Origin of the sequence: Chitinivibrio alkaliphilus ACht1 (genome assembly GCF_000474745.1) — a bacterium.
In the GTDB taxonomy this organism is placed as follows: Bacteria; Fibrobacterota; Chitinivibrionia; order Chitinivibrionales; family Chitinivibrionaceae; genus Chitinivibrio; species Chitinivibrio alkaliphilus.
This window is the reverse complement of sequence record NZ_ASJR01000011.1, coordinates 1-101367: the sequence shown is the minus strand read 5'-3', so window position 1 is coordinate 101367 and position 101367 is coordinate 1. Positions and strand designations below refer to the sequence as shown.

The 101367-nt window shown below is 46.1% G+C and carries 96 protein-coding genes and 1 tRNA gene; 38 read left to right on the top strand and 59 right to left on the bottom strand.

What is annotated here, in order from left to right; translation table 11 throughout:
* Positions 1–416: 416 nt before the first annotated feature.
* The 6 genes from ppdK to CALK_RS06985 form a co-directional block, all read right to left on the bottom strand.
* Positions 417–3119 (bottom strand): pyruvate, phosphate dikinase, encoded by a 2703-nt coding sequence (gene ppdK / locus CALK_RS07010; RefSeq protein ID WP_022636977.1) that lies wholly within the window; start codon positions 3117–3119, stop codon positions 417–419.
* Positions 3120–3142: 23 nt separating this feature from the next.
* The gene (locus CALK_RS07005; protein WP_022636976.1) at positions 3143–6151 is read right to left on the bottom strand and encodes a hypothetical protein; all 3009 of its coding nucleotides are present in this window, start codon (positions 6149–6151) and stop codon (positions 3143–3145) included.
* 46 nt (positions 6152–6197) lie between these two features.
* The gene (locus CALK_RS07000; RefSeq protein ID WP_022636975.1) at positions 6198–6539 is read right to left on the bottom strand and encodes a response regulator; all 342 of its coding nucleotides are present in this window, start codon (positions 6537–6539) and stop codon (positions 6198–6200) included.
* Positions 6540–6558: 19 nt separating this feature from the next.
* On the bottom strand, positions 6559–7281 hold the full coding sequence (locus tag CALK_RS06995; protein ID WP_022636974.1) for a sensor histidine kinase: 723 nt from the start codon (positions 7279–7281) through the stop codon (positions 6559–6561).
* Positions 7282–7581: 300 nt separating this feature from the next.
* Entirely contained in the window at positions 7582–8247 is a 666-nt protein-coding gene (locus CALK_RS06990; RefSeq protein WP_022636973.1) for a tetratricopeptide repeat protein, read from the bottom strand.
* A 160-nt stretch (positions 8248–8407) separates the two neighbouring features.
* Positions 8408–9655 carry a Glu/Leu/Phe/Val family dehydrogenase gene (locus CALK_RS06985; protein WP_022636972.1) on the bottom strand — a complete coding sequence of 416 codons (1248 nt, stop codon included), beginning with the start codon at positions 9653–9655 and terminating at the stop codon, positions 8408–8410.
* Between the two features lie 186 nt (positions 9656–9841).
* On the opposite strand from CALK_RS06985, the gene CALK_RS06980 reads away from it, so the two are divergent.
* Positions 9842–10495 (top strand): HAD family hydrolase, encoded by a 654-nt coding sequence (locus tag CALK_RS06980; RefSeq protein WP_022636971.1) that lies wholly within the window; start codon positions 9842–9844, stop codon positions 10493–10495.
* On the opposite strand, the gene CALK_RS06975 is transcribed toward CALK_RS06980, so the two are convergent.
* The 23 genes from CALK_RS06975 to CALK_RS06870 all read right to left on the bottom strand — a co-directional run bounded on the left by CALK_RS06975 (position 10481) and on the right by CALK_RS06870 (position 34665).
* The gene (locus CALK_RS06975) at positions 10481–12031 is read right to left on the bottom strand and encodes a 2-isopropylmalate synthase (RefSeq protein WP_022636970.1); all 1551 of its coding nucleotides are present in this window, start codon (positions 12029–12031) and stop codon (positions 10481–10483) included. The genes CALK_RS06980 and CALK_RS06975 overlap by 15 nt on opposite strands.
* An 18-nt stretch (positions 12032–12049) precedes the next feature.
* Positions 12050–12541, bottom strand: coding sequence for an acetolactate synthase small subunit (ilvN, locus tag CALK_RS06970; protein WP_022636969.1), 492 nt, complete (start codon positions 12539–12541; stop codon positions 12050–12052).
* A complete protein-coding gene (ilvB, locus tag CALK_RS06965; RefSeq protein WP_022636968.1) occupies positions 12534–14294 on the bottom strand; it encodes a biosynthetic-type acetolactate synthase large subunit in 1761 nt (586 codons plus the stop codon). Before ilvB ends, ilvN begins: the two co-directional genes overlap by 8 nt.
* Positions 14295–14521: 227 nt before the next feature.
* Complete coding sequence (locus CALK_RS06960) at positions 14522–15490, bottom strand: type 1 periplasmic-binding domain-containing protein (protein WP_022636967.1); 969 nt, start codon at positions 15488–15490, stop codon at positions 14522–14524.
* On the bottom strand, positions 15481–16179 hold the full coding sequence (locus CALK_RS06955; RefSeq protein ID WP_022636966.1) for a hypothetical protein: 699 nt from the start codon (positions 16177–16179) through the stop codon (positions 15481–15483). Before CALK_RS06955 ends, CALK_RS06960 begins: the two co-directional genes overlap by 10 nt.
* A 30-nt stretch (positions 16180–16209) precedes the next feature.
* Positions 16210–16590, bottom strand: coding sequence for a response regulator (locus CALK_RS06950; RefSeq protein WP_022636965.1), 381 nt, complete (start codon positions 16588–16590; stop codon positions 16210–16212).
* A 21-nt stretch (positions 16591–16611) separates the two neighbouring features.
* Complete coding sequence (locus CALK_RS06945; protein ID WP_022636964.1) at positions 16612–17088, bottom strand: hypothetical protein; 477 nt, start codon at positions 17086–17088, stop codon at positions 16612–16614.
* Between the two features lie 9 nt (positions 17089–17097).
* Positions 17098–19494, bottom strand: coding sequence for an ATP-binding protein (locus tag CALK_RS06940; RefSeq protein WP_022636963.1), 2397 nt, complete (start codon positions 19492–19494; stop codon positions 17098–17100).
* 81 nt (positions 19495–19575) lie between these two features.
* Positions 19576–22689 (bottom strand): tetratricopeptide repeat protein, encoded by a 3114-nt coding sequence (locus CALK_RS06935; RefSeq protein ID WP_155851822.1) that lies wholly within the window; start codon positions 22687–22689, stop codon positions 19576–19578.
* Positions 22690–22702: 13 nt separating this feature from the next.
* A complete protein-coding gene (gene panC, locus CALK_RS06930; protein ID WP_022636961.1) occupies positions 22703–23569 on the bottom strand; it encodes a pantoate--beta-alanine ligase in 867 nt (288 codons plus the stop codon).
* A gap of 79 nt (positions 23570–23648) precedes the next feature.
* On the bottom strand, positions 23649–23813 hold the full coding sequence (locus CALK_RS12875) for a hypothetical protein (protein ID WP_022636960.1): 165 nt from the start codon (positions 23811–23813) through the stop codon (positions 23649–23651).
* A 90-nt stretch (positions 23814–23903) separates the two neighbouring features.
* The gene (rlmN, locus tag CALK_RS06925; RefSeq protein WP_022636959.1) at positions 23904–24932 is read right to left on the bottom strand and encodes a dual-specificity RNA methyltransferase RlmN; all 1029 of its coding nucleotides are present in this window, start codon (positions 24930–24932) and stop codon (positions 23904–23906) included.
* Positions 24933–24976: 44 nt separating this feature from the next.
* Positions 24977–25063, bottom strand: a tRNA-Leu gene (locus CALK_RS06920).
* Positions 25064–25070: 7 nt separating this feature from the next.
* Positions 25071–25550 carry a preprotein translocase subunit SecG gene (gene secG, locus CALK_RS12195; protein ID WP_022636958.1) on the bottom strand — a complete coding sequence of 160 codons (480 nt, stop codon included), beginning with the start codon at positions 25548–25550 and terminating at the stop codon, positions 25071–25073.
* A gap of 13 nt (positions 25551–25563) precedes the next feature.
* Positions 25564–26319 (bottom strand): triose-phosphate isomerase, encoded by a 756-nt coding sequence (tpiA, locus tag CALK_RS06910; RefSeq protein ID WP_022636957.1) that lies wholly within the window; start codon positions 26317–26319, stop codon positions 25564–25566.
* A 58-nt stretch (positions 26320–26377) separates the two neighbouring features.
* Positions 26378–27631 carry an MFS transporter gene (locus CALK_RS06905; RefSeq protein ID WP_162146714.1) on the bottom strand — a complete coding sequence of 418 codons (1254 nt, stop codon included), beginning with the start codon at positions 27629–27631 and terminating at the stop codon, positions 26378–26380.
* Complete coding sequence (locus tag CALK_RS06900) at positions 27624–28670, bottom strand: radical SAM protein (RefSeq protein ID WP_155851821.1); 1047 nt, start codon at positions 28668–28670, stop codon at positions 27624–27626. Before CALK_RS06900 ends, CALK_RS06905 begins: the two co-directional genes overlap by 8 nt.
* Positions 28671–28712: 42 nt before the next feature.
* The gene (gene nagB / locus CALK_RS06895) at positions 28713–29498 is read right to left on the bottom strand and encodes a glucosamine-6-phosphate deaminase (RefSeq protein WP_022636954.1); all 786 of its coding nucleotides are present in this window, start codon (positions 29496–29498) and stop codon (positions 28713–28715) included.
* An 18-nt stretch (positions 29499–29516) separates the two neighbouring features.
* Positions 29517–30602: a Gfo/Idh/MocA family protein gene (locus CALK_RS06890; protein ID WP_162146713.1), complete on the bottom strand. Its 1086-nt coding sequence runs from the start codon at positions 30600–30602 to the stop codon at positions 29517–29519.
* A 125-nt stretch (positions 30603–30727) separates the two neighbouring features.
* On the bottom strand, positions 30728–31864 hold the full coding sequence (locus tag CALK_RS06885) for a DegT/DnrJ/EryC1/StrS family aminotransferase (RefSeq protein ID WP_022636952.1): 1137 nt from the start codon (positions 31862–31864) through the stop codon (positions 30728–30730).
* 184 nt (positions 31865–32048) lie between these two features.
* The gene (locus CALK_RS06880) at positions 32049–33212 is read right to left on the bottom strand and encodes an aspartate aminotransferase family protein (protein WP_022636951.1); all 1164 of its coding nucleotides are present in this window, start codon (positions 33210–33212) and stop codon (positions 32049–32051) included.
* 2 nt (positions 33213–33214) lie between these two features.
* Positions 33215–34012: an acetylglutamate kinase gene (gene argB / locus CALK_RS06875; RefSeq protein ID WP_022636950.1), complete on the bottom strand. Its 798-nt coding sequence runs from the start codon at positions 34010–34012 to the stop codon at positions 33215–33217.
* The gene (locus CALK_RS06870; RefSeq protein ID WP_155851819.1) at positions 34009–34665 is read right to left on the bottom strand and encodes a redox-sensing transcriptional repressor Rex; all 657 of its coding nucleotides are present in this window, start codon (positions 34663–34665) and stop codon (positions 34009–34011) included. The genes argB and CALK_RS06870 overlap by 4 nt, the downstream gene beginning before the upstream one ends.
* A gap of 124 nt (positions 34666–34789) precedes the next feature.
* On the opposite strand from CALK_RS06870, the gene CALK_RS06865 reads away from it, so the two are divergent.
* From CALK_RS06865 to mazG, 4 genes are read left to right on the top strand one after another with little or no spacing between them, the layout of a single operon-like run.
* Positions 34790–35236 (top strand): DUF4388 domain-containing protein, encoded by a 447-nt coding sequence (locus CALK_RS06865; protein WP_162146712.1) that lies wholly within the window; start codon positions 34790–34792, stop codon positions 35234–35236.
* Between the two features lie 12 nt (positions 35237–35248).
* Positions 35249–36196, top strand: coding sequence for a ribose-phosphate diphosphokinase (locus CALK_RS06860; RefSeq protein WP_022636947.1), 948 nt, complete (start codon positions 35249–35251; stop codon positions 36194–36196).
* A gap of 51 nt (positions 36197–36247) precedes the next feature.
* A complete protein-coding gene (locus tag CALK_RS06855) occupies positions 36248–36859 on the top strand; it encodes an L-threonylcarbamoyladenylate synthase (protein WP_022636946.1) in 612 nt (203 codons plus the stop codon).
* Positions 36852–37643 carry a nucleoside triphosphate pyrophosphohydrolase gene (gene mazG, locus CALK_RS06850; RefSeq protein ID WP_022636945.1) on the top strand — a complete coding sequence of 264 codons (792 nt, stop codon included), beginning with the start codon at positions 36852–36854 and terminating at the stop codon, positions 37641–37643. The genes CALK_RS06855 and mazG overlap by 8 nt, the downstream gene beginning before the upstream one ends.
* A 136-nt stretch (positions 37644–37779) precedes the next feature.
* Here mazG and CALK_RS06845 read toward each other — a convergent pair whose 3' ends face one another.
* Positions 37780–38541, bottom strand: coding sequence for a Nif3-like dinuclear metal center hexameric protein (locus tag CALK_RS06845; RefSeq protein WP_022636944.1), 762 nt, complete (start codon positions 38539–38541; stop codon positions 37780–37782).
* Positions 38542–38551: 10 nt separating this feature from the next.
* Positions 38552–39067: a hypothetical protein gene (locus CALK_RS06840; RefSeq protein ID WP_022636943.1), complete on the bottom strand. Its 516-nt coding sequence runs from the start codon at positions 39065–39067 to the stop codon at positions 38552–38554.
* A 79-nt stretch (positions 39068–39146) separates the two neighbouring features.
* Here CALK_RS06840 and nrdR point away from each other — a divergent pair, with 79 nt between their 5' ends.
* Entirely contained in the window at positions 39147–39599 is a 453-nt protein-coding gene (gene nrdR / locus CALK_RS06835; protein ID WP_034637161.1) for a transcriptional regulator NrdR, read from the top strand.
* Positions 39596–41053, top strand: a complete 1458-nt coding sequence (gene dacB, locus CALK_RS06830; RefSeq protein ID WP_022636941.1) for a D-alanyl-D-alanine carboxypeptidase/D-alanyl-D-alanine endopeptidase — start codon at positions 39596–39598, stop codon at positions 41051–41053. Before nrdR ends, dacB begins: the two co-directional genes overlap by 4 nt.
* On the opposite strand, the gene CALK_RS12190 is transcribed toward dacB, so the two are convergent.
* Genes CALK_RS12190 through ispD form a run of 5 tightly spaced genes read right to left on the bottom strand, consistent with a single transcriptional unit; the run spans position 41029 to position 45488 of the window.
* A complete protein-coding gene (locus tag CALK_RS12190; protein ID WP_022636940.1) occupies positions 41029–42051 on the bottom strand; it encodes a diguanylate cyclase in 1023 nt (340 codons plus the stop codon). The genes dacB and CALK_RS12190 overlap by 25 nt on opposite strands.
* Before the next feature lie 15 nt (positions 42052–42066).
* Positions 42067–43245: an HDOD domain-containing protein gene (locus CALK_RS06820; RefSeq protein WP_022636939.1), complete on the bottom strand. Its 1179-nt coding sequence runs from the start codon at positions 43243–43245 to the stop codon at positions 42067–42069.
* 50 nt (positions 43246–43295) lie between these two features.
* The gene (locus CALK_RS06815) at positions 43296–43913 is read right to left on the bottom strand and encodes an MBL fold metallo-hydrolase (protein WP_022636938.1); all 618 of its coding nucleotides are present in this window, start codon (positions 43911–43913) and stop codon (positions 43296–43298) included.
* The gene (murB, locus tag CALK_RS06810; protein ID WP_022636937.1) at positions 43906–44808 is read right to left on the bottom strand and encodes a UDP-N-acetylmuramate dehydrogenase; all 903 of its coding nucleotides are present in this window, start codon (positions 44806–44808) and stop codon (positions 43906–43908) included. The genes CALK_RS06815 and murB overlap by 8 nt, the downstream gene beginning before the upstream one ends.
* The gene (gene ispD, locus CALK_RS06805; RefSeq protein WP_022636936.1) at positions 44805–45488 is read right to left on the bottom strand and encodes a 2-C-methyl-D-erythritol 4-phosphate cytidylyltransferase; all 684 of its coding nucleotides are present in this window, start codon (positions 45486–45488) and stop codon (positions 44805–44807) included. Before ispD ends, murB begins: the two co-directional genes overlap by 4 nt.
* Positions 45489–45676: 188 nt before the next feature.
* Here ispD and CALK_RS06800 point away from each other — a divergent pair, with 188 nt between their 5' ends.
* The 3 genes from CALK_RS06800 (at position 45677) to CALK_RS06790 (ending at position 48463) form a co-directional block, all read left to right on the top strand.
* Positions 45677–46252 carry an adenylate kinase gene (locus tag CALK_RS06800; RefSeq protein ID WP_022636935.1) on the top strand — a complete coding sequence of 192 codons (576 nt, stop codon included), beginning with the start codon at positions 45677–45679 and terminating at the stop codon, positions 46250–46252.
* On the top strand, positions 46224–47303 hold the full coding sequence (locus CALK_RS06795) for a LacI family DNA-binding transcriptional regulator (RefSeq protein WP_022636934.1): 1080 nt from the start codon (positions 46224–46226) through the stop codon (positions 47301–47303). The genes CALK_RS06800 and CALK_RS06795 overlap by 29 nt, the downstream gene beginning before the upstream one ends.
* Before the next feature lie 161 nt (positions 47304–47464).
* Complete coding sequence (locus CALK_RS06790) at positions 47465–48463, top strand: GGDEF domain-containing protein (RefSeq protein ID WP_034637149.1); 999 nt, start codon at positions 47465–47467, stop codon at positions 48461–48463.
* On the opposite strand, the gene CALK_RS06785 is transcribed toward CALK_RS06790, so the two are convergent.
* The 13 genes from CALK_RS06785 to CALK_RS06725 are packed head-to-tail and all read right to left on the bottom strand — an operon-like array spanning position 48460 to position 60004.
* Positions 48460–49206, bottom strand: coding sequence for a PHP domain-containing protein (locus CALK_RS06785; RefSeq protein ID WP_081698048.1), 747 nt, complete (start codon positions 49204–49206; stop codon positions 48460–48462). The genes CALK_RS06790 and CALK_RS06785 overlap by 4 nt on opposite strands.
* A complete protein-coding gene (locus tag CALK_RS06780) occupies positions 49179–49589 on the bottom strand; it encodes a secondary thiamine-phosphate synthase enzyme YjbQ (RefSeq protein ID WP_022636931.1) in 411 nt (136 codons plus the stop codon). The genes CALK_RS06785 and CALK_RS06780 overlap by 28 nt, the downstream gene beginning before the upstream one ends.
* A 1-nt stretch (position 49590) precedes the next feature.
* Entirely contained in the window at positions 49591–50505 is a 915-nt protein-coding gene (locus CALK_RS12185; protein WP_022636930.1) for a M23 family metallopeptidase, read from the bottom strand.
* A gap of 60 nt (positions 50506–50565) precedes the next feature.
* Positions 50566–51390, bottom strand: a complete 825-nt coding sequence (locus tag CALK_RS06770) for a CNNM domain-containing protein (RefSeq protein ID WP_022636929.1) — start codon at positions 51388–51390, stop codon at positions 50566–50568.
* Positions 51390–52193 carry a rhomboid family protein gene (locus tag CALK_RS06765; protein WP_022636928.1) on the bottom strand — a complete coding sequence of 268 codons (804 nt, stop codon included), beginning with the start codon at positions 52191–52193 and terminating at the stop codon, positions 51390–51392. Before CALK_RS06765 ends, CALK_RS06770 begins: the two co-directional genes overlap by 1 nt.
* On the bottom strand, positions 52193–52672 hold the full coding sequence (gene coaD, locus CALK_RS06760; RefSeq protein WP_022636927.1) for a pantetheine-phosphate adenylyltransferase: 480 nt from the start codon (positions 52670–52672) through the stop codon (positions 52193–52195). Before coaD ends, CALK_RS06765 begins: the two co-directional genes overlap by 1 nt.
* Positions 52673–52683: 11 nt before the next feature.
* Positions 52684–53226, bottom strand: coding sequence for an RsmD family RNA methyltransferase (locus CALK_RS12180; RefSeq protein WP_022636926.1), 543 nt, complete (start codon positions 53224–53226; stop codon positions 52684–52686).
* A gap of 2 nt (positions 53227–53228) precedes the next feature.
* On the bottom strand, positions 53229–54119 hold the full coding sequence (locus CALK_RS06750) for a hypothetical protein (protein WP_022636925.1): 891 nt from the start codon (positions 54117–54119) through the stop codon (positions 53229–53231).
* A 10-nt stretch (positions 54120–54129) separates the two neighbouring features.
* Positions 54130–54993, bottom strand: a complete 864-nt coding sequence (locus CALK_RS06745) for a type IV pilus biogenesis protein PilM (RefSeq protein WP_022636924.1) — start codon at positions 54991–54993, stop codon at positions 54130–54132.
* A gap of 2 nt (positions 54994–54995) precedes the next feature.
* Positions 54996–55442, bottom strand: coding sequence for a ComEA family DNA-binding protein (locus CALK_RS12175; RefSeq protein ID WP_022636923.1), 447 nt, complete (start codon positions 55440–55442; stop codon positions 54996–54998).
* A gap of 5 nt (positions 55443–55447) precedes the next feature.
* On the bottom strand, positions 55448–55729 hold the full coding sequence (gatC, locus tag CALK_RS06735; protein ID WP_022636922.1) for an Asp-tRNA(Asn)/Glu-tRNA(Gln) amidotransferase subunit GatC: 282 nt from the start codon (positions 55727–55729) through the stop codon (positions 55448–55450).
* Positions 55730–55745: 16 nt separating this feature from the next.
* Positions 55746–58049 (bottom strand): ATP-dependent helicase, encoded by a 2304-nt coding sequence (locus CALK_RS06730; protein WP_022636921.1) that lies wholly within the window; start codon positions 58047–58049, stop codon positions 55746–55748.
* Positions 58046–60004, bottom strand: a complete 1959-nt coding sequence (locus CALK_RS06725) for a GspE/PulE family protein (RefSeq protein ID WP_155851817.1) — start codon at positions 60002–60004, stop codon at positions 58046–58048. Before CALK_RS06725 ends, CALK_RS06730 begins: the two co-directional genes overlap by 4 nt.
* A 41-nt stretch (positions 60005–60045) precedes the next feature.
* Here CALK_RS06725 and rsmG point away from each other — a divergent pair, with 41 nt between their 5' ends.
* From rsmG to CALK_RS06610, 23 genes are all read left to right on the top strand, one after another.
* The gene (gene rsmG, locus CALK_RS06720) at positions 60046–60666 is read left to right on the top strand and encodes a 16S rRNA (guanine(527)-N(7))-methyltransferase RsmG (protein WP_022636919.1); all 621 of its coding nucleotides are present in this window, start codon (positions 60046–60048) and stop codon (positions 60664–60666) included.
* Positions 60663–60866, top strand: coding sequence for an RNA-binding S4 domain-containing protein (locus CALK_RS06715; RefSeq protein ID WP_022636918.1), 204 nt, complete (start codon positions 60663–60665; stop codon positions 60864–60866). Before rsmG ends, CALK_RS06715 begins: the two co-directional genes overlap by 4 nt.
* A gap of 295 nt (positions 60867–61161) precedes the next feature.
* The gene (locus tag CALK_RS06710; protein ID WP_022636917.1) at positions 61162–63621 is read left to right on the top strand and encodes a polysaccharide deacetylase; all 2460 of its coding nucleotides are present in this window, start codon (positions 61162–61164) and stop codon (positions 63619–63621) included.
* Between the two features lie 113 nt (positions 63622–63734).
* Positions 63735–64526: a 16S rRNA (adenine(1518)-N(6)/adenine(1519)-N(6))-dimethyltransferase RsmA gene (rsmA, locus tag CALK_RS06705; protein WP_022636916.1), complete on the top strand. Its 792-nt coding sequence runs from the start codon at positions 63735–63737 to the stop codon at positions 64524–64526.
* Complete coding sequence (locus tag CALK_RS06700) at positions 64493–66382, top strand: hypothetical protein (RefSeq protein ID WP_155851816.1); 1890 nt, start codon at positions 64493–64495, stop codon at positions 66380–66382. Before rsmA ends, CALK_RS06700 begins: the two co-directional genes overlap by 34 nt.
* Entirely contained in the window at positions 66379–66867 is a 489-nt protein-coding gene (locus CALK_RS06695; RefSeq protein ID WP_022636914.1) for a hypothetical protein, read from the top strand. Before CALK_RS06700 ends, CALK_RS06695 begins: the two co-directional genes overlap by 4 nt.
* Positions 66824–67456, top strand: coding sequence for a hypothetical protein (locus CALK_RS06690; protein WP_155851815.1), 633 nt, complete (start codon positions 66824–66826; stop codon positions 67454–67456). The genes CALK_RS06695 and CALK_RS06690 overlap by 44 nt, the downstream gene beginning before the upstream one ends.
* Positions 67446–68309: a 4-(cytidine 5'-diphospho)-2-C-methyl-D-erythritol kinase gene (gene ispE, locus CALK_RS06685; RefSeq protein WP_022636912.1), complete on the top strand. Its 864-nt coding sequence runs from the start codon at positions 67446–67448 to the stop codon at positions 68307–68309. The genes CALK_RS06690 and ispE overlap by 11 nt, the downstream gene beginning before the upstream one ends.
* Before the next feature lie 110 nt (positions 68310–68419).
* Positions 68420–72157, top strand: a complete 3738-nt coding sequence (locus CALK_RS06680) for a tetratricopeptide repeat protein (RefSeq protein WP_162146710.1) — start codon at positions 68420–68422, stop codon at positions 72155–72157.
* Positions 72158–72194: 37 nt separating this feature from the next.
* Positions 72195–72866: a MotA/TolQ/ExbB proton channel family protein gene (locus CALK_RS06675; protein WP_022636910.1), complete on the top strand. Its 672-nt coding sequence runs from the start codon at positions 72195–72197 to the stop codon at positions 72864–72866.
* A gap of 35 nt (positions 72867–72901) precedes the next feature.
* Entirely contained in the window at positions 72902–73888 is a 987-nt protein-coding gene (locus CALK_RS06670) for an ExbD/TolR family protein (protein ID WP_022636909.1), read from the top strand.
* Positions 73889–73904: 16 nt separating this feature from the next.
* A complete protein-coding gene (locus CALK_RS12170) occupies positions 73905–74450 on the top strand; it encodes an ExbD/TolR family protein (RefSeq protein ID WP_022636908.1) in 546 nt (181 codons plus the stop codon).
* A 1-nt stretch (position 74451) separates the two neighbouring features.
* The gene (locus CALK_RS06660) at positions 74452–74871 is read left to right on the top strand and encodes a hypothetical protein (RefSeq protein WP_022636907.1); all 420 of its coding nucleotides are present in this window, start codon (positions 74452–74454) and stop codon (positions 74869–74871) included.
* A 134-nt stretch (positions 74872–75005) separates the two neighbouring features.
* Entirely contained in the window at positions 75006–75782 is a 777-nt protein-coding gene (locus CALK_RS06655) for an AgmX/PglI C-terminal domain-containing protein (RefSeq protein WP_022636906.1), read from the top strand.
* A 12-nt stretch (positions 75783–75794) separates the two neighbouring features.
* A complete protein-coding gene (locus CALK_RS06650; protein WP_022636905.1) occupies positions 75795–77060 on the top strand; it encodes a hypothetical protein in 1266 nt (421 codons plus the stop codon).
* Between the two features lie 85 nt (positions 77061–77145).
* Complete coding sequence (locus CALK_RS06645; protein ID WP_022636904.1) at positions 77146–77973, top strand: hypothetical protein; 828 nt, start codon at positions 77146–77148, stop codon at positions 77971–77973.
* 65 nt (positions 77974–78038) lie between these two features.
* Positions 78039–80333 carry a cyclic nucleotide-binding domain-containing protein gene (locus tag CALK_RS06640; protein ID WP_022636903.1) on the top strand — a complete coding sequence of 765 codons (2295 nt, stop codon included), beginning with the start codon at positions 78039–78041 and terminating at the stop codon, positions 80331–80333.
* 74 nt (positions 80334–80407) lie between these two features.
* A complete protein-coding gene (locus tag CALK_RS06635; protein WP_022636902.1) occupies positions 80408–81886 on the top strand; it encodes an ABC transporter substrate-binding protein in 1479 nt (492 codons plus the stop codon).
* 10 nt (positions 81887–81896) lie between these two features.
* Complete coding sequence (locus CALK_RS06630) at positions 81897–82805, top strand: carbohydrate ABC transporter permease (RefSeq protein ID WP_022636901.1); 909 nt, start codon at positions 81897–81899, stop codon at positions 82803–82805.
* Complete coding sequence (locus CALK_RS06625; RefSeq protein ID WP_022636900.1) at positions 82789–83640, top strand: carbohydrate ABC transporter permease; 852 nt, start codon at positions 82789–82791, stop codon at positions 83638–83640. Before CALK_RS06630 ends, CALK_RS06625 begins: the two co-directional genes overlap by 17 nt.
* An 8-nt stretch (positions 83641–83648) precedes the next feature.
* Positions 83649–84782: an ABC transporter ATP-binding protein gene (locus CALK_RS06620; RefSeq protein WP_022636899.1), complete on the top strand. Its 1134-nt coding sequence runs from the start codon at positions 83649–83651 to the stop codon at positions 84780–84782.
* Entirely contained in the window at positions 84779–85123 is a 345-nt protein-coding gene (locus CALK_RS06615; RefSeq protein WP_022636898.1) for a hypothetical protein, read from the top strand. The genes CALK_RS06620 and CALK_RS06615 overlap by 4 nt, the downstream gene beginning before the upstream one ends.
* Before the next feature lie 26 nt (positions 85124–85149).
* Positions 85150–85527, top strand: a complete 378-nt coding sequence (locus tag CALK_RS06610; protein ID WP_022636897.1) for a response regulator — start codon at positions 85150–85152, stop codon at positions 85525–85527.
* A gap of 5 nt (positions 85528–85532) precedes the next feature.
* On the opposite strand, the gene pyk is transcribed toward CALK_RS06610, so the two are convergent.
* From pyk to CALK_RS06565, 9 genes are all read right to left on the bottom strand, one after another.
* Entirely contained in the window at positions 85533–86999 is a 1467-nt protein-coding gene (gene pyk / locus CALK_RS06605) for a pyruvate kinase (RefSeq protein WP_022636896.1), read from the bottom strand.
* 13 nt (positions 87000–87012) lie between these two features.
* A complete protein-coding gene (typA, locus tag CALK_RS06600; protein ID WP_022636895.1) occupies positions 87013–88803 on the bottom strand; it encodes a translational GTPase TypA in 1791 nt (596 codons plus the stop codon).
* Between the two features lie 95 nt (positions 88804–88898).
* Positions 88899–89168 carry an HPr family phosphocarrier protein gene (locus CALK_RS06595; protein WP_022636894.1) on the bottom strand — a complete coding sequence of 90 codons (270 nt, stop codon included), beginning with the start codon at positions 89166–89168 and terminating at the stop codon, positions 88899–88901.
* Entirely contained in the window at positions 89169–90113 is a 945-nt protein-coding gene (locus CALK_RS06590) for an MlaD family protein (RefSeq protein WP_022636893.1), read from the bottom strand.
* A gap of 74 nt (positions 90114–90187) precedes the next feature.
* Complete coding sequence (gene hpf / locus CALK_RS06585) at positions 90188–90499, bottom strand: ribosome hibernation-promoting factor, HPF/YfiA family (protein WP_022636892.1); 312 nt, start codon at positions 90497–90499, stop codon at positions 90188–90190.
* 84 nt (positions 90500–90583) lie between these two features.
* Entirely contained in the window at positions 90584–91435 is an 852-nt protein-coding gene (locus tag CALK_RS06580; protein WP_081698043.1) for a lipoyl synthase, read from the bottom strand.
* A complete protein-coding gene (gene rpoN / locus CALK_RS06575; protein WP_155851814.1) occupies positions 91428–92858 on the bottom strand; it encodes an RNA polymerase factor sigma-54 in 1431 nt (476 codons plus the stop codon). The genes CALK_RS06580 and rpoN overlap by 8 nt, the downstream gene beginning before the upstream one ends.
* Before the next feature lie 36 nt (positions 92859–92894).
* Entirely contained in the window at positions 92895–93143 is a 249-nt protein-coding gene (locus CALK_RS06570) for a DUF4404 family protein (RefSeq protein WP_022636889.1), read from the bottom strand.
* A 115-nt stretch (positions 93144–93258) separates the two neighbouring features.
* Positions 93259–94317, bottom strand: coding sequence for an NAD(P)H-dependent flavin oxidoreductase (locus CALK_RS06565; protein WP_022636888.1), 1059 nt, complete (start codon positions 94315–94317; stop codon positions 93259–93261).
* Between the two features lie 389 nt (positions 94318–94706).
* Between CALK_RS06565 and dgt the strand changes: the two genes are divergently transcribed.
* Positions 94707–96071: a dGTP triphosphohydrolase gene (dgt, locus tag CALK_RS06560; protein ID WP_022636886.1), complete on the top strand. Its 1365-nt coding sequence runs from the start codon at positions 94707–94709 to the stop codon at positions 96069–96071.
* 198 nt (positions 96072–96269) lie between these two features.
* Here dgt and CALK_RS06555 read toward each other — a convergent pair whose 3' ends face one another.
* Positions 96270–96467: a hypothetical protein gene (locus tag CALK_RS06555; RefSeq protein WP_022636884.1), complete on the bottom strand. Its 198-nt coding sequence runs from the start codon at positions 96465–96467 to the stop codon at positions 96270–96272.
* Positions 96468–96540: 73 nt separating this feature from the next.
* Here CALK_RS06555 and CALK_RS06550 point away from each other — a divergent pair, with 73 nt between their 5' ends.
* The 4 genes from CALK_RS06550 to CALK_RS06535 are packed head-to-tail and all read left to right on the top strand — an operon-like array spanning position 96541 to position 101093.
* On the top strand, positions 96541–97302 hold the full coding sequence (locus tag CALK_RS06550; RefSeq protein WP_022636883.1) for a hypothetical protein: 762 nt from the start codon (positions 96541–96543) through the stop codon (positions 97300–97302).
* Positions 97299–98948, top strand: a complete 1650-nt coding sequence (locus CALK_RS06545; protein WP_022636882.1) for a hypothetical protein — start codon at positions 97299–97301, stop codon at positions 98946–98948. The genes CALK_RS06550 and CALK_RS06545 overlap by 4 nt, the downstream gene beginning before the upstream one ends.
* Positions 98938–99990 (top strand): flavodoxin-dependent (E)-4-hydroxy-3-methylbut-2-enyl-diphosphate synthase, encoded by a 1053-nt coding sequence (gene ispG / locus CALK_RS06540; RefSeq protein ID WP_022636881.1) that lies wholly within the window; start codon positions 98938–98940, stop codon positions 99988–99990. Before CALK_RS06545 ends, ispG begins: the two co-directional genes overlap by 11 nt.
* A complete protein-coding gene (locus CALK_RS06535) occupies positions 99987–101093 on the top strand; it encodes a glycosyltransferase family 4 protein (protein WP_022636880.1) in 1107 nt (368 codons plus the stop codon). Before ispG ends, CALK_RS06535 begins: the two co-directional genes overlap by 4 nt.
* The last annotated feature ends 274 nt before the right edge of the window (positions 101094–101367 follow it).

The following is a 101367-nucleotide window of genomic DNA, read 5'->3' as shown; positions in this document are numbered from 1 at the left end:
TCATATACTCGTACCTATTTAGGTGATGCACAATCTGTGGCTGTTTTGAATCGTAGTTTATCGCATAATCATAGTACCATATTACGTCTAACGCCTCTTTATTCGAGTGGGTCAGGCTGTTTATACGTAGTACTATCACTTTGTGAAGTAATTACTTCGTGAATACATGAATAATGATTCTTGCCATACCATAAGAATATAGTGGTACATGCCAGATAGATTGCAGATTCAATCTCTGTGATGCCTCTGACCAGCTCCCTTAAAACGCAATAGTCATTGGAATTAACCCTGAATGTTAATCATATGAACGCCGCTTATCATGAAGAAGCGTTTTACTGAAGTTCAATTAATTCAGCATATAAAAAAAGGGCTGTCTCCCTGAAAGAGACAGCCCCGAAGATGGTATTCTTAGAAATTTATTTTTCTTCGATAACCGCTTGTGCTGCCGCAAGACGTGCAATGGGAACACGATAGGGCGAACAAGACACATAGTCAAGACCAACACCATGGAAAAACTTCACTGATGCCGGATCTCCACCATGCTCACCACAGACACCACATTTCAGACCGGGACGCCCCTGACGACCGAGGGTAACCCCACGTTCTACAAGGTATCCAACCCCTTCTTGGTCAATAGACTGGAACGGATCTTCCCGAAGAATCTTTTGGTCAAGGTATTCCGGAAGGAACGAACCAATATCATCACGAGAATAGCCAAAGGTCATCTGAGTTAGATCGTTAGTTCCAAAGGAGAAAAATTCCGCTCCTGCATCACCACCAGATACTTTATCCGCAACAAGTGTCGCACGAGGGATTTCCATCATAGTTCCAACTTGATAGGAAACATCCACTCCACGCTCTGCAATAATAGCATCTGCAGTTTCACGAATAATTTTTGCAAGAATCTGAAACTCTTCTTCCTTACCAATAAGGGGAACCATAATTTCTGGTTTCACCACAGTACCCTTCTTAGCTTCATTACAGGCAGCTTCAATAATAGCCTGCGCCTGCATTACACAAATTTCCGGATAGGTAATGGAAAGGCGACATCCACGATGCCCAAGCATGGGGTTTAGCTCATGGAGTGATTCAATTTTCTCTTTCACCACAGAGATATCCACGTTCATCCGCTCAGCCATCTCCTTCATACCAGCTTCATCGCCGGGAAGAAACTCATGGAGGGGAGGATCCAGAAGACGGATCGTACATCCATAGCCGTCCATCTCTTTAAAGATACCTTCGAAATCTTCACGCTGATAGGGAAGAAGTTCTGCAATGGCCTCTTTCCGTGCTTCTTCGCTTTCCGCAAGAATCATCTTACGAACAGACCATACGCGGTCGCCCTCAAAGAACATATGCTCCGTACGACACAGACCAATACCCTGTGCACCGAGGGCACGAGCAACCTTTGAATCACGGGGGGAGTCAGCATTGGTACGAACGGTCAATTTCTTCACACCGTCAGCCCAATTCATAATGTCATTGAACATTTTGAAGACTTCTGTTTTCTGTGCCTCTGTATCACCATCAACAACACCGGCAATCACGGGAGATGCAGAGGTAGGAATCTCGCCAACAATCATTTCACCGGTAGATCCGTCAACGGCAAGGATATCACCCTCTTTAACCGTCATACCATTGCAGGTAACAGTCTTTGCATCATAGTCAATGGCTAAATCACCGGCACCAACAACACAACACTTACCCCATGAACGAGCAACCACTGCCGCATGAGAAGTCATACCACCTGTGGAAGTAATACATGCCTCGGCAGATGCCATACCGGCCACATCTTCAGGGGATGTTTCTTTTCGTACCAAGATAACATTTTTACCCTGCTTATGCCATGCAACAGCATCGTCAGCAGTAAATACAACCTGTCCTGTGGCAGCACCGGGGCCAGCGGGAAGACCTGTTGAGAAGAGACGATTATCTGAGATTGCCGAAGCCTTCTCAGAAGGATTAAGAATAGGAAAGAGAAGCTGATTGAGATGATCACCATCAATTCGCTTCAGGGCTTCTTCTTTGGAAATCTTTCCTTCCTGCACCATGTCCCAGGCAATTTTCACCGCTGCAAGACCAGTTCGTTTCCCTGTACGAGTCTGCAACATATACAGCTTACCCTTTTCAATGGTAAACTCCACATCCTGCATATCACCGTAGTGTTTTTCAAGTTTCAGACGAATGTCATCAAGCTCTTTATAGATATCAGGCCATACGGTTTTCATTTCTTTAATCGGCATGGGAGTTCGAATACCGGCAACAACATCTTCACCCTGCGCGTCCACCAGGAACTCACCGTAGAACTCATTGGTTCCCAAGGAAGGGTCGCGAGTAAAGGCAACACCCGTACCGGAATCCTGTCCCATATTACCAAAGGCCATGGCCTGTACATTCACCGCCGTACCTTCAAGACCGAAGATTTTTTCTTTTTGGCGATAGAGCTCTGCCCGAGGCGTCATCCATGACTTAATTACCGCCATGATAGATTTATCCAGCTGGTCCCGTGCATCTGTGGGGAAGGCTTCGCCTGTTTCAGCTTCGTATACTTTTTTATACTCTTGACAGACTTCTTTCAGCTCATCTGCAGAAAGCTCATTATCGTTCTGCACACCGGCCTTTTTCTTTGCCTCAGAGAGTTTTACTTCAAATTTGTGGTGATCAACACCCATTACCACATCACCAAACATGTTGATAAAGCGGCGATACGAGTCGTAGGCCATACGCTCATTGTTAATTTTCTTCCCCATGGCCGCAGCAACATCATCGTTTAAGCCAAGGTTCAATACCGTATCCATCATGCCGGGCATTGATACAGCAGCACCGGAACGAACTGATACGAGGAGAGGATTTTCAAGATCACCGAAGGTTGCACCTTTGTTTTTCTCTAAACGGGCAATGTGCTCCGTTATCTCAGCTTCCAGAGTCGAAGGAAGAGTCTCATTATGTGAGTAATAGTACCCACACACCTTAGTTGAAACGGTAAACCCCGGTGGAACCGGTACACCGATGGTTGTCATCTCAGCAAGGTTTGCCCCTTTTCCGCCAAGCTCCTGTTTCATCGTAGCATTACCCTCGGCGGTACCACCACCCCAGGAATAAACGTACTTCTCAGCCATTACATCCTCCATTGTATAAATAACTATTCATCAAAATCATCACGAACAACTTCCTCATCCTCTTCCAAGGATTTCTCACTTGATTTATCCCCATATATATCCAAATATACCGGCCCAAGAATCCCCGATTTCTCAGCACTGAGATGATTAATCACATCAAGGGTATTCTGAACCTTTACAACCAGTTCATTCCGCTCTTTCAGTTTTATCTGCTCCGTAATATTTAAGCGATACGGCGACCACTGTAACACCCCGTAGGAAACTCCATTCAGAATCACCTCTGCACTTCCTGAGAGCTTCGTAAAATTCAAATAAATGCTTTCAAATAAATTAGGCACTTCAAAGGTCATGGAGTACACCCCCGTGCCCAAGAGAAAGGGATATCCAAAACCGCCCCACTCATACACGTCATTTTTTCGCTTTCCAATAACCGTCCACACCTTACCCGATTTATCTACGGGGTTATCAACCGCTACAAAAGGCGGGTACTTAACAGGGTCTGGCAAATCTGGTTCGCCATTTGAAAGGATTAGGACCCGATTATTCCCCTTTACAACAGCCTCTGACATATCATAAATAAGTAAGGTCGATGAGTCATCAAAAAAGGCGGCTTTCCCATCCTGCTCAGGAATACGCTTTTTCATGGGAAGAAGCTCGCGACCATTCAAGGAAACACGAAAACGTTTATTAAGAGTCCCCTTATCATGGGGGATGCTATCGAGAAATACGAGGTATGCCTCATACCCAAACTCATGTGATACAAAATGCCCCTCACTATAATACGTCAGACTTCCCGCGTTTCGGTTAATGCCAATCTTGCTGCTCCAGCGAGAGAGCGGAAAGCTATTTAAGGAATCAGTATCGAACTTCCATCGATCCTCTTTCAGTTTTATACGGTACTTATTCGTAATGGGGGTCTCTTCCCGCGATTCTTCATCGTAGCTCATAAAGAGTGATTGCCCAGGAAAGAGAGTAAACAGATCACGATTATGCGATTCCAAATCAATGCGCAGGGTATTTCCCGTTGTTATATCGTATGCAATATATCGATCGCCATTCTCATCATCCTCGGTGTTTTCGTAGGGAAAGAGACGGAGGGTTGAATCTTCAGTACCTGCATTAAAAAGCCAGTACCCATCTACCCCATTAATTTCTACATTCTTTTTCCATAGTACTGCAGGGTTGGTAATACCCTTTGTTTTTATCTCCCCACGAAAGCTATCTTCTGCAAACATCTCCCGTAATTTTTCACAGGAACCATAGTCAACGCGCTTTGTCTTTGCCCGAACCAACTTATGAACCCGTTTAATAAAACTGGGGCTATGACCATCATCAAAACTTCCTTCAGGGGGAGCATCTACAAAAAAGAGGGCTATCTTTTTCTTTGACATCTGTTCAACTTTTACAAAGAAGGAGTTATTTATGAGCCGCGCATAGGGAAAAATCACCCCGGTGATGCTTGAATACTCATCATCTTTATGAAGAAGCACCCCGTCCTTGGTAATTTCACAGTCCAAGAGCATCTGCTCATCAACAACTTCAAAATTAATACCCAACTCTTGGAGACAGGCGATACTCTCCATAATATTTCGATAGGCCGTCTTTATTGCCGTGGGTGAATCGGGATTATAATCTGACATAATTGAAGAGCTAGGGAATACCACAGCGACGGAATCGCCATAGCGTTCACACTGAGCAGAGAAATTCAGATTACTCCGCGTGAGTGTCACAAGATCTTTCATGGTGAAAAAATCCGGTGACCCGAAGGATAAGACCTGCGGTGACACCTCTTCGTAGCGGTAATTTCTATTAAACTTAATCCCATCAATAATAATATGAGAAACTCCGTTAACGGCAAAGAACAGAGCTTCCTGTTTGAGCTCACCGATGCTGGCGCCATCCATGCGCACACTACGCCCCAGAATAGAAAAAACGGGTTTGTTTTCCATACGGGCTCGAGCAAGCAGAGAAAGCAGAGATATGTCATTTACGCGCCGAGAGCCTCGTCGACACGTACCAATAACATCGAAATCACCCTTGGGATGAGAGAATAAATCTGGTAGATACTGGGAACCACCAGCGCGATCACCTTCTGGCCCAGCAACCCACAAAGAGAGGGAGTTTTGTTTCACCCATTTATCAACCACTGCGGGAAAGCGGTCGTACAGGGTATCCTGAAGAAAACTGTACACATGAGGACGATACTTTATTTCATTATCGGCAACTTCATAGAACAGGGCAGGCATTGTTTCAATAAGATTGCGTTTATATCGTGAGCGATATTTGGAAATAAGGAGGTCATCATCCCAAGGAACCCCTGCTTTTGAGGGAAGAAGAGCCGGAACTTCACAAAACACACCGCGAAATACATCTTCGTAGGTCGGGAGATAGCGCTGTGCAAACTCATCGAGAACGACATTTACGTAGGTTTGACCAGCTTTCATACTGAAGAAATTGGGTAAATACTCTCCATCACAGCTCGCATCATAGGTAACCTCAAACACCACCACTTTCCAGTGCCCTTCAGGAACAGCCCACTCTACGTGTTCTGAACCTTCTCCGTCAAACAAGGTTTGTGCATCAGAGAGGTATATCTTCCGCTTATTTCTTTGCACAGCAACAACGTACTGCTTACGTACCGGAGAAGGAGTGAAGTTAAAGGTATCCCCCTCTTCCAGATTATGTTCTTCTTCAACCGCCAAACGTGCTGCCCGCAAATGCTGCTTCCCACTCACATCGGCAAGAAAGGGAGACTCACCGGGACGACTGAAGTCATCTCCGAGCATGACGGATACTCCCCGCTCACGGGCAATAGACAAGAGCACATCAAAGAGCTTCCAAAACTCATCTGAAAGGTACAGGGGAAACATATCGGAGGAGGGACGGATAATAACACCGTCTACACCGGTTTCACCCAGTTTCCCCAACTGCAAACGAATTTCCTCTTCTGTAATTACACCATTCCACGCCCACAATGCCCAGATGGTGGAGTCATGCCCGCGATCTTTTATATACTCAGCAATACCTTTCAAGATGAGCCTTCCCCTGTTATAGTGTCAGTAATTCTTTCAATACGTATTATAATGCCTGCACAATATCGTCTACACTGCATGAACCTTCCAAGACGATATCTTCCGCAACCGGCTCACGGCCATCAAGGGTTTTAAACCCCTCCGGCGTATGATGAAAAAGCATGGGAATCGGATCCATCTTTTCCAAAATATTCATATACGAATACAAGGCCTCACCACGAAACCAGCTCCGCACATCAATGACCGCACAATCATATCCTACAGACAAAGCAGCCTCAATAAACGCCCCGCTGTCATGACATAAGGCGGGCTCGTGACCGGCTTTTTGTAACGCGTCGTGCAAGGTATCCCGAAACCCACGACTCTCTTCCAATAACAAAATTTTCATACTTCATCCTCCTCAAGGATCAAAGGGGTATATGCAGGGTGATTGTTGTACCGTTTTGCGGAACAGAGTAGACCGAAACGCGTCCGCCCCATGTCTCAACATATCGTCGCAGCGTGTACAACCCTACCCCCAAATGCTTATTCTTTGTCGTAAAAAATGGTGTAAAAATGTGTCGCTGTTGGGCATAGGGAATTCCGCGCCCAGAATCTTCCACCCGAATAACACACGTATCAGCATGCTGTTCTGCAGAAAAGGACACCGCCCGTCCCTGCCCCCCTTTACACGCATCATAGGCGTTTGAGATCAACTGATCAACTAAAACAGCAATATACTCATCATGATGAGGCAGAACCACCGAATCTGGAATCTCAAAAGAAAGGTCAATATCTGCGAGAGAAAACACGCGCTTGCGGCGGGCAGAATGCTCCGTAACAAAGTTAGCTAAAAAGGTTTCTCCCTCACGACAGTGAAGCGGCTCTCCACGATACAGATTCATCGCCTCACGGCTTCCATCATCAAAGGATCGAATTACCGAAAGCATTTCTGAAAAATTTGATAGGAGCTCGTCATTATGGCCTGCCTCAACTTCACTTAGTTGTACCAAGCCACTGATCCCTCCCATAACATTACGGAGTTTATGATAGTTTATTCCCAATACAGCGGTTGCTTTTTGCGCCACCGCACGATATCGTGCATCTTCACGGGATAAACATTGCCCAATAAGTGTCGATGCGACCTGCAATACTGGTTTATACTGTAAAAGATCTTTGCTTGATTCCGTGGTAATGGAGATGGTCCAATCCGCAGTTGTAGTGGTAACAGCCTCTGAAAAACCCGCCTGCGCCTCTTCTGTGATTGCACTGACCCCCGAGGTCGTAATGCGAAGATTCGTTGCAAAGGGAAAAATGATCTGAACCGCTACAGAAAGGGCATACTCCTGAGAAAAAAAGAAACCACCTCACGGGAGAACGCAATCCCATCAAGTGCTGCTGCGGAGAGCTCCAATAATTTTACTGTGTGTTCTGGCGTTAAAACCGTCACGTCAGTTATCTACACCCATGGCGTTAAGTTGTGCGTACAGCCCTTTTGCAGAGGATTTCACCGATGTCTCAACATCGTCATCAGCAATAACTTTTTGACTATATACTGCCGCCCTGTCAAGGTTTCCCCGGGACATTTCCAAGAAAGCCATTTTCAGATACACTGAGGGAGTTCGGAAAGAATTACGCACACGGGTCAGCTCCTTGTACGCCTCCATGGCTAAATCATACTCACCAAGGTATTCATAGGCAGCACCAATATTCTCCCGAGCCATGTCTCTTACCAGCTCATGAGAACTTTTCTTTTCAGCACGTTCAAACCATTCTATGGAGGTCGAGTAATCCCCTTCACGAAGATAGAGCTCACCGATCTTCAAAGCACTCATGGCAGCATACTCATACTCACTATGATCAGCTACTACTGCTTTAAGCGCCTCCATTTGCTCTGTCTGATCACCCTCAAGAGCCTGTAGATATGCTCGCTGAGCAACTGCTTTCTCTTGCGCAGTCCGATACTGCACCGAGAGGACACTTATACCCGCAACACCTACAATAAGAGCTCCGAAGATACAGTATTTGCTGTATTTTTCCCAAAACTGTGAAACATGCTCAAAAAACACTTTTTCTGACGGTGTTAAATCGGGTGAGGATTTCTTTTTTGTGCTCACGTAATAACCTCCAAAGCGGGGTTGATTGCTTTAAACCCCATTAAAATAATAGTTTCCCTATACGGTGTAAATGTGTAAATGGATATTCACACAATTATTTCCTCAAAAAAGGCGTTTTTACCCATGATCCCGGAGAGGGGACTCCCCGGGAAATTATATACTAATACCAGCCGCGATACTGCATCGTCTCAGCAATACGCTTTACAGAAAGCATGTACGCCGCGGTTCGCATATCTACCGAGTGGTCACTTTTCAGCTCCCAGATTTCCTTAAACGCCTTCTCCATGATATTTCGCTGCTTGGTTTGAATTAGCTCAAACTCCCAGTGATGACGCATGAGGTTCTGAACCCATTCAAAATATGACACAGTCACCCCACCACTATTGGCAAGAATATCGGGAATAACCAATACGGACTTTTTCTCCAAGATACGATCTGCCTCAGGAGTGGTAGGACCATTTGCTCCTTCTGAGATTATTGATGCCTGTATATCTGAAGCATTTTTCCCATGTATCTGATTTTCAAGCGCGCATGGCATAAGAATATCGACATCCGCCGTAATAACAGACTCATCAACCGCTGTGGCACCGGGATATCCTGCAATGGAGCCATATTTTTTATTATAATCCATGAGGTTTTTAATATGGAGCCCATGCTTATTGTAGATACAGCCCGTGTGATCTTCAACATAGGTCACTTTCGCACCGGCCTGCTCAATATACATTGCAGCAAAACTCCCCACATTCCCAAAGCCCTGTATGCCGACTCTTGCTTCGGAGAGGTCAATACGCTGCTTTTGTGCCGCTTGTATTGCCATGACAGCAACACCGTATCCCGTTGCTTCACTCCGGGCAAGAGAGCCGTAAAATTCCACCGGCTTTCCTGTAAAAATACCCGGTTCGAAATTCCCCGTTGTTTTCTCATACTCATCGACCATGAGCGCCATGGTATGGGCATTCGTATTCACATCGGGGGCAGGAATATCTTCCTTCTCACCAATTATGGGTGCAACCGCACGGGCAAATTCCCGGGTAATACGTTCCATTTCCATATCAGAAAACTCACGGGGGTCCAAAGCAACGCCGCCCTTGGCTCCCCCAAAGGGCAATCCCACCACTGAACACTTAAAGGTCATCCATGTTGAAAGAGCCTTCACCTCTTCTACGGTAACACTGGGGTGAAAACGAATCCCCCCTTTATAGGGACCACACGCATTATTATGCTGTGAACGATACCCGGTGAAACACCGTGTTGAACCATCATCCATTTTAACATGGAATGATACTTCCAGAACCCGCATCGGGTTTTTTAAAATCTCATATACTGCTTGATTTGTTTGTAGTTTGTCGCAGGCTTTCTTCACCTGCCCTTGGGCAATCTCCAAGACGGACAACTCTTTTTCGGCCATACTCACTCCTTCTTGTACAAGGTGTTATGTCCGATAATATAGCATATGTTTTCTCTCCTCAAAACTTTTTGATTTTTCCTAACCCCTTGTGTTTCTTTGTACAGAAACAGCGTGTAAATACAACACCCCAAACCCATTCACCATGAGCCAACATGTATTTTAAGGTGATTCCACCATGGAGGCAGTATGACAATAAAGGCTGTATTTTTTGACTTGGACGGAACCTTACTAAATACCTTGGGAGATCTCTGTCGTTCTTTAAATGAAACTTTGGAGAAAGAGGGCTTTCCGACCCACTCTTGCGAAGCCATTCGACGCTTTATTGGCGATGGCGTTTCCGCCCTCGTGCAACGCGCGCTTCCACAAGAAGTTGGAGCTATACCGGAGCACGTTGCTCACTACACAAGCATCTACCTTCGTAACTATGCAAACGTATCACCCCCTCAGACACATGTATACGAGGGAATTTACCCACTCCTAAGAGCCTTGAAGGAACGTGATATCCCCTTGGCCGTAGTAACAAATAAGCCCCAACCAAAAGCCCTCGAAATTGTCAGAAAGTTCTTCCCTGACACATTTGTTTCTATCTGTGGACAACGGGACAACTACCCGCGAAAACCATCGCCTGCAGGGGCACTTGCCATATCGAAACAGCTTAAAATACCACCAGAAGAGACGTTCTTCATTGGCGATTCAGAAGTTGACCTTCAAACAGCATCTGCCGGAGGATATTTTGGAGTAGCTGCTTTATGGGGATTTCGCACCCGTAAGGAACTGGAAGGCTATGAGGCGCAGCACTACGTGCAGCACCCCAAGGAAATAGTATCACTCTTGCCCTGAATAGCCAGCAGGAGAATTGCCTCTTCCAACCTTTATGATGCGTGCAACCTTGTTTACCAAATCAAGGTATGCACGAAGTGACGCCTCAACAATATCGGTTGAAGTGCCATTTCCTACATAGGCCTGTTCATCATAGGTACCGTCAATACGAACCTTTCCAATCGCCTCACTCCCCTTGGTAACAGCCTCAAGATGAAAATCCATAACGGCAATATCGTAACGCACGATTCGATTAATTGCCTTTGTAGCAGCATCTACAGCACCATCACCAACAGCAGCCTCCTGATGCTTATGCCCCGCATCATCAGTTAACACAATGGTTGCGGTGGGCACCTGTCCGCTGGAAATATTGTAATAGTCGAGGTGCCAAACATCAGCGACATTTTCTCCATCAAGTTCCATGAGGACAATAAGGTCGTCATTATAAACCGTCCCTTTTTTATCGGCAAGGTCAATGAAGCGAGTGTAAAATTCTGCAATATCAAATTCATCTTCTCGATATCCCAGCTCAATCAGACGATTTTTTACCATATGTTTTCCCGATCGGCTTGTAAGATTCATCACATTTTCTTTTAAGCCAACCGACTGAGGCGTCATAATTTCGTAGGTGTTTTGCGCCTTTAAGATGCCATCCTGATGAATGCCTGAGCTGTGCGAAAAGGCGCTTGAACCAACAACCGCCTTATTTGGCTGCACGGGCATGCTACACAGATCACGAACCAGCTTACTGGTACGCATAATTTCTTCAGTAACCACACCGCACTCATAGGGCAGGTAGTCTTGCCGAGTTGCCAAGGTCATTACGACCTCTTCAAGGGCACAATTTCCCGCACGCTCTCCAATACCGTTCATGGCACACTCAATCTGCCGAGCACCATGCTTGACCGCCGTGATTGAGTTGGCCGTAGCCATACCAAGATCATTGTGACAGTGTACGGAGAGTACTGCTTGGTCGATATTGGGAACACGATTCATCAAATCATCCACCATTTGCGCATACAGCTCAGGTACCACATACCCCACCGTATCGGGGATGTTTATGGTTGTTGCCCCTGCTAAAATGGCTTCCTCCACGATACGACAGAGAAAATCAGGTTCTGTACGACAGGCATCCTCTGCGGAAAACTCTACTTCATCGCAGAGATTCCGTGCAAAACGGACATGCTCGCGAGCAAGGTCAATAACAGCAGATTCTGTCTTCCGCAATTTTTTATGAATATGAATGGGGGAAGTTCCCACAAAGGTGTGTATACGACTGCGTTCCGCATTTTTCAATGCCGCACCACACGCTTCTATATCTGCCTTCACCGCTCGGGAAAGACCACACACCGTGCTATCGGTAACGGTATCAGCAATCGCCTTCACGGAGCGGAAATCCTCCGGGGATGACACGGGAAACCCTGCTTCAATTACATCAACTCCAAGACGCTCTAACTGTCGCGCAATGCGGAGTTTATGCTCTAAAGACAGAGACGCAGAAAGTGCCTGTTCACCATCCCGCAAGGTTGTATCGAAAATAATAACTCTCTCTGACATCACACCTCCTCGCAGGGGTTACTCATTCATTTTTGGTTTTGCTAACGCCACAGGGCCACTCCGGGCAATCTCTCGAATACCATAGGGGCTTATAATAGCGATAAAATCATCCAAGACATCCGACCGTTCACTCACCTCAATCACTAAGGAACGATTAGAAACAGAGAGTATTTTTCCATTATAAATATCCAAAAGGCTTACTATTTCATGGCGGATTTTGTGCGTTGCCTGAATAGTTGCAACCATTAACTCACGGTCTACACTCTCCTTATCCTTGAAATCAAGGACCTTAATCACATCGATAAGACGATTTAATTGCTTGGTAATCTGCTCAATAATTGCATCATCTCCCAAGGCAACGATGGTCATCCGCGACACACCGTGATCCTCTGTGGCAGAAACTGATAAGCTGGCAATATTATACCCCCGTGCCGAAAAAAGGCCGGAAATACGACTAAGGGCACCACTATTATTTTCTACAAGCACTGAAATTGTATGTCGTTTATTCATCTTGTAACTCCTCATCTTCGATTATTTCGTCAAGGGCTGCCCCGGGAGCAACCATGGGAAACACATTTGCTTCAGGTGACACCATACATTCAAGCAGCACCGGACCTTCCGTGTCTCGGGCCCACTCCAAGGCTTCTGTAATCGATCCCGGATCCGTAACACGCCGTGCGGGAATATCATAGCTTTCCGAAAGTCGAATAAAATCAGGCATATATGAACCGCGAGTGTCACACTCCTGTTCTGTACCACAGCCATCACAACTGCAATCTGCCGTAAGACATACGGAACTATACCGTTTGTTAAAGAAAATATCCTGCCACTGACGTACCATGCCAAGGTACTTATTATTAAGGATAATAATTTTCACAGGAAGCTTATTTATCTTGATGGTGGCCAATTCCTGCAAATTCATCTGAAAGCCCCCATCACCGGAAATACTCCATACAGGCCCTCGATCTAAGGCAAAGGAAGCGCCCATGGCAGAAGGCAAACCAAACCCCATGGTACCAAGACCGCCAGAGGTTATCCATCTACGTGGATTGGCAAAGTGGTAGTATTGTGCAGCCCACATCTGATGCTGTCCAACATCGGTAGTAACAAAGGCATCACCACCGGTAATACGGTGCATTTCCTCAATCACATATTGCGGCATTAAAACATCACTCTTATTTTTATACCCATAGAGATAGGACTCTTTAAAGCCATGCAAATAGGCCCGCCACTCCTCGTGTTTTGCCGGCTGTACAACCTTATTAAGCTCAGCAAGTATGCGTTGCGCATCCCCAACAACAGGAATGTCTACGGTAATAATTTTTGAAATAGACGCGGGATCAATATCAATATGTATAATCTTTGCATGGGGTGCAAATTTTGACACATCTCCCGTTACTCGATCATCAAAACGTGCCCCCACGGAAATAATCAAGTCACTGTTTTGCAAGGCGTAATTTGCCGCCTTACTCCCATGCATCCCAGGCATCCCGACAAAGAGATTGTGATCTCCGGGAAACCCGCCAAGCCCCATTAGAGTGGTTGTTACGGGAGCATCAATAGTTTCTGCAAGATGAATAAGTTCTTTTTGAGCACCGGATATAATAACTCCTCCCCCGGCATATACAAGGGGTTTTTTAGCCCGTTTTATGGCCGTTGCCGCTCGTTTAATTTGCCCGGGGTGCCCATCGAGGTTTGGACGATAACTCCGCATTTCTATGGTCTCAGGATAGGAATACCCTGTCATGGTAGCAGTGGTTACATCTTTCGGCAAATCGATAAGAACCGGACCGGGACGACCACTGTTTGCAATATAAAATGCTTTTTTAATAACCTCGGGAAGCTCCTTAATATCTTTCACAAGAAAATTGTGTTTTGTAATAGGACGGGTAACACCAACGAGATCAGCCTCTTGAAAGGCATCAGTACCCAAAAGCGGTGTTGCCACCTGACCGCTAATAGCAACCATAGGTATGGAGTCAAGAAATGCCGTGGCTATACCTGTTACCAAATTTGTGGCCCCCGGTCCGGAAGTGCCCATGCAGACCCCTGCTTTTCCCGTAACGCGTGCATATCCATCAGCAGCGTGAGCGGCACCCTGTTCATGACGGGTTAAGACAACATCCATGGTTTTGCAATCATATAATGCATCGTAGAGAGGAATAAGGACTCCTCCGGGATAGCCAAATATTGTATCAACACCCTCTTTTTGAAGCGCATCAATTAAAATCTCCGCTCCTGTATACCGTTTTTTATTTCCCATATCGCCTCCTCAAAAGAGCACAAGCATCAAAAAAAAACCCGTCTCAGATGAGACGGGTTACACATTATAGTAGAGAATAGCCCGCCCCTATCACTCTTCTCCAGTGACGAGTACCAGTAGATTAACAAGAAGATCAGCGGTACGTAGGTGAGCCATATTCATTCCTTTTAACAGGTTCTAACTAGAAAATAATTAAGGTGGAGCTAAATAAGCAGATTTTTTCATTTTTATTCCAAAACCCGATCCACAGAAACCAAGTCATCTTGGTCAATGCCAAAAAAGTCTCTTCCTGCCCGACCATTTACCACCGTTTTCACTGAAAGCGGTGGTTGTGTTGCTCCGCTCTCAAACACAGTCCAATCGCCATACATAAGATCAAATATGAGATTAGAAGCTTGACTGCCAAGTGCCGCATTATCGGGAACAACTGCAAAATTACCAAAACTAAAGTCAGGATTTACCAAGGCTTCAACTCCAACAATGGTGGCAAGACGATTTTCATTTACAAAGGGAATCCATGTTCCAACTATGAGCTCCTGTGTAAGGAGGGCATTATCATTGGGAATCCATAAGGCATCAATATCTTCGTCTTCCAGTTCAGACAGGGCCTGTCCAACCTCATTTGCATCCGACACGGACCTTGTTACAAGATCAATACCTTCACTTTGACAAAAGATACGGTTTTCTTCAACAAACCCAGATAGATACTCACGATGCACGATACCAATACGTTGTACGTCCAGATTAAACACATTCCGAACTGCCACGGCACTGGTGACAACCGGTATCTCATACTCGATAGCCACGCTGTTTTCGATATCTTGAATATACGGTCCAACTGAGGCGGCCATGACACTCACCGTCGGGGTATAGTGCTCTGTATCGAGGCCCTGCTGATATTCCCGGTACATATTAATCTGCACATTATTCATTAAAACAACAACTTCGGGAGAGTGTTCTTCCTTAAGTGCTGCAATCACCGACACACCATCATCTTCCTCTACGACCTTATCAACAATGGAAAAGGTTCCTTCAAGTTCGTACCGAATACCGCGAACAACTTCTTCAAAATCAACCCCTTCACTCCGAATAACAAGAACTGACGGAGCACTGGTATCCATCTCTTCAGCCATGAGCGGGGGTAAACTCAGCGTGAAGAACAAGATTATCAACGATATTTTTGTTACTACTTCCATTCTACACCCCCTAGAATATAATCCGGTAAATTTTCACTGATAATATTAGCAGCGACAATGCTCTGTTCACCTGCCCCTCGCGTGGCGACACGTGCTATCTCCCCCTTTGTGCCGAGGGGGGTCACTTTAAAATCTTGATTTGAAACACCCTTAAAATAGGCAACCCGAGCCTCAGGTACCAACACCGCTTGCGCCATCCGGAATGTGAGAAGGGGTAACAGATCTTCAACCTTTGTTACGTGATTCACCCGTACTGATGTACCAACAAAACGCTCTACAAAGGCGGTCATCTCATTACGATCCATAATATCCACCACACCAATGGTTGCAGAAGGGTCTAATTCTTCTGGATTGACCGCCTCACCAATTGAGAGAAGAACATACTCAACATCGGTACTTCCATTTTTAGACGCTTCCAAAACAGACCGATACTCTCCACCGGAGAGAGCTGCCACTGTTTCTGCAGGGCCAAGAATAGTCTCAGGCTCATCGGCCCGCACCTGCATCACGAAATCCCGGTAGACGCCAAACACCGTAATATCAACGCCATCTACCTTATCTTCTACCAACTGCGCCACCACACTCGATCGAATCGGTGAGGGATAATACACGTACAGCTGTTCAGAATGAAGGGTTCCGAAAAGCACGGCAAGTACACATAATACTTTTCCTGTAATACTTTTTTTCACAATACCATCTCCAGTATTTTTGTGTTATGCTTACTCAAAAATCTCATTCAATGTGGATTTAAAGTCCTCTACAAATTCTGCATCCTTGAGTTTTAAAGGCTTCTCCACATACCCCGCAGCGCCATTTGCCATGCACTCAAGCATTGCATCGCCACGAACAGCAGAGATCATCAAGATCTTCGCATCTGGGTCTTCTTTAATAATCTCCTCCATGGCGTCCTGGCCATCCTTGCCAGGCATGGTTATATCGAGGGTTATCAAATCGGGAGAGTGTTCATGATATAAGGCCACCGCCTCTTCCCCATCATACCCCACGGCAACAACCTCATACCCCATCTCAGACTCAAGAAATTTTTTAATTTGCTTAGTAAGAAATTTGGAATCGTCTACTACTACAACTTTCTTTGTCATACTACACTCCTGAAACAGTTGTTACATATTTAAGAGGGTCATAAATCCACGAATAGCAAATCCAATATGTATAGCCACACCATCTTCCGTAATAACACTCCCGCTCGCCGCAGCTGCACGGGGAAAGAAGGTCTGCTTCGCCGCATACATTGGTATTGCCTGCGAAAGAATACCGATCTTCTCCTTTACACCTTTTTGATCCATTAACATCCCACAATAGGTATTGGCAATCTCACCAAAGATATCAACAATCTCTTCATGGCTCTCGCCATATTCACGAGCACCGGCATCATCCACGGCCACCATGATAACCCCTTGGTAATCAGAATTGGAACATCCCAAGGTGATAATATGATCATATTTTCCCGTAAGACGCTCCCGAACTTCCCAATCTTCACCCACGGAGACATCTACATTCAACAAACTCTCTACTGTATGTACAGCAGCAGAACAAATCTCATCATGTATTTCCTTTAAAACAACCGCCATATCTGCCATATAGACCCCTTATCTCGGTAAACGTATTTCAAAAGTGGTACCCACTGTAACCTGCGAAGTTATCTCTACGGTACCGTTTGCTCGTTCTATATTATCTTTTACAACATCAAGTCCAACTCCTCGACCGGAAATGTCTGAAAGCGAGTCAGCCGTGGAAAAACCACTATCAAAGAGAAAGGCATACACATCCTGATCAGAAAGGTTTGAAGCATCCTGCTCCGTTGTAAGTCCTCGTTCTATGGCTTTTTTAAGAATAACGTCACGATCAATACCCGCCCCATCATCGGCAATCTTTATTATACGCTTTTCCTCATCAAAATCAACAGAAAAGAGCACTTGACCAATTCCCTTATTTTTCTCTTGGCGCACCTCATTTGGCTCAATGCCATGGGCAACGGCGTTTCTCACAATGTGCATGATGGACTCATCCACACCTTTAAAAATATCACCAGGCACCAACTTGTTCTCATCGACAAAAACAAACTCGATCTCTTTCTTAAGTGAACGAGCTGCCTTCATGGCAGACTTCTGATACTTTCTTCCCTGTGTAAGAAAGGGCTTCCAAGAAAGTTTCTCGGCCGTTGCAAAAAGCTCGTGAGGAATTTTCTCTTCACCATACTCCTCAATAAGATCACGGGTAAGGGTCTGAATGTACTCCACACGCTCTGCGGGAACACTGACGTACACCATTTCCTTGGAACCATTTATAAGCTTCACCTTTTCATCAATAGCTCCGTACTCTGCCTGCATTTTTTCTAGAAGGTGCTTCATACTCTCAAGGGTATCACTTCGACGAATAGATACGGGTGAACGTAACTCCTCAAGACGATCTTCCGCTTCATGAGCATAGGTCGAGAAGAGTTCAAATCCGTACGAACCACCATTCCCCTTAAGAGTATGGAGATCTCGGTACAAAATATCCACATCTTCCTGAGGAATTGCATATTGAGCATCCCGATCGGGGTACTGCTCACGTTCACGAGCAACCCCTTCTAAATGACTTGCTATTTTTGCCATAATAGCATCAAGGCGCGTTTTCGTATCTTTCATGAAATCAATCATTTCCTCTTCCGGTGTATTGGCAACACCAAGAATGGTCTTCATCTCATTTTCATGCTGCAAACGCTCTGCTTCCATTTGCATTTCCCGTTTTCTGCTCTCAGTAATATCCTTGGTTAGCAACATGAGTTTTGAGAGATTCCCCTCTTTATCAAAAACCTTCTGATACGCCACATTCACAAAAGTGTCATCGGCATTTGAATCATCCGAAAGCGTCTGAAACTGAAGTTCATGAATCGGAGCAAGCTTCTCAATCTTTTTCCAGCGCTGCTTAGTATGCATCTTTTTCACTAAAGCAAGCCACGTATCAAATCGTTTTTTACCCGCCGTATCAAGACGAAGCAGGGAGTACACATCTTGCTGGGATACATCTTCGACATTGAGGATTTTATTCGAAATAAGGGAGTACTCTTCTCCGATATTTCCATCGAAATCAAGAGTCATTAATCCTTGATCAATATTATTGAGAATATCCTTTACTTGGCGCATCTTATCATCAATGATATCCTGCAAATGCTCAGTATACTGCTTTATGGTCTGACGCATTTCATCAAAGGTTTCTGAAAGTATTCCCACCTCATCATCACTGGTTCGCTCTATTTTAAAATTGTAATTCCCATCAGAAATCACCTTGGCTGACTCTGAAAGGTCTATAATGGGAGAGGTGATCTTTTGTGCTATGGGAGTAAGCACAAAGTATGCCATGACAATGGCACCAACCATGAGGCACACAAGAAGCAACACCATAAAAAGAATTTCTCGTCGAGCTTCCCGCTCCGCACGGGCGAGCTCTTCGCGCAGGGGCTCTGCTGAAATGGTGTATCGGATATACCCAATAACCTCCTCCGTGTACTCATCATGAACGGGAGATGAAAATTCATATACCTCAATACCACCTAACTCCTCTGATGCAATGTAGGTAGTATCAACGGCTCTTTCCTGCTCAATAAACCAATCTGTGAGAGGATCGTCTAAGGGGTCAAAACCGGGGTCAATCTCTTCTCCCGCAACAGCATATGCCATGGGGATCCGATCGCGGTTAATACAAATACCACGAACAATATCAGGGTTTTCCTCATCCCCCACAGTGGCGTTGACAAGATCCCGTATCGATGAAAAGGCATTGTCTGCTATCATTCCTCGCAAGGCGGTACTATTGTTTTTTACCAGAATATTACCACGTGCTTTAATTCCATCAATAATCTGTTGGCGATTTTCTTCCAACCGTGTACGATTCCTGTTGATATTCTGACCGAGAAGCACAGCAAAAATAATAAGAAAGATTACGGCAATCATGAGCATAACGCTCTGAATAATCTTCTGTTTAATGCCAACGAAATTCTTCATAGTAAGCTCCATTGATGAAACCTGCATAGGTGGATATATGCTAGATAGTATCCTAATTCCCAAGGATATTCAATGACTTATTCAATTTTTTTTGAGATTATGCTGCAACCGACGCAGAAAGAAATCGGAAGGATACGCCTTCAACCCCTCTTTTAACCACATACGAGCCTGATCGTGGTCATTCAAGCTGAGATACAACTCCACAATGTTTTTATACGCCTCAGAACGCCCACGCCCCTTGGTCAGTGCTTTTGTGTAAAATGTAAGTGCCTTAGAAACCTCTCCCCGATCTGCCGCTATTACACCGAGATTATTCCATGCCCGAACAAAGGAGCTATCCCGCTGGGTAATAGCCTCATAGACCGTGACAGCTTCGCTGATATTCCCACGACGGTGGAACGACACAGCGCGGTTATACAGAGTATCGAGGGGGAAATCATGGAGACGACCCAGCAGGGTGTCTACAGGAAGAGACTCTGCTCCTTCAGCTATATGAGTAGCGCTTTCCAAGGTGGAATCATGAAGGGTTGAATCGCGCATGAGTGCGGCATCATAATAGTGTTTTACACACGCATGGTCTTGAAGGAAATAACATGCTCGACTTGCATAATATGCATCCTTTGCGGCATCACTTTCTCGGAAAGCTCGCATATAAAAAGTGTGAGCATCCTTCCATTGAGAATCTGCGCGGGCACATGCTCCCGCTCGACGAAGCACCGAAAGGAGATCTTTTTCTTCAAAAAAAGAGAGATATGCCCGAACAAGATGAATCACCCTCGTACACTCGCCCTGCTTCTCCATGGACTGAATATGCTGATAGAGAAGCGTTGAGTCTTCCGGCGTTATTACTGTCGTATCAGATTCAATTATAAATGCTTCGGACAACAGAGCTTCCAGCTCTTCCACAGGAAGACTCTCCACCCCCTGTGCACGGAGAGAGTCCAGGTACTGCGCTGCCGTACCCCGGGCTCCATGGAGAAGATATGACTGCATCTTCACTCGTGCTTTTCCTGCACTTGTGTCAGGCAGATCCTGTACAGCCATGCGCGCTTGTTCATATGCGCCTTGAGAGAGATAATAGACACCTCGTTCATAGGCAAGAAGTCCCGGGGAAGTGGCGTCCATCAGACGATGGACTACCGCCGTGTCATTCTGAGCACGAGCAGCAAAGAACGCCGTAGACAGAAGTTCCTCCACGGGAGCACCTGTGTGTATGGAAAGAAATGCCATATCATACACCCGTGCAGTATCGCCAAAATCAAGATACAGACGCCCCACATCAACTACGGCATCATGGGAGAGATCACGAAGGGTTTGACGCGCTTGCGTAGAGAGAGTGTCCTCCCGATTATATCTCAAGAGATACTGCTGTACTGTGGCCATCTCTTCGACATGTTTATCGGTGGGAATAAAGCTTTGCCAGACGAATTCAGCCGCCTCATTATCAGAGTGTTTCTCCATCAGAGCACTTAGCAGAAAAGCCGTATAAAGATCTTCTGGGTTCTTTTCATGAGCTCGTCGAAGATATGCACGGGCCGTACCATATCCTCCACGACGAAACCAGGAGTACCCAAGGATATAGTAGATCTCCCAATCCCCCCGATGCTGGAGGCTTCGCTCCCGTTCTCCAAAGGATGTTGCCACAGCGTATTCCCCTGCTTGATTCAAGCGCCGAAGAAAATCGCGCATCTGCTGTGCCGAAAGATATGAAAAGGGGTTGTGCCGCTCAAGGCAGTACTGCAAGGCATCTTGGGAAGCGTAGTCTTGACAGAGCTGATGAAAAAGATAAAACTCCTGTGGTGTTGTTGCTTCATACCCTGCGGTAAGCGCTCGGGCGCGAGCAGAAGGCCCATCCCGGTGTAACAGATAGGCAAGACGAAGCGAGTCGGCCCGATGTGCCTGTCCTGTGGAGAGCCGCTCTTCAAGAAGCTCGCGTACCCGCGAAAACCCTTCTTCACGTAGGATCGCACTTTCAAAGGCGGCATCGATGTCATCGGGGTTCAGGGCAAGGGCCTTCTCAAACTGTATAAGAGCTCGATCTTTCAGCCCAGTTTGAACGTATAGAAGCCCCAGATAAGTGTAAATATCCGCAGGTGGTTCATCGCTTGTTTCCAAGGCTCTTAGGAAAGACCTTTCAGCCTGTTCAAACTTCCCCCTTTGAAACATCACAGCCCCATGAACCCTCCAATAAAACCCGCCGTGATACGCAGAAGGAACCCCTGAAAGGACCTCTACGGCACGACCTGTCTGCCCTCGTTCATAATATATCTGTGCAGTATTAATTCGCAAAAGTGCATCGTCTTTACTCTGAATCCCGTCGAGGTGTTTCAGCTGCACAGCCCCATCAAAATCACCCAAGGAGTATTTAGCATAAAATAGGGAGGGCAATAGATCAGATGTAAAAAGATGCGCCTTCTCCTGATACAAAGCGACAACTTCTTCGAAGGCTTCGTCTTGAATATAGGCTTCAACCAAATACGGCACGATGGTTGTATCCCCCTCATTCCACAGTGGTTCAAGTAACATTCTCCCCGTGGCACCTCTTCCCTGCTTCACTAAAAGTTTGCCCCGAAGCGCTCGAGCCCACGCCCGCTCATCACGACGCAAAACATCTTTGGCAGAGCTTGTATCTTCCTGCGCAAGGAGAGAAAAAACGTATTGTTCCGCAAAGGAACTATCCGAAGGATCAATTTGCACAGCCCGTTCAAAACTTTGCACAGCCTGGGGATGACCAAGTTTCTGACGGACCTGTCCTAACAAGGCATGGGCGTGTGCCAAATCATCTTGATGCCGCACGGCACGACGGAGAAAATCATGAGCCCGATGATACTCTTCCTGCTCAAAGGCAAGAAGCCCAAGATTATAATGTGCTCGAGCGTAAGTGCTATCATGATATATAATGGATTGCCAAATTCTTCGCGGAGTCTCTATTTCACCTTTTCGATACTGTACGAGCGCGTAGTTGTTTTCTGCATCTGCATAAAAAGGGAGCATGGCACGAGCCGAATCAAAATACACCTTTGCAGAATCAAGATCTCTCTTGTCAAGCAGCGTAAGCCCATGGTAATTTACTTCATAGGCTGCCTCAGCCCCTTCTTGTAACGCCGCCTCAAGGGGGTTGCTTTGTCCCATATCAAGGGAAATTGAGAAATCTCTTTCCATGGCATAGGCCGTACCCAAGAGAAAACAGAGCAAAAATAGCCCTTGCTTACACACGAAATGCCCCCAGCACAATATTGTCAATAAGGCGTGTTCCTGATTCACTCATACGCACCGCCAAAGAACAAAGCGCCCCTTTTCCACGGGGAACAGTAGCAGTGTAAGAAGCACATTCTTCATCTGAAAAGGCAATGTATTCTACCCGCAGGGTTCGTGCGTTAGAAAGCGTTTTTTCCATGGCGTTTTTCAGCATCGCAACGCGGTCTTCCCCCCCCTGAAACAGCTCATGGACAACTGAGAGTGCCCGATACAACAAAATTGCTTCTGAACGCTCCTTAGAGGTGAGATGAATATTTCTTGAACTTCGAGCCAGGCCGTCACTCTCTCGAACTGTTGGGACTGTTCGAATGATCACGGGCATATTGAAGTCACGAACCATTTTGCGGATAACTAATACCTGTTGTGCATCTTTTTGACCAAAAAACGCGTGATTGGGCATAACAAGATTAAATAGTTTTGCAACAACCGTGGTAACCCCATCAAAATGTCCCGGTCGGCATGCACCTTCTAAACGTGATGTTATGGGCCCACAGGCAATATGAGAAGAGAAATCGCGAGGGTACATCTCCTGCGCCGAAGGCATAAAGAGGAGATCAACACCGCAATTTTCCGCACAGGCAATGTCGTCCTCATGTGGAGTGGGGTAGGTTTCATAATCTGCTGCTTCAGTAAACTGTGTGGGATTTACAAAGATTGATGCAACAAGAATATCCCCTTCTCTTCGTGCAGCATGTAGAAGAGTTAAATGTCCTTCGTGTAAAGCTCCCATGGTAGGAACAAAGGATATACGGGCATCTTGAGACCGCTTTTTGTGTATATAGTTACTAAGCTCTTCCACACATTGAACAACTTTCATTCATACCCCTTTTTAGGTCAATATATAAAAAAAAGCCCGATAAACGGACTTTTTTATTTTCTGACCTTTGCGACAAGGGTTATATCTTTTGAAGAAAATCTTCAAAAGAGAGTTTTGAGTGCAAGAGTATACGAAGATTGAGAATATCATCCTCACTAATAATGCGCTCACGCCGAGGCTTACCCTCATCTTCATATGAAAAATACTGAATATCATAGGGTGAATATTTTTTTCTATACCGCATAAGCCCTCCAGATCAATGGTTTCTACCTCCATACCACTAGTATACTATATCGGCTTTTAAAGAGCAAATATTATACCATGACACCATTTTTTACTCTTTTATAGCGAGCTGACCGCAGGCACCATCAATATCACGCCCTCCACTCCGCCGAATTGTTACGGGTACTCCCGCTGCTTTTACGATACGAGAAAATGCGAGGATACGCTCTTCCGTGGGCGGCCGAAACTGCATCTCATCATCTGAATTAAGGGGGATTAAGTTGATTTTAACAGAATAGGGACGTACCAATTCAGCCAACATCTGTGCCGCCCTGTCAGAGTCATTAACGCCACGTAAGAGTACATACTCACCTGTTACAGGCCTGTTTCGAAATTCTGCATAGGTATGAGCTGCTTCTAAAAGTTCTACCAGAGGATATGTTTTATTTATGGGCATCAAGATGTTACGTTCTGCATCATTTGTTGCATTGAGCGACACCGCCAACTCTACCGCAATAGCATCTCTGAGCAGTCGCTGTATCCCTGGTACATATCCCGCCGTTGAGACGGTGATACGACGACTACTGATACCAAAACCCTGGGGATCTTTTAATAGGGCCAAGGTTTGCACAAAGGAAGAATAATTGAGGAGGGCTTCACCCATTCCCATAAAGACAATATTCGTTATTTTTTTGTCTTCTAAGATCCGATTAGCCTGAACCACTTGACCAATAATTTCTGCCGGTATGAGGTTTCGTACAAAGCCCATTTCACCGGTTTTACAAAACTGACATCCCAAGGAACATCCAATTTGTGATGAAATACAGAGGGTAACACGTTCCTCTTTTTGAAGAACAACAGCTTCATAGGTATGAGACGAGTCGATTCCACGAAGAAGAATCTTGAAAGAATTATCATATTCTGATGACTGTACCGAAACAACCGCTGGAAGATGTGGCCCATACCCGTTTTGAGCAAGGGCTTCTCCAATACGTGCGGGGAGATTTGTCATTTTTTCAAAAGAGGTAACCCCATGACCATAGAGCCACCCATATATTTGCCGTGCACGGTATCGGGGAAAGCCATGCTTCTCCATACACGTCTGCAACTCATCACTGGTCATTCCATAAAGGGAATTCATATTTTCCTTCCAATAAAAACAGGCACCCAAAAGGTGCCCGTTAATGGTGCGGCTGGCCGGACTTGAACCGGCACAGAGTAACCTCCACAAGATCCTTAATCTTGCGCGTCTACCAATTCCGCCACAGCCGCATATGTATTATTCACCCTGCGGGACATGTTCTTGCTCAGGAGTTGGCTCTCCCATCTCAATGTCACCCATGGGAACTTCTTCCTCAGGAAGGACTTCTTCACCCTGTGGAATCGGTGCTACATCGGGTTGCTCCATTTCATCAGCAGGCACTTCCACATCAGAAGGATCTATAACATCAACACCTTGCTCTTGTCCGCCCTGTTGTTCCTGTCGTTGTACTGGAGCATCAAGGATGCCTCCACCGGCTCCGTAATTTGAAGCCATAACAAAGAGTCCTAGTGCTAACCCAAAATACAACACTGCAAGAAGGGTTGTTCCCCGAGTCAGAATATTCTCAGTATTTTGTGCCCCTATGGCAGAGTTGGCACTACTTAAGCCTCCACCAATTGCTCCAGATATTCCCCCTCCTGTATCTGACTGAACTAAAATGAACAGCCCAAGGAGTAAGCAAACCAGAACAAACAGCACTAATAAAAATCCAAACATGAGTTCCTCTTTCTTATTCCGGAAGCACTACGCCGCGAAACGTATCGGCATTCAATGCAGCCCCACCGATTAAGCCACCGTCAATATCAGGCTTTTCAAGAAGCCCCTTCGCATTGGCAGGTTTCATACTTCCACCGTATTGGATAACGATTGAGTCAGCCGTATCCTGATCATACATGTCAGCGAGGAGAGAACGAATTGTTCCATGCACCTCTTGTGCCATTTCTGGAGTTGCTGTTTTACCTGTACCAATGGCCCATACAGGCTCATAGGCAATTGTTGTCTTTTTTGCATCAGCAGCAGAAACATTGTCATAGGCTGCTTTAACTTGTCGAGCAACCACAGCATCAGTAACTGCATCTTCACGCTCTTGAAGTGTTTCTCCAACGCAGACAATAGGATGAAGGCCAGCACCAATGACCGCATGTACTTTTTTATTTACAGCTTCATCAGTTTCACCAAAATAGGAACGCTGCTCAGAGTGGCCAACAATTACATATTCTACACCGGCCGAGCGCAACATTTCACAGGATACCTTTCCCGTAAAAGCGCCACTTTCCTCCCAGTAAACATCCTGAGCACCAAGCTTCACGGAGGTTCCATCAATAACTCGTGCAACCTCTGTTAGCGAGGTGTATGGCACGCAGATTGCAACCTCAACGTCGGATACATCACCGACTTGAGCGACCACATCCTTAGCAAGAACAACAGACTCATCAACGGTCTTGTTCATTTTCCAGTTGCCTGCGATAAATGTTTTACGTGGCATCACTCCGCCTTTCCATTTTCTTAATCTCAAACTGCCTCAAATATACGTAACAACTTTTTCAAAAGTCAAACTTTTTTTCATCGGTGCTATCTTTTACAAGTAGAATAAAATACACGGTCATAACAAGAGCTCCCACAGCGCCAACACTCATAAGTTGCCGTGCACCATGATGTTCAATTATCTCTCCGCAAACCCACCCGCCTGCAGCTCCGGCCAAGGTGGAGCGAACAATTGTTGTTATTGACATATAGGTGGCACGCATTTGCCGGTGCGCTCGGTGGTCTACATAATCAATCAGAGCCAAAAAATAAAAACTAAAAGCGGGGCCGTGAATGAGTACTGCCAAGAACTTGTAGACGAAGGGGGTTTCATTCGTAAAGAGAGAAAACAAATAGAGTTTTAAGGATGTTAAGAGAAGCCCCATGATCATTAATTTTCTATTCCCCAAATTCTTCATCAGCCACTCCCCCTTAAGCATAACAGGGAACTCAAGGACTGTCCAAAACCCAAACATCATACCTATTTCAAAGGGTGTATTGGTCACATCTTCAAGATAGTACCCCATATACTGCATACTGATACCATTATTTATAATACCAGTACAAAAAATAAAGAAGAGGAAAGCAAAAAAAGAACGATCCTTTCGCAAATGCCCCCACGGGATTTTCACTGGTTGCGGCCGTGCTTCACTCCGTGACAAAAAAGAAAGGACAACGAGCAAGGCAAAGAAAAATGCAGCAAAATAGAAATTATAACTATAAATAACACGCGACGAGTCACGCACCACATACGTAAGAAATGCACCAATCGAAACTGTTATTACTGCCCATCCCAGGGTACCCCAAAAACGAAACCGCCCATATTTGCTTCGATGAGAATGACGATTGAGAAACCCTAATGTTTCGGAATCCAGAAGGGGGTTAATGGGCTGGGCAAAAAGGTTATACAGGAGAAAGGAAAACGCCAAAATATAAAAGCGGTTTGTGAGGGGAAGATCCATGAAAAATGACTCACCAACCATGCCTACAACAATAGCGGGAAACACCGACAACCCGCACAGTATTGTAACAATACGCCGCCCCAACTGCAGTTTATCTGAGATAATACCGGTGACAATATTCCCCAAGAAAGCCACCAAGGGAACCGCTGTCATAATAATCTTTATTTTCCCATCGGCGGGATTTCCCATATCATCAACAAGGACGTGTTTAAAAAATATTGATGCAAAGGGCGCAACAAGCCCCATAACAAAAAACAGAACAAAATAGGACTGTTTAAGAACAAAGGCTTCTTTCTGTATTTGTTCATTCACGGGCATTCTTCCTTTTTTTATTTACAAGTTGTCCACATGCTGCGGAAATTGATTCACCCCGGGAATCACGAACGAGCACGTGCACTCCTCGGGCAACCAAGTCATGACGAAACTGTTCTATACCGTGGGTTGTCTCCTGATGGAGAAAGAAAGGAGCTGTACCCTGGTTGTATGTCAACAGATTTAACCGCAAAGGAACTCTCTCTGAAAGAGCAACCAAAGCATCAACATCGTAGGGTCTATTGTTCCATCCTGGAAAATAGAGATACTCCGCAAAGAGTTGCCCCCCTGTATCTTTCAAGCGTTGCTCCAACACTGCAAGAACGGCTTCAATCGGATATCGCCGATTAATCGGCATCAACTGATCTCGCACAGCAGAATCACAGCTATGAAGAGAAAGAGCGATACGTAGATTCACAAAAGAAGCTGAAAATAATTGTTCAAGGCCGGGAATATGCCCCGCCGTAGACACGGTGATATTTGCAGGCGCGATATCAAAACCGCGTTGCTCCCGTAAAATCTCAATGGAGTGACACACAACTTCTGAGGTATCCAGGGGTTCGCCCATTCCCATGTACACCACATTTCGTACCGCATACCCTAATAAGTGAACTGCAGCATACACTTGCCAAACAATTTCTTCAACGGTAAGATTACGAATAAACCCCATGGTTCCAGTTGAGCAAAAGACACACCCATAACGACACCCCACTTGACTGGAAAGACAGAGGGTCATGCGCCGAGGGTATTTTAAAATAACTGTCTCAATACATTCACCGTCACGTAACCGTGAAGTAAACTTAACGCTTTTTGAATCTTCACAGACGGTTTCTATTTCTATAGCAGGAACCGCAAGATCATGTAATACCCGACGAGCAAGGGCAGGGTTCTGCGCAAACTCTTTTAGGCCTGTACAATCACAACTGCCACGTTGGAAAAAATGCCGATACACCGCTCTGCTGTGATACTGCCGTTTGCCGTAGGAGGCGTAAAAGACTCCTTCAAACTCTGCAAGGGTTTTGTTTAATATGCTAATCACAAATATACGCAAAAAGAAGAGCGGCTAAAGCCGCCCATTCTTTTACCGAAAATCTTCCCACTCAGGCTCATTATTAAATACCCAATCATAATAATCGCGCATCTTCAAGAGCTTTGCCGCATCTTCGTCAACAACGATGGTACAGTGCTTGTGCAGCTGTAAGGCAGAGGCCGTAACAATTGAAGTAAGGGGCCCTTCAACCGCCTTGGCGATAATTTCTGCCTTGCTTTCCCCCGTAGCCAGAAGCACGGCTCGTCTACTTTTAATAATAGTATCAACCCCCATGGTGATTGCCCGACGAGGCATCATCTCAGGAGAAGGAAAGAGCGGGCTATTTTGCTCAATAGTTTCAGGGTTCAACGCCTTAACCCGTGTGAGAGAAAGAAGCGCTGAGAGAGGTTCGTTAAACCCGATATGACCGGAGCTACCGATACCGAGTAATTGGAAGTCAATTCCACCTGCTGCGCGAATTTTTGCCTCATACATGCGACACTCTTCTTCAAGATCTTCCGCGATGCCGTTGGGAATATAGGTGTTTGCCTTGTTTATATTCACCCGATCAAAGAGATATTTATTCATATATGATCGGTACGAATTCTCATCCTCCGGTGCAAGACCAACATATTCGTCGAGATTAAAGGTACTTACGTGGGAAAAATCGACCCCTTCTTTGGCGTCTATGTCGACAAGGCGATCATACACAGCCTCCATGGTTCTTCCCGTGGCCAACCCCAACACACTGGTGGGATCATCCATTACCTGCTTTACCACAAGGCGAGCAACCAAATCTGTTGCTGCCTCTTTGTCTCTCCGTACAATGACTTCCATTTCAAAACCTTCTTCTATCTAAAGTCCAAACTGTTCCTTTGTTTCATCACTCTCAAAAGAAGGAAGGACGGGAGTATCACGTAAGGTTTTGCGAAACTCCTCAACTTCATTTCTTCCCTCTGTAAGGGGCAAGGACACCTGGCCACCATCAAGGGCCGAGCGATACATTGATTGCCAAATAGAAAAGTTTTCCCAGGCATTTTCAAAATTACACGGATGCGGCTGTACCCCATTGAGATCATCGGCAATATCCTGGATATATCCGGGCATGTCTTTATGATAATCCATGGCACCTTCTCCTTCAATTACACCTTCTGGGGTAACCGCTTTATACCCGCCATTGGTATACGCCTCAGCGTATCCCTTGGTCCCCTTAACACCAATTCTGTTTTTACCAAACCACTTGCCCACATGCTTTACATCGGGCTGGCCAGCACCAACTTCATAGACGCCGTGCACGCCATTCTCAAAATTTACAATCCCCGCAAGATAGTCGGGAGAAAGATGGTGATCTGGAGAGGAAAGTTTATTTTTTCCTGCAGCATTTGCAATCACCCACTCCCCCTTGGGGTTTCCTGCATACCACCGAGAATAGTGCAACATATGGGTAAACATATGCGCAGGCCACCCCATGGCATTGGCATAGATATCGGTTACTTCACCAATTTTTCCAGAATCTACAATATCTTTAACCGCTTGATAGTGTGTACCGTAGCGATGCTGATACGACAACACAGCTTTCAGCCCTGATTTTTCTATAATCTCTTTTATTTCAAGCCCCTCTTCAGAGGTGAGGGCAACGGGCTTTTCAAAGGCAATCATTTTTGCACCACACTCAGCACCAAGCTCAACAAACATTTTTCGAATATTTGGAAGCGTCATAAACGCGAGAACATCTGGCTTTGCTTCCATGGCAACACTTTTTGCGTCAGTACCACGAACAACAGAGTCTGGAAGATTGTGCTCTTGCACCACTGCATCAATCTGTTTTTCGTTAATATCACATACCGCTGTTACCTCAAAGTCAGGGTGAGCATTAAAATGCTGCACGTGGTGACCGCCACGTTTTCCAAGTCCAATTACCATCACACTATATTTCGCCATTTTTTCCTCTTTCATTAATTTCTTAGTAGTACACAACAAAAAATGGCACCCTCCCGTAAGAGGGGAAGATGCCACAAATATACAATTTTTTTAGAGCCAAAGGCCCGTAATTGCAAAAAAGCAGATTATCGTTGTTTTGCGTAAGCCTTCACAACGTCAATCATTACAGAAATCTCATCGTCTGTTAGCTCAGGTACAAGAGGCAGAGTCACACAAGAGTCTGCATTGGCCTCAGCATTGGGGAGAGGACCAGCAACACGAGCATCTTTGCCCCATGGGAACCCATTTTGACGATGGATTGCAATTGAGTAGTGAGTCTTAGCTTCAACACCATTATCATGAAGATATGCCAAGAAGGTATCACGCTCAGTAGGATCAAGGGTTTCCACAACATAACAGTGAAACACATGACGATATCCAGCAGGAACGTAGGGAAGACGCAACCATCCTTTAGCCGCATCGGCGAGCTCTTTATTCAAACGCTCACCTATTTCAACACGGCGATCCGTAAGAGCACCAATCTTCTTAAGCTTCACAGAAAGAATAGCTGCATGAAGATCATCAAGACGGCTGTTGAAACCAAAGGAGTGTACGTTTCGCGCATTTGAACCGTGGTTTCGCAGCTGACGAACACGATCATCAATGAACTTGTGATTCGTGAAGATAGCACCGGCATCACCGTATGTACCAAGATTCTTTTGGGTGATGAATGAAGTACACACTGCATCAGAAAGCTCACCCTGCTTGAAAGTATCACCATGACCATCAATTGCCTGCGCGTTATCTTCAATAACATACAGACCATGCTCATCTGCAATTTCACGAATCGCCTTCATATCAACAGTAAGACCGTAAAGGTGAACAGGAACAATTGCACGAGTCTTGTTGGTGATCGCCTTACGTACTGCTTCAGGATCAATATTGCGTGTCTCAGGATCACAGTCTACAAGCACTGCAGTTGCGCCGGCAATCCACATTGCTTCAGCCGTAGCAAAGAAGGTGTTTGCGTTTGTGATCATCTCATCACCTTTTCCAAGGCCAAGAGCCATAAAGGTAAGCCACAATGCATCGGTACCGTTTCCAACACCAATGGCATACTCACTGCCCATATACTCTTTTAACTCTTCCTCAAAACGAGAAAGGGCAGGACCCTGCACATATTTTCCGCTTTGAAAAACTTCTTCCATGGCAGCCTGAAGCTCGGGCTTCAAGTTCTCGTACTGACGTTGGTGCGTGTAAAAAGGCACTTTCCAATTCGCCATTTTTCCTCCATTTTTTATTATTATTACAACTAGTTCTTGCTGTTTTATAGGCGGGGCATGCTCTACAAGAGTGTTTCTTCAGACAGAAACAGCCACACTCATAAATATAACATGGGTGTGGCTGTTTCAAGGTTTTTTTCTATTTTTTTATGACGCGGGTACTATTGTTAGGTAAATAAAACCCTTATAAAATATCATCCAGAATTTGCAGAGCCCTGTCTATATGTTCCTCGGTCACAATAAGAGGAGGAATGAGACGGAGGGTGTTTTTTCCCGCCTTTGCAACAAGAAGGCCACGTCTTCGCGCGGCAAGCAACACCTCAGTTGGGTCGTAGTTGAGGCGAACCCCTGCAAGAAGCCCTTTTCCGCAGTATGACAGGACTCCATCTTTCTGCCGCACAAACTTCTCCAACCCCTTCTGGAGGTACGAACTACGCTGCTGCACCAGCAAAAGAAGCTCACCTGCAACCAAACGAGACAGAACCACCGCCCCCCCAGCACACGCCACAGGGTTTCCCCCAAAGGTAGTACCGTGGTCTCCCGGCGAAATTGGTGCTGCCCAGGCGTCTTTTAATAGTACCGCCCCCAAAGGCAAACCACCGCCAAGGGGTTTTGCACTCGTTAGAATATCCGGGGTCACTCCACAGCTTTCGTAGGCCCACAAAGAGCCTGTGCGCCCCAAACCACACTGAATTTCATCAAAGACGAGGGCCGTACCGGTGGAATCACAATAATCACGGAGAAATTGCAAAAACTCAGGAGACGCCAACTCTAACCCACCCTCGCCCTGCACCGGCTCTACAATAATAGCTGCAAAATCAGCCGTTGAGAGAACTTGCTCTGTCGCCGCAATATCGTTTAATGGAGCATAGTGATATCCTCCCGGAATGGGATGAAACCCCGTATGAAACTTCTTCTGGGCCGTTGCAGTCATTGCACCATATGTTCGACCATGGAAACAGTCGTAAAAGGAAAGAATCCCCGTTTTTGACCCCTCTTGCATTCCCGCTTTTTTTCGTGCAAACTTAATGGCCGCCTCATTTGCTTCAGTACCACTATTACAGAAAAATACCCGGTCGGCAAAACTGTTCTCTACGAGCATACGGGCTAAGGTATCCTGTGCAGGGTTTGAAAAGAGATTTGAACAGTGTACGAGCTGTTGACACTGCTCTGTCATAGCATGCACCAGTTCTGTATCATTATACCCCAGAGCATTTACGGCAATACCCGAAATAAAATCAAGATACTCCGTACCTGCGGTATCATACAAAAAAACCCCGTCTCCGCGTTCAATACACGGCATGGCGCCACGACCGTAGGTGTTTACAAAGAAAGAATCATACTGCATTTTTATGCTCCTGCAAAAATAGTTGTTCCACGACAATCACGGCCGGACAACTCTTGTTCTAAGGTTTCATCACCGTACCACCCAGTAATATGGACTCGTCCAACACCCCGGCGAATAGAGTCTGCGGCAGAACGAAGCTTGGGAATCATTCCCCCTGTCACATCACCGCTTTTAATATACCCCTCAATGTCCTCCACGGAGAGGTAAGATACCACAGTATCATTTATAAGGACCCCGGGCACGTCTGACACATACACGAGATCACTCACATTGCAGGCCACACTCACCTCCGATGCAGCATCATCGGCATTGATATTTAAAATTCCCCCAATCCCATCTCCTGAAACCGGCGAAATCACCGGAACATACCCTACACCTATCAAGGCTGTAATACAGGAGGAATTGACCTGCGTAATGCGCCCCACTCGCCCAAGGTCGTGCCCGCGGACTGTTATTTTTTCAGCCGTGAGAAGAGCCGCATCTACTCCGCTGACACCCAAGGCAGGAACCCCTTTCCCACAGAGAGAAAGAACGATCCGCTTATTCACTTCACCGCTTAAAACACGCTGAACCCCACCCATCATCTCCTCATCGGTTACGCGCAATCCGTCAACAAAGGAGTACTCTGTATTCATACGTGCATATTCAGCCGCAATGTCTTTGCCTCCGCCATGAACCAAAATCGAATCGATTGTGCTAGCACACTGCTGAATGGAACAGCCGAGGCTTTCAAGGAAGCCGGCATCATTTACCGTCGATCCACCAATCTTTATTAATACCCTCTTTTTCCCGTCGCTCATAGCTCTTTCTTTTCCTTATTGACGATATAAATTAGACTGCTCAATTCACTCTCTACACAATAGCTGGTCACCACGCATCCAGGGCGTTCTGTAAGGATTACCGGCGCAAAATTCAGCACCCCTCGAATCCCAGCCTTTGCCAGCGCATCATACGCTGCCTGAGCCACGCGTTCCGGAACAGCAAGAATACCAAGCTCGATACTGTTTTGTGATACAAAACGGGATAACTCCTGGGGATCATAGACAGGAAAGCCCGTCCGTTGCTGTTTCGCCGGATCTATATCAAACCCTGCTACCACTACCAAATTTTGATTGGACGACCACCGATACTGTGCCAAGGCACTGCCGATACGTCCCATACCCATAATAATCACCTTCTGCGCAGCACCTGAATCAAAAATCTCTTCTAACCGGTCCAGTAAGTCTGGTATATGATATCCCGCTTTTTTGTTTCCCTTAATATGAAAGAGAGAGAAATCTTTTCGGACTTGCGACGCGGTGGTATGCAGCTCTTCAGCAAGGGTGTCGGAATAAATACGGGTAACGCCGTCTTCCTGTAATCGATACAAGATATTGCGGTAATGAAACAACCGCTCCAAGGCTTTTTTATTCACTTTCATAGATGAGCAATCAGTTAAGTTTATTTTTGACAAAATACCTTTTGCAGCGGTAAAAGAAGGACTCGCAAAAAAAATTATAGTATTATTCGTTTTAATTATGTATTTTTCCTATTGCAACCGCCCATGAAATTAGAGAAAGAAATACATGCAGGTAAATATGGTCTTGCCCGTTATTTCCGGTGTCGCTGCAGGGTTTATCCTGGTACGTGCGATCGTGTGGGGTGCAAAAACTGCCATCCAGCGGAATAAGACCACAAGAGAAGAAGGGCGCATCCGAGACACCAGTTTCTTTCTCTCGGGAACCATTGAAGAGGGCCGCCTGCGTGAAGATATATTCCACATCACCGACCATGAAAAAACCGGAGTGCTTCATATTCTCATCGGACGAAGAAAAGGATACATGCTTTTTTTTCAAGGTCGGGTATTTGACATCTTCTATCGAGAACAAAAAGGGCGAGATGCCTTAAGGCTTCTGTTGGAGCAACGTGAGGGCAAATATTTCTTTGAAGTTCGCCCGGTACGACATCCCGATCTTTTTCAAGATGATATAAAACAACTCATCTCTCTTTACAACGAAACAACCGGAAAATTTCAAATAACATAAAGAGGAACAGGTATGTTTGGAGAATTGAAAATTTTTTCAGGTCGAGCAAATCCCGAGCTGACGAAGGCGATCTGTGCTACCACGGGGGTAATGCCCGGCGCGGTGGACATTATGAAGTTTAGCAACGAGAATATCAAGGTCGCCTTTAAAGAAAGCGTCCGCGGTAAAGATGTCTATCTTATCCAACCCTCCTGTGCCCCGGTGAACGAAGGTCTCATGGAGCTTCTCATTATGATCAATGCGGCCAAACACGCCAGCGCAGGCAGAATTACCGCCGTAACCCCCTACTTTCCCTATGTTCGATCTGACAAAAAAGACGAACCGCGCATCGCGATCACGGCAAAACTGGTGGCAGACCTGATCCAGACAGCAGGGGCAGACCGCATTATGACCATGAATCTTCACTCCGCACAGATTCAAGGCTTTTTTGACATCCCCTGTGACCACCTTCTTGCAGGCAAAATTCTCTGCGATGCGGCAACACGCTTTGATACAACAAACGGCGTTGTTGTTGCCCCTGATGCAGGCAGTGCAAAACATGCTGGTCATTACGCCCGTCGTCTGAATCTTCCCTTGGCAATATTGGATAAACGTCGCTCTGATGATTCTGAAGCTCCCAGCATGGAAAACATTATTGGCGAAGTGGAAGGCAAGAAAGCCTTCATCTTTGACGACGAAGTAGCCTCGGGAGGCTCCTTGATTGAGGCTGCAGAAATGCTTGAAAAGAAAGGCGCCACAGAAATTATCGCCTTCTGTGTCCATGGAGTCTTATCTGGAAATGCGCGGGAACGCATCGAACAATCATGTATTAAAAAGCTTGTGGTGACAGACACGGTATGCATTCCTCAGGAAAAGCGCCATGAGAAACTTGAGATTGTGTCAGTGGCTGAACTTTTTGGGAAAGCCATTACCTATACCAATGCAGGCAGATCTATTAGCGGTCTATACAGCAAGTATTAACCCATTCTTCCAAGAAGATCGTCCGATCTTCTTGGATTTTTCGGAGGAGCTATGGAACATATTCATATTCATTCTGAAACCCCGCAGGAACGCCATATCGCAAAGGCCCGGCAGATTTTAGTGCAGGAAGAGGGCATTGCTATCTACCCCACGGATACCGTATACGGGGTGGGCTGTTGTGTAGAAAATCAGAAAAAAATAAAAGAGATCGCCACCATTCTGAACAAAGACAAAGAACGGAAATTTTCATTTCTCTTCCATACCATTTCACAGGCACAACAGTATGTGGACATCTCCACACCTAATTTCAAACTATTAAAACAATACACCCCCGGTCCGTATACATTTATTCTTCCTGCCTCACCCTACGTGCGTAAAAAAATCTCAAAAAAACGAAAATATGTCGGGATTCGCATTCCAGATAACCCTGTTATCCAAGCACTTCTTGAAGCGGTAGGACACCCCATGGCAAATATCTCTCTCAATACTTCTGGAGAAAACCGGTGGGACCCCGCACACTTTATGACTCCGGAAGTGCTTAACGGGGTACACCTCATGCTTGACGCCGGGCCGTGCCACCCCACCATCCCCTCAACCATCATCGATTTAACCAGTGGTACACCAGAGTTGCTTCGACCGGGGAAAGGGGCGTGGCATGGCTGATCAAATACGTCGCCTCGAAGAGATCATTGCTCGGCTCCGTGGCCCTGAGGGGTGCCCGTGGGATCAGAAGCAGACACCTCACTCTATTAAAGGACATCTGATCGAGGAGGCCTACGAGTATCTCGATGCTCTCGACCATAACGATGTAGAGGAAATGCAAGAAGAATTAGGTGATATTCTCCTGCAAATAGTATTTCATTGTCATATGGCCGCAGAGAAAAACCAATTCTCCCTTGATGAAGTAGGAAAAACAATTTGCGAAAAGCTCATTCGCCGCCATCCCCATGTTTTTGGAGAAACACGGGCTGATTCCGCGGAAGAAGTCCTTGCCAATTGGGAGAAAATTAAAGCGGGAGAAACAGGAAAAGAACGAAGAACCTCTATTCTTGATGGAGTCCCCACCGCTCTGCCCTCACTTATGAAAGCAGAAAAATTACAAAAAAAAGCATCGCGCGCAGGCTTTGACTGGAAAAGCCTTTCTCCCGTTCTCAACAAAGTAGAAGAAGAATTTGGGGAATTTCGTGAAGCTGTGGAAACAGGCAACCATAGGCATGCAGAAAAAGAACTGGGGGATATCCTTTTCTCCTTGGTAAATGTGGCGCGACACGTAGATATTTCTGCTGAAGAGGGGCTTCAAGCGTCAATCCGCTCCTTTACGCAACGATTTATGGCCATCGAAAAAGAATTAGCCCAGCATGGGAAAGAGTTTCACACAACTTCTGCACAAGAACTCAATGATATCTGGGATCACATAAAAAAAAGTGAGTCACCCCCTACGGGATAACTCACCACTCCCAATTATACAGCAGAATGTAGTGCTGTGTAATATGCTCAATGAGATATCTACTAGTAAGATACATTACACAGGGCAAAACAAGTGTGATACTGGTCACACAAATTTTATTTTGTTGATTTTTTTATTACAGACCCGTTGCATGGTTAATGCAATGCGTGTTCAGTTGAGGAAATACACGCTCCACATCTCTGCGCAAGGCACGCATTCCCCCCTCTTCACTGGCGTGATGCCCCATAAAAAGCAAGCCACACCCAGCATCACACGCATCGTGAAAATAGTCGCACTGTTCACCTGTAATAAAAAGATCTGCCCCCATGGCACAGGCCCGATAAAAATCTTTTCGTGATGCAGCACCACTTAAAACGGCAACCCGTTGGACCAGACGATCAGGAAGAACCACCTTCATGTCTACCCCAGGGTAATGACGCAAGAGGTCATTGGAAATCTCTTGAACAGTCCGTGGCTCTGACACAACACCGAGATTTCCCAAATACCCCGTCCCGCAAGGGACCATCCCCTGAGACGACCCATCACACCCAACCTGCTCCAACAAAACTGCATTATTTCCAATTTCGGCGTGCACATCAAGGGGAAGATGGGCCGCAAAGAGGGTGATATTATGGGAAAGAAGCAGGGAGATTCGTTCTTTCATAGGGCCTCGCAAAGAGGGGTTTGCCCCGTTCCAGAATAACCCGTGATGTACCACCAGGAAATCCAGCTCCAACTCAACAGCGTCGCGGAATATGGCGCTGCCCGAATCTACCGAGAAGCCTACTCGAGAAACCTCCTCTGCACCGGCAATCTGTACCCCGTTAAAACTGTAATCTGAAAAGGAAGAAATAGAAAGACGTGATTCTAAATATTCAACAAGCCTATCCCGACGCATACGTACCTCCTTAGGAATACACAAGCTTCTCCACAAGAGCAGTGAACTCTGCACTATTCAAGGGCTTTGTTAAGACATGAGCACCTTGATGCTCTAAGACGCACACGGGCTCTTCCGGAATTTTGTTCTTTTGAAATACAATATAGTTTATATCGGGATACATGGTTTTCCCTGTCGTAAAAAGATCATGACATTTTCGCCAATCACTGGGAGGGTCCATATCCATAATAACTAAGGGAATATGGTGCTCAAGCACATACTCAGAAGCTCGATCAATATTATTATACAAAACAACCTCAGCCATATCTGCAAGGGTTGCCTTCACGGTGCCCAAAAAAAGCCCGGGATGGCCGTACAGCAACACAAACTTTTTCCTGCCCCGCCGCTTCGACGAAGCTGTTCCCAAAGCTTGTGCCTGCTCCTTCAATCGCATTTTTGCCCGCGTATTTTCAATGCTCCGTTGTTTTTGTTTTCGTTGCGATGTCAGCTGTTGCAACAGACGGTTTCTATTTGTATCAAAATCCATACTAACTGTCCTTGAATGAAGGTACGATAATTATATTATAGAGTCCTGGGATTGCCAACTTTTTTTTGCGAGTTGCTTCATGAAATGCCCTCATTGTAGTAATCTACACGACAAGGTGATAGATTCACGCACTGCCCACAATGGCTCTGCCATACGAAGACGTCGCGAATGTACCGTCTGTGAAGGACGGTTCACAACCTATGAGTACATAGAGGAAACACAAATCGCCGTTATCAAACGGGACTTACGACGGGAAAACTACAATCGGCAAAAATTAGTTGAGGGAATGCAGATTGCCTGTAAGAAACGGCCCGTCAGTATTAATACAATCGCTGCCATGGCAAATGCCATTGAAAAAGAGTTGCGGAGTCTTGGAAAAACAGAGGTTGCCTCCCTCACGATTGGCGAAATGGTGATGACTCGCCTCTACGAAGTAGATCAAATAGCCTACATTCGTTTTGCCTCAGTCTATCTCGATGTAAACTCTGCTGAAGAATTTATTACTCAGACTGGAATACTGCAACGAAAATGAAATATCTTCTTTTTTTGCTTATGCTGTATGGTACCACAGCAGCCCTTACGAAAGATGACGTTACAGCACTTCTACGCCGTCACGACTTTACACAAAGCCATCTCGGCTTTGTCGTGCAAGAGCTTTCTGCAGATACCTCCTATATTGCGGTCAATGCAGATTCATGGTTTACCCCCGCGTCGTTACAAAAAATTTTCACCGGCGCTGCAGCCTTTGATATTTTAGGTAAAGAGCATCGCTTTCCTACCCACGTATACATAGATTCCCTTGATACTGAAAAAGGGATGACCCTGGGAACATCCCGTTTTGTAGGAACCGGCGATCCCCATCTTACTGCAGAAAATCTCTGGCTTTTTGCCACGCAGCTGGCCAATCGTGGCATTCGTGAAATAACCGACACCTTGATACTCGATCACTCTCTCTTTGGCAGTGAAATCTACGGCCCGGGCTTTGAAAACAAAAACAGCTCTCGTGCATATATGGCTCCCGCAAGTTCCTTATCTGCAAATTTTAACGCCCTGGAAATCCACATAGCACCGACAACAGCAGGAAACGATGCTCACGTTGCCCTGCTTCCACCCCGGGACGATGTCCGTATCCGAGGTCGTATCGTAACGCAAACTGAAGGATCTCCCCGACTGGAAGTAACAACCTATGAAGATGCAGGAGAAACAATACTCTTTCTCAACGGTGTTATTAGCGAAACCAGCCCCCATAGAGTGTTCTACCGAAAGATCTGGGATCCACAAACCCATTTCCACAACGCTCTTTCACACATGCTGAATACGGCAGGAATCACCCTATCAGCCGTTGTTAAAACAACCACAACACCGCATCCACAAGATACCACCCGCACGCCCTTCTATACACACCACTCCCCGCCCCTTTCGTTTCATGTAGGAAACACCTTGCAATTTTCCAATAACTTTATTGCAGAAAACCTCTACCGTGCCGCCGTAGAACCCAAAACCGGCCCCGTATCGTGGAATGAGGCGTCACAACGCATGACAGATTGGTACATACACCATATTGACAGCACCGACACACCACCACACTTTGTAAATGGTTCAGGAATGGGAAGAGAAAACCGGACAACCCCGCTCCAACTCCTACGCACCTTGCAGTACGTCTACGAACAACCGGAGTGGAAATATGAGTTTATCAGTGGTCTTCCCGTAGCCGGAATAAATGGAACCCTCGCAACTCGTCTTGATTCACCACCTTTACGGGGAACCGTACGAGCAAAAACGGGCACCCTTGCCCAAAGCGGGGTCAATAACCTTGCCGGGTATGTGTACATTGACAACCGAACCTATGCGTTTACTCTTATCTTAAATAATCGGCATCGCGGAGCCTACGCTCACTGGAATCTCCAGGAAGAACTTTTGGAACTACTTGTAAAAAACCTTACAGAGAAAAATGCCCCAGACTATTCAGACGAAGAATCACGATAAACACAACCTTTCCCTGCCATTTTAGCACGGTATAATTGCGCATCTGCACGAGAAAAGAGAGAGGAAAAGGTACGGTCCTCCTCAGAAAGCTCTGTAATACCACAACTCACACTCAAGTAAAATGACTCCCCCGTGGTATGAACCACCGGGCGTTCTTTCAGGGTTGTACAAATACGACGTAGTACTATTTCGGCACCCGTACCGGGGGTATTTTCCATAATAAGAACAAACTCATCCCCGCCAAAGCGAACCGGAAGATCACTATCCCGTGTGGATTCTTGTAAAATTTTTGCAAGATGCTGTAAGGCAGAATCACCCGTAGCATGACCAAAGCCATCGTTAATATGTTTAAAATCGTCCAGATCTATAATGGCAAAGGAGAACGGCAGAGCACGATGCATATTAAAATGGCGGACATAATCGTCATAGAATTTCCGGTTTCGAAGGCCCGTTAAGGAGTCGATATTGGCAAGCCGTTCCGTGTCCTTTAATTTATGCATTGTTGTTATGAGCTTCTCCGTAATATCCAAGCTCACGGGGCTAATGGAGAAATGACAACTAATATCTCCAAAACTACTGGTGATACATCCCGAGGCATACGAAAACACAGGAACATGGGTCACCCCCCAGTTCATCACGGGGGGGTTGAACGTAAGAAAACCGTAGTTCTGTTTTAAATCCTCAATTGCTTCTCCAACAGAGGTATTCAAAACTTCATCAATAATCCCCGAATCAAGAATGGTCCTTATGGACACCTCCTCTTCTTCAAGAACGTGGCCAACAATTTTCTGAGCTGACTCGCGATACATATTAAGAATGTAGGACCCCTGAGCAGTACCAGTAAAATTGATATAAATACTCAAGCCCTCAAAAAGCCCCCACTTAGTGCCCTCATGAGCAGCATCGTAGGCAAAGGAAATGCCAAGGAGATTAGCAAAATTATCAACCATCTTATGAACAAAAAGCTCTAAATGACCCTGTATATCTGCATGGTTCATGGGTACGCAATCTTGTTAAAGCATATCTGTACTATAACTGTATAATAAACAGATTTCCTCTGCAAGATCTTTATCACATGAAGCAGGAAGATACTCCTGCGGCTCCATATCATACAGGATACAATCGAGATGTACCGTTGTCATGTAGAGTATCCGTCTGCCCTCATTCATACATGCCGTGCCATGGCAGTGATGCTTTTCCACCAGCTCAATGAGAGAGATTTCAAAGCCCCAGATACCTAAGAGATACTGAGATAGATCTTGATGAGATACCCCGACAATCCCCCTCTCTTCCCCTGTGCTGAAGGGAACTGTTGCTGTGGTAAGATACTGCCGTACTTCGCGGGGATACAAGGCATTTATCACGATAATTCCGATATCCATAACCAAGGCGGCAAGACAAACCCGCTCACGCTCTTCCAAGGGAATACGCTTATGAATACAGAGACGCTTTGCAATACCATATGCCATAAACGATCGCTCTGCCAGTGCAGAAAATGAGTACGGCGGCTCTCCACACGACGAAGGTTTTATTTTTCGTAAATACGACAATAGATATAAGGAACGAACAATATCAATTCCAAGAAGAGCCACGGCCTGCAATGGAGAAAAGATTGTGCCAGTACACCCAAAAAAAGGCGTGTTAACGAGCTTAAGAATACTTGCTGTTGCCGCAGGGTCACGTGCAATAATGGCCGCAACGGATTTAACTGAATTATGCCGATCCGACAAATGTGTCACCAACTCATTAAATGTTTGAGAAGGGATGGGCAGACTCGGCAAGACATGAACCCACCGACGTGCATGCTGGTCAAGGGGCAGCTCTCTTAAACGCACAACCACAGCAAGAATATGCTCCAACACTCGTATATCAAGGGGTTTATGGAAGTATTGATGGGTGATCCGTACGGTGGAAAGGCTGTCTTCTTTGGAACATGCAGCCGACAGGATGCACCGCAATGCCGCGGGCTCTTTCTCCGCAACCATATCAAGAAAATGAACCCCGTTAATAAAGGGCATTTCAAGATCGGTGATGACTAAATCAACCGTCACAAAATGAAGTAGTTCCAAGGCATCCAAGGCATCATCAGCAAAAAAGAACTCCCATTGCGATGACCCAAGGTGGTTCGTCAGTTTTTTATATAGAGAGAGCTGCAGGGCAGAATCGTCAACAAATAGGGCTGTAAGGGACATGCACATCTCTCTATTGAATTAATTTATAGCAATATACAACGAGCACTCTCTCATAAAAAGGGATTATTCGCCTTTTCTGTTCCAATGGACGATCCGCCGCCATGACCGGGAAGAATAATCGTATCATCAGGAAGGGAAAGCAATTTCTTGCGGATTCCCGATATGAGGGCCTCATGATCTCCATATCCTCGAAAATCAGTACGCCCCACGGCCCCGCAAAAAAGGATATCCCCCGTAAAAAGATAGGGAGGGGCATAGTAGGCAACTCCCCCGGGGCTATGCCCGGGAATATGAAACACCTCGAAGGAAAAGTCTCCTACGGAAAAGGGGCCCTCCGCAACAGGTACGGTCTCTCCTCGATAGGCAAGATCCTCTCCAACCATCTCCGCACCACTCATGATGGGGTTTTGCAAGAGCTGTCTTCCCTGTGGATGAATATATACGGGAAGAGGACCAAGGGCATCATGGACTTCAAAGATGCCTAAATAATGATCAAAATGACCGTGGGTAAGAAGAATTGCCTCCACGGTTATACGGGATGCTTCGATAAATGCAAGCATCTCTTGCGGATGTAAGGAAGGATCGATAATCAATCCGCGTTTCCCATTATGGTAGACATACCCCATGGTTCCAAGCGGACCAAGGCTCCATTTTTCGATACTATACACTGTTCGGCCTCCATAGTTCTTGTAAAAACTCGCCAAGAAGGATTACCTCCGGCTCTAAGAGAATTCCCCGCAGCTCGTATACACGGCGACGACATTCATTAATAATAGATAACACGTGCTCAGCCCTTGCTCGGCGACTCCGATTTATAATAAAGTTTGCATGATGTGGTGACACCTGCGCCCCCCCACAGGTGTATCCCTTCAACCCTGCTTCTTCAATAAGTGCACCGGCAAACGCACCGGGAGGACGCTTAAAAACGCTTCCACAACTCGGGAACTCGAGGGGTTGCTTTCTCTTTCTGCGCTGTAAGATATCCTCACGCAACACGCCCTCTGCGCCTGAGCCGAGACAGGTCGAAAAACGAGCCGATAGAATAACCGAGGGGGTATGAGAAAAAAAGCTTGAACGATAGGAAAAGGAGAGCTGTGAAGGCACATCCTCCTCCATGGTGTCTGTTACAGGATTATACCACCGTACGATAGAAAGTGAATCGCTGATAGTGGCGCCAAAGGCCCCGGCATTCATGCGTATACCGCCTCCAAGAGAGCCCGGTATCCCTGCCAGAGAGGCAAATCCCGCAAAATTTTTCTCTACGGCACGGCCAACGAGAGTATTCAGAACCACCCCCGCCTGAGCGGCGATAGTTGCTTCTTCAATATGAAAACGAGAAAGGGCCTCTGTACAGATTACCAACCCATCATAACCGGCATCCGACACGAGAAGATTTGCCCCTCCCCCCATAACCCACGGAGCAGCCTTGCACGGGCAGTCAGAAAACTCGTGAAATAACTGCCGCACCTGCTCTTCTGTTTCAGGAAAGGCACACCACCGAGCCGCACCGCCTATACGGTAGTAGGTTCGCGGTGCAAGAGGATAGTTCTCGTGGATTTTCACGCCTCCTCCCAGGAAAGAAGCGCCTGTGCCATGGTATACTCGGCAGGAGTGGTTACCTTAAAATTACGTGGATCGCCATAGGAAAAACGAACGGGAATCCCCTGTTGTTCGAGGAGCATTGCCTCATCAGTGGGCAGAGATTTTTCTCTATCCACCTTCGCATAGCAGGAAAGAAGCACCTGTCGGCGAAAGAGCTGCGGCGTACCGACAGAGATAAGCGAGTCACGATTCACCGTCGTTCCACAGTATTGACCTGAGAAGGTACGTACAGTATCTGTAACCCGATTCACCGTAATCACGCCAGCATCTTCCCCAAGATTGTTTGAGAGTTCCTCCATAACCTGTGCCGAGACAAAGGGACGGGCGGCATCATGAATACAGACAAGTTCCGTCTCTGCGCTTTCCACTCCAATCCGAACAGACTCCCATCGTTGCTCCCCTCCAGGAAGAATTAGGTGGGGTGTGTGAAATGCATGCTCTTGCAGATACTCCTCTGCCGCCGCTTCATATCCTGCAGGAACAATAAGGCGAATAGCGGAAACAGCTGGATACTCGTCAAAGACACGAAAGGCATGTAGAAAGAGAGGCTTTTTCCCCAGAGGAACAAAAGCCTTGGGTATGGGTTCTCCCAAGCGGGTTCCCATTCCGCCGGCAACAAGTATTGCAGTCATGGTGCTCATCTACATCCCCCGGTGTAAAAAATTGAACAATAAAAATACACTCTGTGTCTCTTCACTTCATAGCATTTATTTACCGCAACAACGTTCTTTCAAAAACACCATCTTAGATGAAATATTTTTTTCCTTTTCACGCCGTAACAAAAATGCTATACTTGTAAATAGGTCGTTTTTTAATGAAGGTGTATGCCATGACAAAAAAATACATAGTTCTTTTTGGCCCTCCGGGCGTTGGAAAGGGTACCCAGTCGAAGCGGCTTGAAAAATATACGGGGCACCCACACATTTCCACGGGAGATATCTTCAGAGAACATATTAAGAAAAAAACAAAACTCGGACGGGAAGTCCTTGACTATATTCACGCGGGCAAGCTTGTTCCGGATGAAGTAACGATTCGATTGGTAGCACATCGTCTCGATCAGCATGACGCACGCAATGGCTTCATTCTTGATGGATTTCCCCGCAGTGTTAGCCAAGCCAAGGCACTGGAAGAAATCTTAGCAAATCTAAACGAGCAAATTGACATCATTATTGATCTCTATGCCCCAGACGATGTGATTAAAATGCGCTTACGAAGAAGAGCCAAGTATATGGGACGCATTGATGATGCAAATCCGGAGATTATCGATAAACGCATCGAAACATATCACAAACAGAGCGAACCCTGCCTCGAGTATTTTCGGAAGCAGGATGACCTTGTGATTGACTTGGATGGATCGGGAGAAATCTGCGATATCCATGAAACAATCAAAAACCTCATTCGGTAACATCCCTACGGTGAAAAAAATAGCAGTCATAATCAGTCAAATGGAAGAAGCGTGCCAGTCCTTAATTTGGGATGGTATTTACCAAACTGCGCAAAAAAAAGGAGTTACTGTGGTTGCATTTCCCGCTCTTTCGGGAAATTCCATAATTTCGCACTACCCCTTGATCGCAGACTTTATCAACGGGGGTAATTTCACCGACGTCATACTCTTTTCCGGCGCCATGTCTGAATATACAAACTGGTCTGTTGTTGAACGCTATGTGGACACCATAGAACTGCCCGTGGTGAGTATCGGCGGCATGCTCAAAAACGCACAATCTTCCATTGTGGTTGATAATAAAGATGGCATCATACAACTGGTTTCTCACCTCGCACAGCACCATGAAAAGAAACGTATCGGGTTCTTAAAAGGTCCAGAAAGTAATGACGAAGCCCTTGAGCGTCTCGACGCATACATTGCCGGTTTAAAAGAGAATCATCTCTCCTACGACAGCTCTATCATTTTTCAGGGATCATTCTCTGCTGAATCGGGAAGAGATGCGGCACGCACCATTGTAAAGAGAAACATCTCTCTTGACGCCCTTGTCTGCGCTGATGATGAGTCTGCCATTGGAGCAATAAAGGAATTTCAACGACATAACATTCATCCCCCCACGGACATTATTGTCACGGGGTTTGATGACGTTCCCCAGGCAGAAATGTTCTCCCCAAGCCTTACCACGGTGCGACAACCGTTTTATGAAATGGGGGTGGCAGCTGTAGAAGCTGTGCTGAATCATGGGGGACGCTCTGTTATTGTAAAACCGACAATCTTTGTACCACGAAACTCCTGTGGGTGTATTCACCACTCTGTTCAAGAGTTTCGCAAAACCCTTCCACGTATGGACAATGATACCCCGCCCTCTCCAGCCCGAATTGTAGCAACCCTGGAACCGGTAATAAAGGAGTCCTTAAAAACTATGCGGTACTACTCTGCAGAGAGTATTACAACGTACCGCCACTTCCTTGAAAATGCAATTAAAAAATATATCATGACTTTCTTGGCGCCGTAAGAGAGGATGACGCAATTCACGAAGAACGGTTTATTACATCTGTCAGCAGGTCTATTGAGTACAACCTTCTCTTTGACAGACGCTTAAAAATATGGCAACACTTCATCTCTTTTATACTCCCCAGCTGTGCCCTGGAAAAGTTTCCCAAAAAAATCTTTACGGTGAATAAACTCCAGCTTGAAGCCATGCTAATCCTCAATGATGCGCAGAAGTCATACGACCGATATGCACAGTATGCACGGGAAAATAAGAAAGAGGAACTACGTGAAGTATACCAAAATATTATCTCACAACACAATGTGGGAGAGCTTCTTGACTACTCCATGCAAGAGATTCGTCGTCTGGGAAGTAAAAATGCAACCATTGTACTCTTTTACAACTATGCCTCCATTCCCTACCTTGACTGGAATATGCCCGAAGTCTCCTTTGTAAAACGACAAATTAGCAAGGGAAAGGAAGTTGCTCTTCCACAGGATGGACTGGTTATTAATAGCCATGATATTCTCCCCACCTACACACACTCTTTTAATAAAATGATTTTCCTGCCACTCTATTTTTATGGCGAGTACTTTGGCTATATTATCACCGATATTATTACAGATACGGCAAATACGATGTATGAGGACTTACGATCGCACGTCAGTACAGCCCTCCATAACTGCTATATGAAAGAACGCTTTTCGGCCCTTTCCATGCAGGATGAGCTCACAGATGTTTCCAACAAAAACGGCTTTATGCTCTTATCACAACAGATGATTAGCCAGGCAATTTCCACAGAAACACCCTTGGGGATTTACTATTTTGATATTGAAAATCTCCAAAGTATTAACGAAAAATATGGACAAGAAATGGGAGATCGAGCCATTGTTGCCGCGGCATCTCTGATTGCACGAACATTCCGAACCACCGATATTATTGGACGAATAGACGGGGGGGGATTTGCTGTAACAATAAAAGTGCGAGATACAAAAATGGTGGAAGAACTCTCAAAACGACTGTTTGAAAATCTCGAACGCTACAACAGCCACTCAGGTCTTCCCCTATCCCTCTCTCTGCGCAGTGGATACACTCATTTTATTGCAACTACCGAAACAACCATTGAGGAAGAATTAAGTGTGGTGATTGAAAAAGCGATGATCCCTCAACGCTCTTCATCCTAAACTCCCTTTGAACCCCGCCTTGGCAAATAAGCAAAAAATTCACGAGGGGTTTTGGGAAGAGTATCAGCGTGGAATTCCGTAAAGCATTTTCCAATATCATCAAGGTAATGGCTATCTGAAGAGGTGATCCATGGGTAGCCAGACACTTCTCCCGCACGATGCCTATTTCCATGGCTTATTTCTACCGCATCATAGGGCGCATTGGGTAAAAGAAACCCCAATTGGCTCGTGATGGAAAATAACGGTTTCAGAATATGGGCAGGAACGATGCACGCCCCAAAAGAAGTAGCAAACCTACTCAAATCATTAAGGGAGTAGGTGGTACTCACGGAGAGATACCAGTCAAGAAGCTCACACACATTATTTTCACGGTCAACAACTGCCTCATATCCCATTTGCTCGGCCCGTAAAGGAACACGAGGCGAAAGGGACGCTTCTATTTCTTTTCCCGCTCTGAGAGCCTCTGCAACACTGGGAAAATAGAGAAGCACATGAATTTCTTCGCTCGTAGTTACTTCCATACCGGGAAAAAAGACAAGCCCCGCCTCTGCGCAAAGCTCTGCCATAACAACACAGTTACGTGTACTATTATGATCGGTGAGGGCAAGGTGGGTCAAGTTTCTTTCGCACGCCTGCGCAACAATATCACGTGGTCCCATGTCAAGAGAAGCACAGGGGGAAAGGCATGAGTGGATATGCAAATCAGCCCGAATATTCATTCGCCCATAACAGTGACAGTACATCGACGGGCTTTCCGGGGGCCGTCAAACTCACAAAAGTAAATCGCTTGCCACGTCCCAAGCACAACCCCGCCCTTCTGCACAGGCAGCACTTCTGAAGCTCCCACAAGAGTTGCTTGTAAATGACTGTGAGAATTACCCTCTGCGTGTAAATAAAAGGGTTCACCGGAAGGTATCAGCTGAGAAAGCTTGGTAAAAACATCCGTTTCCACTGCAGGATCTGCGCTTTCATTTACGGTAACAGCAGCAGTGGTATGGGCAGAGGTTATGGTTACACTCCCACGTGAAATTGACGATGCCCGTACAACAGCACGCACAGAGTCGGTTATATTTACCCACTGCGAAGAAGCCTGTGTATCTATGTAAATGGTCTCTTGTACAACCATTTTAATCGTACACCACATCTTTTCGCGGTAAATAGCGCCATGGATTTTGCGTTGCCCCCCAGCGCTCACCCCGACGCACTTCATAATGCAAATGCGGGCCCGTACTGGTACCGGTATTCCCCACAAATCCAATGAGGTCACCTCGGCGAACAATATTGCCCCGTTGTGTATTAAACCCGGAAAGATGCGCATATCGAGTGTAATACCCGCTATTTCTATGTCGTATTTCAATGGTTTTCCCATAGCCGTCCATACGCCCAACGTAGGTTACAATGCCGTCGGCAGGAGCAATAATGGAGTCTCCGATACTGCCGGCAATATCAATACCATCGTGAAAACTCCGCCGTCCCGTAACAGGGTGCGTTCGCCGTCCATAAGGCGAGGTAATACGATTCCGCCGTACAGGCCATACAGAGGGGATTTCATTGTAATACATAATCTCCCGATCAATATGTCCTTGGAGCTTTACAAACATGCTGTCCGTAAAACGGACCCTCTGCAAAAACGACTCCGCTTCTAATAAAAGCTTATCTGACGTAATATGATCTTTACTGCCTAAGCGCTCCTGCACAAAGGATTCCATCGTAGGTTTCCCCCCGGTACTAAAATCACGTACCCCTTCGTCAATATCTGCTAAGCCGTATTTGAGACGAAAAAAACCTTCGCGTTCTTCGAGAAGACCGAGCTGTTCCATGCGGTCATGGAGCTCATCGTTCATTCGGGTGAGATCAGAGCGGAGAAAATGTAGTGAACGGTTCGCTGATGAATACTGCGCCCGCACGGTCTTATAACCTACAAAGGCATAGACAATATCTGCTGCAACAAAGAGCACCGCACAAAGTAATACGACATGGAGCCGTCTGCTATGCGCCACCGTTGTAGTATAAAGTAGTAGTTTTTCGTGTATTTTTGTCATAACCTGATATGCACCAAAATTTTTACGGGTAAAAAATACGATACCGTAGGGATGTTTCCCTTATTTTTTCTTTTCAAGAAAGATTTTTTCAAAACACTGCTCTTTAGTATAGCATAAAAAGCGGTCCTTGTCTTCAATTATTATGTATTCTAAAGAAATAAGCCCGGGATTCCCTAAAAGAACTGCTGCCATATTGTCAGCAGGAAACACCGCCCCCTGCTCTTCTATTTCTGTGGGAAGAGAACGGTGTTTCTCACCATTAGGCGCAAACACAGGGTAGACTGCGGAAGGGGTCAAATGCTTAAAAAGTACGCTCAAGGAGGTTTTCTCCAGAGTAAGGGCAGAGGTGACAACCTGCTTGCTGAATGGAGTCAAGGACTTATCCTTTTCTCCTTCCGTGGCAATAGAGACAATCTCTTCCTCAGATACGTGGGCATTTCCCCCGCCAGATACAAAGCGAAAAAGAACCGTTACGGGATAGAAAAGTACAAAGAAAACATAAATAAAGGGCACAAAGATATAACTGAGCCGAAATGAATAAATACGAAACAGCGATTTTGGAAAAAGCTCGCAAAGAACCAGTATCACCGGTGTTAAAACAAGATTAACCCAAAACTCGGGAACGTTCTCCGAAAAATACGCGAGAAAGGAAAAAATGCTCGTTGAGAGCAATACCAAGGCGATATTATTACCAATTAGAACCGTACTAATAACCTGCTCAACCCGCTCTTGTAAAAACACCGCACGACGGGCAACCCACTTGCCCCGGGACGCCCGATGCTCCATTTTCAGAGTATTCCAACTAATAAAGCCGGTTTCAAATCCGGCAAAAAGAAAGGACAAACAGAGGCATACCAGAAAAAGCATTGCCCACATAAATGGCATCAGGAGTCCTGGGAATGCCGTTTTAGAATCTTCCACTCCTCCTCAGAAAGGGAGGATATACCCTGACGAGAGATTTTTCGTAAGATATCGTCAAGAAGATCCATTTCATCCCCCCTGCCCTTTTCAGACGATGAAGGAAAGGAGTAGAATTGAGGTCCCTTTTTTCTTTGAAACAATCGAGAAAGCACTTTTGGAACACCCGGTAGGGACACAGCCCCCCGCATATATGTCAGATATGCATATCCGGCACCAAACCCACCGAGATGAACCACATGGGCTATCCCTCCCCGCCCCTGCATCATACCCAGAAGTGAGAATATTGTAAAGAAGACAACGGCCGAACGTATGGATACGGGAAATACGAAAAAAAGCAGTAATTGACGATGGGGAAAATATGCTGCATACACAAAGAGCAGCGCATAAATAGCTCCCGATGCTCCTATTATGGGAATATGGCCTGCGCCATAGGCAAAATTCACAAAGGAAAAGAGCCCCGAGAAAAAGATAGAAAAAAAGTAAAAGATAGAAAACTGCTTCTTTCCCCACAAAAATTCAAGTTCTCGTCCAAACACCCACAACCCAAGCATATTAAAGGCAAGATGCCAAATTCCCTGAGGGCTATGTAAAAATCCGTAGGTAAGCAAGCGCCAAACCTGCCCACGTAAGAGATCTTGGGGAACTAGAGAAAAATCTGACAGAAGCGGTATCCCCACAGATGGCACCTGCTGAAAAAAGAAAACTGCCACGGTGGCAATGGTAATCACCGAGACGGCAGAGTATTCTGTATGGTGTTGATATGCCATTACCCCTCCCGTTTCTGCCGCATTGCACGAGCAACAGCGGGAGTAACAAATTTGTCCACATCTCCATGGAAATGGGCAATCTGTTTTACCAAGGACGAACTAAGATATGCATATTCTGCACTGGGCATGAGAAATACCGTATCCGCCTGTTCATAGAGCTTTCTGTTCGTAAAGGCCATCTGGAATTCTCCTTCAAAATCTGACAGGGCCCGTAATCCCCGTATAATTGTTCGTGCCCCTGTTTCACGGAGCACATCCACAATGAGGCCTTGAAACGGTATTACCCGTACGTTGGAGATACCTGCAAGGGCGTCTTGGGCCAACTCTAAACGCTCTTCTGTGGTAAAGAAACGATCCTTTGCAGGATTATCCGCCACAATAGTAATAACTTCAGTAAAAATATATGATGCCCGTTGTACGATATCAATATGTCCCCGTGTTATGGGATCAAAGGTACCAGGATAAATAGCAGTAGGCATTAAAACTCCTCTTAAGCATAAAAATAGGTAAGACAGGTATGACCATACTGTTTGGTTTTTCCCGGAACAGCCTGCGTATGGCATAGGTGCGCCGCATACGTGTCGTCGCAAGCCCATTCAAAGACGGCCACCCCTCCAGGAGCAAGGCGGGAGATAACTTGACATAAGAGATCCGTAAGCCCTCGATCGTAGTATGGGGGGTCGTAAAATATAATATCAAAGGTGGTGGTTGTATGTGTCAGAAAGGAGTATGCCGAAGCCATCTCTACGGTAAGCGTCGACACACCCATATGCCGCACATTTTCTTGTATCGCCCGACACCGGCCAGGATCAACCTCCACCACTGTGACGTGTCCTGCGGAAAAGCTGAGGAAATCAAAGGCCACAGCGCCGCTTCCACCGCAGAGATCTAAACAAGAAGCCTCGGATATACGACTCATAAGAGAGCTGCACAGGGCTTCACGAACCCGTGACTTGGTAGGACGGAAGTCATCTTCTCCCGACACAATAAGCTTTTTTCCCCGAAATTTTCCACCGGTAATTCGTATATTCATAACTACTCCAAAACGGTGATGCAAACCACCCCTGAGAACGAAATTTCGCCGGAGCGGGTAGACAGCTCAACCGTGCGAAAACGAACCCCCGGAGATTGGGTGTACAGAGCATGGAGAAAGTATACAAAGTCGGAAAAACGCCCCTCGCCATCAATATGTCTTTCATATTCCCGATACCCACCGCGGCGAGTGCTTCCTAGGGAACGCTCATTGGTAATTCGCAAATCATTATTGTCTGCAAGGCGGATTACTTTTCGACGAATTCGTTGTATATGATCACTGCTAACAAAACGTTCCTCTACAGGATCATCTTCAAGAAAACGTTGTGCCGGGAGAACATAGTCAAAGACATAGGTTACTTCGTAAAAATCGTCATAACTGCGAATGCTTGTTTCCGGCCGCGGGCGGATGGTCCACGCGGATGACTCTTCAAAGGGAAGAAAAAACGAACGAACCTCGTCGCGACTGGCAAAGGTAACCGTACCGGAGACGGTGGAAAAATCATCTACCGTGAGAGAAGTAAACTGGCCTCCCGGTGGAGCATGACGCACAATAAAGTCAAACACGGCCTTGGTATACCCGTGCTCATACTGAAATTGCTGCACGAGAGGCATATCCTTGTAGGCAAGATGGTAGGCCTCTTCATGTACCACGGAAAGACGATCTTCCCACGGCGCATCCTCTGTCTCCTGCACCACGGTCTCACCTATAGCCGGTGGTTCTTCATACTCCTGTGGTGCAAACCACTCGCTTACTCGCGGAACAAGCACAAATAGTAGAAGGGCTGCCACAGCCACCCCACCTACGATTTTTCCAAAAAGGAACACCAGCTGTTTGAGCTCGCCCACTCCTTGAATACGGGGTTTTGAATGTAGCAAATTCGCCTGCAGCATCACCGCCTCCTTACCACGAATTTCGTTGTGAAAGCCCCACTGCCACCGTCATAAGTGGTGCAAACTTGTCGAGGGTCGCCTCATCCATTCCCACAGTTGCAGAGAGACGACGAAATGGATCAAGCATTTTTGCCTCTGGCAGCTCCTTTAGAAGCTGTACTTGCAGAGCAGTATCGGTTAAAATCTCACCGGAGAGATATAGGGGAACCCCCTGGGAAAAACCCAAAGCACGAAGAAGTGTCGCAACATCATGGGCCACACGATGCAGCTCTTTTGCCTCAGTCTCTTTATTCAAGGGCGGGATATTGGAGACGTGATACACTGTTTTATTTTGGAAAAAAACAGCAGTAATTCCCGTGCTGTCAAAATGAAGAAGCATCGCAGGGACAGTACTATCGTAGTTAAGATCATAGACATTAAAAATAGAAAGAACATCCGTATCCACCGCTTGAAGACGCAGCCCCTTTTTTTTACACAGCTTAGCAAATTTCTTCACCTCATGTTCACGTACAGCAACCCCCAATGCCCGATTAAGCCCCGTCTTTACCACATCAAAAAAATAGGCGCTCACCGGCTCATTTATGCGGTACTGCAACTCCCATGACATCATCTCATGGGGATCTTCTACCTCCGCAGGAAGCTCTGTATGAAAGACATGGGTTGAATGAGAGGTAAAGGCGAGGACAATCCTCTCACGGCGGGAGAGGAGATCATGATTCTGCAATGTTGAGAACCCTTCTTCAAGAGCTTCAAAATAGGGCATATTGGTATCAAGAGGTTGAAGGCTCAGGGAATTTACCCCCTGCTCAGCTCCGTCTCGCCGAGCCAGAACAATATACTCCGTTGTGCAATGAATGCCGCACAATCCTTCCATAGTCACCTCGGCTTCTCACAGTAAAAATGATCTTTCATTCGCTCAACCGTTACCACACCAACACCATGTACCTCTTGTACCTCTGCCATATCTTGAAACAAATCGTGCTCATTTCGATATGCCATAATGCGTCCTGCCAAAACATCCCCGATCCCTCGCACTTGCATGAGATCCTCACGAGATGCAGTATTGATATTAATTTTACCCGATACATCATACTGGTGCTGTGATTCATCTTCATGATCAGGCGCTTCTTGTGACTCAACACCGATCGTATCAAGGGACACGTCCTGTACAGATACGGTTTCCTCAAAAGTCTCCTCACTGTCTCCCATTTCTATATGGTATTCAAAGACCATCTCATCATCTCGGGAGAGCGCACCAAATATGAGGATTGCAACCCATATTGCCCCGATATAAAAGGATGGAGACTGGAAGACCCCCTTCATTGCACTTATCCGATTATCTTCGGTACCGCAAAATGACCTTTCTTGGCATTGGGCGCATTTGCCAATGCCGTTTCAACGGGAAGCGACGGAGTAACGACATCTTCGCGAAGTGCATCGTGTGGACGATCAATACACGCTGTTGGAGTCACTCCCGTGGTATCAACTTCACGGAGTTGTTCTACATAGGAGATAATACGGGAAAACTCTTCGGTTAACCCGGGAAGCTCCGCAGGGGAGACATCAATGCGGGCAAGATGCGCCACCGCTTGAACCTGTTTTGTATCCATATTGCAACTCCTGGTTTTATAGTAATGTAAGTTTTGCATATTTTGCAATCAATTGTTTTCGCACCCCGCCGTCAAATAATATGGTGAGACGCGTATTTGCACCGACACCACTAACACGAAGAATCTTTCCACGACCGAACTTTTCATGGCGCACTTCCTGACCTTGGCGAAACACTACGGTTTTTCCCGCTCCTCCTGGGCCGGCAGAAAGAGAAGGCTTTGAGGACTCCTTCCTTTTCGCAGGCACATCCCTGCCACGCATCAGCACCGGTGCCCCCCGTTTTATCCGCTGTCCTGCCCCGGAACCACCATGACTGATAGATCGAGGCTTATACGAAGAAGCTGCCGCGTCCTCACTCCAATACACCGTATTAAATCGAGCTGTTTCATCAACGACACGGTAATAGGAAGGATCAACTGCATCGAGAAAGGGGGATATGCCCATGGGCATCACCGAACCAAAGCGCATGCGGCTTTCACAGTAGCTGCAAATGAGGCGACGTCGCGCCCGGGTTGCACCGACATACAGCAACCGTCGCTCTTCCTCCAGCTTTTCCGTATCATTTAAACTCTGAACAGAGGGCAGAAGCCCCTCTTCAACGCCTGCAAGATAGACTTCATCAAACTCCAAGCCCTTGGACGCATGTAGGGTCATAAGCTTCACACAGTTCTCTTGGTCCATGGTATCAACATCGGTGGCCAGGGTAATCTCTTCCAAAAATTGCCCGAGTTCTCCCTCTGGATTTTCCAACTGCCACTGCGCAACAGCATTGACAAACTCATTAATATTTTCTGTACGGTTTTCCGCCTCTTCTCCACCATGCACCTGCAACTCATCAAGATATCCCGTGCCACGCAAAAGCTCATTTACAATCTCCTCAGGAGAGCTATCCTCATCCAGCAACGCACGAACATATTCATACATCTCCCGAAACGCAACAAGCCCTTTTTTAGCCCGCCCCGTGAGGTGTGCCTCTGCGCGCCCCGACAGGATAGCTTCAAAAAAAGAAACTCCTTGCCGTGTCGCCTCTGCGGCAATCTTTTCCTGGCTTTTGTTTCCAATTCCACGGGAGGGGACGTTAATAATTCGCTGACAGGAGAGATCATCCTTAGGGTTAATCAGCACGCGTAAGTACGCCGTTATATCTTTAATCTCTTTTCGACTGAAAAACGCAGTTCCCCCTACAATAACGTAGGGAATATCGCCCTTGAGCAGCTCTTTCTCAAATTGCCGAGTTTGCGCATTGGTACGGAAAAACACAGCCAGTTCAGAGAGAGGAGTTCCGCTTTGTATCGATGAGGCAATCGACGCGACCAGTCGTTCAGCCTCTTTAATATCGTTACTAAAGGCACGCACCACCACCTCTTCTCCCATATCACCGGCAGTCCAGAGTTTTTTATTGCTGCGCCGAGAATTTTCTGAAATGATCGCATTGGCAAAACGCAACACATTACCCGTAGATCGATAATTCTCTTCAAGCTTGAACACGGCCGTATCGCCAAAAACCTCATGAAACTGTAAGATGTTTTCAACTTGTGCACCGCGCCAACCGTAGATTGACTGATCATCATCGCCCACAGCAAATACCGGCACAGAGTCTCCAGCGAGGATTTTTATCAGCTGAAACTGTGCTCCGTTTGTATCCTGATACTCATCCACGAGGATATGACGAAAAAGATTTTGATAGGCCTGGCGGATCTCCCCATGGGTAGCCAAAAGGGTGACTGTATTTTGTATAAGGTCATCAAAGTCCATGGCATCGGCACGTCGAAGCTCTGCTTGATACTGTAGATAGAGCTGACTCATTTCTTTTTCATAAAATGATTCCGCCTGTTTTGCTAATTCCTCGGCGGAAATGCACCGGTTTTTATATCCGGAAATAGCATGAAGAACGGCCTTCGGGCGAAGGGATTTTTCATCAACCCCCTGTTCTTTCATCACATTTTTTATCACAGCAAGCTGATCAGTGGTGTCATAAATTGAGAACCATCGGGAAAACCCCAAAGCATGGCCCTCACGCCGCAATATACGCACACAAAGTGAGTGAAATGTCCCAATCCACAAAGAGTCGCATCCCATGTGTATCAAGGACGCAACCCGCTCCTTCATTTCCCGTGCGGCCTTATTGGTAAAGGTTGCTGCAAAAATGTGCCCCGGATGTATGCCGCGCTCACGAATTAACCATGCAATCTTCGCAGTAAGCACACGGGTTTTTCCCGTGCCGGCACCGGCAAATACAAGCTGACAGCCATCAGCATGACGAACAGCCTCTTTCTGCACTGCGTTTAAGGGAATCTCTTGTAATACCGACTCTGTCAAAGCTCCGTCTCCTGTGTTGCACCAATGACCTGTTCTAAGGTTGTAATTCCCTTGAGGGCCTTTATCAACCCATCCTTTCGCAGAGTGATAAAATCACCTTTTTGTAAGAGGTAATCCTTAATATCTTCTGATTCCGCCTTTTTATTCACCAAGCGTTGCACTTCCCGATCAGGAATAAGCAGTTCGTAGAGACCAATTCGGCCTCGCATTCCTGTGCCACTGCACTTGCTGCACCCTTTCCCACGATAGAGTTTCACCCCCGGTTTCAAGCCAACCTGTTCAAGGGTCTCATCGTCCGGGTAATACTCCTCTTTGCAGTTACTACAAATGCGTCGAACCAACCGCTGTGCCATAATCCCCCGCACCGTCGAGGCAACGAGATAGGGAGCCACTCCCATATCAAAAAGACGCGTATAAGCACTGGGAGAATCATTGGTATGCAGGGTTGAAAAAACAACGTGCCCCGTGAGTGCTGCTTGGACAGCCATCTGACTTGTTTCCAGGTCACGCATCTCCCCAATCATAATGATATCAGGGTCTTGACGGAGAATTGAGCGCATTCCCGCGGCAAAGGTAAAACCCGCCCGGGGATTAATTTGTCCTTGCGTAATGCCGGCAACACTCGACTCTACGGGATCTTCCATGGTAATAATCTGCTTTTTCTCTTCGTAATAATCTTTAATAAATTCCAGAGCCGCATACAAACTCATACTTTTACCACTCCCCGTGGGACCCGTCACAAGCATAATTCCATCGGGAGATTTTATAACCCGCTCAAACCGCGTAAGGGTGTCCTTTGACAAACCAAGCTGCGGCAGCCCGAGACTTTTTCCTTCTGTATCGACAATCCGCATCACTATTTTTTCACTGAGTGCCTTTTTTGTCATGGCAGGAAAACTGGATACCCGAAGATCAACATTACGGCTCTGGTGTCGAATTTTGATCCGCCCATCCTGGGGCTTTCGCTTCTCTGCGATGTCCATGCCCCCCTGAATTTTCAACCGTGAGATAATTTGTGGACGCATGTGCTCAGGCAACTCTTGCTTTTTATGGAGTTCACCATCAACACGATACTTAACAAGATATCCACTTTCCGTGGGTTCCATATGAATATCAGAGGCCTCTTCGTCAATTGCTTCGTGAATAATCAAATTCACGATTTTAACAATCTCCATACCCTCTTCATCAGTGAGCTCTTCCATCTGCTCTTCATCTTCCACCACCTCGAGTTCTTCATGCCCCTGTCCAGCATGATGCAGAAGGTCGCTCATCTGTTTCATCTTATCTTCATACACGCGCTCTATGGCCTTCTGTATTTCTTTCTCCGATGCCATGACCGCGTCAATCTCTTTTCCCGTCATGAACTTGATATGATCCATGGTTCGCAGGTTTGTTGGATCTGCCATGGCAATGGTAATAACACCACCTTGTTCATAAATGGGGAGAATGTTGTATTTTTTACACAACTCTTTCGGAATTATTGACGTTAAGGCCTTTTTGACTTTTATTTGATCAAGAATCACATGTTGCACATCAAGCTGAGCACTGAGGATGTCGATAAGCTTATTCTCCGTAATATACCCCAGCTCTATAAGGGTTTCTCCAAGCTTTTTCCCGCTCTTTTTTTGATGCAGAAGCCCCTTTTCAAGCATTTTAGGAGAGACAAGCCCTTGATCTACCAAAACCTCTCCAAGGCGTTTCCGTGAAGAGATATGTATCTGTTGTCCCAAGACCGAGCTAATGTCATCGGCAGAGACAAGACCGGTTTTTATGAGAATAGTTCCGAGGGTTTTCCCAGTTTTTTGCTGGATTTGCAAGGCCTTTGCAAGCTGAGACTCACTAATTAAGCCTTGAGAGAGAAGAATTTCCCCAAGCTTCCGTACTCTGCGCTGCATCATGTTGCGTTTTCCTTTTTCAACAAGGGGCAGTTCAGCAATTAAGCCTACTCTTACCAAAGCCCCTAAAATATTTTACCCCTAAAAAGGCGGACGACACCATGGGAAATATAGATATATTCACAGCGTTTTTACAAAAAGAATTTCCTCAAAGGAAAGATTCCCTTATAGAGAAATTTAATCTACTCCACGCCTGTTTGCTACGTGAGAATGAAGGAGTGAACCTTATCTCTCGTAAAACCCCTGAGCAAGAGTATTGGACCCGCCATTATTTAGACTCGACACTCCCCATTCAACACGTTGATTTTTCAAACAAAAACATACTGGACTTTGGTACTGGCGGTGGACTTCCCGGGCTTCCCCTCGCCATTCTTTTTCCAACTGCTCGATTTACCCTACTTGACTGCCGGAAAAAAAAGCTTGCCGCCATTGAGCGTATCGCCAATACACTCCTTCTGAAGAATGTGGATACAATTCACACGCGAATCGAGGATATTCCTGCTTCTTTTACGGAAACCTTTGATATGATCACGTGCAGATCAGTGAAGATAACGCCACAGTTCGTCCACCCTTTGTTGCGCATTCTGAAGAAAGGTGGAACCCTTTGCCTCTACAAAGCAGCCCTTCTTGATGACCGCGACCTTTTTCAACACCACAAAACATACGACATCAGTACCCCAGCACTTGGAAAACGAACCCTTATCTGTGTGGAGAAGCGATGAATTTTACAATAGAAGGCGAGTGGATTGAACTCTGTCAGCTCTTAAAAGCGTGTAACCTCTGCGAGAGCGGTGGAGCAGCCAAAACACTTATTCAAGGGGGGCTGGTCCTTGTGGACGGTTCCGTAGAACAGCGACGCAGAAAAAAAATATACCCAGGCCAAACAGTTCTCTGTAAAGATATTTGCATTACCACAAAATAAACACTGCATTTTTCAAAGCAGCCCTCGAAAAAGGGGGCTCTCACGCACACGTTACACCACCCCAAGAAACAACACCCACAAAAAGGAACATTTAACATTTTCTTCAACAAAAATGTGCATTTACCCTCGTTACCCCCCATATAAATTGACCTTACCTAGAGAAAAGATTGCTATTCCTACAAAGACTGAGCACGTATATTCTCCCAAAGAACAAATAACTGCATTATTCTTTTTTTTTGGTATATTATTCAGTGAGAAGAAATTCTAAATTTCGATAAAGTTTTTAGGAGGCTTTATGATGAAACGAATACTTTCAGCTGCAGCTTTATGTGCGGCCCTCGGGTCTGCCAATGCAGCGGTCAACGTTTTTCCATCACCAGTAAACCCAGCGGGGTTACCCGCTGACCAGGTTCAGCAATATGCGATTCTGGTATTTGACGACAACGCGTACTCCGGCTTGGACGGAACTGTCTACGAAGGCCAGCCCAACGCACAATGGGAAGAAATGGGCCGTGTAGGGGGCGTAACATTTACTCCATGGGACTCAGACGACAACCCCCTCGAAATCCAAGAAGGTGATATGGGAATGGCGTGGGCAATTGACGGTCTGGGAGCCCCTGCCACATTTAATATGATTTCCGGGTTGTACATTGATATTTTTGCAAACGGCGCACCGCAAGGTGAAGCATGGATGAACTATGAATCTGACTGGGGGTATTTTGAGCCTCCTGCTGCCGACAACCTCGACCACAACAAAATCGCTGTTTCGTGGGGGCGAGAACATGAAATCCTTGTTGATGGAGAATCAATCCAGCCCAATACAATTCGCGATGTGACGCAACGTGCTCTTCAGAATGGGCACGAAATTGGAAACCACACCGTGGACCACTTGGAAGCAAACTCTCCACTGCCCTACCAGCGGGGAAATAACCCTTACAACAACTCCATTCGTGGGGAATCTCGTACTGACGGGTTTTCCGCTTGGGGTGGTGACGGCTTTAACAACCAAGAAGTACAGGAAATGCCCTGGGGTGAGACCATTGATCTTACTCAACAATTTGGTATGAACTCCGGATCATCCGGCACTCAAATGGGGTGGGGCGTCTATGCTGGCCGCTATATCAGCGAAGAAGCGTGGCGTGGACTAATCCAACTTGGTGAAGACGTATTGGTAAATGAAGGTAACGTTCCCGCAAACGGCGTACGCGGCTTCCGTGCTCCCCGTCTTGAAATTAACTCTGCCCAATTCTTCGCCCTTGCAGATCTCGGCTATCTCTGGGATGGTGGAAGCGAAGAAGGGTATGAATATCACCGTGATGGAACAAACTTTCTGTGGCCATACACTGTAGATAACGGCATTGTGAACTCTTGGACACAGTATAGTCGCGGTGGTCGAAGAACTGTTGACTCCCTACCTACTGGATCAGGATTATGGAACCTTCACACAAATGCGGTTATAGTTCCAGAAGGTATTCGTGAGCAAGTATGGGCAAACCATGCAGCAATTCTTGATGGTGCTCCCGATGGTGACCGCCCCTCTTCTTCTGACAGTGTGCATTGGGTACAAAACAACGGTAAAATTACCGCGTATGACTTTAACACATGGATCATGTGGGGTATGGAAGAAAGCACGTGGCTTGAAAGTATGCAACACACCATGGAACAGCGACTCGACGGTAACCGTTCGCCCTTTCATTTTGGTATGCATACGGATTATCATACTCCCATCTACGACAATGCCACTCTTTTGTCTGACTTCAACGCTCCCGGGTATGGTCTTGTGGTTACCAACAACTGGAATACATGGGAAACACGGATATCTGCAGCTGAGCAGTTTGTTACATGGGCACAAGGGCAAGGTGTTGAGTTTGTAACTGCCACAGACTTGGTACACGAGCTTGAATCCATGGCAAGCCAAGCGCCAGATCCACTTCCTGCGGTATCTGGAGATGATATTGAGTTTGTCTTTATTAGCAATCCTGAACTAAACTCCAGTGCCTCTGCAGGAAGCTTCAAGGGTGACTTTAGCGGAAGTGTTACCATTGATGCTGAAAGCGGAACACAATCTCCATGGGCCACCTTTAACGCTTATAACCTAAGTGTTGAAGACCTCAACTACATCTCCCTTGACTACAAGTCGACCTCTGCTCTGGCAATTCGCTTGAACATTGAAGGAGATGCGGATAGACAGGTAATCCTTGCCAACGCAAACACCTCCGAAATGGTATCTTCCGGACACATCCCACTGTGGGCGTTCGACTATGACCAATATGTTGAAGATGATCCTGAGTTTGCTGGATCCATGCAGTATGGACGTGACGCGATTGATCCAAGCACGATCACCGGCATTGAGATCAAACCCCTTGCTCCCGAAAATGCAAGTGACGGAAGCTGGAGTACTCGCTCAGAGCCATACGACGTAGAGTTTAGCATAGCCAACCTTACTCTATATGGCGAAGGCATAGAACAAGGAACCGTATCTATTATTGATACAGAGCGTACAACAAGCATCAGTGACCTTGCAGTAAATACACTGAATAACAACGCTCTTTCTCTGAATGTTGCCCAAAGCGGTAAGTATGACGTGAGTGTTGCAACTGCCAGTGGTCGTATTGTAACATCTCTCTCTTCTACAGAGCTTTCGCAAGGTGTAAACAATATAGAACTGAACAATCTTGCACGCGGCGTATATATGATAAATGTACGCGGTGTAAACAATAGCCAATCTCTTACTCAGAGAGCTTTTGTTCGCTAAGATTGCACAGTATTCTCTATCTGAAGGAGTAGCGTACGCTACTCCTTCTTTTTTTCTCCTCTAATGCCGTGAATAGTTGTTGCTTATTATATATTCAACGAAAAGGAGTAGGGGTGCCGTCGCATAAGCCAAATCGTAACTTTGGACAAAACTTTCTCACAACCCATCATTATGTGGAAAAGATTGCCGCATCACTTCCCATAGAGCAGGGCGACGAGATCTGGGAGATCGGCCCCGGGACAGGTGCCTTAAGCACAGAACTTCTTTCATATGATGCTCCTCTTACAATGATAGAGCTTGACAAAACTATTATTCCGCATCTTGAAAGCACAATCCATGGGCGACCCTGCACGATTATACAGGGGGATGCTGCTGCCTACGACTACAGCACAATCACAACCCCCTTTCATCTTGTGGGAAACCTCCCCTACAACGTTGCCTCTCACATAATAAAACAAGCTCTGCTCACAGGGACTCATCTGCGCAGCCTAACCTGTATGGTACAACGAGAGGTGGCACAACGAATCTGTCACAAGGGTGGCGGTAAAAACAGAAGCTTTCTTACAATTCTATGCGGCTATTTCGGCGAACCGCGCCAACTGTTCACCGTTCCTCCTGGAGCCTTTTTTCCGCCCCCGAAAGTAACCTCAGCCGTGTTTCAAATTCATCTTACCCCTGATACAAGTGGCCCCTTGGCGCCTGAAGAGCTCCCGCTTTTTTTCAATTTTGTATCTCGGGGCTTTTCCATGCGACGAAAAAAACTTCTTACCCCTTTATCCACCCACATAAAAAGCAAAGAAGAAGTACGTGAAGCCCTTCGCACATGCCAAATTAATGAGAATGTCCGTGCCGAAGAATTAGAGGTGCCCCAGTGGCTCGAATTATACCAAACACTTTACTCGTAAGGATCTGCGTTGCCCTGCTGAGCATGCAGCTGTACGCCGCGCATAATTACTCTGTAGAATCATACTATTACCACGACAATTTCAGCGTGGACGGATCCCATAGCTATACCACGACCATTGCTCCCTTTACCCTTTCACATACTACAGAGTACCAGCTTCTCTACGATCAAAGCAGAGGTTCTCAACGACAACATCTTGGGATGAACAGTAAGTTGCTCCATGTAAACTCATCTACTATTCACCCGGGAATAGAGCTGTCTCCCGCTTTTTACTTGCAACAACCACAATCTGAGGCCGGCTACGGTGTTGCCTCCCTGTCCATAGGCCCCGTTGTACAAACAACGCTGTTTTCTACCCCCCTTGTTGCATCAGGGGGATACACCTTTGACATCTGGACGACCGCCCTTGAAACCCCATGGTCTGCCACCCCTCTCGACAGCGCCACCTATGATGATGGTGTATATTTCTCACTTTCTGCGGGCGACAGAGAGACCCCCCTGTTTCCGAACCACTCACTCTATGCATCGGGAAGCATGTCCGGACGCTACATGGGCAGCGATGTGAACACCCGTGTCACCAGTGGCAACGCACACATGGCATGGCACCGAGAAGGACTGGTTCTTGCTGACTCTCTCCATATCTCTGCATCGGACACCTTAGTACATGGACGCATGGGAAACATATACGGCTACTCGGAAAATCTCAGCAGTGCCCCGCTCCGCGTAGACAACACTCTCAATGTAAGCGGTACACTTACAGGACTTGGGGAAGGAAACAGGGCAATTATTGGAACCCCTGATGTCCATATCCACTACCGCCACGATTCATACCACTTTCCTCATGAAGATCGTCGCGCAAGCCGAAGACGACGTGATTTCTCCCCCCACATAGATCTTCCCTATACCATTGGCGATAATGCCCACATAGACGGAAGCGCCGAGCTCACCCTTGCCGTGGGTGACATTACGTATCTGTACCGCGAGTATGAAAAAGAGCGAGACACCTATGAAGAACTTCGCCCAAGATTTACCATTCGAGATGCAGAACTCTTTTCTCCTCTATTTAAAAACAGCCTTGTGTACACAGGACTTCCCATGGACGTACATTACTCCTTTAGCATACAACGAGAACGCCGTACCTATCCCAAAGAAGTAAATGGTCGCCAATATAACCTTGATTATGACAAACAGTTTCTTTCTCATGAGGGGCGATTTGAAAAAGAAATCTCTCCGCGCCTTTCCCTCACTACCCGCCTGCACAGCCTCCGGGAAACAAGCAATTACCTCTCGCCACAGCAAAGCCACAACAGCTATATTCGACGACAAATTTTCGGTGGTATTCGTGCAACGAAACAGCTTCGTAGCACCTTGGAAGTAGAAAGCGACCTTGGCGCGAGGGTTGAGCCACGCTTTTTTATCCATGCAGACTCAACGCATCGTCGTCACTTTTATGTAACCTCCCGCGCCACGCAAGAACTTCCCAACCCAGCGGTGTCTCTCCATGGGGAAGGAGGCTTATACTACTACGACAACGGCGACATCTCCGATAATGCCTATGAGGTAACACGAAAGAATCGAGAAGGAGTGCTCTATGGTGGCGCTTCCATAGGAGATGCAGAAACACGAAACCTTACGGGGGGCCTACGCCTGCGGCACAGCACCTTTTACGAATGGGACTATGTGTCTTCCTATACACAAACCCAATCATACCTTTTTATTACTCCCCAGCTCAAGGGCGAAATACTCCTGTCAGACACTCATTTTTTATCAGGACATCTACGATATGATCTTGATCTGTCACGGTCACGCACCACCGGCAGATGGGATATTGCTCTTTCACTCCGGAGGACCTTATGAAAACTGTACTCTTTGCGCTTGTTTTTTCTTCTTGTGCTCTGTTTTCACCGGAATCAGCACCAGAACCGGAGGGCGACATATCAGACCCGCTTAACTTTATGACGATAATACAAAGCACCGTGGACATCAACTTCGAACCGTCCGCTGAGTACGGCACATTTTTCTCACAGAGCTTTCGTTTTACCGACGCACGGGAAAACACATGGAATCGGGATGAATTCATAGAACGCCTTATTGACATCGAAACAAGCCACACCCCTCGTGTTGAATGGCAGGGAGATTCCGCCGAGTTTTTTCCCAAGGATGGAGCAGAGCACGAACTCCCCGTGCGAAAATCTACAATTTTCTTGCCCGAAGACACTCTTCAGGAAAAGATCCTTATATATTTAACATACGGAGATTCACAACGATGGAAAATCACACGATGGGAAAGCCTGGAACATGACGCAACAAAGGAGACATCTTTTTTTAGCCCTGGCTATTAGTGCTGGCATGTTTACGGCATGCTTCAACCCTTTTTTTCCGTCACAGAACACCCCGCAGGGAAACCTCGAAAGCACCACACCAGAAGAGGTAATAACCCTGCTACAGGAGTCATACGAGCAACGAAACATCACCCTTTTCACCACGCTTATGTATGACACTCTCGACTTATCTTCCTACATATATGTCCCTCCCACTTCAGGACTTGATTTCCCCTACGGGGCTGAACGACTTCCCGACAGCATTGTCTTTGATGAAACAGTACCACCGGATATACAGTTTATCCCGCTGGAGTTTAGGGATGAACGACGGATACACGATAATCTATTTAACCGTGCAGAACACCTTTCTTTTACCCGCTCCATGTTTATCGAATCCGTGGAGTATTTTTCCCACACTGGAAGCCCACTTTCAGCCGAAGATGACTACGCCTACATCGTAGTGCAAACGGGGCGTGCAGAAATAGCCCTGGAGGCTCCACAACTTGGAGATGGAAGACACACCTTTACCATACAGGGACAATACTTCCTACTCCGACGAGACGAACAAAACAATCTTAAAATATGGAAATGGATAGAGTATGCCGAATAACTCTGCAGTACAGGAAAAATCATACACTCGCATAACCCTTGCTCTCGACATTATCGGAAAAATTACTCATGGACCGCTGGCGGGATATCATGAAATGGGCATTGTGAAGCACCAGATTGATCTTGCTGACACAATTACCCTCACTCCAGCTGAAGAAACACGGCTTACCTGTACCGACTCCCGCGTTCCCTGTGACGAGACAAACCTGTGTATAGCAGTCTTACGCTTCATGCAAGACCGGTATAAACACCCACAGGAATACCACATCGAGCTAGAGAAAAACATTCCGGTACAGGGAGGCCTTGCCGGCGGCAGTGCCAACGCAGCAACCATGATCAACCTTTTGAATACAGCATGGGAACTGTCCCTTTCACCTGCCGAGAAAATGGCCATAGGAGGAGCCTTTGGAATGGATATCCCCTATTATTTTCTGGGAAAAACGGCCTTCGACAGCGAAACAACAGGAACCCTCACGGCAATTCCCACAGAATGCACCTTCTCCTTTGTACTGGTAATTCCTCCCTTTGGCATAGCAACGGCTCGCGCCTACAAAGAACTCATCTACCCACTATGCGGAAAAGAGATAAAAAACACTGAGGCACTTATCAAAGCCCTGGAAAGAAACGAATACCGTGAGATGGCACCATTGTTTCACAATGATTTTCAAAAGTGCATCATACAAAAAGAGCCCCGTATCAGCCAAATTACAACGGCCTTACGTGAGGCGGGATGCTGTGCATCTTTTTTAAGCGGCTCTGGTTCTACCGTGGTTGGGATCGCCCAAAACAGGGCCCACGCCCACAACGTAGCGGAATTGTTCCCCCATGCCATAGTCGCGGAGACCCTCATATGAAAATTAGACAAAAAGAATAAAAAATAAGCAAAAAGATTTGATTTAATTTAAATTAGATGTTTAACTGGTGTAGCTTACAATTTGATAACGGCAAGGAGTCAATGGTTACCATGAGGAATTGTACATATCTGCTTATTGCACTTATTTCATTCGGATTTATCTTCCCCGCTACAAGCTCTGCCGAATCGGCCGAAGAGATACGGGAACGGCTCAGACAGCTCCGGGAAGAACGTGAACGTATCGAGACCAGAGAAAGTAGCCGTGACCGAAGCGATGATGAACGCTCCGCTCAAAGCATTAATGAATCCATACGACGATATGAACGAACCCTTGATGGGTGCGAAGATGCAACGGGTTTTCAAAGGAACATCTGTGCCGAAGCCATATACTCCTTGGGACGGCTCTATTACCAACGAGCACGAAATGAATTTGTGCAAGCCCAAAACCGCTATGAGGAAGCGTTTGCTGAATGGAACAGAAACCCCGTAGGAGACCGACCAACAGCTCCTCGCCCTGACTACACACAAGCTCTGCGCACATATCAGCAAGCCGTAGAAGAATATCCGGAATCAAATCAGCTGGCAAACGCCTATTTCCAAATTGGGGGTATCTATAACCTGCGTGGTGAAGTAGATTCTTCAATGCAGGCCTACAAAGATCTCATAGAGCATGCTCCAGACCACCGTTTGGTGAACAATGCACACTTTAGAATTGCTCAAATGCATTTTGATGAGTTTCGACACCGTGACGCCCTTCGTCATCTGAAGGAGATCGACATGTCGCAGCTCACAGCCATCAACCGTGAACTTGCCCATTATCGAAAGTCCGAGATCTACTATAACATTGGAGACCTTCTTCGTTCTGCGGAAATGTTTGCGCAGTATGTGGACAATGTAGATCGCGACATATTTCCTCGAGGAGACCTTCGTCGTAATGCCCTTGACTATATCTCCCTTGCCTTTTCAGATCTTCCAGAAGAAGGGGCTCAACATGCCCTTGACTACTTTGACCGTGTTGGCCAAAGAACCTATGAAGACACGGTAATCTACGAAGTTGGTTTTAAAAACTTTGAACATGGACAGTATGACCAAGCAATACTTGCCCTCAGTACAGCCATGGAACGTTTTCCTCATTTTGAACGAGCCCCCAAGGCCCAAATGCGCATTATGAATGCCCACATTATTAACCGACGATATGAAGAGGCAAACGCTGCACGGGAAGAGCTTATTGAAAGATACCACCGTGATGGATCATGGGCGGCGAACAACCGTGATAATGCAATCGCCTTGGCACAAGCAGAAGAGCATGTCAAGGATGCCATTTCATCAACAGCTCTCTACTATCACTCAGAGGCTCAGAAAGACACGACCGACACGGGAGAACCAAGCCCTGAAGGAGTGGAGAAGTATCAACAAGCCCTTGCCATGTATAATCGATTCATTTCTGATTTTGACGAGGATGAGTGGCGAGTATATCAATACCACTACTATGCAGGTGATATCTACAGTGTCCTTGGAGAACATAGAAAAGCTGCAGAATACTACGACTTTGTTGCGCAGGCCGATCTCTCAGAATATGCCGACTATACCCCGGACATGGGTGATACCGTTGGCATGAGTGAAGAAATGATTGAAGAGCTGAGACGAGAACAAGAGCAAAGTGTTGAGCAGATATCTCAAGAAGAGGCTGGCTATAACGCCATCGCTAGTTTAAATGAGCTTCGCAAGCAAGAGATGAAAGAGCGCGGCCTCAGCGAAGAAGAATCCTATGACCTTGCTTCAACGCGCGAGTTTATTGAGTACATCCACTCGTACCAAAGGAGATTTAGCGATTCCGAAGATGCTGCAGAGGTACTTCTTCTTGCTGCAAGTGTTCAATTTGACGGTAAGGACTATGCTGGGGCTATTAAAGATTGCAAAACCCTCCTTGCATCGTATGACGATGAAGATATTATTTGGGACGCCAGAAAACTTCTTGCTGATGCCTTCGCGGCAGATCGTCAGTTTGACAAGGCAGTACATCATTATGATATTCTAATTCAAGAGGGGGCTGAACGAGAAAGCCTTATCGCCTTGGCATCGGGAACCCTTTTCAATAAGGCAAACTATCAGAAAAACCAAGGGGCGTATCAAGAAGCAACGGAAACATTCCGAAGCATCGATGAGCTCTACCCTGAGAGTGAACACCGAAAACAAGCATGGTTTGAAGCGGGCCTCGTGTTTCAAGAAATTGAGCAGCACGACAGTGCCGCAGTTGTTTTCTCAGAGTTACCCCATCGTTTTCCAGAAGCAGAAGTTGAATTGCGCCGAAACGCTTATGGACGTGCTGCTATCAACTTTGCCTACCTCGAGAAATACGAAGAGGCAGCAAAAATATCTATTGAAGCAGCTGAAAACATTGGTGATACAGCAATGGCTCTCGCGTTTTTCTCAACTGCAGCGGACTACTATGACACCGCACAAGCCCCCAATAGAGCCGGTGAGGTTATGGTTGAAATCTACAACAAGTATCCTCTGCACGAAAAGACGCCTGCCGCATTGTATCGCGCTGGTGACTTTTTTGAAAATCGGGCAGAAAATTATGAACGTGCCATTGAAGTATATACGATTCTCGCAGAGGAATTCCCTGAGACCGATGAAGGGCTCGATGGTGCCTTTTCCATTGGGTATTGCTATAAAGCAATGGGAGATCAACGCCGCATGGCCGATGCCTTTGCAGAGTTTGCGAAAAACTTTTCACGACATCGACCAAATCAAATTCAGGCCCTCATTTATGCGACCCGAGCCTACGTAGAGCTTGATGACTTTGACAATGCTGAACTCAATGTTCGTCTCGCAACGCGGATCTACGACGAATACAAGGATGAAGCGGCCATCGCACCGGAACTTGGTGCCGAGGCGTATTACACGTACGGCCAGCTGAATCACGAACAGGTTCTTCGCTTTGATCTTAGTACTGGTGCCAATGAACGAGAGGTCCAAGGCAAGATTGACGATGTTCGTGAAATTATCGAGAAAACCGTTGAAGCATACACCCTCTCCATGGAGCAGCAAATTCGTGAGTGGGTTGTAAAATCACTGTATCAACTGGCAAAGCTTAATTACGACTATGCCCGAATGTATGAAGAACGTAAAGTCTTTGGAGATGTGGAAGATCAGATCGTTGGACGAGCTCAAGCCTTGAAAGGGGTTTGTCCTGGACTATACGATCGTGCCATAGAAAACTTGTCTGTCCTTATTGAGCGCGCTGAGGCTGAGGGCATTGAAAGCGAGTACATCCCCAAGGCTCGAGAACTGGTTGTTGAGAGTGGATACCGAAAGGCACTTCTTTTAAAAGAGGTGGGGATACTCTATCGTGATGCTCCCATGCCGGCAGGACTTTCAGCAGAAGAAGAGCAGATATATATGGACGAGCTCTACGACCATTATCTCCAGTATATTGCAGCCTCTGTACCATACTATGAAGAAACTATTGATATAGCGATAAACCTTCATATTGGACATAATGAGTGGATTGACAGTATTCAAAAAGAGATTGAAATGGTTGAAATAGAAACCATGGGACAAATCACTTCAGAGTATAAACAAGTGGATCTTGATGAGATTCTTCAAGAGTACCGAGAGTCTGAAGAGGCCCAGCAAGCTCGAATTGCAGCGATAAAACGTCGCACTGCTGATGAAAGAAAGCAAGCACTTGCGACAATTGACCGAATAGCAAATTCAGAGATGCCCATCGAAGAAAAAATTGAGCGCCTCATGGAAATTGAAGAAAATGCACGAAGAGCGCTTCGTGAAGAAGAAGAAAAAATACGTGAATACCGAGAGATACTCGGTATTAACGAACAGTAGGACAACCAATAACTAACTTTTTATAAGGGGTTTACTTATGAGTGACGGAATGCAAAAGGGATTTCTTGACTACATTGCAACTGGTTTTGTCGATGAGAGAACCGGAGAGTGGGCAGATGGTGCCTGGGCAATGATCCTTATTCTCATTGTTGGTGGTATTATCGCAGCTCTTGCAGTAGAGCGAGTTATCTACTTGTACGGTGTTGCTGGAGGTACAAACACCTTTATGGCAAGTATTGCTAAATTTCTGAAAAAAGGTGATTTTGATAAGGCAATTAAGTTTGCACAGCAAAAGAAATATGCCAAGAAACCTATTGCAAAGGCAATTATTCCTATTCTCTCCGAACGCGACAAGGGTACAAAGGCTGTGCAGAAAGCCGTAGACGAGGTCTTTCTTTCAGAAACTCCAAAGATTACTCGGTTTATCTCTCTTTTGAATGTATTTGCGAATATTTCCACCATGATTGGTCTTATGGGTACAATTTATGGTCTGATGCTCTCCTTTGACGCGGTGGCAAATGCTCCAGCGGCACGACGTTCAACGGCTCTTGCCGATGGTATTGCCGTTGCGATGTCAACAACCCTCTTCGGTCTTGTTGTCGGTGTTACCGGTATTGTCGTGCAAGGGTTTCTTGCGCAACGATCTAAAAAAGTGGTAGAGGACCTTGATGAAAAAACAGCAAAACTGATTAACCTTATTGAACAGTAAGCTGGAAAACCTACCCTTAGTAGAGGACATATTGTATGGCAAATAAAATAAAAACGAATGAAATCAAAGTTGAGGATATCGACTTTAAGCCTTTCATGAACCTCATGGTGGTGCTGATACCCTTGCTGCTTGCCTCTGCTCAATTTGCTCAAATTGCAACAATTGATATTAACCTCCCGGAGGAACGCGGTTCCTCCACCGAGGTACAGCAGACCGAACGGGATTTGGAAGAAGAACGAAACCTTATGCTGTTTACGGTATTGGTTTCTGATACAGCCATGACATTAATGACGCAGAGTGCAATGCTCGCCAGTATTCATTACAGCGAAGAGCATGTGTACATCTCAGACGGCACCAATGCCATGGATACCATACCGTATCATCATGAGATTATGTATGATGAGGATGGTAATTATAAGTATGATAAAACCTATCCCGATTCTCTCATGCGAACTGAGCGAGGACAATTTCGCAGAAGTGAGCGATATGAGATACTACTGAATGCCTTGGCCATAGACGAAGAGACCTTTGAAAAAACAGGTGAACCGTGGTATGGGTGGTATCGTTTTGACCGCGACGAAGAAACGGGGCTGGAGAAGATAGAGTATGTATCGAAATCGTTTAATAGTAGAAGACCCTTCTTTCCCTTAGAAGAGGACGAGTTGAATGAGGGGGATCAGGTCTATCTGTTTACCACAAACCATAGTCCGTATACCCGTCGAACGGAGGTTCGCAAAGAAGAGGTTGATGGCGAAATGGTACCTGTGGATACAATTTCAGCACGAAGAACAATTAAGGTGGAAGATCTCTCAAAATATCGCCGAATGCCAGTTTCTGCCTATGACATTTTAAAGCAGGCGTTTATTGAGGTTCGTGCTCGCAATGAAGAAGCGGAAGACCGCAACAGCTTGATTATCGCTTCAGAACCACAGGTGTTTTATGACAAGGTGGTTCAAATAATGGATGTTGCTCAAGACGCGGGATTGGTAAACCTCTCCCTAAACAGTTTGAGAGCAAATTAGAGAAAGGAATACCGATATGCCAAAACAAAGAGGAAGAGGCGGCTCTGCAGCAGATGTTGATCTTGGCTTAAACATTACATCAATGATGGATATGTTCACCATTATCCTTCTCTTTCTTCTGCAAAGTTATTCTGCCGATGGCTCTATGCTTACTGCATCGGATGACTTGGCGCTTCCAAACTCCATAGCCGTGGATACCCCCGATGAGGTACGTCTTCAGTTAACCATAGCTCCTGGTCGTATCCTCTTGGATAACCGGGATTTGGTAGCAACGGAAGACATTCTTGCCTTAACAGATAGTGTTTTTGTTAATTTTGACACTGAACCTGACGAGGATAAACCTGTTGCTTTGCAGATCATGGAAGACAGTCTCTCTATGCATATGAAGGCCAACGAGCAACTCTTTGCACTAAACGAGATAACCGAACAGAGTATGCGACAAATTATTATACAAGTTGACAAAAGTATGTATATGAGTGTTGTTACTAATATTATGCAAATATGCGCCCGCACGGGCTTTACGGGAATGAAATTTGCCGTAATGTCACGAGGGGAGGACTGATATGGCCTTTCAAGTAATATTAAAACGAACTACTGATCCGGAAACCCTTGAGCGAGTTTCTTCTGAAGTAGCAGCAATCTCTGGTGCTCCCGCTGAGCAAGTACGCAAAGCATTGGAAACAAAGAGCATTTCTATTGGCAAGGACTTCAGTGAAGAAAAAGCTGCTGAGCTTCGCGCAAGGTTTGAAAGCCTTGGGGCTGAGACAGTTGTAAAAGATCTCTCAACTCCTTCTGCTACACAACCAGCAACATCGACACCCTCTGATAATGTAGATGCCTCTGAGCAGCCCCAAAAAACAACTCAGGGCTATGACGACGAAGATGAAGAAGAGGAAGAAGGAGTGCTTCTCACAAAAGAAGAGTATGTGAAGGCCATGAACCAACGTGCCGACATATTCTATACGGAAAAGGAAAACGTTTAAAAGTTGTATTTCCTCTCGTATTACTTCTCTTTTTCTGGATCGGTGTCTTTTTCAGAACCTACAAGTTTATCAGTGCTGACGGTGACTTCTTCCAAACACGGGAAGAAACAAGGAGCGTAACCCTTGGTGAAACAATGGTAATGGAAGAAGAGGAAGAGGAAGAACCGGAAAAGCAAGAACAAATTGAGCGGGAAAAGCAAACCTTAAAACCTGACGAACCCGACGATACCCCCGAAGCCCAAACCGGTGGAGGCGGTGGAGACCCACGTGAACGTGTTATGAAACGTGGTGTTTTGGGACGACTTTCTGGCCCTATTACTGGTGAAGAAGTTGCAAATGCCGACCCACTTGCTAAGGGCGGACATGCCCAAGGTGTAGATGCCCTCTTATCCGGAAGCCAAGGCATACAGTCTGGCGGTGGATCTGGCGCTGGTCGTGCTTCCGCATCAGGCATTGGGTTTGGCGGATCCGGTTCGCAGTCAGGCTTTGGTGGAGGATCTGGTGACGTTGATCTATCTGGACTTTCAGGACGACAACGAACCCAACAGACAGAGATTCGTCGCCGTGAAGTGCAACAGGTTGAACCAACCCAAAGAGCCTCTTCTGGAGGAATGGAAGGTGGAAGAAGCCGTGCAAATATTATGCGTACTGTGCGTAATAATATGGCCTCACTGCAGTATGCCTACAACCGACACCTAAACAGCAATCCCGACGCTGAAGGGATGATTGAGGTCTCTTGGGCTATCGACGAAGACGGAAATGTTCTCCACTGTAGTGTAGAGAGCACAACCATGAATGATCCTGAGTTTGAAGAACTTGTTGTTGAGCGGATCAGATCGTGGAATTTCGGCCCCATTGATATCCCCGGTGACGTAACAAGTGTTACCTATCCCTTTGTCTTTACACAATAAATGGAGAAGTGTATGAAAACAAGAATTGGCCTGCTATTGAGCCTTGCTCTTTGTGCAACACCAATACTGGCAAGCAATGCCCGTATTGAGACCATGGGTGGGACAGATTTCTATATTATGGACAACATATCCATCTATCGAAATCCGGCTCTTATCACTCGGTATAATGGGATGCTTCTTGGAGACCTTGGGGTCTACACAAATGAAGAGGCATACTCTACTGATGAAGATGCCCCTGAATTTACCAATACAGACCCTTTACGACCATACTTTGGGGGGACCTACTATATCTCACAACGTGAAGATATGACCGGTCTCTACTTAGGTGCAACCTTTAATCGGTATGACCAATACCTCGATTACGTGCTCCCCGGTTCAGATCGATTTGTGGGCACTCCAAAGGATGCACGAAACGATCGCTGGGAAAGTGTATCATTTCTTGACGATGTACAAGCAAAAATTGATTTGCAAGCGGCATATGTATTGGAAAACGGATGGGCCTTAGGTGCATCGGGCTATCTTGCGATGCAAGATTCCACCGATAGAGCTGGAAGAAACAAAATGACCCGCGTAGCAAAAGGGGCCTTCGGGGTATATGGCGAAGTCTCTCCCAATGTGGACCTTGATGCGTCTTTTAATATCGCAGCCCTTACCCTCGACGGGCACTCTCGGTTTCATAATGAATCGACGACCATGTATAATGATATCTCCTTTTCGATTGATGCTCGCCTTTTTGCCTACTTAGATGATTACAAAACCTTCGTTCCTCATATTCAGGCTAACGTCATTAATTACGACGATGATGAGCGTATTACTGATTTTAACGCAGGGTTTGGTATTTCCAGCAGAATTGACCGTGGTTTCTTCTGGGCTGGCTTAGAAGGGTTTTATGAAAATGACAGCCGTGCCGTTGTAGATACCGCATCTACCAATAACCATATTCATTACGGCAAACGGAATGAGTATGGGGGTAAAGTAATGATTGGTATTGAGCGAAACATGCTTACTGACTGGCTCGTTTGGCGAGTTGGTGCACAACAGCTCTTATCACAGGTTACCTATGAAGATGGTGATTTGGGTGAGTATTTTAATGGCATTGCAGAAAAAGATCAGCACGGAAAATCTCCAACGATTTCCTTTGGTCTTGGCTTGAATATTGAAGACCGGCTCTATGTTGATGCAGTAATAGCTGAAGATATTTTCTATACCTTTGGCAATATCTTTAGCGGCAACCTCGGGCATATTTCTTCTCACATCAGTGCAGGATTTCATTTTTAAAGAACCCTTGCATATCCTATTTAATTGATGTATTATTGGACCGGAGTATTCCGGTCCTTTTTTTTAACAGAGGCAACAAATTAGGATGGACAAACCAGGAAAGAAGCAGCAACTTGCACGTCTCCTGTACTTTATCTTCGGCGCTACCATTGTTGGAGAAACTGGGGTTACCTCCCTCATTGTCTCTGAAGTCGGTGTCTCAGTACTCTCAAAGCTTAATTTTATTAACGGTGTACTTCTGTTTTTGCTGCCCACTTTTTTCTTTTCACAGATTGACTCTTCACATCGAGGAAATCTTCTGCAAAAGACTCTGAGAGCTGCCATAGGTATTGTCAGCATCCTTTTTATCCTTTACACCCTAAGTGCGGCCGCAGACCTTACCTTTTACACAGCATTTTTACTCATACTCTATCCGCTTTCTTATCTCTTAAAAACCATTCTCTTTCTCACATTCTGGACAGTAGCTGTTGATGTTAACGATACAATGGAGGCGAAACTATCTTTTCCAGAGATAACCGCGTGGGGATTCATCGGGGGGCTTTCAGGTGCCATTGCATCGCGCTTGCTTCTTATCCCATTTTCCCCTGAATTCATCCTTTTATTCTGGGTATTTCTCTATATACTTGCCTATCTTTACACCGCAAAATTCAATTCCATCTACGGACAACACCTTGTCCCCATAGAAGCCATTTCGGGAAGAAGTAAAAACACACGATCACTGATAGGAGATATCAAAGAGATTCTTACCATGCCCTTGGTAAAAAATATTGGATATCTTTATTTCTTTACGTACATAGCCATATTTATGCTTGATTACTTTTTTGGTTTATTACCAGTTCTATCTATAAAGACTCTACTAATCTTGCGGGGTTTCAATTCACATTTTATATTGCTCATAGTCTTATCACCATAACCAGTCTTCGACATATCACTCCAGATATTGTAAGTGAACGGGGCTTTACCCGTGTCTTTTTATACATGCCACGAGCCCTCTCACTTGGAGCCACCCTTTTTCTTGTGTTTATGGCCTTTTCTGGGAGCACAATCGAATTTGGTATTCCCTTCTTTTTGCTCCTCTTTCTTCAGGTAGTCCGATACACCTTCTTTGAAAACTTTTTCTCTCCCATTTACCAAATGTTTTTTGCCGCCATAGATAAGGAAAAACGTGGCCGATCTAAAACAGTGATTGAAGGAATTATAAAGCCGGCAGCAATTATAGGCTCCGCCATACTGCTGATCCTCTATCAGGATTCACCGTGGTTAATTATCTCCACGGTTTCTCTTTCCGGATGGCTCATGTTCTACTTTGGAAAAAAAATCCAGAACACGTATATTCGTACCCTCACGACGGGGGCAACTTACCAGAAATCGAATCTGAATTATAATCTCTATTCAACCCTCGCCCAAAACCTTGCGAGTCATGAAATTAAAGATATGACGGCCCTTCTTACTAACTATGATTCCTACGAAAGGGATATCAAGAGATTTCTTGTCAACATACTTCTGCACTCAGACGAGAAGGACCTTGAAGCCTTGGTTGTCCAAATAGCTCGAAAGGAGACCGACCTGGGCATCATGAAAATTATAGCCCGTTCATGCGGAGAGTTGAGTACCATACCACGAACACAGATAATATCTCATTATCTCACGGTTTCAAAACCGGAAGTTTACAATCAACTCCTCTTGTCCCTATTTTACAATGATATCCCCATTGATGACTATCGTGATACCATTTGGTCTCGTTTTATTCTCACGGAAAACCCCCGGGATAAATACTATGCCATTCTTGCCCTGTCTACTCATAGCGTGGTAGATAAAAGCTGGGCACGAACGTACTTTTCTTCGCTCATTTCAGAACCCGACACCCCTTTTCAAGAGCGACAATACGGGATAATGGGGTTGCTACATCTACGTAAACATGGTATTTCTGAAGAAGTTCTCAACAACCTCGGTTATTTCGATAATGAAAAAGTAAGCCATATTGTGGATGCCATATTCACAAAGGCAAACGACATGGAACTGGAACGCCTTCTCTATCTCTGTCAATACTTTGAAACAACGAAGCGTCGTATTATCATTAAAAAACTGAGAACACTACCTCGGGATAAAGTGGTTGTTCTGAATAATTTTATCAAGGAATATCCCCAAGCAGCCATTAATCCACAAATTATCGAAGCCTTGGTAGCCCTGCGTACAAAATACTACCAAAGCATATCTCCCCATGAATGGAGTCATTACCATGGTATTCGTGCCTATGCACAAGCTCAGTGTGAAAAAGCGTATTTAAAAGCATCAGTATATTACACTGCGTGTACAAAGGTTCCCCACATCAAGAAATCACCCGTTACGAACCTCATGGAAGAGTATCTTCGGGGAGAACTTTTAGATGCAGGACATACGGTGTTCAACACCCTCGTTATTCTTGAAGGAGCTTCATTTCTTACCAAAGCCCGGCAAGAGTTCTCTCTCTACGATAGTGATGACCGCGCCTCCTTGGTAGAGCTTATTGAAATGTTACCCAACTCAAGCCTCAAAGATATTCTCATTCCAATTCTGGAAGACAGCCCATGGAAAACCTACTCAGAAGTAGGGCAACGGTTCTTTAATATTACAGCCGGAACAGAACTCTTCTTTGAGACAACAAATCGCTGGCACCAAAAGGTGGTGCTTCTCTGGCACTACACCTATTTTTCGTACACCGAAACGACAGCGGCACAGGCAAAACGGTTTTTTAAACAAATGGAAAATAAAAACCTCTACATAATAGAGAAGGTCCTTGATGAAACTACAAAGGAGGGTGATTTGAAACGAGAAACCCTTGAAATTGTTGAAAAAATAATCTTTTTCAAAACCATCGCTATCTTCAAAAACGTATTGGCAAAAGATCTGGTACATATTGCTGAACAAGCACGTCTACTTCATTGCAAGCCCGGGGAGATCGTTTCCCGACAGGGAGACAAGGCGGTACATCTCTTTCTCATCTACGAAGGCACCCTAGATATTATCCAGAATGTTGGACAGCCACACTCCAAACATATGAGCTCACGAACAACTGGTGAGTCCTATGGAGAAGCAGGAGCTTTGAGTCGTGGTATACGACGAGCCTCTGCTGTAGCCCGTGACAACTGCACCCTCTTTGTCATTGAGTACAGTGATCTTCGTAAAGCCATGACATCCACCCCCTCTATGGCTGAAAGTTTTATTCGTTTTATGGGGCAAAAGATACTTGATAAGGAAAGTATCCATGAGGAACGGAAAAGGGAAGATTTCTAAGAAATTTAACCCGCATCATGGTATAATTTATATATTACTTGCTTGGCAAATCATATTATGTATTGGAGGCCTTGATGAAATATGGAAAAACAGTAATCCTTTCTCTTCTCGCACTTTCGCTTTTTACCCTTTTTAGCGGATGCGGGCCCCGAAAAGAGAAAGAGGAAATAACCGTCTTGATTCGCATGTTGGATGCACAAAAACGGTTTTTTGAAAATGAAATTGTCCCCCGCTTTGAAGATCGCTACAATGTCAAAGTAAATATCGCGGACTTTCGAAACGCTGCTGACCTGCGAAGAATCCTTGAATTGGATCAAAATAGAAATGAAATATCTCTCGTAAAGGCCCCCTTTGAAATCACCCAACAACTTGTTGAAGAAGGATATATTCATCGTTTGAGCGATATCGAAACAGACCCCGCCTACCTTGAACAGGATATGCGTGTCTACCACCCCCTTGCCAAAGAGCTCGGGACTCAAAAAGGAAACTACTACTATATACCCCGAAAACTTGAAACACGCATCCTGTTTTATCGGAAAAGCAAAGTTGAAGACGCCTACTCTAAATTTGATGACTACCGTGCTGAAATAGACTCAGTATTACAGGAAGCAAATGGGTTTGGGCTTCCACGAGAATATGAACTTTCAAAAGATCCTTCTGACTGGGACTTCTACGACCTGTTTACCGTAGGGTATATTTGGGCCAATGAGGAATATTACGGTCGCCGAACTGGACGAATTGCCCATCGTGGTGATCGGTATGAGGGTACAGCGCTCTTTTTCGTAGATCGTGCCTACCAACTGGGGGCAACACGAGATGATATAATTTCTATGAGTGGCGATGCCGTTGACGAAACCTATCTATGGGAAAAAGTGTTTATCGATATGGGTATCTACAACCCTGGAATATGGAATAACCGCTGGAGAGGAAACGATATTTATACTGGCATTCAAGACGGAAACGTCTTTCTGGCATACATGCAACAAATTGACTGTTTTAATATTCATGGCTGGGAAGAAGACCCGGGAATGCAATCGTTCCTTGAAGATCCAAGTGATATGGGCGTAGCCGTTGTACCTAAGGGGGTTTCCTTTACCCTCAATGAAGATGGCACACCCCGCTTTGAGGGTTCTCGGAGAATTACGGTCGGTGGATGGTGGTGGGGTGTACCAACCTCCTCTCCCAATGCAGACATGGGGTACCAACTTGCCAAATTCATCACCAATAGAGGCGTGCATGTAAATGAATCTGCGCAATTTGGCATGATCCCCGTGCGTCGCGATATTCTGTTTAACATTGCTGAGACATATGATATGGGATGGGTTGGGGATATCTACCGAACCTCCATTGAGCAGCTACAATTTCAAATTACCGACTCCATTACCACCGTACCTCGTATTCGTGAATATTCCGACATTGGCTACACCTATATTGATGCATGGAATAGTTTTATTGATGGAGCAAACCAGAATGTTGGCTACACCGCTGAGAACATACGCGAAGCACTCAATGACGGCTATGTTCAGCGCATAGAAGCTCTTTTTGAGGAGTAAGCCTGCGGGCATGATACAGATCGCCTCATTGCTGAAAGGCAAGCTTATTGATATATGGCCGTTGTTACCAGCGGCTATATATCTTTTTACTTCCTTGGTTCTTGTTATTGTCTACTTATTAAAGCTTGCCTTTACCCACCGGGGAGTATTCCCTTCCTTGACGCCTGTGCAACAAGTATTACAAGATCCAGAGTTTTCTGACGCGCTCATAAACTCTCTCTTCTTTGTTCTTGTCGGCACTCCTACGGAACTCTGTATCGGTATACTATTGGCTCTGCTTATCTACACAGCGCCGGTGCTACGATCTACCCTCCGTTCCTTCTTCATTCTTCCCATGGCTTTTCCTGGCCTCGTCATTGCCTCCCTTTTCTTTATCCTCTTTAATTCACAAGGTGGCATGGTTAACGATCTACTTATGGGACGATATGATTTTTTTCCCGCCATCATTGAAACAGATATTAATTGGAGCGGGAATCGCTGGTTTTCTCTGATTCTTTCAATGATGGGAAAGGTATGGCGGGACATGCCCCTCTCCATGCTGATAATCTTGTCTGGGCTTAACGCTGTGGATGTTAGTATCTTTGATGCAGCAAAAACCCTTGGTGCAGGGTTTCGACACCGCCTGCTTTTTATTGTCATCCCGCTCATTTTTCCTGCCATAAAAACAGTGATTCTCCTCCGATCTATTGAAATGTGGAAAGAATTTATCTTTCCCTATGTTCTTTCCGGGCGCTACTATCTCTTAGGCACCTTGGTAGAACATTATTATAATGGTTTCAGCGGCCAGCCAGAAAAGGGCTCCGTGGTAGCACTTATTCTTCTGGTCTGCGTTATTCTATCTCTCTTCACTTTACTGTTTTTGTTACAGAATATCGAAAAACGACTTATCAACAGGGGGAGTGATGCTTCAGCTGCGTAGTAGCCTTGGACCATCAGGACAAATTATAAAACGCCTTGTATGGGCTCTCCTTACCGTTTGCATTCTCGCCGTGATACTGGCACCACTCTATATGCTGATCAAATACTCCCTCCATACTTCTGTGGTATCACCCGGAACCCCCCTGCCCCTATGGCCAACGGCTCCAACCCTCAACAACTTTCGCTATGTCTTAAATGATCGAGCTATTATACGGGTTATTCAAAACTCACTCTTCATTGCGGTTAACACGGTTTTACTTACCCTTTCCTTGGGTTTACCCGCCGGGTATGTCTTAGCTCGATATCGCATCCCCTTTCGCAAGATCTTTCTCATCCTTATTATCTCAGTACGGCTCTTTCCCGATATTTCCTCCGTCATACCCATTACCTCCTTTTTTATCAGCATTAACCTCTACTCATCGCCCTACGCAGTCATTTTTGCCCACACCTTGCTTTCTCTCCCATACATTATATTCATCTCCATGTTTGCCTTTGAAATGATTCCCCGCGATATTGAGGAACAGGCCTTAGTCATGGGAGCGGGAAGAATGAGTATTTTCATTAAAATACTGGTTCCTATGATTATTCCCAGCATCGTGGTATGCAGTGTCTATACTTTTTTACTTTCATGGGATGAATTTATCTTTGCCCACTATCTTCTCGGTGGAGGAAGCACAAAGACTCTCACCCTGTATCTAGCAGATCTTCTTCAAAGTGCACCGCGACAGAACATTCATGCAGCGATTTCCGTAATTGTAAGCGTACCCGTAATTATATTTACCTATGTGATCCAACGATACATGGCGCAAAGCATTGTAACCGGCGCTGTCAAATAAGAGGCAATATGGCAGGACTCATTCTACGAAATATTCATAAGCGGTTTGGCAATAATACGGTTATTCCTAACCTCAACCTTGAAATACAAACGGGGGAATTTGTTACGCTTCTCGGGCCATCGGGATGTGGGAAAACAACCCTGCTTCGTATGATTGCAGGGTTAGAAAAAATTAATTCTGGAGAGTTGTACATTGGTGGAAAGTATATGAATCCTGTGCCACCGCAAAAACGTCCTATTGGAATGGTTTTTCAAAGTTATGCCTTGTTTCCCCATATGAATGTACGCAACAACATCGCCTTTGGATTAAAGATTCAAAAAAAGGACCGTGCCGATATTTTTACAAAGCTGGATTGGGTGCTTCCCCTACTTGGCTTAGAAAAATACACAGAGCGCTTGCCGAAACAACTTTCCGGCGGACAACGTCAGCGAGTAGCCTTAGCACGGGCCCTTGTTCTCGATCCAGATGTTCTGCTCCTTGATGAGCCCTTGAGCAACCTCGATGCAGCCCTTCGGGAAAAGGCAACGGAGGAATTAAAACGGATTCACATGAAGGTTGGTAAAACAATCATTTATGTAACCCATAACCAAATTGAGGCCATGACCATGAGTCATCGCATTGCGGTTATGCGTAATGGACAGGTAGAACAATACGATAAGCCATCGGTACTCTATGATAGTCCCGCAACCTATAATGCCGCCTGTTTCATTGGGAGCCCTGTAACAAACACCCTCACAGGAACCCTCAAAACGGATGGAAAAGATGCAATTCTCCATTCATCCATTGGTCCAATTCGGGTTGCCCTTGGTGATTCTCCCGCCCTACAAAAGTACGATGGAGTGGAGGTACTTGCCTCTATACGCCCTCAGGATATTCGCTTAAAAACAGAAACAAACAGCAGTGTTGCAAATCTTTCCACAGAGATTTCTGTCCGTGTGGAAATGACAGAAACTCCCGGAGATAGAAGTCTTATTATTGCACGGGCAGGTAAAAACGACGCAACAACGATTCGTTTTTTCGTACATCGTTCACGCCACGTATCCCGTGGAGATCTCCAATCAATTCTTATACCGGGAAATCGCCTTCATCTCTATGATACCAAAACAAAGATGAATATACGCCATGAGGAGCAATACAAATGAGACACACTCTCGTAGTATCTCTGTTACTTTTGTTCGGAGCGTGCTCTTCTACTGCCCAGCGCGCAGACTTTGCCAAGGAGGCCCTTCTCCGGCTTTGTGAAAGCGATTTAGAACACATCGTTGCCACAACAAACCCCAAAGCCCTCCACGCCGAGCCATATTTTAAGATTGTAGAAACCAGTGAGTATGGCGATCGCTCGTTGTTTCAATTTCGAGCGGTCGTTGACTTTTATCATATGGATATTGAACCAATTACCTTTAAAATACGACGAAAGTATCGCTTTCATCGCAATAAACGACAGTGGGAGCGGTATCACAATGAGCTCATTCGAGCAGACTAAAAAACACCGTAACAGGGGGACAGAGTATGCAGCAACGAATTCTTGTAATTGAAGACGACCCGCTTATCTTGACTATTATGGAAAAGCTTCTTGGAAATAGCTATGATGTGGTTACCATGGAAGATGGACAAAAAGCCCTTGAGCTCTTCTCTCAAGAACGGTTTGATCTCGTGATAACCGACATTATTATGCCCCAAGTTGAAGGTATGGAAATTATCATGACCATCCGGGAACAAAATAAGGATATACCTCTCATCGCCATCTCTGGTGGTGGAAGAATTGAAGCAGAACGCTATCTTGATCTTGCAAAAGAGCTTGAGGTAGATTGTACCCTGAAAAAACCCTTTGACAATGAGCAGCTTATCGAGATGGTTACAAACCTCCTCAGTAAAGAAGCCGAGTAGAGAGTTTAATCTCTCCGAATAAACACATCATTTTCAAGCTCTGCCGTAGTGGTAATACCAATATAGGAAGCTCCAACTTGAGCGCCGTAATTTCCAGAAAGTATAACGAGGTAGTCATCTTCTGCAAAATTAAAGTGATACGCAAGACGTTTCATGGCATTTTTTAAGGCACGATCCGTTACCGGCTGTGTACTTCCATCGAAGAAGTAGGGAGTAACCCCAAAGGAAAGAGCAAGACTGCGGACAATATGATCATTGTAACACAGAGCATAAATAGGCGTATTTCCCCGATATCCCGCAAGATTTCTCACGGTTCTCCCACTGGCCGTATCTGCAATAATCGCCTTTGCATTGAGACGGTTTGCCGATTCAATGGCCGATTTACATAAATACGCAGAGACCTCTGTATTTAAGGTTATGGGATGAATATCTGAAAAGGGCTGTAAGTCCTTTTCTACCTCAACAGCAATATCACACATTACCCGGATAGACTCTACTGGATATTTTCCATTGGCCGTTTCTCCGCTCAGCATCACAGCATCTGCTTCATCATAAATCGCATTCGCCACGTCACTTACCTCTGCCCGGGTTGGACTTGGATTTGAGAGCATGGAGTGTAGCATCTGTGTTGCAATGATAACAGGTTTTCGCTTGGTAATACATTTTTTAATAAGCTTTTTCTGAATTGAAGGAATCCGCTCACGAGGAATTTCTACGGCAAGATCACCCCGAGCAATCATAATACCGTAGGAGTGATCCAAAATCTCATCAATGTTATCAACTCCCTCCTGATTTTCAATCTTGGAGATAATACGACAACAGTTCTTTTGGCCTGCTAAATAGGACTTAACATTAAGTAAATCCTGTTTGTTACGCACAAAGGAGTGGGCAATAAAATCGACTTCCTCTTCCACGGCAAAGCGAAGAAACTGCTTATCCTTCTCTGTAAGGGTTGGGAGATGCAAGTGCACATTGGGCACATTAACACTCTTTTTACCCCGAACAACCCCTTGATTTAAAGCAACACAGGAAAGGCGATCCCCTTCACGGGAGTTTACCACAAAGGTAAGTTCTCCATCATCAATCAAAATATGACTTCCCACGGGGATTTCTTCAACAAAATGTGTATAGGAAACATTAACCGTATCACCAGAAAAGGGGGTATTTGGTCGTCCCGCAAAGTACACCGTATCTCCGGTCTCCACAGGAATCTCCTCATCGGCAGCGGTAGTACGAACCTCAGGCCCCTTTGTATCGATCATAATAGCAATCTTCTCCGAAACCTTCCGCACATTATCTATGACTTCCTTGGAAACCTCCGGTGTTTGGTGCGCAGTATTAATACGCACCACATTTAAACCGTTTTTGTAAAGCTCGGTAATGAACTCCGTACTACAGTTCTTGTCAGAAATAGTAGCAACAATCTTCGTTTTTTTCCGGGGTGTTTCCGGAAGCATATCCAAGGTCCTCATAGTAACTCCCTCTCTATTTTGACATCGTCATTTTTCGTAAGCGTATATTCTCTGGAGTAATCTCCACCAATTCATCATCATTAATCCACGCAATGCAGTCTTCAAGGGTCATTCTTCGTGGTTGCGTGAGAACAACCGCATCGTCAGCCCCAGAAGATCGCACATTGGACAATTTCTTGCCCTTAGCAGGATTCACTTTTAAGGTGGCACTTCGGCTATTTTCACCAATTATCTGCCCCGCATAAATCTTTTCTCCTGCCCCGATAAAAAGGGTGCCCCGCTCCTGAAGATTTGCTAAGGCATAGGCTATGGAGACGCAATTTTTTTCCATGGAAACCATGGCGCCATTATGGCGATTTTTTAATTCTCCACAGTACGGGCCATATTCATGAAACACATAGTTCATCATACCCATACCCTGCGTATCAGTCATAAATTCAGAACGATACCCAAGAAGCCCCCGCGTCGGTATATGGAAAATTATCCGGGTTAATCCACCATCCATTTTCAGCATATTTACCATTTTCCCTTTACGCTGATTCAGCTTATCAATAACCACCCCGCTAAACTCTTCACTCACATCGATGGTCACTTCTTCATAGGGCTCTGTCACCTTACCCGCCGCATCAGTGTGATAGATAACCTGCGGACGTGTTACCTGTAGCTCATATCCCTCGCGACGCATGGTCTCAATTAAAATAGAGAGGTGCAACTCTCCCCGACCCGACACCTTAAATCCAACCCGATCGGTAAGATCTTCCACATGCAAGGCAACATCAGACAGCGTCTCTTTGCGAAGACGGTCGCCAATATGGCGAGAGGTGACATAGGTTCCTTCCTGTCCTGCAAAGGGAGAATCATTGGGAATAAAATTCATAGAGATAGTGGGTGGATCAATGGCTATGGGCTCAAGAGGAAGGGGATTTTCCTTACTGGTAAAGGTTTCTCCAACGGTAACTGAGTCCATACCAGCTACAGCAATAATATCACCGCAGGATGCCTGTTCTACGGGAATTTTCTCATTTTTCTCAAATTTATAAATTTTACTAATGCGTGTGGGCTCAAGCTGTCCATCACGACGTGACAACACAACGGCATCATTTATCTGAACGGAACCATTGGTTATTTTTCCAATGGCAAGACGCCCCAGAAAGGGAGAATAATCGAGGGAACTAATAAGAAGCTGAAATGGGCCATGGGCATCTCCCGCAGGTGGGGGGAGCTCCTCCGTAATCATTTCAAGAAGCGGAGCCATATCACGTGCTTCATCCTCAGGATCCCGCAGGGCATATCCCTCTTTGGCAGAAACATAGACAACGGGGAAATCGAGAATATCATCCGGCGCTTCCAGCTTTACAAAAAGGTCAAAAACTTGATCCAATACCCACTCAGGACGTGCCGCAGGCTTATCTATTTTATTAATAGCAACAATGATCGGTATATCCAAGGCGAGTGCTTTTTTTAATACGAAAAACGTTTGAGGCATGGGTCCCTCTTGCGCATCAACCACAAGAATTGCCCCACAGGCCATTTTTAATACCCGTTCAACCTGTCCGCCGAAATCGGCGTGTCCCGGTGTATCTATAATATTGATATAAAAATCGTTATAGCGAAAACCACCACTTTTAGAGGTAATCGTTATGCCCCGCTCCTGCTCAATATCCATTGAATCCATAAGACGTTCCGTAGAGCCGCCATGGGCAGAGAACATACCGCTCTGCTCAAAGAGTTTATCCACAAGGGTGGTCTTCCCATGGTCCACATGGGCAATTATTGCAACATTTCTGATCTTTGCTTGATCCATTTACGCATATCCTTCGTCAATTAAAGACGTAAAATATATGTATCCTGTGCCATAAAGAAGGATTTATGGAATCGTGAAAAAAAAGGAGTGCCGCCTTATGCTGCTTCGGCAATATTTTGAAGGAGTAACGTGGTCATTTCTCCAAGAGCTGTTTGTTCATCATCTCCGGAAATCTGCAACACTAACTCAGTCCCGTACACTGCCGAAAGCATCATGATTTCCATAATACTCTTGGCATTCACCCGTGCTTCCGCTGTTATAAATTCAACGGCGGAAGAGAATTTCTGTGCGGTTTCTACAATTTGCGCAGCAGGGCGGGCATGAATGCCATCCTTTGCGGTGACACGAAATTTCATTTCCTGCATTTATTCACGCTCCCATCGTCGTCGTGTACCCATTCGTATCAGTAATTTCAACCCATCATCATCAATCACCTGTACAAGAGAATCGAGTGAATGAAGGGTGGCATGTAACTGCTCTGCCAAGTCAGACTCATGTATCAGCTGTCCCACGGTACCTTCCTTTGAGTTTACGGCTTCCGTAATATCGAAGATATTGTGCATGGTTGTATCAAGCTGCTTTTCCAGAGAAAGAACCCGTTCAGAAAAGAGGGAAAAATTCTCCGTAATGGCATGAATATTTTCTTCATTGTCCCGGGCTATATGACGCACTGTTTCAGTGGTTGTACGCAAATTTGTAATAATATGCCCAATATCACCCTGATTTTCTCCGAGAATCGCCTCTGTTTTTTCGGTTATACCATCCACACGCTGCAACTGTGTATCAAAGAAGGAAAGAAACTCCGGCGATGCGACGGTATTGCTCACGAGAAACTCAACAGTATCTACAAGGCCTGTTGCCTGTTGTAGAATATCTCCAAACATACCGATAGCCTCAGCAATACCACTATCAAAACGGCCGTCAACGAAGGTGGTATCCCTCTCTGTATTTGGAGAGTACCGCTCACCGTGAGGGCTCAAGGTTACTTCAAGATTTCGTTCGCCGAGAAGGCCGACATTCTTCACCGTAATCTGTGATTTATTGGTGAAGGCAACTCCTTCTTCCAAGGCAAACACAACCGCCACACGGGCATCACGCAGATAGACCTTTCGTACCGACCCCATCTTGACCCCATTGACCGAAACAGGATCCCCTACTTGCAATCCGCCGATATTTGAAAACAGTCCTGTGTACGTGACGTGGCGCGTTCCCAAATTCACATCTTTTAAAAACACAACCCCAGCAAAGAGGGTTATGAGAGCAAAGATGATTATGAGGCCAACACTAAAATCCGATTTTCTTCTCTGCAAAGAGAGTTCTCCTAAAAAAGTACTGACAGCTTGCGCTGTCAGTAATATATAACACGAAATATACCATGAGAAAACTAATTATGGGACTTCTCTTTTTCATTTTTCTTCTTCAGCTGACGGGCAACCTTACTCAAGGTTTCATCGAAAGCCTTCACCATGTTCTCTTCTTGGTTGGAGGTCTTCGCTGTGATATTTGCACCAGCTGCATTGATAATAATTTCCACAATATCCTCAGGACCGCTCTTATGCTCCACCTTATCAAGAATAACATGGGCAGAACTTATGCCATCGTGAAACCGCTGAAGCGCTTCAACATCAGCAACAATAAAGTCTTTGGTTTCCTGAGAAAGATGTCTGTCATGGCGTTTCGTAATTTGTACATTCATGGAAAACCTCCTGTTAAAGTCCGGGTAATTCGCTTACCCGGAACCAAATATATATAATACTATAATTCGCATAAAAGTCCATATTTATTTACATATCTCCCGAAAACAGTCTGCCGCATTGAGAGAACTGCGAACATACGGCCCCATGCGAACACTGGCAATACCACACTCTTGCGCATGAGCTGCATAGATCTCAAACTCCTCAGGTGACACATATCGCTTCGGTGTGATTCCGCCACGACGCCCAGGAAGATACTGGCCCGCCGTAAGAACGGAGATGCCCGTGTCCGAAAGAGTGGAGATCAGAGACAAGACTTCTTCCTGCGTCTCACCAAGACCAACCATAAAACCAGACTTTGTTGGGATACCGTGCTCGCCCAAGGCGTGCAATACAGAAAGAGACCGCTGGAAGCCCCCTCCACTGCGATATCTTGTATAAAGCGACGGTACCATTTCTACATTATGTCCCACAATAGAAAAGGAACCCGTTGCTGCCAGAAAGAGTGCACGGCGGCATCCCCCAAAGTCAGGAAGCAGTGCCTCGACTCGTGTGTGCGGAGCATGGGCTCTGATTTCCCGGGCGGTTTGGCAGATATGTGCCGCTCCTCCGTCGGGCAGATCATCCCGCGTCACAGAGGTGAGGACCACATAGGACAATTCGAGAGAGGCAACCGTCTGAGCCACGCGCTGTGGCTCAGTTGCATCTACCGGGGTAACCGCCTCTTCTCCCATGGCGCAAAAAAGGCAGTTACGTGAACAACCCTGACCAAGAAGAAGAAACGTCGCTTCACCCTGCGAAAAGCAGTGAGCACGATTAGGACATCCTGCGGACACACACACGGTGGAGACTCCTTGTTCCGCTAACTTCGCCTCCACCTGTGGGGCACATCCCCGCTGAGGGATTGGCATGGAAAGAAAAGATGGTTTTCTAGGCATGTTCTTTTCGAAGCCGTGCTGTGGGAATCCCCAATTTATCGCGATATTTTGCGACAGTGCGTCGAGCTGCTTCTACTCCACGTTCTTTTAATAGATTCGCAATCTTTTGATCAGAGAGAGGTTTTTTTCGATCTTCCTCTGCGATGAGATCACGCACTAAATTTTGAATACGAATATTGGCGACCTCTGTGCCTCCACCCATGGAAGCAACAAAAAAATACTTTAGTTCGTACACTCCATAGGGAGTTTCTACAAACTTATTATTTGTTACACGGCTCACCGTGGATGGATGAAGCTCAACCTCCTGCGCAATATCTTTCAATGTAAGAGGACGCAAGGCGTTCTCGTCCCCCTGATCAAAAAAGCCATTCTGATGAGCCACAATGGCATCCATCACTTTCAACATGGATCGTTTACGCTGCTCAACAGCCATGATGAGCCATTGGGCACTCCCCCGCTTCTCCCGGAGAAATTTTTTCACGCTCTTTTCATCACTGCGATACCGAAGCTGGTCGGAATACTGCTCGCTAATTCGTAAATCCGGAAGAAAGCTGTCGTTGAGAACGCTTTTCCAGCGACCGTTATGCTTTATTACCCGAAGATCAGGAGGAGGGGCATACTCATCAGAGTCTGAAAGGCTATACTGCATACCCGGCTTTGGGTCTAAGGACGCTATCACCTCTTTTGCACGGGTCACCTCTTCAATGGAGAGGGCTAGTTCACGGGCAAGGCGTGGCAGCTGGAGTTTTTCAAAATACTGCCAGTATGAATCGACAATTTGATACTCCACAGAGTCTGTACCGTGTGTGCGGGCAAGCTGAAGGAGAAGACACTCCTGAAGATCACGCGCACCAACCCCTGCGGGTTCAAGGCTCTGCAACAGAGCGATTCCGTCTTGTACCATCTCCAAAGAGAAACCGCTTATGGCACAAATCTCTTCAGTGGGTATCTGCAAATATCCCCGCTCATCAAGGCTTCCCAGGATAAACTCCATGAGTGGCCATATTTTTTGAGACACACTCTTTTCACGCAACTGTGTACGAAGATGTTCTTCAAGAGAGCTTTCGTACGTTTGGAGAGAATGCCAATATTCACGTTTCTCCTGCTGTTCTTCCTGCGATATTCCCCCATCCCCATCGTCGGAATACTGCAACCCCTCTTCAAGCGCATAGGGCACTTCAGCGGAATCTTCGGAGAGATCAAGCTCTCCATGATCCTCAGCATGCGGTTCTTTTTCATCCTCGGGCTCATGATCAGCAGGAGAGTCATCTGTTTCAAGGAAAGGATTTTCTAGGAGCTCACGACTTATGCGCTGTTCCAACTGAATGTTTGTTTCTTGCAATAGATCGAGGGAGTGGAGCATCTGCTGAGACAGCCGTTGCTCCATGCGAAGTTCCGCTGATTGTGTTAACCCTAAGTCCACAGAGCCCCCTGTAAATCGTGGTTGTTGCTCCCGTTTTTAAATACCAGCTTCATTGAGGGAGGTGATGATCGTACGCAGCTCATCGATGATACGCGGGTGCGCATATTCAAAGCGCTCTAGGGCACGCTTCAGGGATTCTGCAATCATACGATGGTGTTTAAAGGAGAGCTCTCCAGGATGCTCAAGCAGTACATCAATATTTTCAAGAAGCTCCGTTGCTTCCTGCTCTTCCATATCAGTAATCCGGTCTTTTACCCGTCGCAAATCGGTGCGCAGTTGCTCCACGGCGTACTCCTCTCAAAATATAGGTACAGGAAGTATACATTATCAATTATGAAAAGGCAACGACATAATTCACCGCTGCCAAGACCTTCGAGAGATCCACCCCTTTTTCAAGGAGTTATTCAAAGGCGTGTTTTAAATCATCCATAACTTCTGCCACACTGCTAATTCGGTCTGCCATATACGCCTTGCTTCCACAAAAGGCATAGCCTCGGTCAAGCTTACCACGATACGCATTGTACAAAGCGGAGATAATACAGTACGGGGTATTTGAGATATCGCAGGTTTTAATGCATTTTACGGGGCACCCAGTAGGCTTTCTCGCTCCAGCTTCAACCTCTTCTACAAAGCGGTTTTTCAAGGCTCTTCCGGGCATCCCCACGGGACTTTGGATAACCATAACATCCTTCTCCTCCGCTTGGATATACTGTTGTTTAAAATCCTCATGGGCGTCGCACTCTGTGGTTGTTACAAAACGACTTCCAATTTGTACGCCATCGGCACCATGGGAAAGAATGTCGCGTACATCTTCCCGCGTAAAAAGCCCCCCACCGGCAATAACAGGAAAACGTACCCCATACTTCTCTGTACAGAGATCACGTTCACGGACAACAGCTTCAACCAGCTCCTCAAGGGAGTAGTTCGCATCATCAAGTTGCTCGGGTTTGAAACCAAGATGCCCTCCCGCATTCGGACCTTCTACGACGACCGCATCGGGCAGATAGTTAAATTTACTCTTCCATTTGCGACAAATGACCCGGAGCCCCTTGGCGGAAGATACGATGGGAACCAATTTTGTAACACTATCCGAGGTAAGGAATTTTGGCAAATCCAGAGGAAGCCCCGCGCCGGAGAATATAACGTCGGCTTTCTCTTCTATCGATGTACGTACCATGTCATCAAAATTACTCAAAGCAACCATGATATTTACACCAATAGCTCCTTTCGTATGCTTTCGTGCTTTTCGTAGCTCAGCACGCAGCCCATCGATACTTGCTTGAAGAAAGTTTTTTGACGCATCTTTATATATTAACCCCAAGCCAGCACTGGAAATCACCCCAACACCACCGTTATTAGCTACTGCTGCTGCTAGGCCTGACAAGGAGATGCCAACGCCCATTCCTCCCTGAACAATAGGCACAGGAACCGTGAGGTCTCCAATATGCATTGCCTTCATTGATTACTCCTCCAAATGTGCAGCGGGCAGAATACAGAAACGTTTCTCTGACTCTTTCGTACTACTGACGTACCTGTATACCCATACTGCGTTACAATTATCTTATAATAAATATACATGATTGGTAATTACACTGGAACAGATATAATCATGTTCTAAAAATGTACCTTGCGTCACGTTTCTCTGTATCCTATACTTTACCCATACACATATCACAAGGAGTCAACCATGAATATTTTTTCGATACTACTCGTAACCCTGTTTTTTCTCTTTCTGATCCGTGATATTTCACAGGGATTTGACCGAAAAAAAAGACGGCTGAGACGGCAGTAACACCGCCCCCTCCCACATAACATATATTGGGGGGAGTTCTTTTTTCGGAGCCCACCATGAACAGCTTTGACCAGTTCCTCACGGATCGACGCTTTCGCAGTTCTATGCAAACATCTGAGGATCAACGGAACCCCTTTGAAAATGATTTTTCACGGGTTGTATTCTCTTCATCATTTCGCCGACTGCAAGACAAGACCCAAGTATTTCAGCTTGACAAGGGTGATTTTGTTCGAACCCGCCTTACCCATTCCATAGAGGTATCATCCCTTGGGCGGTCAATTGGACTGAGCGTAGAAAACCGCCTCATTGATGCGGGTATACTCAGTCCCGAAAAACGAGGTCATATTCCTTCCATTCTTGCAACGGCCGGACTTGTCCATGATATTGGCAATCCCCCCTTTGGCCATTTCGGTGAATGGGCCATTCAAGACTACTTTCGTCGTTTTTTCCGCACAAACTTCACTTGCGCAGATGCCCTAACACCTGCTCAGCAACACGACTTTATCTATTTTGACGGAAATGTACAAACCTTTCGGGTTCTTCGAAAACTACATTATATAAAGGATAGCGAAGGAATGAACCTTACCTTTGCTGTACTGGCAACCATCGTCAAATATCCCTGTTCATCCCTTGAAGGAAACACCTCAGAGGGAGGAATCCTCCGCAAAAAATTCGGATATTTTCAATCTGAAGCAGCTGATTATGCAGACATCGCCCGGGAATTCTCCCTCTCTGGACGCTACCCCCTCACCTTTCTCCTCGAAGCAGCCGATGATATCGCCTACTCCATTGCAGATATTGAAGATGCCTGTAAAAAAGGATTGATCGGATATATGGAAATTCGTACATTTCTCGAAGAAGGCCTGCAGCCAATATCCCTGTCTGAACAAGAGCGGGATGCAGACTTTATCACCCTATTTACCGACCTCTACAACGATGTTGCTCAGAGCTACAAAAACAAACTTGAGCTGGCGGTGCAACGCTTTCGCATTGTGGTACAACGCTTTATGATTTCCGCCGCGGTGGATACTTTTTACGCCCATATTGATGAAATCTGCGCCGGCACCTACAACAAAGACCTCTTGGAAAACTCCTGGGCATCCAACATTCGCCGGGTCTTTAAAGATCTGGGACAACATATTTTTGCTCATAAAACCATTATTGAAAAAGAGGTGGTTGGCTTTAATATCATCCACTACCTCCTTGATGAATTTGTGGAAGCAGTCAGCAGCGATGAGTTACAGAAGAATCCGAAACAACCACGGCTCTATAATATGATCTCTTCCAATTATCGCTTTATCTATGAACACTTTAGCGATCACTCCCTTTACAGCCGGCTGCAGCTTGCCGTGGACTACATCAGTGGTATGACGGATAATTTTGCCCTGAAACGGTACCGCATATTTCGCGGGATAGAGTAATTCACCGTATCCTGCACAAAATTGATTGGGCACGCACGGAACGTATGACCGAACCACCAGCTCATGAGAAGCATGATTCAAGGTGCAACACAAAAAGAAGGACCCGCGGAACATGCAAGAAAAACAGGGTCGCTGTATTCACCCCCAGAAAAGCAAAAAAGAGGATCACTCCTCTTTTTTACAGATTTGAACAAGAAGTCAAGCTGATCTGCATTTACAGGTCGATAACATTCCCTGCTCGATCAAGCAAACCACACTTACACTCATACCCCATTTTTTTGCATTGAGAGCCATAACACGAATAGGCTTGCGCTCTTGTCCACAAACGGAACAGGTCATCACAACCTTTTCTCCACGGTTTTCAATGGAGTTTTTTGAACCGGTACGTATATTCATACTATCTCCTTACTATTAGATTACCCAATTTGCGGCTACTAATATATATATTGCAGAGATGTGATCACAGGAATTGAGAAAAAAAGGTTTCTATGAAAAAATTACTCCTTCTATTTTTTGTATTCTCATCTCCTTTGGCGCGGGCCTCTACAGCGGTCGCTTTTTCGCATCTGTCGAGCATCCCGCCTCACCCGACACAACATCAAAAAAACTGTTCCTTGCCCTGCAATCCATGGAGTATCATATTGCCCGTGAGGAAAACCTCCTCCACGAAACCATGGAACGAGTAATATATGCCATGGGACAAAATCGGGATTTCATGCTCTCTTATTTTGCAGAAAATCGCCCTGCTGCCCGGGTTATTCGGCAGAGTGCCACCTACTATGGAGAACTCTTTCCCGCTCTCTTTTCTCTTCTTGTGGTAGACTCTTCCGGTCTTATTCTTTCGTCATTCAATACTGATACCCTGCCCGCGGACACAACGACCACCTCCTTTCGCACAAGCAGTGAGACCCCACCGCGCATTCTTTTCCATCATCGCACGGTACTGCAGGAAAAAGAGAAGGATCTGCGACTCTACGGTACGGGGGTATACCCCTTGTCACGCCTCACATCTCTGGCAGAACAATATGGGGTTGAGGTGCTCTTAATCCACCGCTCAGAAAATCACGACACCCCCATCTTTCATACCCTGTCCGAAGACATATCGCGATTTGGAGATGATGGAGACGACACAGTTATCATAAATTCAAACTATCACCGCGCAAAATCCACTCAAATTCTGGACAATACCTATTTGTATGTTCTGGAAGAAGAAAAGGAGCAGACCCTATGAAACGACAGGTCCTCTTGTGGCTTCTTATTTCCCTCCCCTTGGGGGCACAGGAGTTTCTCAGCCAAGCAGAAATTGATACAACAATCCAGAGAGCCTACTATCGCTTTATCGCTGCGGATCGCCGGGCCGGCGGAAGTTCTACCAGCCAAAAAGAGGCAATACAGCAAGCACGACAAGCTGCTCAACGCCTACGTGAGAAGGCAGAAACCGACCCCAATGCCCGATATATTTTGTGGCGCGTCAATGAGTTGGAAGCTCAAATTGCCCTTGAGCAAGAAGAGTATAACACGGTAAATGCCTATCGGCGCGGGGTTGAAATTAATGAGATTGTGGACGAATTTAACAAAGAACTCGATGCGGAACGTCCCTCCTTTGCAAAACTCTACGGGCTCCATGCCTCCATGCTTTCCCTAGATACGCGCCATGCCAATGAGCTGGCAGACTTGGTAAATCACCACCAACGCTACATTCGTCAAAAAACAACCCAATCCATTAACGATGCCTTTGGTCGAGGCGACTATGATACGGCAAAAGAGCTCTATGAGTATGCCGTGAGCAACCGCCGCTACCTGGGAATATCTCCCGGACTCTACGACCAATGGAGCCGTCGTATTACGCAACGTAGAACCGCCCAGTTTCTTCGTGACGAGCTAGACGAGCGACTCCGGAAAGTGGAAGAACAGGTTGCAGCAAACCAACATATTACTCACTCACGACGGACCATCCAAATCTTTTCTGCTGACCTTGAAAATGCCTCGGAACGGCTGGATCGATCTTTTACAAACCGGTATCAGCGACGTCTGGAAGAGATGGCTGCGGAAATTGATCGTGTAGAGGACTCCCTTGTATCTCACGGTATTTCCCTTATTCGTCCCGGTGACACGCAGGAAGCCGCTCGATTTATGGAAAACACCCTTTCTCAAGCAGGCATATCCAATTCAAAACTGGCCATGGTAGATCGAAAAATACTCCAAGCAAGTCAACGCCACATGGACGATGAAACCGCAAAATCTGTGGCACGACAACTTGAAGGGCTCAATGGTGCTGCCCCCACGGGCGGACTTATTTCAACAGGAGATATTCAGGGACGCCTCCATTCACGGCGAGATTCCGTGGAACAGCGTTTTGCCATGATAGAAGCAAAGGCGATACAGCACTATCGACGGGAGAATCGCCGGAAAATGCGCCGCTTTGACCGTGAGCATCGGCGACTCACTCGTAATCAAGCTCGAGCAGAAGATCGCCTTGCGGCCATTACCGAGCTACTTGACCGAGGACGCTTTCGTCGCGCACGACGCCGCTATGACCGTCACCGGGACGATCTCTTTGCCTATGGAGACGCGAGGAGCCTTTTTATTGTACGCATGCGCATCAACGAATATTTTGAGACCCACGATGACCCGGACATTGCCCGTATTCAAGCTTTGCAAGAAGAACAAAGTGACAGCGCCCATGCAGCCAAGGCCGCTGAGGTTATTGGAAAAATTTACACCAACGTGGAAAATAGAAATTTCATGGACGCCCTAAAAATATACTATACTAATACTGACCTCCTGCGAGAACATGCCCACGATGAGGCCTTTTCCGCCATGCGGGTCTATTTACTAAGACGCTATAACAACGAGTACTCCCTCTATGATGGATAGAACTACAACAAAACAGGTGTTTGTCGGCTCTGTGCCCGTAGGCGGCGGTGCCCCCGTGGCAATACAGTCTATGACAAACACCCCCACGACAGATGTTTCTGCTACTCTTGATCAAATACACGCCCTGCACAGTGCCGGGTGTCATATTGTGCGAGTATCCGTGTACAATACGGAAGCAGCAGAAGCTTTTAAAAAGATTCGGGAAAACACCACTGTTCCCCTTGTTGCCGATATCCACTTCGACTACCGCATGGCCCTTGCAGCCATAGCCTACGGAGCAGATAAAATTCGAATTAACCCTGGCAATATTGGATCAAAGGAACGAGTCTTTGCGGTGGTTGCTGCGGCCAAAGAAGCAGGCATACCCATTCGAGTTGGAGTAAACGCCGGCTCCCTGCAGAAGGACATTCTTAAAAAACATGGCGGCCCGACACCGCAAGCCCTTGTGGAAAGCGCTCAAGAGCATATTGCCCTCCTCGAAAGTGCCGGTTTTTATGACATGGTTCTCTCCATAAAAGCATCGGATGTTCCCACCACCGTGGCTGCCTGCACAGCCCTGAGTGCCCAGACCTCCTATGCGCAACATCTTGGTATTACCGAAGCGGGCACCCCACGCTTTGGTACAATAAAATCATCCGTGGGGCTGGGCGCGCTTCTTTCACGCGGCATCGGCGATACTATTCGAGTCTCCTTGGCGGGAGATCCCTGTGAGGAGATCCCCGTAGCGAAGGGAATACTTCAATCTCTCGGTCTGGCCTCAGGCCCAACGGTTATTGCCTGTCCTACCTGTGGCCGAACCCGTATTAACCTTGTACAGCTGGCAGAAGAGGTTGAAGCATACATAACCCCCATCGAGAAAGATATCACCGTGGCTGTCATGGGGTGTGTTGTGAACGGCCCAGGAGAAGCACGGGAAGCAGACTACGGCATTGCCGGCGGAGACGGAGTGGGGCTGATCTTCAAAAAAGGTACGGTGGTAAAAAAGGTATCTGAAGCAGCACTCATCCCGGAACTTATCGCTCTTATCGAACAAGACCAATGAATATTCTGGTACTGAACTGGCGAGACAAAAAACACCCCCGTGCCGGTGGGGCTGAGGTGCGTCTGCATAAAATATACGAAGATCTCTCTCAGCGGGGCCATACCATTACCTTGGTGACAAGCCGCTTTCCTGGCGCTTCACCGAGTGAACTCCTGCATGGAATTCGAATACTTCGTTTTGGCAACGACTATGATTTCTGGATTCGTGTCTTTGTTTTGCTGCCCCGGTTAATCCGTCAAAGTGATGCCCATATTGTCGTTGAAGATTTTAACAAACTGCCCTTTGGCACTCCCCTCCGCACTAAAACGCCACATCTTATTCAAATGCACCATCTTTGGAAAAAATCAATCTTTCACGAATGTTCTTTTCCCCTTGCGCTCTTTATCTATCTGATGGAGCAAACCCTCCGTATTGTCTACCGCAAATCCTCCTTTATCGTGGTAAGTGAATCGACAAAAAAAGAGCTGGCTTCCATGGGGGTCGACCCCTCACATATTGCCCTTGTACACAACGGATGTAACCTTACCTACTATACTCCGCCTCGCGAGGAGTCTACGGCCCCTCCGTATCTTCTCTGGATTGGGCGTATTCAAAAATATAAGGGTATTATGGACGCCTTACGTGCCTTTCAGTTGCTCCATACCTCCTATCCGGATCTTCACCTGGCCATTGCAGGAGATGGCCCGTACAAAGAGGTTGTAGCAGAGTGGATAGCAGACAAACAGCTCGGCCATCGCATCACCCTGCACGGCTTTGTGAGCACAGAAAAAAAACGATCTCTCTACCGTCACGCCCGAGCAGTGCTACAGACCAGCTATAAAGAGGGGTGGGGCTTGACGGTGATTGAAGCAAATGCGTGCGGCACACCGGTTATAGCAAACAGAGCACCGGGACTCTGCGACAGCGTACAGGACAATACCACGGGACTGCTCTACCGTTTTGGGTCGTGGCGCGATTTAGCCCGACGGGTGAAGGAATATGTAGAAACCCCCGCCCTTGAAGCAAAACTGCGTGAAAATTGTCGTCCCTGGGCAGAGCGATTTTCCTGGAAACAAGCGGCAGACGAAACAGAAGCACTTCTTACACGCAAATGCACTCCATAAGTACATTCCCGTGAAAAAAACTCCTTCGTAGAATCTAAAGACCATAACCGTTTTCCTGCGGAAAAATCAACGTACAGGTACCGGCCCTGTAACAATTCCCCCGCGCCGGAAATCCGGCACGGGGGTTTTATTTATTGCGTAGGAAAGAGATCTTCCTTAATCCCGATCATTCGTTCTCTTCTCGCACGTTGGGTAGACCCCTCCGGTCCACTCCATCGCAGGTCAATCTGTGCAGAGTATGCGCCTCGTCCTAAGCGCCGTCCGGCACTATTGA

Excerpts from the sequence above, each read along its gene's own strand:
- ppdK (WP_022636977.1), bottom strand. The coding sequence starts at position 3,119 with ATGGCTGAGAAGTACGTTTATTCCTGGGGTGGTGGTACCGCCGAGGGT.
- CALK_RS07000 (WP_022636975.1), bottom strand. The coding sequence starts at position 6,539 with ATGAAAATTTTGTTATTGGAAGAGAGTCGTGGGTTTCGGGATACCTTG.
- CALK_RS06985 (WP_022636972.1), bottom strand. The coding sequence starts at position 9,655 with ATGGCCGAAAAAGAGTTGTCCGTCTTGGAGATTGCCCAAGGGCAGGTG.
- CALK_RS06980 (WP_022636971.1), top strand. The coding sequence starts at position 9,842 with ATGACAATAAAGGCTGTATTTTTTGACTTGGACGGAACCTTACTAAAT.
- CALK_RS06975 (WP_022636970.1), bottom strand. The coding sequence starts at position 12,031 with ATGTCAGAGAGAGTTATTATTTTCGATACAACCTTGCGGGATGGTGAA.
- ilvN (WP_022636969.1), bottom strand. The coding sequence starts at position 12,541 with ATGAATAAACGACATACAATTTCAGTGCTTGTAGAAAATAATAGTGGT.
- ilvB (WP_022636968.1), bottom strand. The coding sequence starts at position 14,294 with ATGGGAAATAAAAAACGGTATACAGGAGCGGAGATTTTAATTGATGCG.
- CALK_RS06960 (WP_022636967.1), bottom strand. The coding sequence starts at position 15,490 with ATGGAAGTAGTAACAAAAATATCGTTGATAATCTTGTTCTTCACGCTG.
- CALK_RS06950 (WP_022636965.1), bottom strand. The coding sequence starts at position 16,590 with ATGACAAAGAAAGTTGTAGTAGTAGACGATTCCAAATTTCTTACTAAG.
- CALK_RS06945 (WP_022636964.1), bottom strand. The coding sequence starts at position 17,088 with ATGGCAGATATGGCGGTTGTTTTAAAGGAAATACATGATGAGATTTGT.
- CALK_RS06940 (WP_022636963.1), bottom strand. The coding sequence starts at position 19,494 with ATGAAGAATTTCGTTGGCATTAAACAGAAGATTATTCAGAGCGTTATG.
- panC (WP_022636961.1), bottom strand. The coding sequence starts at position 23,569 with ATGAAAGTTGTTCAATGTGTGGAAGAGCTTAGTAACTATATACACAAA.
- CALK_RS12875 (WP_022636960.1), bottom strand. The coding sequence starts at position 23,813 with ATGCGGTATAGAAAAAAATATTCACCCTATGATATTCAGTATTTTTCA.
- rlmN (WP_022636959.1), bottom strand. The coding sequence starts at position 24,932 with ATGAATTCCCTTTATGGAATGACCAGTGATGAGTTGCAGACGTGTATG.
- secG (WP_022636958.1), bottom strand. The coding sequence starts at position 25,550 with ATGTTTGGATTTTTATTAGTGCTGTTTGTTCTGGTTTGCTTACTCCTT.
- tpiA (WP_022636957.1), bottom strand. The coding sequence starts at position 26,319 with ATGCCACGTAAAACATTTATCGCAGGCAACTGGAAAATGAACAAGACC.
- nagB (WP_022636954.1), bottom strand. The coding sequence starts at position 29,498 with ATGGAAGTCATTGTACGGAGAGACAAAGAGGCAGCAACAGATTTGGTT.
- CALK_RS06890 (WP_162146713.1), bottom strand. The coding sequence starts at position 30,602 with ATGGCGAAATATAGTGTGATGGTAATTGGACTTGGAAAACGTGGCGGT.
- CALK_RS06885 (WP_022636952.1), bottom strand. The coding sequence starts at position 31,864 with ATGGCGAATTGGAAAGTGCCTTTTTACACGCACCAACGTCAGTACGAG.
- CALK_RS06880 (WP_022636951.1), bottom strand. The coding sequence starts at position 33,212 with ATGCAGTATGATTCTTTCTTTGTAAACACCTACGGTCGTGGCGCCATG.
- argB (WP_022636950.1), bottom strand. The coding sequence starts at position 34,012 with ATGAGCGACGGGAAAAAGAGGGTATTAATAAAGATTGGTGGATCGACG.
- CALK_RS06865 (WP_162146712.1), top strand. The coding sequence starts at position 34,790 with ATGGTCTTGCCCGTTATTTCCGGTGTCGCTGCAGGGTTTATCCTGGTA.
- CALK_RS06860 (WP_022636947.1), top strand. The coding sequence starts at position 35,249 with ATGTTTGGAGAATTGAAAATTTTTTCAGGTCGAGCAAATCCCGAGCTG.
- CALK_RS06855 (WP_022636946.1), top strand. The coding sequence starts at position 36,248 with ATGGAACATATTCATATTCATTCTGAAACCCCGCAGGAACGCCATATC.
- mazG (WP_022636945.1), top strand. The coding sequence starts at position 36,852 with ATGGCTGATCAAATACGTCGCCTCGAAGAGATCATTGCTCGGCTCCGT.
- CALK_RS06845 (WP_022636944.1), bottom strand. The coding sequence starts at position 38,541 with ATGCGTCGGGATAGGCTTGTTGAATATTTAGAATCACGTCTTTCTATT.
- CALK_RS06840 (WP_022636943.1), bottom strand. The coding sequence starts at position 39,067 with ATGGATTTTGATACAAATAGAAACCGTCTGTTGCAACAGCTGACATCG.
- nrdR (WP_034637161.1), top strand. The coding sequence starts at position 39,147 with ATGAAATGCCCTCATTGTAGTAATCTACACGACAAGGTGATAGATTCA.
- dacB (WP_022636941.1), top strand. The coding sequence starts at position 39,596 with ATGAAATATCTTCTTTTTTTGCTTATGCTGTATGGTACCACAGCAGCC.
- CALK_RS12190 (WP_022636940.1), bottom strand. The coding sequence starts at position 42,051 with ATGAACCATGCAGATATACAGGGTCATTTAGAGCTTTTTGTTCATAAG.
- CALK_RS06820 (WP_022636939.1), bottom strand. The coding sequence starts at position 43,245 with ATGTCCCTTACAGCCCTATTTGTTGACGATTCTGCCCTGCAGCTCTCT.
- ispD (WP_022636936.1), bottom strand. The coding sequence starts at position 45,488 with ATGAGCACCATGACTGCAATACTTGTTGCCGGCGGAATGGGAACCCGC.
- CALK_RS06800 (WP_022636935.1), top strand. The coding sequence starts at position 45,677 with ATGACAAAAAAATACATAGTTCTTTTTGGCCCTCCGGGCGTTGGAAAG.
- CALK_RS06795 (WP_022636934.1), top strand. The coding sequence starts at position 46,224 with ATGAAACAATCAAAAACCTCATTCGGTAACATCCCTACGGTGAAAAAA.
- CALK_RS06785 (WP_081698048.1), bottom strand. The coding sequence starts at position 49,206 with ATGTACTGTCACTGTTATGGGCGAATGAATATTCGGGCTGATTTGCAT.
- CALK_RS06780 (WP_022636931.1), bottom strand. The coding sequence starts at position 49,589 with ATGGTTGTACAAGAGACCATTTACATAGATACACAGGCTTCTTCGCAG.
- CALK_RS12185 (WP_022636930.1), bottom strand. The coding sequence starts at position 50,505 with ATGACAAAAATACACGAAAAACTACTACTTTATACTACAACGGTGGCG.
- CALK_RS06770 (WP_022636929.1), bottom strand. The coding sequence starts at position 51,390 with ATGCCATTTATGTGGGCAATGCTTTTTCTGGTATGCCTCTGTTTGTCC.
- CALK_RS06765 (WP_022636928.1), bottom strand. The coding sequence starts at position 52,193 with ATGGCATATCAACACCATACAGAATACTCTGCCGTCTCGGTGATTACC.
- coaD (WP_022636927.1), bottom strand. The coding sequence starts at position 52,672 with ATGCCTACTGCTATTTATCCTGGTACCTTTGATCCCATAACACGGGGA.
- CALK_RS12180 (WP_022636926.1), bottom strand. The coding sequence starts at position 53,226 with ATGAATATACGAATTACCGGTGGAAAATTTCGGGGAAAAAAGCTTATT.
- CALK_RS06750 (WP_022636925.1), bottom strand. The coding sequence starts at position 54,119 with ATGCTGCAGGCGAATTTGCTACATTCAAAACCCCGTATTCAAGGAGTG.
- CALK_RS06745 (WP_022636924.1), bottom strand. The coding sequence starts at position 54,993 with ATGGAAGGATTGTGCGGCATTCATTGCACAACGGAGTATATTGTTCTG.
- CALK_RS12175 (WP_022636923.1), bottom strand. The coding sequence starts at position 55,442 with ATGAAGGGGGTCTTCCAGTCTCCATCCTTTTATATCGGGGCAATATGG.
- gatC (WP_022636922.1), bottom strand. The coding sequence starts at position 55,729 with ATGGATACAAAACAGGTTCAAGCGGTGGCGCATCTTGCCCGCATTGAT.
- rsmG (WP_022636919.1), top strand. The coding sequence starts at position 60,046 with ATGGGAAATATAGATATATTCACAGCGTTTTTACAAAAAGAATTTCCT.
- CALK_RS06715 (WP_022636918.1), top strand. The coding sequence starts at position 60,663 with ATGAATTTTACAATAGAAGGCGAGTGGATTGAACTCTGTCAGCTCTTA.
- CALK_RS06710 (WP_022636917.1), top strand. The coding sequence starts at position 61,162 with ATGATGAAACGAATACTTTCAGCTGCAGCTTTATGTGCGGCCCTCGGG.
- CALK_RS06695 (WP_022636914.1), top strand. The coding sequence starts at position 66,379 with ATGAAAACTGTACTCTTTGCGCTTGTTTTTTCTTCTTGTGCTCTGTTT.
- CALK_RS06690 (WP_155851815.1), top strand. The coding sequence starts at position 66,824 with ATGACGCAACAAAGGAGACATCTTTTTTTAGCCCTGGCTATTAGTGCT.
- ispE (WP_022636912.1), top strand. The coding sequence starts at position 67,446 with ATGCCGAATAACTCTGCAGTACAGGAAAAATCATACACTCGCATAACC.
- CALK_RS06680 (WP_162146710.1), top strand. The coding sequence starts at position 68,420 with ATGAGGAATTGTACATATCTGCTTATTGCACTTATTTCATTCGGATTT.
- CALK_RS06675 (WP_022636910.1), top strand. The coding sequence starts at position 72,195 with ATGAGTGACGGAATGCAAAAGGGATTTCTTGACTACATTGCAACTGGT.
- CALK_RS06670 (WP_022636909.1), top strand. The coding sequence starts at position 72,902 with ATGGCAAATAAAATAAAAACGAATGAAATCAAAGTTGAGGATATCGAC.
- CALK_RS12170 (WP_022636908.1), top strand. The coding sequence starts at position 73,905 with ATGCCAAAACAAAGAGGAAGAGGCGGCTCTGCAGCAGATGTTGATCTT.
- CALK_RS06660 (WP_022636907.1), top strand. The coding sequence starts at position 74,452 with ATGGCCTTTCAAGTAATATTAAAACGAACTACTGATCCGGAAACCCTT.
- CALK_RS06655 (WP_022636906.1), top strand. The coding sequence starts at position 75,006 with ATGGTAATGGAAGAAGAGGAAGAGGAAGAACCGGAAAAGCAAGAACAA.
- CALK_RS06650 (WP_022636905.1), top strand. The coding sequence starts at position 75,795 with ATGAAAACAAGAATTGGCCTGCTATTGAGCCTTGCTCTTTGTGCAACA.
- CALK_RS06645 (WP_022636904.1), top strand. The coding sequence starts at position 77,146 with ATGGACAAACCAGGAAAGAAGCAGCAACTTGCACGTCTCCTGTACTTT.
- CALK_RS06640 (WP_022636903.1), top strand. The coding sequence starts at position 78,039 with ATGCCACGAGCCCTCTCACTTGGAGCCACCCTTTTTCTTGTGTTTATG.
- CALK_RS06635 (WP_022636902.1), top strand. The coding sequence starts at position 80,408 with ATGAAATATGGAAAAACAGTAATCCTTTCTCTTCTCGCACTTTCGCTT.
- CALK_RS06630 (WP_022636901.1), top strand. The coding sequence starts at position 81,897 with ATGATACAGATCGCCTCATTGCTGAAAGGCAAGCTTATTGATATATGG.
- CALK_RS06625 (WP_022636900.1), top strand. The coding sequence starts at position 82,789 with ATGCTTCAGCTGCGTAGTAGCCTTGGACCATCAGGACAAATTATAAAA.
- CALK_RS06620 (WP_022636899.1), top strand. The coding sequence starts at position 83,649 with ATGGCAGGACTCATTCTACGAAATATTCATAAGCGGTTTGGCAATAAT.
- CALK_RS06615 (WP_022636898.1), top strand. The coding sequence starts at position 84,779 with ATGAGACACACTCTCGTAGTATCTCTGTTACTTTTGTTCGGAGCGTGC.
- CALK_RS06610 (WP_022636897.1), top strand. The coding sequence starts at position 85,150 with ATGCAGCAACGAATTCTTGTAATTGAAGACGACCCGCTTATCTTGACT.
- pyk (WP_022636896.1), bottom strand. The coding sequence starts at position 86,999 with ATGAGGACCTTGGATATGCTTCCGGAAACACCCCGGAAAAAAACGAAG.
- typA (WP_022636895.1), bottom strand. The coding sequence starts at position 88,803 with ATGGATCAAGCAAAGATCAGAAATGTTGCAATAATTGCCCATGTGGAC.
- CALK_RS06595 (WP_022636894.1), bottom strand. The coding sequence starts at position 89,168 with ATGCAGGAAATGAAATTTCGTGTCACCGCAAAGGATGGCATTCATGCC.
- hpf (WP_022636892.1), bottom strand. The coding sequence starts at position 90,499 with ATGAATGTACAAATTACGAAACGCCATGACAGACATCTTTCTCAGGAA.
- CALK_RS06580 (WP_081698043.1), bottom strand. The coding sequence starts at position 91,435 with ATGCCTAGAAAACCATCTTTTCTTTCCATGCCAATCCCTCAGCGGGGA.
- CALK_RS06565 (WP_022636888.1), bottom strand. The coding sequence starts at position 94,317 with ATGAAGGCAATGCATATTGGAGACCTCACGGTTCCTGTGCCTATTGTT.
- dgt (WP_022636886.1), top strand. The coding sequence starts at position 94,707 with ATGAACAGCTTTGACCAGTTCCTCACGGATCGACGCTTTCGCAGTTCT.
- CALK_RS06555 (WP_022636884.1), bottom strand. The coding sequence starts at position 96,467 with ATGAATATACGTACCGGTTCAAAAAACTCCATTGAAAACCGTGGAGAA.
- CALK_RS06545 (WP_022636882.1), top strand. The coding sequence starts at position 97,299 with ATGAAACGACAGGTCCTCTTGTGGCTTCTTATTTCCCTCCCCTTGGGG.
- ispG (WP_022636881.1), top strand. The coding sequence starts at position 98,938 with ATGATGGATAGAACTACAACAAAACAGGTGTTTGTCGGCTCTGTGCCC.
- CALK_RS06535 (WP_022636880.1), top strand. The coding sequence starts at position 99,987 with ATGAATATTCTGGTACTGAACTGGCGAGACAAAAAACACCCCCGTGCC.